This is a genomic window from Bacillus crepusculi (assembly GCF_014764715.1).
GTDB lineage: Bacteria > Bacillota > Bacilli > Bacillales > Bacillaceae > Bacillus.
Genome location: NZ_JACXXE010000003.1, coordinates 1 through 115343, shown reverse-complemented (window position 1 = coordinate 115343; position 115343 = coordinate 1). Strand labels below are relative to the sequence as shown.

Sequence of the window (115343 nt, the reverse complement as noted above, 5' to 3'; positions counted from 1 at the left end):
AAGGGATTCTTCAGCGATATTTACAGTGATTTAGAAACGGGTGAGAGGATACGAACGTTTTCCTATCCTTTAGAGGAGGACGTGTATTTGTTTATTGATCTACCGTATGCCTATCTATATGAGCAAGATGGATTAATTTAAAAGCAGCCGCGCTGGCTGTTTTTTTTTATAAAAAAGAAATAAAAAATAGTTGACAATGAAACTGATAATCATTATCATTTAGTTATAGAGAGAAGCTACTCTCTGTTCCCCAACCCCTCTATCAGATCAAGATCCAAAAAACTTGGCGCTACCCCCGCCAAGTTTTTTTTGTGCTTCAATCTTTTCCTTTATGCATAGGACAGCCCAAATTCTCCATACATCTTAAGTGATGATAGTTAGACGGTAGGAGGGGAACATCATGATTAAACGTGATAAGCGGCTGCTGATTGAATTGCCAAGACCAGATCACCCAGATGCAAATGGGGCCGCAGCTGTGCAAGAATTACTTGGCGGGAAATTTGGTGAAATGTCCACATTAAATAATTACATGTTTCAATCCTTTAATTTTAGAGGGAAACGAAAACTCAAACCGTTTTATGACCTCGTATCAAGTATTACAGCTGAAGAATTCGGTCATGTAGAGCTTGTGACAACGGCTGTGAATCTTATGATTACGGGGACCACCCATGGCGGAGATCCAGATACGACACCGATGAAAGCGGCTGTTGATAAACGAAACACACAGCATTTTATTCAAACGGCACAAACAGGCTACCCATTTGATTCAATGGCAAAACCTTGGACAGGAGAGAATGTGTTCTCAAGTGGTAACCTGATCCTTGATCTTCTTCATAATTTCTTCCTTGAATGCGGAGCTCGTACGCATAAAATGCGTGTATATGAAATGACGGATCACCCTACAGCAAGAGAGATGATTGGATATTTACTTGTAAGGGGCGGTGTGCATGTTGTGGCATATGCAAAAGCGCTTGAGGTAGCCACAGGAGTAGATATCGGGAAGATGCTGCCAATTCCAAACCTCGACAACAAATACTTTGACTCTGCTAGAAAATTTGAAGATCAAAACATTCATACAAAGCTTTACACATTTAGTGACACGGATTACAAGGATATCAATAAAATTTGGAAAGGTAGCCATCCGATTGATGGGAAGCCGCTGACAGTCATTGAGGGCACCCCGCAAGGTGCACCTGTACCAGATTATAGAGAATTACCGGAAGAGTTCGCCCCAGGTATTTCAAAAGAGGATTTTGACGAAATTGCCAAGCGGCTCATGAGATCAGCCGGTTTATAAAAAACATCTTGTATGAGAAGAGAAAAAAGACTCAAAATAAAAAAACAGATTCTTTTTCTTTTTTTGAATTCAAGAGGAAAAATATCATCTGAGAACACTTTATGGTATGATGCTTTGTAGGACTTGTGTATAATCAATACGGGTTCATCTTGAGTTGTTTTTTTGAAAGGAGTCTTTTTTTAGAATGTCACAATTAATGGGTATCATTACAAGGCTGCAAAGTCTTCAAGAGACAGCAGAAGCTGCAAACGAGCCGGCACAGCGTTATTTCGAAGTGAACGGTGAGAAAATCTGTAGTGTTAAGTATTTCGAAAAGAATCAAACGTTTGAATTGACTGTTTTTCAACAAGGGGATAAGCCAAACACTTTCCCATTTGACAACATTGATATGATTTCGATTGAAATTTTTGAACTTCTACAATCCTAAGCTGAATCGTATGAAATGTTTTTTCTGAGAATTCCTTCGTGTATTGCAGTAATATACACTTGTCATCATAGGTGATGTACAAATGGAAGATGATCAATCAGCGCATTTTTCGGATAAGAGACCATTAAAAAGGAGTTCCTTTCTGTGAGTGATTCTTTTTTCTACAATCTTTCTGAAGAGCATTTAGCGTTTTCTGATGTCGTCATGAGAATGAAAGACTTTATTCGAAAAGACCCTAGATCCGTCTATGTGTTATCAATTGGTACGGACTCTCAGGTCAATCAGAATGTCACAAAATTTATGACTGCCATTCATCTTCACCGGATTGGCAAAGGAGCTTGGGGCTGTCTCACACAACAAGTGATCAACAGGCCTGTGCAAAGTCTTAGAGAAAAAATTTCATTAGAGACAGCGTTTAGCCAAAAGGTATGTGCAGACATACTAGAGGGGCCTTTAACAGAACTGATGGATTTGCTTCTTCCGTTTGCTGAGGAAGGGGCAGACCTCCGTTTTGAAGCTCATCTAGATATTGGCAAAAAAGGAAGTACGAAAGAGCTGATCCAGGAAATGACCGGAATGATCACAGCTATGGGAATTGAAGCAAAAATAAAACCCGACTCATATGCAGCATTTTGCTATGCTAATCGATACACAAAATAAATTCCGTCATTTTTCTCCAAACCTTGTCGAAACGTGCGGTTGACGATTCGATTCTAGTTCCTTATTCTAGCTGTATAGAGAGGAAGCAGACATTCAAAAGCCTGCTAATCAATATAAAAGCATATATGAAACAGGGGGCCTGATGTTGAATGAGCGTCATCGAAAATCGTTTTAATGAAGAAGAGAAAAAGCTATTATTAAACGTATTGCTGAATCAGGAATATGCTGTCGAATTACTAAGCAGTGAGATCAATGATATAGAATGTGGGACAAAAAATGTCGACGACAATACGTATAAGCAATTGATCACATTGTATGACAGAGTAAGGTTTGAGAATTAATATTGGTTTAACATTCTATTAGATACTCGGGGGCTGAGTATCTTTTTTATGCAGAAAAAATCTTTCGACAAATTTCGTTTTAGTTTATGCTTAATCGTAAAGGGGAATGTATGATTGATGATTGAGAGAAAAGGGGTCGAAGAAACATGATAGAGATAGAACCGACTCAATTACTTGAGTCAACAGTAGCAGAGCATATGATTGATGCAGATAAAGTGGCACATGTTCAAATTGGAAATAATCTTGAGCATGCCCTATTGGTTCTGACAAAAACTGGATATACAGCCATACCAGTATTAGATGCTTCCTACCACCTACACGGGTTGATTGGAACGAATATGATCATGGATAAAATCTTTGGTTTAGAACGAATTGAATTCGAGAAACTGGACCAGTTAAAGGTAGAAGAGGTCATGTTAACAGATATTCCAAGACTCAAAACGACTGATCCTGTGCTAAAAGGCGTTCATGCTGTGACGAATAATGGATTTGTTTGTGTAGAAAATGAGGAGCAAGTATTTGAAGGAATTTTTACTAGGCGTGTTGTATTAAAGCGCTTAAATGAGGTCATTCATTCCGCGAAAAAATGAGCTGTAGCCCAGCTTATTTTTTTTGCCTTCATAAGTTAAAATTTATATAATGATCATAAGGAATAAGAAAAACTTATAGAGGGAAAGGGGACGCCCATGCAGCTTCAAGAGTTACATATGCTTGTTGTGCTAAGTGAAGAATTGAATATGAGAAAGGCTTCGGAGCGGCTCTTTGTCTCTCAGCCTGCTCTATCTCAAAGGTTGCAAACGATCGAAAAGGAATGGGGAACTAAAATTTTTTTTCGTTCACAAAAAGGGCTGACAGTGACTTCAGCAGGTGAACAGATTATCCAGTTTGCAAAAGAGGTCACGACGGAGCAAGATCGAGTGAGAGAGAGAATCGATGAACTCGAAGGAGAAATTCATGGCACACTCAAGCTTGCCGTTGCGTCTATTATTGGACAACACTGGCTGCCTAAGGTGTTAAAGCGGTATGTTGAAAAATATCCGAATGCCAAAGTTTCCCTCGTCACCGGATGGAGTAGTGAGATGCTCAAAAGCTTGTATGAAGACCATGTGCACATTGGCATCATTCGCGGAAACCCTGATTGGAAGGGGACAAAGGAATATTTGATGACAGATCATTTATATTTAGTTGATTCCGTGATCAAGGACGTGGATGAGTTAATCGAGACAGAACGCCCATTTATTCAATTTAAAAGCGACAGCACCTATTATCAGGAAATTCAGCACTGGTGGCACCAAAAATTTAAAGTGTCCCCAAAGCAGACGATTCTTGTGGACCAGATTGAGACATGTAAACAAATGGCTTATCATGGGATCGGCTATGCCATTTTGCCGTCTGTTACCTTATATGACCACGAAAAAAGTGTTCATAAAACCCCGCTCGTCGATGTAAATGGAGAGCAAATTGGACGTGACACATGGCTTCTAGGCTATGAAGCGTCTTTTCAGTTAAAACAGGTTCAAGCATTTGTCGGTGTGGTGAAAGAAATGCTTGAAAGTGATGCTGTGTAAGTACCTTCTTAAAATAGGAGGTGCTTTTTTTATGAAATCATTTGACAATGAAAATCATTATCATTTAAAGTGTACATATAATAATTGAAAATGATTATCATTTAGATGAGGTGACCAATAGATGAAAGCACTAATTGCATTTGCAAGTATGTCTGGCAATACGGAAGATATGGCAGCGATCTTAAAACAAACGCTTGAAGGAAAAGGGATAGATACAGAGATGCTGGAATTTGATGATACGAACGCAGAGGACCTTTCCTCATACGATTACGTATTCATTGGTTCTTATACATGGGGTGATGGAGATTTGCCTTATGAAGCAGAGGATTTTTATGAAGAGGTCTCTACGCTTGAGCTTAGTGACATCAAAGCAGCTGTGTTTGGATCTGGCGATTACAGCTATCCGAAGTTTTGCGAGGCTGTCCATACATTCCATGACATGCTGAAATCAACCGGTGCATCCGTTTTTCCTGAAACATTGAAAATGGAGCTTGCCCCAGATACAGATGAAGATGTGGCGTGCTGTCAGGAATTTGCCACCAGCTTTTTAACATGGGCCTCTTTGTCTGAGAAACGAGTTGAAAATCATGTTTCATAAAGGAGCGACAGCCGTTGCTGCTTCTAAAAGTGGCGGATACTTTGTCGCTGTAAAACGGGAAGGTATTTTTCACTATAGTGTTGAAAGCGGGTGGCAGCAGCTGTTTAAGCTTAAGCATAAAATTCATGCCATCAGCTATATTGGGCCTTATTTATTTGGAGTTGGTGAAAATGGAACAGTGATCAGGTCAGGAGATGAGGGCAATACGTGGGCGCTATCATCATTTCCAACAAATGCAGTCGTTTGGTCTATTACAGGACGCAAAGATGGATTTGTGTGTGCCCATGGAAAGCACAGTATCTATGTGTCAACTGATTTCGGAATTTCCTGGGAAATTATGAAGCCATTTGCGCATGTGAATCAGCCTCCTGTCATTCGCTCTTTATGTGCTGCAGGAGACCACCTTTATATCGGTACACAAATTCATGAGGTTCATGGAGGAATATGGGTGTATGACTTACAAAGTGAACAGGCTTTTCTACTAAACAGAGAAGAGCACCGAATGACAGCTTCTATGCTGCTCTGTCAGGAACATCTTCTTGTTTGTGCATTAGGCTCAAAAAAAGGCAAAAAAGGGTCTGTTCAAATCTTAGATTTACAGACAAATATCCTTCATGATATTCAATCGCAGGCCTTCGCTAGAGAAGAATCGTTTTTGGATGTGTCAGAGGATAATGGCATTGTGTATGTGACCACCTCACAAGATGAACACGGATTTTCTAAAGTGTATCAGCTTGATATAGAGCAAAAAGAGCTTAAATGGTTTGATACGATCAAGGGACACGGTTTTCGTGTAGCCAATCAAAACGAAAATTTTTTCTGCGCGGGTTTGTATGAAAGTAAGTTTGTCAGACCTTATGAGGAGCCTGCGCTGATTCATTAATAAGGAGGAAGAAAAGTGACTGAAAAGGTTTTATTGGTATATGCCACGATGTCTGGGAATACAGAAGCCATGGCAGATTTAATTGAAAAAGGATTAAAGGATGCAGGAGCTAGCGTGGACCGGCATGAAGCGATGGATATTGATGCCGAGCTGCTCAATGATTACTCGCATATTATGTTAGGTGCGTATACATGGGGAGATGGTGATCTTCCAGATGATTTTATTGATTTATATGAAGAAATGGAAGAGCTTGATCTAACGGGGAAAGCATTTGCTGTTTTCGGTTCTGGAGATACATCTTATGAGCATTTTTGTGGAGCTGTTGACTTGATTGAAGAAAAAGTGAAGGAGCTCGGGGGTGACATTGTCCTGCCATCAATTAAAATTGAGCTGAATCCAGAAGGAGACGAAGAAGAGGAATTGATTTCTTTTGGCAAGCAATTTGTTCATCTTCACCAGCAAGAAGCGGGATAATCGGACCCGCTTGTTTTATTTGCCAATGGGAAGACAATGGTTTCACTTGTCATTAAAACTCTCCTTTGGTACAGTAATGAAGTATAAATTAAGAGGAGGACATACATACATGAAACAAATGGACGCTAATGAAATTATTTCATTTATTCAAAATAGTACAAAATCAACACCTGTCAAGGTCTATATCAAAGGAGACTTAGAGGGTATTGAATTTGGTGAACATGCAAAAACGTTTATCACAGGGAACACTGGTGTTGTCTTCGGTGAGTGGAGTGAAATTCAAGAAGCGCTCGCATCAAACAAAGATAAAATTGAAGACGTTGTCGTTGAAAATGACCGCCGTAACTCTGCGATTCCTATGCTAGACTTGAAAAACATTAAAGCACGTATTGAGCCAGGTGCAATCATTCGTGACCAAGTTGAAATCGGTGATAATGCTGTCATCATGATGGGTGCTTCTATTAATATCGGTTCTGTGATCGGCGAAGGTACGATGATTGACATGAACGTGGTGCTTGGTGGCCGCGCAACAGTAGGTAAGAACTGTCATATCGGTGCTGGATCTGTTCTTGCGGGTGTGATTGAGCCGCCGTCTGCTAAACCAGTCGTCGTAGAAGATGATGTTGTCATCGGTGCGAACGCTGTTGTTTTAGAAGGTGTAACAATTGGTAAAGGTGCGGTTGTAGCGGCTGGTGCAATCGTTGTCAACGATGTAGAGCCTTACACAGTTGTAGCAGGTACACCTGCAAAGAAAATCAAAGACATTGATGAAAAAACAAAAGGTAAGACTGAAATCAAACAAGAACTGCGTCAGCTTTAATTTATACAATTCGCAGCAGAAGACATAGACGTGGATGATATATCCACGTTTCAGATTGTTGACAAAGGGCTAAAATGATCTTGATTTTAGCCCTTTTTCTTCTTTTCAGCGTGATTGAAAACCTTTGAAGTCTTGGAAGGACGAGCACCGAATGCGAGGGTTTGTCTACACGCTGAGAAGTGGATGATATATCCACTTCTTATTCGTATAGTGGAAAGGAAGCGAGTTCACTTGTTAAATCACGAGCAATTAATAGCCATTCGAAGAGATTTACACCAAATTCCTGAGCTTGGTTTTCAAGAATTTAAAACACAAGCGTATCTCATCAAGCATCTCGACATGTATTCAAAGGAGCGAATAGAGATTGAAACATGGCGGACTGGGCTTTTTGTAAAAGTAAAGGGAACAAATCCGGCGCGCGTATTTGCTTATCGTGCAGATATGGACGGCCTGTCGATTCCTGAGGAAACTGGGTATCCATTTCAATCTGTGCATGAGGGGAACATGCATGCATGTGGACATGACCTTCATATGACCATTGCTCTTGGTATCATTGATCATTTTGTTCATGAGCCGATCAAAGAGGATCTATTATTTATTTTCCAGCCGGCAGAAGAAGGGCCAGGCGGAGCTGAACCGATGCTTGCAAGTGATGTCCTGAAAAAGTGGACGCCAGACTTTATTACAGCGCTGCATATTGCACCTGAATATCCAGTTGGAACGATTGCAACAAAGCCTGGGATATTATTTGCCAATACGAGTGAGCTTGTGATCGATTTAGAAGGAAAAGGCGGACATGCCGCTTACCCCCATTTAGCAAATGATATGGTTGTTGCTGCAAGTGCACTTGTAGGTCAGCTGCAATCGGTCATTTCACGTAACGTTGATCCTCTTGATAGTGCGGTGATTACAGTTGGAACGATTACTGGCGGAACGGCTCAAAACATCATTGCGCAGCACGCAAAACTCGATGGAACCATTCGTACACTTTCACCAGAGTCTATGGATAAAGTGAGAAAACGAATTGAAGCGCTAGCAAAAGGGATTGAAATTGGCTACGAATGCAAGGCAACCGTTCGATACCCTTCCTCTTATTACGAAGTAGACAATTCAAAGGAACTGACAGAGGAATTTATGTCATATGTAGCCGAAGAAGGGCTTGCGAATGTCATTGAATGCAGAGAAGCTATGACGGGAGAGGATTTTGGCTACATGCTGAAAAAATATCCCGGATTCATGTTTTGGTTAGGGGTCGATTCAGAATATGGCCTGCACCATGCAAAACTCATGCCTGATGAAAAAGCGATTGAAACAGCTGTGAACGTCATGACGGCTTATTTTAAAAAGCAATCAGGTGAATGAATAATCGAGCTGCCTCCTGTACACCTTATGAACAGGAGGTGTTCTTGATTATGACAAGAATTGGTGTAGAACCATCTTTATCCGATGTAGAAGAACTGTTGAAGCAAAAAGGGTATGACGTCGTACGCATTCAAAATGAACAGCAAATGGATCAGTGTGATTGCTATGTGGTGACAGGGCTAGATTCAAATGTTCTTGGCATTTCAGACACAACGACAAAGGCATCCGTTATTACAGCGTCAGGTATGACGGCTGATGAAATTTGTCAAGAAGTAGAACAGCGTGTTCAATAAAACAAGAAAAAGAACCGGTAGATTAGGAACCCGGTTCTTTTTGCTTTTTCTCTATATCGAGCACTTCTTTCATTTTTTTGCGTAAGATTCGTTCTACCCGCCATTGCTCCATTGTTTCGGTTTTCGCAATGATGCGCAGCACAAGGGAAGACGAACCGAACGCCTCCACGCCGACCACCTGAGGACCTTCGATAATTTGAGGGGTTTCCTCTCGTACCTCATCACAGGCAGTTTGTAGGGCTGTAATCATCTGATCCACATTTTCGTCTGGAGATAGCTCAATATCAACGAGTGCCTGCATGGTTCCTCTTGAATGGTTACTAACATTCAGTATGCTTCGATTTGGAATGAAATGAAGGGTGCCATCAAAGCTTCGAAGCTGCGTTGTTCTAAGCCCAATTTGTTCTACGATCCCATCAAAGCCAGCGACCGTTATATATTCGCCCACATCAAATTGTTTTTCTAATAATATAAAGAATCCTGTCACAATATCACTCACTAGCCCCTGAGCCCCAAAACCAATCGCAAGCCCAACAACACCTGCACCAGCTAGTAAAGCGGTCGGGTTATAATGAAATAAGTCGAGGATCATGACAACTAGAATAAAAATTAATAAATAGGCGAAGATATTTAGCGTAAGACTTTGCAGTGTCTGAGCTCGTGATAAAGAGACTTCATGTTTCTCAGAGAATGTGGAATAGGCGCGCTTAATCATCTTGTTCCCTATGGCTCTGATGACAAAATAAAGCACAAAAATAGCGATTAATTTTAGCAAAATCATACTGCTATTGAGGATAATGGAACCCCAATCAACTTGTTCAAATGCTTTCATGTTCTTCAAAACCTTTCTATGTATGCTCTTTAAGAGAAGCTAATCATTTGTTCCCTTATGCAAGTCATGTTAAACTTTTGTTAGTTGAATCGAGAGATTGTCACAAATCGTTAATTAAATTTATTATTAATTAATATTGACTAAAAATCGCTTAAGTATTATAATTGTAATTGTGAAGTTATTAACTAAATGAGAATTTTAACTTTTGATTCTCATTTTATATACAGCTAAGAAGTCTGTATAAAGATATTATTTTATGGAGGGATTTACATATGGCAGAGCGTTTTGTAGGAAAACAAGCTCCACGTTTTGAAATGGAAGCAGTACTTGCTAACAAGGAATTTGGTAAAGTAAGTTTAGAGGAAAACATCAAGAATGACAAATGGACAGTACTTTTCTTCTATCCAATGGATTTCACATTTGTTTGCCCAACTGAAATTACAGCAATGAGCGATCGTTATGACGAGTTCGAAGACTTAGATGCAGAAATCATTGGTGTATCTACTGATACAATCCATACGCATCTTGCTTGGATCAACACAGACCGTAAAGACAATGGTCTAGGTGAATTAAAATACCCACTAGCTGCTGACACAAACCACACAGTATCTAGAGAATACGGCGTTTTAATTGAAGAAGAAGGAATTGCACTTCGCGGTCTATTCATCATTAACCCAGAAGGCGAACTTCAATATCAAACAGTATTCCACAACAATATCGGTCGTGATGTAGATGAGACATTACGTGTTCTTCAAGCATTACAAACTGGTGGACTTTGCCCAGCGAACTGGAAGCCTGGTCAAAAAACACTTTAATTGATAGTTGAAGAAACAGTCTAACTGATGTTAGACCTTCAGATTGTTGACAAAGGGCTAAAATGTTGTTTATTTTAGTCCTTTGTCTTCTTTTCAGCGTGATAGAAAACCTTTGCAGCCCTAGGAAGGACGAGTACTGGAGCGGAGCGAATTCGATATTCGTGAGCACCGGCACGCAGGCTGACACCGAATGCGAGGGTTTGTCTACACGCTGGGGTCTAACTGATGTTAGACCTTTTTGTTTCGAGACATACAATGGATGGAGGCGCTTCATAATGAAATTACGTCAACCAATGCCAGAACTAACTGGTGCAAAAGAATGGTTAAATGGAGAAGTAACAAAAGAAGATCTGATTGGGGACAAACCAACCTTGATTCATTTCTGGTCAGTGAGCTGTCATCTTTGTAAAGAGGCGATGCCTCAAGTCAATCAATTCCGTGATGAATACAAGGATCAACTAAACGTTGTGGCAGTTCATATGCCGCGTTCAGAGGATGATCTAGATCTAGAAAAAATCAAAGAGGTTGCAAAAGAGCATGAAATCACGCAGCCAATCTTCGTGGACAGTGACCATCACTTAACAGAAGCCTTTGAAAACGAATATGTACCAGCATATTATGTATTTGATAAAACAGGTGCTCTGCGCCACTTCCAAGCTGGCGGAAGCGGGATGAAAATGCTTGAAAAACGTGTCAATCGAGTTCTTTCTGAGTCTGAAAAGGCTGCAGAATAGACTTCCCCCCATAAATGGGGGTTTTTTCATGGGTAAAAATAGGCGACATGTTGCACTGGATGGACCTTTCATGTAGGTGTTCTTCCTAAGAAAAGAGAAAATGAGGGAGAAGATTAAAAAATATCCCTGAAACAAAAAGGTATTACGACCTATTTACTTTTTTATTTTGAAATGAAAATGTAAAGATTTTAACTTTTTACTATTCAGAACGTTTTTGCACAAAAGAAATTTCAGTTTGGTAAATAACGATGTAAATCAAGTAGTATAAGCGTTTATTCAAATTTTTTACAATATTTTATAGTTTGTCAAAAGCCTATAGTGGCAATGAAATGGGTGCCGATTTTTCCTCTTTGGCAAAATTTTAGTTGAAAATACCTATCTGTTAGTAAACTGTAAAATGATAAAAAAATAGTTGATAAAATTAGTTTTCTAATCTAATATTTACTATAGAATATTTTTTATATGATGAGGGGGAAAATCCATTGTTTAATGAGAGGGAAGCGTTACGTTTACGATTGGAACAACTAAACGAAGCAGAAGTGAAGGTCATTCGTGAATATCAAATTGAACGAGATGCGATTTATGCAAAATTAAGAGAATTAGACCGTCAAGGAACAGGTCTAGTGACAGATACGAAAAAAGAAGTGCGCACAGAAAGAAAGACGGATTCATTGCCTGTATTAGCTGAGCTAGCTGCGCAAGAAATGAGAAGCTATCAGCAGCCGGCGCAATCACAATCAAATACTACATCACCATTAGGAACAGGTCAGCTAAACGGTGCACCTGTAGGTATTCCTGAAGGATCGACAAGACGCAGAAGAGGCACAGCTAGACCTGGTTCAAAGGCAGCTAAGCTTCGCGAGGCTGCGATCAAAACGTTAAAGCGTCATAATGCGGCAATTAAAAGCTCAGAGCTTCAAAAAGAGATTGAAAAAGAGAGCGGTCTTGAAATTCCTAATATGACCACGTTTATGCAAAGCTTAATTAAAATGTATCCTGAAGTGAAGAAGCCTTATCGCGGACAGTATATTTTAGAAGGCGACATTCAAACAGAAGACGAATAAATAAAAAAGAAACTGCTGGGCGTAAAAGCCGGCAGTTTTTTTATTTCTTACATCATGAGCTATTCATTTCTTTTGGTCAACTGTATAGACAATCTTTCGTTCTTTCGGCATGAGATCCTGCTGCTTTTTGAATCCGTCGATCTTCACTGTCATGACCTCTCCATTTCGCTGCACTGCATCGACTTGTGCCTGTAGTGTCTGAACTTGTTCATTTAGTTTTTTCAAAATAGGTTCAATGCCTTCCATTGTTTGCAGGATAGGGTCTCGTGAGAAGGGCTGTGGATTTGTTTGAGCTGACTGGTCAATATCAGCAAAATGAGATGCGATCCATTCCTCGCTTTCTGCTAACTGTTTTTGATAGCTGGTAAGCGTTTCGTAAAAAATCGTTTCTTTTGTTTTTTCAATGTGCAGTACTTTCTCTTGTGTTTCATAAAAACGCTCCTGAAGGTGCCTGACGCCTTCTTGTAATAACTGGAGCTCTGCGTTTTTATCGCTTAGTGTTTGCTGCAACTTTTCAATCACAGCGGATAAAGTATTTCCTTTTTTCTCCTCTTTTGCAAGCCGTTTATCTTGATCCTGCACGCGTTCATTTAATTGTTGAGAGATTTCCTTGTATTTGACAACTTTTAAATGCAGCCGGTGTTTTTCTTCTGTTTCTTTTCTTCTATGATAGGTTTCCTTTTGCAGCATCTCATGGAGAAGGACGATTTTATGTAATAATTCTGATTTGCTGTAGGAGAGATCCTGTATTTTAGAGGCCGCATCGTCTTGATCAATGGTCATTTCATCCAATTGCTGTTTTAATTGCGTGAAATCTTTTTTCATCTCATGATATTCTTGAGTTAACTTCTTATTTTTAGAATACGTATATGAGGACTGTAAATCAGAAATCATCTGTTGATATTTGGCGTTTTCAGCTTTTAAATATAAATTCTCTTGCGATAGATCATGGAATAGGGGAGAAGCGTGGCGCCGGTTCATAGATAGACCTCCTTATTCATGTTACCAATAAAGTATGCGAAACGAGTGTAATTAGAACAACCATATCAAAGGGGGATGAGACGATGAGCGTAGTGAATGTGATATTAGCTGGAGGAGCTTCCAGACGTTTTGGGGAGCCAAAGGCAAGTCATATGTATCAGGGGAAACCACTGTATGAGCATGTTAAAAAACAGCTTTTGGATGGTCAAACCATCATCATCAGTCATCCAGCACTTCTGCCTTTTTTCAAAGCAAGAGGTGAACAAGCTGTCTGGTTAGATGATGAACAGATGCGCGGGTGCGGGCCGCTTGCCGGCATGTATACCGCTATGCAAAAGCAAGAAGCGAACTGGTATTTAGTGGCTGCATGTGATATGCCTTTTATAAAAAAAGAGACAGCCGAGGCATTAACGTCCTATTGCAACGAGCATGTAGATGCCGTTATCCCGCTTGTGAAGGGCAGATTACAACCCTTGTTTGCGCTTTATCACCGCCGCTGTTTACCATGTATTCATGCGTGTTTAAAAGAGAATCAATTAGCCATCAAAGACTTGCTTCAAAAGCTTCGGGTGCGCGTTGTTCAAGAGGACGAACTAAACGTGACATCAAACGAATTTCACAATATCAATAAAAGAAGCGATTTACCTGAAAACGGTATGATATGATACATAAAAACGATGAGGAGAGAACAGCATTGAAGGAGCGATATTCAAGACAAATTTTGTTCCCTCCGGTAGGGGAAAAAGGCCAGCATGCGCTTGCTGAAAGTCATGTCCTGATCGTTGGAGCTGGTGCACTTGGAACGGCATCTGCTGAAGGGCTTGTCCGGTCTGGAATCGGCACTTTGACGATTATAGATCGTGATTATGTAGAGTTCTCAAATTTACAGAGGCAGCAGCTTTATACGGAACATGATGCAACAGCACATGTGCCAAAAGCGATTGCGTCAAAAAAACGTCTCCAAGAGATCAATCATGAAGTGACCATACATGCCCTTATTGAAGATGCTGGACCTGAGCTGTTAAGGCCATTATTTCAGAGAGCGGATATCGTCATTGATGCGACAGATAACTTTGAGACAAGAATGGTGATGAATGATTTATCGCTGGAAACGAAGACGCCGTGGATATATGGCGCCTGTGTGAGCAGTCAGGGAATGTATATGACCATTCTGCCGGATAAAACGCCGTGCTTATCATGTGTGTTCACAGCAATGCCTGTTGGCGGCTTAACGTGTGATACAGCGGGGATTATTTCTCCTGCTGTTCAAATGGTCTCTGCTTATCAGCAAACTGAGGCACTAAAATATTTAACAGGACATGAAGATCAAATCGAGCGGAAATTTGTCACATTTGATCTTTGGCAGTCTACATCGTTTAAAATGGATGTATCTCGTACGAAGCAGCAGGACTGTCCATCTTGCGGCACGAAAAGAACCTACCCATATGTGCAGGATCAGCGTAAAAAAACGACGATCCTCTGCGGGCGGGACACAGTTCAAATCGTGTCGAAGGATTTAGCGAACCTATCATTTGAGCATTTGAAGGAGCGCTTGACATCTGTTTGTGAGGTGGAAATGAACGACTTCTTAATCCATGTACGCTATGAAACATACCGTATTGTCTGTTTTAAAGGAGGACGTGCATTAATTCATGGGACAAATGATGAAAAGGTAGCCAATTCATTACTAGCAAGACTGCTAGCCATATAGGAGTGAGACAAGATGGAAAGACGACAGCCAATTCCAGTAGAAGAGGCAATTAAGAAAGTCAAACAATATGAAAAGCATGGAGAGGTAGAATGGGTTCCTTTAAAGGATAGTCTTGAGAGATTCATTGCAGAGGATATTGTGGCAGATCATGATGTTCCTGCCTTTGATCGATCTCCGTATGATGGCTTTGCACTTCGGGCAGAAGATACAAAGGAAGCATCAAGCGAGCATCCGGTTGAATTTGAGGTCATTGATCATATTGGTGCAGGAATTGTTTCACCCAAAACCATCGGCCCGTTTCAAGCCATTCGCATCATGACAGGTGCAAAAATTCCAGATGGGGCAAATGTTGTCATCATGATTGAGCTGACTAAGACATTCAAAAAAGACGGCAAATCATTTATGTCACTTAAAAGACCTCTGCAAAAAGGGGATCATATTTCTCGTCAAGGAGAAGAAACCCTCAAAGGGAAAGTAATGGTTAAAAAAGGAACAAAAGTGACTCCAGGCGTCACGGCCATACTGGCGACGTTCGGATATGCAGTGGTGCCAGTTGTCAAAAAGCCTGTGATCGGCATCATTTCAACAGGCACAGAGCTTCTTCAGATAAGTGATGCCATGGTGGACGGCAAAATTAGAAACAGTAATCTTAGTATGGTCTTCGCGCAGGTTCTAGAAGCTGGAGGAGAGCCGCTTGATTTAGGTGGTGTATCCGATGATTTTGATCAAAGCTATCGTGCAGTAAAAGCAGCTTTGAAAAAGGTAGACATGCTCATCACAACAGGTGGTGTGTCAGTGGGTGATTTTGACTTTCTGCCTGCGATTTATGAAAAGCTAGGTGCGGAGGTTTTGTTTAATAAAGTGGCCATGAGACCGGGAAGTGTGACGACCGTTGCTGCGCTGCCAAATGGTCAATTGCTGTTTGGGCTGTCAGGAAATCCTGCTGCCTGCTTTGTTGGCTTTGAATTATTTGTAAAACCGATCATCTTTAGATGGTGCTTGAAAGAAAATCCATATCCTTCTTTTGCCTTGGCAAAGCTGACGCATGATTTTCCAAAAGCCAATCCTTTTACTCGATTTGTCAGAGCAGCATTTAAATATACTGGCAGCGAGCTGAGTGTGACGCCAACTGGTCTTGATAAATCAAGTGCAGTGACCTCTATTGCTGATGCCAACTGTTTGATCGTTTTGCCTGGGGGAACAAGAGGTTTTCAAGCAGGTGATCAGGTCAATGTTCTGCTGTTTCAACACGAAGGTGGTGGCTCTCCATGCTGGATGACAAATTAAGCATATTACAGGTGGTCGGCTATCAAAATAGCGGCAAGACCACATTAATCGAAAAATTATGTCAGTTGGCTGATCATGAAAAACTTAAGCTGGGCTGCTTCAAACATCATGGACATGGCGGGAAACCAGATCGTCTTTTTAAAGAAAAAGATACCGATCGATATGTTCGAGCGGGTGCATTTGCCGCAGGTGTTGAAGGAGAAGGTGAATGTCACTTTTCAATGCAGCACATGACGTTAGAGCAATTGCTCAATATGTGTAAACATCTCCCGTTAGACGCCGTCCTCATTGAGGGATACAAACAGGCACCTTATCGCAAAATCGTTTGCGTAAAAAATGAACAGGAGCTCATCGACCTTTCAACACTTTCCAATATACAAGCAGCCATTTATTTTTCTCAAGAATTTCAACTAACCGAAAATTACGCGTTTCCTGTGTTTTCAGCCTTTGAAAATCGCGGGATGACATGTGCTTTTCATTTATTGAAGGGAGGCAGTCTTGCTTGAGTGAACTTTTTAAAATAACAAAAAAGCCAATTGATGTAAGTGAATTGATTCAGCATGTGACAAGACGAAAGGCAGGAGCTATTACGACGTTTATCGGGACGGTCAGAGAGTGGACAAATGGCAAAAAAACCTTACGTTTAACCTACGAAGCATACATACCAATGGCGGAAAGCATGTTGAGTCAAATTGGACAAGAAATCATGAAACGGTGGCCTGATACGGAAGCAGCCATTGTGCACCGGATTGGGACACTTGAGATCACTGATATTGCTGTTGCGATAGCCGTTTCGTCTCCTCATAGGAAGGCTGCATACGAAGCCAATGAATATGCCATTGAACGAATCAAGGAAATCGTTCCAATTTGGAAAAAAGAATACTGGGAAGATGGAGAAGCCTGGATAGGTGATCAGCTTGAAACAGTTTCTTATCCAGAAGGAAAACCTAGCGATCTTCAACTGAAGGAAAAAGAAGGTGATCGGCATGATTAACGTATTATTGTTTGCCGGCCTCGCTGAGAAGGCCGGTAAACAACACATCATCATTCAAAAAGAGAAAACAACGGTTGATGAGATTAAAATAGAATTACAGGAGGTATATGGTGTTGATGCTGCACAGCATGTGATGGTTGCAGTCAACGAAATATATACGAGGGAAAACACAGAAGTGCGTAGCGGGGACACTGTTGCACTCATTCCTCCTGTAAGTGGTGGATAATAGATATTAGAGGATTTGGTTATGGCCAGCGGCTGTAACCAATTTTTTTATGTGTGAAAAGCTTGTAGAGGTACTTGGGTATGATCTTCGTAAATAAAACATCCCCTTCGTGCTTTAGAAATGTGAGGATCGAGCTGCTGGATGAGATCATACAATTCGCTGATTCGTCTCACATTGAAATCTGTTTGAGCTTGAAGCTGTTCTTTTAATTCTTTTGTGCTTACGATGCTTCCCTTTTTCTCTTTAATAATATCTACACATCTTGCAGCGTAGTATATTTTGTCATTAGAGGGTCTGCTTTCTTTCATATCAAGTAATTTGAGCTCATGATAAATCAGTTCTCTTTCCTTTCGAAAGTATTGCCATGCTTCTTGTTCCTTTTCATAAAGTAAAATCAATTGCATTTTCAATTTTTCTCTTAACATTCACTTGACTCCATTTCCACTATCATTTAACCTACCTCTATTTTACATTATATGAAAAAATAACTTTTGATCAAGTAAAATCCTTTTATTTTTAATTTTTTAATATGAAAGTATTGATACTAAAGTCTCTGTTGTTCTATAAAAGAAACCGATCAAGGCCCTATAAAGCCGGGATTCGTCATCATTACTAGGATTATTTTAACAAAAAATTGTTGTGTTTAACTGTGACCATCCGAATCCATAGGAAAAGGATATTTATTCCGATAGGCATGTTGTTTACTTGATAAAATGTTTTTAGGTAAGTGAAATCCTTATTTTTTGCTATGAATATGGTCTAATCAAGGTGTGATTTGGAGGTTGTTGTTTGTGAAAGTAGAATAATAGGTACAATTCTTCCTTAATGAAAAAATAAGAAAATCAAATGATCTATCACTTATTGGCAATCTTTTGATAAAATAGAAACAATAAGAGAACGGTGGAACGTTTTTGGATTATTACTGCATATGGAGAGGATGACATCTGATGAAAAAAACATTAAACAAGCCTACGATCATAGGCGTGAGCATAAGACCAACAGAGCATTTAAAAAGAGTGTGGGAAAATCCAGTCGTTTGGTGGCCATTATGCTGCGTGCTTGTATTGACAGTCATTGTCACTTATTTATCTGAGCTCGTAAATGCTGGATTGTGGGCGGAATTAAGCGTACCGCTACCTGTTGTGTATGTGACGACGCTAATTGGTCTTATTCTAGGGATCGTCATCAACGCTGCAATCTATAAATTTATCGTCTTTTTAGCAAAAGGAGATGCGTCGTTTCAGCAGCTGTTTTCAGGTGTGCTGTATATCACACCAATTACGATCATAGGAACGATTATTTCTCATTTGGCAGTCGTCTTGTTCCATGTTCCAAAGGATATCACTGTCACGTCATTAAACGCGCTCATTCACCTATCAGGTCCTTGGCATGCTGTGTTAGCCAATATTGATCTGTTTGTCATTTGGAGTCTCGTTTTAACAGGCTTTTTATTTATCCAAGTCGGCCGTATTTCGCCGAAAATATCCTGGACCATTGTCGGCGTTTTTTATGTACTTTCTTTAATTTTCCAATATGTAGGAAACGCAATTAACATATCAGTAAGCTGGGGGTAGAATGTCTTTATGAGAAAGAAAATCATCATCGGATCCATTTTGATCATTGTGATTGGTCTATTTATTGGATTTAACATTGCAAAAAACCAATCAAAGCCTGCTTCTACAGCAGCATTTAAAACAGTGAAACTCACGCCAAAAGAAATAACATCAACTGTGATGACACCTGGGACACTTTCATTCTCTGAGGAGCAATACATTTATGTAGAAGAGGAAAAGGGGAAACTGAAAGAGATTGCTGTGAAAGAAGGGGAAAAGGTAAAGGCTGGAACGCCGCTCCTGACTTATGAAAATAAGGAACTGGATCTTGAACAAAAACAGCAAGCGCTAGCAGCTGAATCAAGTACGTTAAAACTAGAACAATTGCAAAATAGACTTGGTGAATTAAAGCAAACAAACACAGACGAGTCGAGCTCTAACCTTAAAAACGAGCGAGATCAGCTTGAATTAGAATTGAAAGCTGCTCAATTAGAACAACAACAAGCCGAGCTCAACCAAGAAAAAGTAAAAGCACAAATAGAAGATTTAACGATACATAGCAAAATTGAAGGAACAGTGATCTCCATAGAGCAAGATGCTGTAGCAGGGAAGCTGGAAGATAGACAGCCGGTAATCCATATTGGCAATGAGAAAAAAATGATCGTGCGAGGCTTGATCTCTGAGTATGACGCTATGAAAGTCAAAAAGAAACAAAAAGTAAAGATAACGTCTGATGTCATTCGCGGAAAGAGCTGGCAAGGAGTGGTGAAAAAAGTGGGCGCCGTTCCTGCCCAGTCAACAGCAGAAACAAACGCTAGTGATCAAACGGTTCAATATCCAGTTGAAATTGAAATAAAGGGGAAAAAACCTGAGGCAAAACCAGGCTTTAAAATGATCATGGAAATTGAAACGGACAAGCGCCAAGCGCAAACGATTCCTGAAACATCAGTGAAAAAAGAGAATGATGGACCATATGTTTATGTTGTGGAGAAGAATGTACTGAAAAAAGTAAAAGTGAACCTAGGGGAAACGTCAGGTCATGTTCTTGAAGTGACAAAAGGTTTAACAACAGAGGATCAAATCATTGCAAATCCATCAGATGACATGTATGACGGAATGGAAGTGAATGCTGAATGATTCAGCTTTCAAACGTGACAAAAAGCTATGAGGTTGCACAAGAAACATTTGATGTATTAAGTGAAATGGATCTTGTCATTGAAAAGGGCGAGTATATGTCGATTATGGGGCCTTCGGGGTCTGGAAAGTCGACGTTAATGAATATCATCGGCTGTTTAGACCGCCCAACCTCAGGACAATATCATTTTCAAGGAACAGAGCTGTCAGCAGCAAAGGATCAAGAGCTTGCAGTGATTCGAAATCAATCCATTGGGTTTGTTTTTCAGCAATTTCATTTGCTGCCTAGATTAAATGCGAGGAAAAATGTTGAACTCCCGATGATTTACGCTGGTATCGGTCAAAAGGAAAGAAGAGAACGTGCGGAGATAGCACTTCAAAAGGTTGGTTTGGCGGATCGAATGAAACATATGCCAAGTGAGTTATCAGGAGGTCAAAAGCAAAGGGTGGCGATTGCACGTGCAATTGTCAATAAACCCCAGCTTATCTTAGCGGATGAACCGACAGGCGCTCTTGACTCAAAAACAAGCTTCTCGATTATGGAACAGTTTTCACAGCTGAATGAGGAAGGGACAACGGTTGTGCTTGTGACTCATGAAGAAGAAATAGCTGCATATACAAATCGGACGGTCATTGTGAGAGATGGTCGCCTCGTTGAAGATAGTTGGAAGCAAGGGGACGCTATGAATGAAACTCTTTGAAAATATCAAAATAGCGCTGAATTCTGTATTAGCTCATAAATTACGTTCTATTTTAACGATGCTTGGGATTATTATTGGTGTTGGGTCGGTCATTGCAGTTGTGGCCATCGGTCAAGGCGGTGAGCAAATGTTGAAAAAATCGATTTCAGGGCCAAACAATACCATTGATATGATGTATACACCTTCTGATGAAGAGTTACATGCGAATCCAAATGCCTTATTTGAAGCCGCATTTACTGAAGAAGACATAAAAAGTATTCAAACAATCAATGGGGTGAAACAGATCGCCTCCTCGACGGCACAAGGAATGCAATTGAGATTTCAAGAGACGACAGTTGATGCTACAGTGAACGGCATTAATGAAGGTTATACGAATGTACATTCATTACAAATAGCAGAAGGACAGGATTTAAAAGATATTGACTTTAGAAGCGGCAGAAGAGCAGCTCTCATCTCAGAAGGTCTAAAAAAAGAACTATTTAATGGACAAAAGGCATTAGGCGAGATGATTTGGATGAACGGACAGCCTGTTGAAGTCATCGGTGTTTTAGCAAAACAGGAAGGGATGTTTTCATTTGATCTGAATGAAATATATGTCCCATTCGCGATGCTCACCTCAACATTTGGTTTAAATGAATATGATAAATTGTCTATTCAAGTAGCGCATGCTGATCAAATGAAGGAAGTAGGAAAGAACGCGGCTGCTTTATTAAATGAAAATCACCGTACAGAAGATGCTTACGAAATGATGAATATGGAAGAAATCGCTGCAGGCATCGGTCAAATTACATCTATTATGACAACGATCATTGGCTCCATTGCCGGTATCTCCTTACTTGTCGGCGGCATCGGTGTCATGAATATTATGCTCGTTTCTGTGACAGAAAGGACAAGGGAAATTGGTATTCGAAAGGCACTTGGGGCAACCAGGGCTCAAATACTTGTTCAGTTTTTAATTGAGTCTGTCGTTTTAACACTCATCGGCGGGTTGATGGGGATCGCACTTGGCTTAGGTGGTGCCTCGCTCGTGTCCCTATTTGCCGGCTGGCCATCTCTTGTGTCGTGGCAAGTGGTGTGTGGCGGTGTGCTGTTTAGTATGCTTATTGGGATCATTTTTGGGTTAATCCCTGCGAATAAAGCAGCAAGACTTGATCCCATTGAATCGCTTAGGTATGAATAATACGGTGAAGGAAAAGAGCAACAAATCGTCTGTCTTCATCCTGAATGAAGCATCTGAAGCTTTTATGCAAATCGCATAAAGGCTTTTTTTAGTTCCTCTGAATGAAATGAAAAATGATAGAAATGCTAATATCATGACTTTCATCTTTATGTCACATATTTTTCAGTTTACAAATGGTACATATAAAGGTAAGATGACCATTGTGAAAGATTTTGATAGTTATTGAATGTATTTGATTGTTTTGTATTGATAATGTAGAAAAAAGCGATTACAATAAAGGTGCGCGCAAAATGAATACGTTTTCAAAAGGGGGTGTTTTCATGTTGACACCGGAAAGACACCAACTCATTATCGATTACTTAGAAGAAAATGATGTCGTCAAAATACAGGACTTAACGATGATGACAGATGCTTCTGAATCTACAATTAGAAGAGATTTATCAGCCCTTGAAGAAAAAGGATTCCTCAAAAGAGTACATGGGGGAGCGGCGAAGATATCGAGTATTCGCCTTGAACCAGATGTATTCGAGAAATCTGCCAAAAACCTTCAAGAAAAGTCATTGGTTGCACAGGCAGCTGCATCGCTTTTAAAACAAGGCGATTGCATTTATTTAGATGCTGGTACGACGACACAGCAAATGATTGAATATATCGACCCAGATCAAGACATTGTTGTGGTGACAAACGGTGTTATGCACATTGAAGCACTCATGAGAAAAGGCATTTCTTTTTACCTGATAGGCGGATCAGTCAAACATCGAACAGGAGCCATGGTGGGAGCCGCAGCTTTGACAGCGATGGAGAATTACCGTTTTGACAAAAGCTTTGTTGGGACGAATGGCATTCATCCCGAGGCGGGGTTTACAACACCTGATCCAGAGGAAGCGCTCATGAAAAAAAGAGCCATGAAGCAGGCGAAAAAAACCTATATCTTATCAGATGCCTCAAAGTTTGGCGAAATATCGTTTTCGGCCTTTGCTAGTTTACAGGAAGCGACCATTATCACAAACGATGCAATAGAGGATTCATTCGATAATTACCATGAAAAAACGGTTATAAAGGTAGTGAAAACATGATTTATACAGTTACTTTAAACCCATCAGTTGATTACATCGTACATGTAGAGAATTTTGCTGTCGGCGATTTAAATCGTTCAACCTACGACAAAAAATATCCAGGTGGTAAAGGAATCAATGTCTCAAGGCTTTTAAAACGTCACGGTGTTGAATCGAAAGCACTTGGATTCATTGGCGGTTTTACAGGCAAATATATTCAAGACTTTTTACAAAACGAACAATTACAAACAGCCTTTCACGAGGTGTCAGAAGATACACGAATAAATGTGAAACTAAAAACAGGTGAAGAAACAGAAATCAATGGACTGGGACCAAGTATTACAGAAACGCAATTTGAGTCATTTCTATCCCAATTTACTTCATTGACTGAAGGAGATCTCGTTGTATTAGCTGGCAGCATTCCTTCTTCATTGCCTCATAACACGTATGAGCGTATTGCTGAAGTATGCGCGCAGCAAGGCGTAAAAGTGGTACTTGATATTTCTGGGGAAGCGTTAAAAAAAGCTGCACATTTGAAACCGTTCTTAATGAAACCAAACCATCATGAGTTAGGTGAAATGTTTGATACAAGTATTTCGTCTGCAGAAGAAGCCATTCCTTATGGAAAAAAGCTGTTAGAACAAGGTGCTGAACATGTCATCGTATCCATGGCAGGGGACGGAGCCCTTTTGTTCAGTAACGAAGGCATCTATCAGTCCAATGTTCCAAAGGGCACGCTCATCAACTCAGTTGGTGCAGGGGATTCAGTCGTTGCAGGGTTTTTAGCCGGCGTTTCGAAAGGTCTTTCAATAGAAGCGTCATTTAAGCTTGGTGTTACATCAGGAAGCGCTACAGCATTTTCTGAGGAGCTTGGAACAAAAGAGCTTGTTGACACCCTATTACCACAAGTAAAAGTCACACGCATTTAAAGGAGGAGTCACCATGAAAATTACAGAACTACTCACGAAGCATACGATTAAGCTTCAATTAGATAGCCAGCAGAAAGAATCAGTCATTGAAGAGCTTGTCACTGTATTAGATACAGCAGGCAAATTAAATGATAAAGAAGGCTACAAAGAAGCTGTTATCAATCGTGAAAAACAGAGCTCGACTGGTATTGGCGAAGGAATTGCGATCCCTCACGCTAAAACATCAAGTGTGAAAGAACCTGCCATTGCATTTGGACGCTCGACTGCTGGTGTAGACTATGAATCACTTGACGGACAGCCAAGTCATTTAGTCTTTATGATTGCAGCAACTGAAGGCGCAAACAACACGCATTTAGAAGCACTTTCTCGTTTATCAACACTTCTTATGCGTGAAGAAATCCGCAAGCAACTGCTTGAAGCGGCAACTGAAGATGAAATCATTGACATCATCAATACACATGACAAGGATGATGAAGAAGAAGAGGAAGTCAATGAGGAGCCGGCTGCATCAGGAAAACCTGCTAAGATTTTAGCGGTGACAGCTTGCCCAACTGGTATTGCACATACCTTTATGGCGGCAGATGCTTTGAAAGAAAAAGCAAAAGAAATGGGCGTTGACATTAAAGTTGAGACAAACGGCTCAAGTGGAATTAAACATGCCCTGACAGCAAAAGAAATTGAAGAAGCACCAGCCATCATTGTGGCAGCTGACAAACAAGTTGAAATGGAACGCTTTAAAGGCAAACATGTCATTGAAGTACCTGTGACAGCTGGAATTCGCCGTCCGCAGGAATTGATTGAAAAAGCAATCAATCAGGATGCGCCGATCTATAAAGGCTCAGGCGGGAGCTCTTCAAAAGACGGAAATGAATCATCTGGTAGGGGAAGAAGTGGATTTTATAAGCACTTAATGAGTGGTGTAAGCAACATGCTTCCATTTGTTGTTGGGGGCGGTATCCTCGTTGCGATTTCATTCTTCTGGGGAATTAAGTCAGCAGATCCTAATGATCCTTCTTTCAATTCATTCGCAGCTGTATTAAAAGGAATTGGCGGAGATAATGCGCTTGCCTTAATCGTTGCTGTATTAGCTGGATTTATCGCCATGAGTATTGCAGACCGTCCAGGTTTTGCGCCAGGTATGGTCGGTGGATTTATGGCCTCTGCTGCAGGTGCAGGATTCTTAGGCGGACTAATTGCTGGTTTCCTTGCTGGTTACATCGTGGTGCTCTTGAAAAAGGTATTCACAATCGTCCCGCAGTCACTCGACGGGATTAAACCGGTACTGCTGTATCCGTTGTTCGGTATTTTCTTTACAGGTATTATTATGCATTATGTTGTCAACACGCCAGTCAAAATGGTGATGGACGGATTAACACACTGGCTTGAATCATTAGGTACTGGAAACCTTGTCTTAATGGGAATTATTTTAGCTGGTATGATGGCGATTGATATGGGTGGCCCAATTAACAAAGCGGCTTACACATTTGGTCTTGCGATGATCGCTGCTGGGAACTATGCCCCTCATGCTGCGATTATGGCAGGCGGAATGGTTCCACCACTAGGTATTGCTCTTGCGACAACGATCTTTAGAAATAAATTCTCAAAACGTGACCGCGAAGCAGGTATTACATGCTACTTCATGGGGGCCGCTTTTATCACTGAAGGGGCGATCCCGTTTGCAGCGGCAGATCCTCTGCGTGTGATTCCTTCAGCTGTTGTAGGTGCAGCAGTTGCTGGCGGATTAACAGAGTTCTTTAGAGTCACGCTTCCTGCACCACACGGCGGACTATTCGTTTTCTGGGTAACCAATCATCCAGTTCTTTATATCATCAGCATCTTAATCGGTGCCGTTGTCACAGCGCTTTTACTTGGTATTTTGAAAAAACCAGTCAATCAAGAAGCGTAATTGAAAAGAAGCATCGTGAAAAACGGTGCTTCTTTTAGTTTAATCATCAACAAATTAGGAAAAAATATCTAATTGAATGGTTGTCTTGTGAATTTTTAAATGACATATGATAAAGTAAAGTTATTCAATTCACGTTTCAAGTCTTTTAGCAGAAAGTCTTAGGAGGAAGCAGTATTTTGAACGAAGAAAACAAACAAAACGAAAATGACATTCAATCTGATGCAAAGCAAGCCAAAACAGAGAAGAAAAGTTCACTGTTTGAATGGATCAAAGCCATTTTGATTGCACTTGCGCTCGTCTTTCTCATCCGTACGTTTATATTTGAGCCGTATGTAGTGGAAGGAGAGTCAATGGAACCAACCCTTCATGACGGGGAAAAGCTGTTTGTCAACAAAACCATTAACTATCTCGGTAGGGTCAAACGCGGTGACATCGTTATTATTAATGGAAAAGACGGTCAGAAAATTCATTATGTAAAACGATTGATCGGCCTTCCAGGAGACACGATTGAAATGAAGGATGATACCCTTTACATCAATGGTAAAAAAGTAGACGAGCCTTATTTAAAAGAAAACAAGGCGCATGCGAAAGAGTATGAAGTGCATTTGACGGGGGATTTTGGTCCAGTGAAAGTACCGAAAAACGATTACTTTGTGATGGGGGACAACAGACTTAATTCCATGGACAGCCGAAATGGACTTGGACTCATTGAAAAGGATCGGATTGTCGGGACATCAGAATTTGTTTTCTTCCCATTTGGCGACATTCGGCAAACAAAATAAAAGCACCCTTCTCAGGTGCGTGAGAAAAGTGCTTGAATGGACGACCCTTAAAAGAAGGGTCGTTTTTAATTTGGCGTGAGCACCGTCACAATGAGCACAATCGCCAACACAGAAGCGAAGACAGACCCAGTAATGGCTAAAACGGACCGAAACAATCCGATCTTCTGATTTTCTTTCCCTCGCTTTTGTAAAAAGCGTTTCGAAAAGATGTGTACCAGTGTGTAAATAAGCACAAGCCCAATATAAAGGCCAAAATCCCTCGCATTAAAGCCTGTTGCAGATAAATAAATACCCATAAAGAAAATCAATAAACAGTATTCCATCAGTGTAAGTAATCTCAAATCGCACGAACTCCTTCAACAAATCATTCCCGCTTATTATACCATAATGGACAAATTGCCTTCGTTCTTAGCAAGAGACGTTTCTATCAAACGTTATTCATGTTATACTTCATAATGATGAATGAGTGATGGAGGATTAATAAATGATTGCAGTAAATAATGTTAGTTTGCGCTTTGCTGATCGTAAACTATTTGAAGAAGTAAATATTAAATTCACTCCTGGCAACTGCTACGGTTTAATTGGTGCCAATGGAGCTGGTAAATCAACGTTTCTAAAGATTCTTTCAGGTGAAATTGAGGCTCAGACGGGCGATGTTCATATGAGCCCTGGTGAGCGTTTAGCGATTTTAAAACAGAACCACTTTGAATACGAAGAATTTGAAGTATTAAAAGTCGTCATGATGGGTCACAAACGTCTATATGATGTCATGCAGGAAAAAGACGCGATCTATATGAAGCCTGATTTCTCAGATGAAGACGGGATTCGTGCAGCGGAGCTTGAAGGTGAATTCGCTGAATTAAACGGCTGGGAAGCGGAGAGTGAAGCCGCGATCCTATTAAAAGGTCTTGGCATTCCAGAAGGCCTACAATCTAAGAAAATGTCTGAGCTTGGCGGTTCTGAAAAGGTTAAAGTGTTACTGGCCCAAGCCTTATTCGGTAAACCTGACGTTCTGCTTCTTGATGAGCCGACGAACCACTTAGACTTACAAGCGATTCAGTGGCTTGAAGAATTCCTCATTAACTTTGAAAATACAGTGATCGTCGTATCGCATGATCGTCACTTTTTAAACAAAGTATGTACACATATTGCGGACCTAGACTTCGGAAAAATTCAAGTATATGTCGGTAACTATGATTTTTGGTATGAGTCCAGCCAATTGGCACTGAAACTAAGCCAGGATGCAAATAAGAAAAAAGAAGAGCAAATTAAGCAGCTTCAAGAGTTCGTTGCCCGGTTCAGTGCGAACGCTTCTAAATCGAAGCAAGCGACCTCAAGAAAGAAATTGCTTGATAAAATCTCTTTAGACGACATTAAGCCATCTTCACGTAAATATCCGTATGTTCATTTTGCGCCAGAGCGCGAAATCGGAAATGATGTCCTTCGAGTAGAAGGTCTATCGAAAACAATTGACGGTGTGAAGGTACTTGATAACGTCAGCTTTATCATGAACCGCGAGGATAAAATTGCGTTCCTAAGCCGTAATGAGCTTGCTGTGTCCACTTTATTTAAAATCCTTGCGGGTGAGATGGAGCCAGACGGCGGGACATATAAATGGGGCGTGACAACGTCTCAAGCCTTTTTCCCGAAAGACAACAGTGAATACTTTGAAGGAAATGATGTCGATCTAGTGGATTGGCTTCGTCAATATTCTCCTAATGATCAAAGCGAAAGCTTCTTACGCGGATTCTTAGGACGTATGCTTTTCTCTGGGGAAGAAGTAAAGAAAAAAGCAAGCGTGTTATCAGGAGGAGAAAAGGTTCGTTGTATGCTATCGAAAATGATGCTGTCAGGAGCGAATGTGCTGCTTCTTGATGAGCCGACGAACCACTTAGACCTAGAATCAATTACGGCGCTGAATAACGGTTTAATGAGCTTTAAAGGAGCTATGCTCTTCTCATCTCATGACCATCAGTTTGTTGAAACAGTGGCAAACCGTATCATCGAAGTGACGCCAAATGGCATCGTCGATAAACAAACAACATATGATGAGTTCTTATCAGATCAAGACATTCAAAAGAGACTCAATGAGCTTTATGCGTAAATAAGAAAAGACATCCAAAAGTGGATGTCTTAGCGTGTAGACAAACCCTCGCATTCTTTGTCAGGTCTGCGCGCCGGTGCTCACGAATGTCAAATTCGCTCCGCTCCGGTGCTCGCCCTTCCTAGACTTCAAAGGTTTTCTATCACGCTGAAAGAAGACAAAGGGCTAAAATAAACACCATTTTAGCCCTTTGTCAACAATCTGAGACATCCAAAAGTGGATGTCTTTTTTTTCGATTAAATCGCCCAGTTTCCATTTCGGAAGATCGGTTCGCGTTTCCCGTCTTTTGTGATTCCGTCAATATTCATTTCCTTTGAACCAATCATGAAATCAACGTGTGTAATACTGCTGTTCACACCCGCAGCATCCAATTCCTCTCGTTTCATTTCTTTTCCGCCTTCGATATTAAACGCATATCCGCTGCCGATGGCAAGGTGGTTTGATGCATTTTCATCGTAAAGTGTATTGTAATAAAGAATATTTGAGTTAGAAATTGGTGAATCATCTGGTACGAGGGCAACCTCACCTAGATAATGAGAGCCTTCATCTGTTTCAACGAGAGATTTTAAAATATCTTCGCCTTCTTTTGCTTTCACATCCACAATTTGGCCATTTTCAAAGGTTAATGTGAATTCATCAATGATATTTCCTGCATAGCTGAGCGGCTTTGTGCTTGAGACAGTACCGTTTACACCATCTTTTTTAGGCACGGTAAATACTTCTTCTGTCGGCATATTGGCCATGAATGATATGCCGCGTTCACTCACACTTCCAGCACCTACCCAAATATGCTGCTCTGGAAGCTCAATCGTTAAGTCTGTACCTGGTGCCTCATAGTGCAGCTTGTGGTAGTGACGTTCATTTAATATCTTTACTTTTTCATTGAGTGACTCATCATGCTTTTTCCACGCCTCAACAGGATCTGCTTGATCAGCGCGTGCGACTTTAAAGATTTGATCCCATAATAAAGCGACAGCTTCTTCATCTGTATGGTCAGGGAAAATCTTTTTCGCCCATTCTTTTGATGCAGCACCTACGACCGTCCAAGCGACTTTGTCTGATTGAACGTATTGACGATATGTATGAAGGGCTGAACCAGCGGCTTTTTGCTGTGCAGCGATTTTTTTCGAGTCAATGCCTCGCAGAAGATCAGGGCTTTCTGACAAGATGGTAATAAAAGCGCCGCCGCGTTTTGCGATGGTTTCCATCATCTGTGCTTCCCATTCTGGGAATTGCTCAAATACTTCCTGTGGCGCATGTTCATATTTTAGACGAGTGAGAACACCATCACTCCAGCGGATATGTACGTTTTTCGCCCCGCGCTCATACGCGTGTTTCGCTACAAGACGAACAAGGTCTGCAGATTCAGTAAATGCAGATACGACGACTTCCTGTCCTTTTTGAACATTCACACCGACTTCAACGATGGTCTTAGCATATTGATCTAGTTGTTTTTCAAATGAACTCATAAAAACCCTCCTTTAGTCATGTTCATCATATCAGATTTATGACCGAAAAGGAAAATGAGGAGTCGCTTTGAAGCCAAAATAAAAAAGCCGCTTTCGTGCGGCTTTTTTAGCGGTTCAGTTGTTTCACAGGCTGTGCATTAGAAGGGGGCATATGTGAAAACGACAGGCTCATTCCTCCTAAAATAATACCCGTTAAAATGACTGTGACAACGACCCGTTTACCTAAATCAAGTAACATGTTCTTCCTCCTTCACGGTTATCCATTTCTCACGATATGATTGAAATGATGAAAAAAGAAGTAGAACAGGAAGATTATTTTAATGTTTTTTGCAATTTGTGGATGACTTCTAATGAACGACCCGTTCCAATTGCAACTGATTCAAGCGGATTTGCCGCAATATGGACCGGCACGACGATCTCTTGAGAGAGCCATTCTTGAATTCCATTTAAAAGAGCACCACCACCAGTTAAGATCACGCCGCGGTCCACAATATCACCACTTAGCTCTGGGGGACTGTCCTCTAATGTCGCGCGAATTGCTTCTAAAATATGAAGAAGTGATTCGCGCATGGCACCTTGTATTTCATGAGATTCAAGTGTAATCGTTTTTGGAAGACCTGTCACAAGATCGCGTCCACGCACTTCTAATGACTCAGGCTCATGTTCAATGAGCCCATACCCAATTTCCATTTTTACCTGCTCAGCTGTCCGCTCGCCGATGAGTAGATTGTACTTCTTTCTGACAAACGTAATGATATCTTCATCTAGCTGATCTCCGCCAATTCGAATGGAATGACAAGAGACGACACCGCCAAATGAAATGATTGCAACTTCCGTTGTTCCTCCGCCAATATCTACGACGACGTTTGCAACAGGCTCGTCTACTGGTAGATCAGCACCGATTGCAGCTGCGACAGGCTCTTCAATCAAATGCACATGCTTTGCCCCGCAATTCTTTACAGCATCACTAATTGCGCGGCGCTCGACAGCTGTTGAACCAGAAGGGGTACATACAACGACGGTCGGCTTTCTAAAGGTAAAGCCAATATTTTTCCCAGCTTTTTTCATAATTTGTTTTAGTAAATCTGTTGTCATATCATAATCAGCGATGACACCGTCTTTCATCGGGCGGATCGCCACAATTTTCCCAGGAGTTTTCCCGATCATCTCTTTGGCTTCTGTTCCGACGGCAAGTACAGTTTTTGTTTCTGTATCTACAGCCACGACGGACGGTTCATTTAAAATAATTCCCTTGTTTTTACTATAAACCAATATGTTAGCAGTTCCTAAATCAATTCCAATTTCGGCATTTTGAAACATGTTTTCACCCAATCTCTATTTTTGCTGTTTTAAACAATTTTACATTTAAAAGTTCAGAGGTCTCCTGTCATTTGTGGGGGTTTGTGATGACCTTGAAATGAATCTGTAAAATTCAAGTCTCATTTTGACAATCGCAATAAATTTTCCCTTTGTTTTTTCGTTTATGAAAAATTTTTTTAATCAGGAGAAACCTTTTAAGAATCTCTTACGTCTACGATATATCAATTGGTGAATAACAGATTGATCTTGAGCTAATGAAAGAAAGAGGGAACGAAATTGAAATCTATCGGAGTCGTAAGAAAAGTAGATGAACTAGGGCGTATCGTCATGCCAATCGAATTGAGAAGAGCACTTGATATCAAAATTAAAGACAGTATGGAATTTTTTATAGATGGAGAGAAAATCGTCTTGAAAAAATATCAGCCAGAGGGCGTTTGTCTCATGACTGGTGAGATTACGTCAGAGAACCATGAATATGGAAATGGTCAAATTACATTAAGCGCTGAAGGCGCAGAACTACTGCTAAAAGAGCTGCAAGAAGCCCTTCAGCAGTAACTAAAAATAGCCTGCTCTCTTGCTTCGTGCTGAGAACAGGCTATTTTTTATGAAAAAAGTTCCTTAAAAATGCCTCATCTCCCTCAAAAAATAAGTGGAAAATGGTACAATTGACAAAGAATCTCAGGGCGGAAGGTGGAATCATTTGAACAAAACATATCAAGTGCGGATCTTGTTATCTGTTCTTGCATTTATATTAATCTTAAGCTGGGATTTCTTTTATTATCTAGGCGGCTACCAAATTAATTGGCCGCTCGATCTAGCCTTTACAGTCGTAGTTTTAACTGGTATTTGGGTCGTATCAGGCTATGTAGACCGGTTGAACTTACTTGTGTCAGATTTAAACAAACGAGAAAAAGAAGCACACGAACTGACAGAGCGGCTGAATCGAATAACAGATAACTTGCAAGAAATCGTCTTTGAAACAAATGAAAAGGGTCAAATCATTTTTTTAAATCAAGCATGGAAACAAATGACGGGCTACGACATAGATGAATGTCTAGGCACGATGTACAATCAGTACTTTGATCAAGAAGATCGTGTTGTCGAGCATTTGTTATCTGTGATAAAAGAGCATAAGGATGCGGGGCGAATTGAACTGCAGCTCCTCCATAAAGAGGGAAAGAAGGTATGGGGAGACGTTCATTACAAGCTCTACTTTGATGACCAGCACCAGTTTACCGGAGGCATTGGAACGGTTGCTGATATCACGAAACAAAAGCAGGCAAAGATCGAGCTTGAAAAATCCAATCAGCAATTGCAAATGCAGGCACAAAAGCTCGCCGTTGCAGGACAAATAGCCGCTGGAATTGCCCATGAAGTCAGAAATCCGCTGACATCAGTAAGCGGATTTTTACAGCTGATGAAAACACAATATCCCGAAAGAACCGATTATTTTGACATTATCTTTTCCGAAATTAAACGGATTGATTTTGTTTTAAGTGAGCTACTTGTGTTAGCAAAGCCTCAATCGGTCCATTTTCAAGAAGTCCAGCTTCATGAGCTCCTAGAACAGGTGATTACCCTGCTCAAAACAAATGCAGTTCTTTCGAATATTGATCTCAAGCAGCCATTTAAAAAGCAGGATGCCGGGGCTATCCTAGCAGATGCCAATCAAATGAAGCAGCTGTTCATTAATTTAATCAAAAATGCCATAGAGGCAATGCCTGAAGGCGGGAGCATATACATATCAACAGAGAAAGTGTTGAATGAATGGAAAATCACCATTCAAGATGAAGGAAAAGGGATGTCTGAAGAGGATATTCAGAAAATATATGACCCATTCTTCTCCACGAAAAAAGAAGGAACAGGTCTTGGTCTGACCATCTGTGCAACGATTTTAAAAGATCATCACGGAAGAATGGAAGTATCCAGTGAACTCAGAAAAGGCACAGCTTTTCATATTTATTTACCTGTGTGTTAAAAGAACAGACAGCAGCAAGGCGAGAGGACGTGATTTCATGACGATGAAAACTTTATTTGTATATGGGACGCTTCTAAAACATGAAGAGCACCACATGTCGTATATGGAAGAAAGTAGGTCATTGGCTAAATCAGCTTGGATAAATGGACGGTTATACGAGACAGATGCAGGATACCCTGCATGTGTTCCTACAGAAAAAAGCACAGTATACGGGGAATTGTATGAGGTGACACCTGACACGCTGAATAAGTTAGACGCGCTAGAGGAAGGGTATGACAAGCAGGAAATCGATGTCATGACTGATCAAGGACCAAAGGCAGCCATTGCATACACATTACCAGAGCAGAAGGCATCAGGGATGAAGGAAATTGACAGCGGAAGCTGGAAAGAATACAGACTGTGGCAGCGTAAGCCGTCATCCTTCTATTATTTTGCCTATGGCTCCTGTATGGATGATGCAAGGTTTAAGCTTGCTAAAGTCGATCATTACTTCAAACGAATCGTCGGAGGCGGTGCACTTGACCGCTTTACAACTAGATTTACATTGGTGCGGCCTGATGGATCAAGAGCCGATATGGTAGAAGACGGCGGAGAAACAGAAGGCGTTTTATATGAGGTCCCTTTTGATGCCATTCGTTATTTGTACAAACGAGAGGGTGTATATGAAGGGACTTATCGTCCAGCTTTTGTCGATGTCCGAATGGGTGATCAAGTATATGAGGACTGTTTAACCTTTCTCGTCCTCCAAAAGAGCGAAGAAACCGCTCCGCCAGGTCATTATCGCAGTGAAATTGAAAAAGGAGCAGACCTTTACTTAAGTGAAGCGTTCCGTAAAAAAATTCGTTCGCATATGGATTCATTAATCAAACCGTAGTAAAATGCATGGTAAGTGAGATAAAAGGAGTCTGAACATGAAAAAGGAATATGCAGTCATTGGTCTTGGTCGCTTTGGCGGAAGTATTTGCAAGGCGCTAAGCGAAGAAGGACTTGAAGTGATGGCCATGGATATGAATGAAGATCGAGTAAACGAATACGCGAAAATTGCATCACATGCGGTGATTGGAGATTCGACGGACGAATCTGTTTTAAAGAATCTCGGCATTCGCAATTTTGATCATGTGATCGTTGCGATTGGAGAAAACATACAGGCAAGTATTTTAACCACCATTATGCTGAAAGAGCTTGGCGTCAAAATGGTCACAGTAAAAGCGCAAAATGACTACCATGAAAAGGTGCTCAACAAAATTGGAGCGGATCGCATCGTTCATCCAGAGCGAGACATGGGCAGACGGATTGCACATAAAATTATTTCCAACAACGTGCTGGATTATCTCGAGCTGTCAGATGAGTATAGCCTCATTGAAATCGTTGCAAACAGCAGGCTTGCTGGGCATTCTCTTTTAGATCTCGATATTAGAGCAAGATACGGCATCAATATTGTGGCGATTAAACGCGGGAAAGAAGTCATCGTTTCCCCGCTTGCAGATGAAATGATCCAAAAGGAAGACATCCTCATCGTCATTGGAGCGGTAACCGATATAGGACGCTTTGAAAAACGAGAAATGCAGAACGACGATTAAACACTCCGAGGGTGGGGTGTTTTTTTATCTCATTGTGTACACGACAGGTGGACAGTGAAGGTAGGAAAGAAATTGAAAGGAGCTTATTTTGCTTCTGAATAAAGGCAAAAGTGAGCAGTCGTATTTTTCATGCAATTATCACTATTCAGAAATAAAAATCAGTGCTGTTATATGGTTGATTTTCACTAAATGTCATTGACTGGGCAAACAGATTCGTTTACGATAAGAAACATTATATTGTTTACTTGGAGGAGGCAGTGTCGTTGGATAAGGAGCTTTTCAGACATCAAATTGAGGTAGCTGCAAAGAGAAAAAAAGCAGCCCTAGTGATTAAACATGCGAAGGTTATGGACGTGTTTAACCAGGAATGGATAGACGCTGATGTCGCTGTTGAAAATGGAAAAATAGTAGGGATTGGAGAATACGAGGGAGAGCAGGAGCTGGATGCAACTGGTCAAATGCTTGTACCTGGGTTTATTGATGGCCATGTTCATATTGAGTCCTCCATGGTGACCCCTGCTGAATTCTCCAAAGCTGTCGTTCCCTGCGGTGTGACAACTGTCGTAACAGACCCGCATGAAATTGCCAATGTTTCAGGTATAACAGGCATCCGTTTTATGCTGGAAGAAGCGAGAAAAGCAGCCTTAAATATATATTTCATGCTGCCATCCTGTGTGCCGGCTGTCAGCTTTGAACGATCAGGTGCTACCCTAAAAGCAAAAGATTTAAAACCTCTTTATCAAGAGAAAGAGGTTCTTGGTCTTGCCGAGGTGATGGACTATGTTGGAGTAGAGCATGGAGAAGATGATATGCTTCAAAAACTGCTCGATGCTCAAAATGAGCATAAATTGATTGATGGCCATCTAGCAGGCTTAACAGACCGATTAATCAATGTCTACCGAACAGCAAATATCCAAACAGATCATGAGGTGACAACAGCCGAGGAAGCCCTTGAACGTATAAAACGAGGCATGTATGTCATGCTGAGAGAAGGGTCTGTTGCCAAAAATGCGAAAAATGTTTTGCCAGCTGTCAATGAGAAGAATGCGAGACGCTTTTTCTTCTGTACCGATGATAAGCATTTAGATGATTTACTGGCGCAAGGAAGTATTGATGAACAAGTACGTATGTCTATCAAGGCAGGATTGGACCCCTTTTTAGCGTACCAAATGGGCAGTTTAAACGCTGCAGAATGTTTTGGCCTCAAAACAAAGGGAGCTATTGCACCAGGCTTTGATGCTGATTTTATGCTAGTTTCTGACCTTGATCAAGTAAACATCACAAGCGTCTTTATTGCAGGTGAGTTGGTTGCGCAGTGTGGAGATTATCTGCCAAGTGTTGAAAGAATCGCACCGAGTCCTGCATTATTACAATCTGTCCATACAGTGAATGTTCAACATAAGGATCTTGCACTTCCTATCACAGCTCATCAAAAGATGAACGTCATTCGCATCATACCAAATCAGCTTGAAACAAAGTTAGAACAAGTCTCTCCTTCAGAAATGAACGGACAATTCACTAGTGATACAGAAAGAGATGTATTGAAAATGGTGCTTGTCGAACGACATCAAGGTCTATCTGAAATTGGGGTAGGGATTGTCAGTGGATTTGGTTTAGAAAAAGGAGCGATTGCCACAACTGTGGCGCATGATTCCCATAACTTAATTGCTGTTGGCACAAATGATGCCGATATGATCAAAGCCATTGAGACGTTAAAAGAAGCAGGGGGCGGATTGACGGTTGTAAGGGACAGGCAGCCTCTTCATACACTTCCATTACCGATCTCTGGTTTATTATCAGATCAACCAGCACATCTAGTCAATAAAAGTCTTCATGCACTCCATGAAGCATTGAAAGAAACAGGTTTTGACTTAGATTTTAATCCGTTTTTAACGCTATCCTTCTTAGCACTTCCAGTCATTCCTGATGTAAAAATGACGACTAAGGGATTGTTTGATGTTAGAAGCTTTCAGCATCTCCCGATTCAATCATAAAAGAATGAAGGAGAAACCGCATGTATCTTTGGATACATGCGGTTTTTGAATACCGGATGAAAAAAAGAGACACAGCCAATGGGCTTGTGTCTCTTTGTCTAATTACACTTCCATAATAATCGGTAAGATCATTGGACGGCGTCTAGTTTTTTCATAAAGGAAAGGTGCAAGTGTGTCAGTAATTTCGTTCTTAATTTCTGACCATTGTGTTGTCTTGCGTTCCATCACTTTTTCAAGATGCTTTGAAATTAAATCCTGAGCGTCGTTGATAAGGTCTCCCGATTCTCTCATATAGACAAAGCCTCTTGAAATCAAATCAGGACCAGCAGAGATTTTGAATTCTTTCATGTCCATGCTGACGACAACGATGACAAGACCCTCTTCTGAAAGAATGCGGCGGTCTCTTAAGACGATATTTCCGATATCACCAATGCCACTTCCGTCAATATACACATTGCCTGATGGAATTTTGCCGGCAACACTTGCTTCGTCACCTTTCAGTGCAAGCACTTCACCGTTATCCATGATAAAACAGTTTTCCTCAGGAATGCCGCAATCATTCGCAAGTTTAATATGCGTTTTTTGCATGCGGTATTCACCATGAATCGGCATGAAGAATTTTGGTTTAATTAAACGGAGCATCAGCTTTTGTTCTTCTTGCCCGCCGTGACCAGATGTATGAATATTATTAAGTGAGCCATGAATGACCTCAGCGCCAGCGCGATAAAGCTGGTTGATGGTACGACTTACGCTAATATTGTTACCTGGGATCGGTGAAGATGAGAAGACAACAGTGTCTCCAGGATTAATGGAAATCTGGCGGTGAGTACCGTTTGCAATACGAGAAAGAGCTGCCATCGGTTCACCTTGGCTACCAGTACAAAGAATAGTGACCTTGTTTGCTGGAAGACGGTTGATTTCATTATGTTCAATGAACGTGTTTTTTGGACATTTAATGTAGCCAAGATCTTGTCCAATATCAATGGCAGATTCCATACTGCGTCCGAATACAGCGACTTTTCGGCCGTTGGCAACAGCGGACTCAATGACTTGTTGAAGTCTGTGAATGTTTGAAGCAAACGTTGCAAAGATGATACGTCCATCTACTTTTCTAAAGATGTCATCAATGCTTTCACCTACGCGTCTTTCAGACATCGTAAATTCTGGGATTTCACTGTTTGTACTGTCAGATAGAAGACAAAGGACGCCTTCCTTGCCGATCTCAGCCATTTTTGTTAAATTGGCAGGCTCGCCAACAGGGGTAAAGTCAAACTTGAAATCACCTGTATGTACGATGTTACCAGGAGGTGTCTTCACGACAATTCCATAAGAATCTGGAATACTGTGTGTTGTTCTAAAGAAAGACACAGCTGTTTTTCTAAATTTAATGGTATCTTCTTCTTCATAAATGTGAAGCTTCGTCTGTCTCAACAGACCATGCTCTTCCAGTTTATTACGAAGTAGGCCGATTGCGAGTTTGCCCCCGTAAACTGGAATATTCACTTGCTTGAGAAGGTAAGGGATACCGCCGATGTGGTCTTCATGTCCGTGAGTGATGAATAGACCTTTGATTTTATCTTCGTTTTTAACTAAGTACGTATAGTCAGGGATGACGTAATCAATTCCGAGAAGTTCATCTTCAGGGAACTTAATACCAGCATCAATTAAAATGATTTCATCTTGAAATTGAACGCCATACGTGTTTTTGCCGATCTCGCCTAATCCGCCGAGCGCAAAAACTGCCGCCTGATCGTTTTTTACAAATTTCATTCCTCTCATAGCTCCAATACTTTAAAATTTTCACTTTCTCGTTCATAGTCTAAAAAAGCACCGTCTACAGGCTGAATGAATTCAATATTGTAGTTATGTTTTTTCAACTTATTGCGTACGTCTCTTTCAGAAACCGCTTCAACGTATAGTGAATCTGTGTGTTCTCTTACAGGTACCTCAGTAGTGCTTGCCTGAAAATATACCTTATATATCATCCAAATCTCTCCTTAAATACCGTATGTTACACTCGCTTATTCTATTATATTAAAAAAACGCGCATAAGAAAAGGCTCTGAGAAAAAAGGACCTTCAGCAAATGTGCGGAAGATCCTTTTAAGCAATCGATTTTTTACGAAGCATGTCCTTCCATTGTCTTCGAATTTTCTTACGCAGACGGCGAAGCATCACAGATCGCCTCCTCTCGGTAGATGTCATTTTGGGGCAGTGCGTTCCGTTCTTTCTTTATACTTGTATTATATGATGTTTCCATCTAATGTTACATGGTTATATGTGGGAAATGGGCGTTTTAAAAGGAATTGGTTTCGAAAGCGGAAATCTTTCTGTATGATGAAAGGGAGAGTATGTACATAACGAGAGACAGGAGACGAGATATGAATAAAAAAGTCATCTTCTTTGATATCGACGGTACTTTATATGATCATGATAAAAAAATACCTGAATCAACGAAGCAAGCTGTTCGTTTATTAAAAGAAAAAGGACATCATCTATTCATAGCATCTGGCCGTTCGCCTTTTTTAATCCAGCCTATTTTACAAGAATTAGCACTTGACTCATTTATTGCTTATAACGGTCAATATGTCATGTTTGAGGGAGAAGTCATTTACGGCAATCCGCTCAAGCAGGAGCTGATGGAGCAAATTTATGAAACAGCAGATCGTCATGATCACCCGCTTGTTTTCATGGGAGAAGAAACGATGAAGGCTTCTGTGCCGAACCATCCGTTTATTCATGAAGGAATTGGTACGTTAAAAACAGAGCACCCCGAGCATGATTTGACTTTCTTTAAAGAAAACGACATTTATCAAATGCTGCTATTTTGTAAGGCAGAAGAGGAAGTCCAATATGAGGCGTTCCGCGAAGAAATTGACCTTGTCAGATGGCACGAGCTGTCAACAGACGTCCTGCCAAAAGGCGGATCAAAAGCCGAAGGAATTAAGCGGGTCATCGAAAGACTGCCCTACGATCAAAAGGATACAGTTGCCTTTGGAGACGGTCTGAACGATAGAGAAATGATTTCGTTTGTTGGAACAGGTGTTGCCATGGGGAATGCTGTGAGTGAATTGAAAACATTGGCTGATTTTGTGACAAAACCAGTTGATGAGGACGGCATATTTCATGCAGTGACCCAGTTAGGTCTCATTGAAGAATAAAAAAGAAGACCCTCACTTGCTGGGTCTTCTTTTTTATGATCTGCCGATCGCAACAGAGTTGTCTGGCTCTGCGAATGGCTGATCCTTTTGAATATGATCATAAAACATGATGCCATTTAGGTGGTCAATTTCATGCTGAAAGACGATGGCTGGGAACCCTTTTAAACGGATATCAATGTCCTCACCTTCAAGCGTTGTAGCCTTGACCCTGATTTTTTCATAACGAGGGACGAATCCAGGGATGGCTTCATCAACAGATAGGCAGCCTTCTCCAGTTGCCAAATAAGCTCTTTTGACTGAATGACTGACAATTCGAGGGTTGAACAGGGCGTAGCTGTATTGCTTCCCGTCCTCATCCTCACAGTGAACAGCGATCATACGTTTACTTATATTGATTTGCGGAGCTGCGAGTCCTACGCCGGGTCTCAGTCCATATTTTTCAGCCATGTCTTCATCCTGACTATTTTTGACGAATTCGATCATGTCAGCTAATTGCTGTTTTTCCTCTTCTGTTGGCGGGAGTTCGACCGCTTCAGCTGTTTGCCTTAAAACGGGATGCCCGTCTCGTACGATATCATCCATGGTAATCACAAAACTTCACTCCTATTTCCTTTGTATGTAAAGTATATAAAATGATACACAACATATGCAATGAAATAAAGAAGACCGGTCATAAGAGACCGGTCAGAGGCTTAGACAGCCATTAGCAGCAGCCGCCGCCTAAGAATGCCGCGCCTACAATGATCAATAGGATGAAAAGGACGACGATTAAAGCGAATGTACGTCCACCACCATATCCATATCCACCACCATAACTTGGATAACAACAGCCACCACCGTATCCGTAACCGTAACCGCCGTATCCACCATACAAACTTCCATGACTATAATTAGACATATTTTTGACCTCCTTTGGAAATACACTCGGCCTTTTAGAAGTGAAGGCGAAGCGTGTAATATAAACTATGTATGAATGCACTATTTGTATAGTCATGAGCCTATAGCTTGAAAAAAATCTTCTTCCCCCTAAAAAGGCTATCCTCTTTCCTTGTCACAAACGCCTATAAAAATTATAGTGGTATGTGGAGATATAAAGGGGGACCTTTTGATGAGACAGAGGAACAGATACATAAAAGCAGGTGCGATTTTAGCAGGGATATGTACACTCTTACTTGCAGGATGCGGTGGTCAAAGCCCGTTCAATGAGATGCAAGATGCGATGACAAAAATGAGCGAAAAAGAAAAATCATTTGAAAAAGAGCAGGACGCACTGCAAAACTATGAGAAAAAAGAGCAGCAGCTGTATACAAAAATGATACAAACCACAAAGGACCATACAAAAACAGTGTCAAGCCTTTCTGATCAGGCGCTAGCATCAGCTGCGAAGAGAGAAGAACATTTAAAAACAGAAAAAGATAGCATGGATCAATCGAAAAAAGAATTACAAACTGTAAAGGAATCTGCCGGGCGGATACAAGATGCAGCATTAAAGGAGAAAGCTGATCAAACGGTGAAATCAATCGAGAAGAGATATGCGTCGTATGATCAGCTTTACCGAGAGTATCAAAAGGCGCTGAAACAAGACCAGCATTTATATCATTCTTTAAAGAAGAAAGACTTAGGATACGAGGAACTGAAATCCAAGCTGAAGACAGTGAATCGTTCCTACAGCAAGGTCAGAAAAGAAAGCAAGAAGTTCAATCAATATACAGACCAATTGAATGAGCATAAACAGGCGTTGTACAAAGCGGCAGATAAAGAGTCAAACAAGAGCTGAAGAACAGCTCTTGTTTTATTTTTCGACAAAAACAAACATTTGCTATTGTAGTACAGTGATGCCCTCTATACTAGTACAGTTCGCGCTACTCGTTAAACAGATTGATACAGTTCACCATAAAAAGTAAAGCGAATACATTTATTTAAATAAAGCTGTTAAATCAATTGACGGACTATTTTTCTTGTTGTAAACTAATCCTTGTTAACAGAAGTTGTATTAGTTTTTTGTGAACTATCGTTAATACAGTTAGAAGGACTCAAAAGTAAGCGATCATCCAATGTTTCGACAACACCCTTTGTGGCTATTATATACAGGAGTCATATGAGTATTTTGGGTTATCCTATATCTGTATGTATAAATGGATTCACGACAAATTGACTGTTAAAAGAAAGGAAGAGGTGACTTTAGAATGGCTGCAAAAACAAAAAAAGCAATTGTTGATAGCAAAAAGCAATTTGATGCCATCAAAAAGCAGTTTGAAACGTTTCAAATTTTAAACGAAAAAGGCGAAGTCGTAAACGAAGCGGCAATGCCGGATCTTTCAGATGACCAATTAAAAGAATTAATGCGCCGTATGGTGTTTACACGTGTATTAGATCAACGTTCAATTTCATTGAACCGTCAAGGACGTCTTGGCTTCTATGCGCCAACTGCTGGACAAGAAGCTTCTCAGCTTGCAACTCACTTTGCACTTGAGAAAGAAGATTTCATTCTACCAGGATATCGTGATGTACCACAATTAATCTGGCATGGTCTTCCGCTAACAAAAGCATTCTTGTTCTCTCGTGGACATTTTGTTGGTAACCAAATGCCTGAAGATGTAAATGCACTTTCTCCGCAAATCATTATCGGTGCACAAATCATTCAAGCTGCTGGTGTAGCCCTTGGTTTGAAAAAGCGCGGTAAAAACGCTGTTGCAATCACTTACACTGGTGATGGCGGAGCTTCACAAGGTGATTTCTACGAAGGTATTAACTTTGCAGGGGCTTACAAAGCGCCAGCGATTTTTGTTGTCCAAAACAACAGATATGCGATCTCTACACCTGTTGAAAAGCAATCTGCAGCACAAACGATTGCACAAAAAGCAGCTGCAGCTGGTATCGTAGGCGTACAAGTTGACGGTATGGATGCATTAGCTGTATATGCAGTGACTGCTGAAGCTCGTGAGCGCGCTGTAAATGGTGAAGGTCCAACATTAATCGAAACTCTTACATTCCGTTACGGCCCACATACAATGGCTGGTGACGATCCAACAAGATATCGTACTAAAGAAGATGAAAACGAGTGGGAGCAAAAAGATCCATTGGTACGCTACCGCAAATTCTTGGAAAACAAAGGCCTATGGTCTGAAGAAGAAGAGAATAAAGTCATCGAAGATGCAAAAGAACAAATCAAACAAGCGATCAAAGAAGCTGACGAACAGCCTAAGCAAAAAGTCACTGATTTGATTGAAAACATGTACGATGTGAAACCGTTCAACTTGGTTGAACAGCTTGAAATCTACAAACAGAAGGAGTCGAAGTAAGCCATGGCGCAAATGACAATGATTCAAGCGATCACTGATGCGTTACGCACAGAACTGAAAAATGACGAAAACGTTCTCGTTTTCGGAGAAGACGTTGGTAAAAACGGCGGCGTATTCCGTGCGACTGAAGGATTGCAAAAAGAGTTTGGTGAGGATCGTGTATTCGATACTCCACTTGCTGAATCTGGTATTGGCGGTCTTGCAATTGGCCTTGGACTACAAGAATTCCGCCCAGTAATGGAAATTCAATTCTTCGGATTCGTTTACGAAGTATTAGATTCTATTTCTGGACAAATGGCTCGTATGCGTTACCGTTCTGGCGGACGCTGGCATTCTCCAGTGACAATCCGTTCTCCATTTGGCGGAGGAGTTCATACACCTGAGCTTCACGCTGACAGCTTAGAAGGTCTTATCGCACAACAGCCTGGTATCAAGGTTGTTATTCCTTCAACACCTTACGATGCAAAAGGACTATTAATTTCTTCAATTCGTGACAACGATCCAGTCGTGTTCCTTGAGCATATGAAACTTTATCGTTCTTTCCGTCAGGAAGTTCCTGAAGAAGAGTACACAATTGAAATTGGTAAAGCGGATGTGAAACGTGAAGGTTCTGACCTTTCAATCATCACTTACGGTGCAATGGTTCACGAATCACTTAAAGCGGCTGAAGAACTTGAAAAAGAAGGCGTTTCTGCTGAAGTCATCGACCTTCGTACAGTGAGCCCGCTTGATATTGAAACAATCATCGCTTCTGTTGAAAAAACAGGTCGTGCGATCGTTGTTCAAGAAGCACAAAAACAAGCTGGTATTGCGGCAAACGTAGTAGCTGAAATCAATGACAGAGCAATCCTTAGCCTAGAAGCACCAGTACTTCGTGTAGCTGCACCTGATACTGTATTTGCTTTCTCTCAAGCTGAGAGCGTATGGCTTCCAAACCATAAAGACGTGCTTGAAACAGCTAAGAAAGTTCTTGAATTTTAATTAAATGACAGAGGGGAAAAGAATTTATTTCTCTTCCCCTTTATCAATTACATGACCGTGTAATAATGACAGAGCAAGGATTTAACATAATTTAGGAGGCGAAAAACAGTGGCATTTGAATTTAAACTTCCGGACATCGGAGAAGGTATCCACGAAGGTGAGATCGTTAAGTGGTTTGTAAAACCAAACGACGAAATCAATGAAGATGACGTTTTAGCAGAGGTACAAAATGATAAAGCAGTTGTAGAAATTCCTTCACCTGTTAAAGGAAAAGTATTAGAATTAAAAGTTGAAGAGGGAACAGTTGCAACTGTAGGACAAACAATCATTACGTTTGATGCACCTGGTTACGAAAATCTTCAATTTAAAGGCAGCGAAGAAGAAGGCGAAGCGAAAACTGAAGCTCAAGTACAAGGTACTGCTGAAGCTGGTAACGAGCCTGAAAAGAAAGAAGTAGCTCAAGAAGAAGCGGCAGCAGCAACTGGTGCAGGCGCACAAGAGCAAGTAGATGCTGATCCAAACAAACGCGTCATCGCTATGCCATCTGTACGTAAATATGCGCGCGAAAAAGGCGTTGAAATTTACAAAGTTGCAGGTTCTGGTAAAAATGGTCGCGTGCTAAAAGAAGATATCGACAGCTTCCTTAATGGTGGTTCTGCAACTCAAGAAGCAGCACCTCAAGCAGCTGAAAGTGCGAAAGAAGAAGCAGCTCCAAAAGCGGCAGCAGCTCCAGTTCTAGAAGGAGAATTCCCAGAAACTCGCGAGAAAATGAGCGGAATCCGCAAAGCGATCGCAAAAGCAATGGTGAACTCTAAGCATACAGCTCCTCACGTAACATTAATGGATGAAGTTGATGTAACAAACCTTGTTGCACATCGTAAACAATTCAAACAAGTTGCAGCTGATCAAGGAATCAAGTTAACTTACTTGCCTTACGTTGTAAAAGCTCTAACTTCTGCTTTGAAAAAGTACCCAGTACTTAACACTTCTATCGATGATAAAACAGATGAAGTTGTTCAAAAGCATTACTACAACATTGGAATTGCAGCTGACACTGAAAAAGGCCTGCTTGTTCCAGTTGTGAAAAATGCAGATCGCAAAGCGATTTTCGAAGTATCTAACGAAATCAACGAGCTTGCAACAAAAGCACGTGAAGGTAAATTGGCTCCAGCTGAAATGAAAGGTGCATCTTGCACAATCACAAACATCGGTTCTGCTGGTGGACAATGGTTTACTCCAGTCATCAACCACCCAGAAGTAGCGATCCTTGGTATTGGCCGTATCGCTGAAAAAGCGGTTGTTCGTGATGGCGAAATCGTTGCAGCTCCAGTCTTAGCTCTTTCCCTAAGCTTTGACCACCGTATGATTGACGGAGCGACTGCGCAAAATGCCCTTAACCACATCAAGCGTTTATTGAATGATCCACAATTAATTTTAATGGAGGCGTAAATTCATGGTAGTAGGAGATTTCCCAATCGAAACAGATACTCTTGTCATTGGTGCAGGTCCTGGTGGATATGTAGCTGCTATTCGTGCTGCACAGCTTGGACAAAAAGTAACAATCGTTGAAAAAGGAACGCTTGGCGGTGTATGTCTAAACGTCGGCTGTATCCCTTCAAAAGCATTAATCAATGCTGGTCATCGTTTCGAACATGCAAAGCATTCTGAAGACATGGGTATCAAAGCTGAAAACGTAACAGTTGACTTCTCAAAAGTTCAAGAGTGGAAAGCTTCTGTTGTGAACAAATTAACAGGTGGAGTTCAAGGTCTTCTTAAAGGAAATAAAGTAGACATCGTCAAAGGTGAAGCTTATTTCGTAGACAGCAACTCTGTACGTGTAATGGATGAAAATTCAGCACAAACTTACACTTTCAAAAACGCAATTCTTGCAACTGGATCTCGTCCAATTGAATTGCCTACATTTAAATACACGGATCGCGTCATCAACTCAACTGGTGCTTTAGCGCTTAAAGAAGTACCTAAAAAGTTAGTTGTGATCGGTGGCGGATACATCGGTACTGAGCTTGGAACTGCTTATGCAAACTTTGGAACAGAAGTTGTCATCCTTGAAGGTGGAGACGAAATCCTTCCAGGCTTTGAAAAGCAAATGAGCTCATTGGTTAAACGTAACCTGAAGAAAAAAGGAAACGTTGAAATCCATACAAACGCTCTTGCAAAAGGCGTTAAAGAAACATCTGATGGTGTCACTGTTACTTTCGAAGTAAAAGGTGAAGAAAAAACAGTTGATGCTGATTACGTACTTGTTACAGTTGGCCGTCGTCCAAACACGGATGAGCTTGGTCTTGAGCAAGTTGGTGTTGAATTGACAGACCGCGGAGTTGTCAAAACAGACAAACAATGCCGTACAAGCGTATCTAATATTTATGCAATTGGTGACATCGTTGATGGACCACCACTTGCACACAAAGCTTCTTATGAAGGTAAAATTGCAGCTGAAGCAATCGCTGGAGAGCCAGCTGAAATTGATTACCTTGGTATTCCTGCTGTTGTATTCTCTGAGCCAGAACTTGCAACTGTTGGATACACTGAAGCAGAAGCTAAAGAAGAAGGAATCGAAATCGTTGCAGCGAAATTCCCATTCGCAGCGAACGGACGTGCACTTTCTCTTGACGCAACTGATGGCTTCATGAAAATGATCACTCGTAAAGAGGATGGTCTAGTCATCGGTGCACAAATTGCAGGTGTTGGCGCTTCTGATATGATTTCAGAGCTTAGCCTTGCCATCGAAGCTGGCGTAACGGCTGAAGATATCGCAATGACTATTCACGCTCACCCAACTTTAGGTGAAATCACAATGGAAACGGCTGAAGTAGCAATTGGAAGCCCAATTCATATCGTAAAATAATCATCTATAAAACCCTCTCCTTTTGGAGAGGGTTTTTTTAAACACTAGTAAAAGGCTACTCAAATGTCTCCATCAGAAAAACCCCTCATGAGAAGAGGGGTTTTTTCATATGGTTATCTATAAGTGCAAGGTCGAACGTTAATTTGTATTCACGCGGTCTAATGCATGACATAAAGGTGATAAGATATCCTCTTTACTGCGGACATTTCCTTCAACCTTCACAATGACTTTTTCATCATTGACAAGTAAAATAGCCGGTACTTCATCTACTTCGTTTTTCCAGCCTTTACGATCTTCTTTGACAATCATTTTTGACATTTCCTTTGGGTACTCGTTTTTCAAATCGAGTACTGCATCATAATAGGGACTTTCTTTATCAAGATTTTCTGCATCAGTAAAAAAGAGAATTCTTGGTTTTTGAATATGACGGACTTGGTCTGTCTGATTCGGTATGATATAAGCAAATGAGCATGAACTAAGTACAAAGAGCATGGGGAATATAATGAGAAGTGTCCTCATAAAATTCAATCTATTCACCTCAAAATCCTTTGGGGGTATCCCAACATTTTTAGGAGTCAGTTCCCTTTTTGTCACTCTAGTGTATCATGTCCATTTTGACAATTTTCGATTGTTACTCAATTGTTACAGAATTGATATGAAGCAAAATACAATTGAAACGTTCCCTCAATATGATGAGGAAAAAGCATATTTTTATAAAAATGATTAAATGTGTCATACAATTAACCGTTGACAACTCAAATGTGACATCATATTATGGAGATAAGAAATAGATTAAACGCTTTCAAACAAACTATAAGTGAAGAAAAGGGGAATGTACGTGGGTACAATTATTTGTCAGGATTGCAATGAAACCATTGATCAATTTGAGAATGAAAAGGTGACAACGTTATATGGAACGTGTGGTCACTGTCATTGCTGTGATGATGCCTCTGAATAAATAAAAAAGCATGCAGCTCCGTTTGGGGCTGCATGTTTCTTTTTTATAAAATTGGTTTTTGTTCCTTTATCACTCGGATCATCTCTAGCGATGAATCTTCAGGTCCTTGGACAGGGAGGCCAATTTCAATATTTTTAAAAATATACGAGACATTTTCTTCTGTGATAATTTCACCTGGGATAAAAATCGGAATGCCTGGCGGGTATACCATGACAAACTCTGCAATGATGCGGCCAGCTGCTTCTTTAAATGGAATCACTTCTGTTGTGGCGTAAAAGGCGTCACGCGGCGTCATGGCAAGCGATGGGATCTCAGGCAGCAAGACTTCTGTTACCGCTTGTTTGCCGATTTCACATGTAGACGATGCGGCAATTTCTTTCATAGCCGTCACAAGCGTATCAATCGTCTCCTCAGAATCGCCAGGGGTCACGATACATAAAATGTTGTAAAGGTCAGAGAGCTCCACTTCAATCCGGTAGCTTTCTCTCAGCCATTTTTCGACATCATGTCCATTTAGCCCAAGATCTTTAATCGAGATAATTAATTTCGTTGGGTCATAATCGTAAGTAGAGGCCGAACCGAGTATTTCCTGACCAATACAGGTAATGCCGTTAATTTGATTCAGGCGTTTTCTCGCTGATTCAGACAACCGAATCGCTTCATCGGCGAGCGCCTTTCCTTCAGTGGCTAATCGCTTTCTAGCGACATCAAGTGACGCTAAGAGCAAATAAGAAGTGGACGTTGTCGTCAGCATGCTCAAAATCGATTGCACGCGGTCCTTTGAAACAAGTCCTTCCTTCATATTTAAAATAGAGCTTTGTGTGAGGGAGCCGCCGAGTTTATGGACACTTGTTGCCGCCATGTCGGCACCCGCCTGCATCGCGGACAGCGGTAGCTCATCGTGAAAATGAATATGCACACCGTGTGCTTCATCCACAAGGACAGGCACATGAAATGAATGAGCAATCTCTACGATCGATTTTAAGTCAGCAGAAATGCCAAAATACGTTGGATTAATCACAAGTAACCCTTTTGCGTCTGGATGCTCTGTCAGTGCTTTTTTGGCTGAGTCTGGTGTAATGCCGTGAGAGATACCAAGCTCTTTATCGATTTCTGGGTGAATAAAAACAGGAATTGCGCCAGAAAATACAATCGCGGACATAATTGATTTATGGACATTACGCGGAACAATGATTTTATCTCCAGGTCCACAGACCGTCATCACCATTGTCATGATTGCGCCGCTTGTTCCTTGAATGGAGAAAAACGTATGGTCAGCACCGAATGCTTCAGCAGCTAAATCTTGTGCTTCTTTTATCATCCCTCGAGGCGAATGTAAATCATCGAGAGGCTCTATATTAATGAGGTCAATGCTTAATGCATTGTCACCAATGAATGCTCTAAATTCAGGATCCATTCCGGCTCCCTTTTTATGGCCTGGAATGTGAAATTGGACTGGATTGGTTGCAGCGTGTTTTTTTAGTCCAGTGTATAAGGGTGTATCATGTTGTGACAATTGCTTTCCCACCTTCATCGAAATACCTGCTATTATTGTGCCAATAACGGCAGATTTCATTGCATAAAACAAAAGAATTATATTATGAACTGATCGGAATGTAAAGCATAAAATCAATCGGTTTCTGATAGATCAAGTGCTATAATGAAAGTTCAAATAAGAAATGAGTATTAAAGTGAGGGACAAGTAAATGGAATATCAATATCCAATGGATGTCGACTGGACAACAGAGGAAAAAATTGCGGTCATTTCGTTTTTTCAAGCTGTTGAAAAAGCGTATGAAAAAGGAATAGCCAAGCAGGAATTATTAAATGCTTATAAACGATTTAAAGAGGTTGTGCCATCGAAAGCAGAGGAAAAGACGCACTCTGCGGCGTTTGAAAAGGGAAGTGGGTATTCCCCTTACCGCGCAGTGAAAAGGGCTAGAGAGGCGGAAGAAACAGCGATTATACGTATGTAAAAAAACGAGCCGTGTAATAGGCTCGTTTTTTTATACAGATTCTTTCTGTGTAAAGCGGTATAGATAAGTCAACGTGCGGAAGGCATTTTCAATTTTCGATAAAAACTCTTCATTATTCATTTGAACGACCTCTTCTCTAGGCAGCTGGATGCCGCAAAGAAGTTCGGCTTTCTTTACCGTTTGAACACGTTCAAATAGTGTTTTTAGCTGTTCAGCATCAAGCTCACTGTGACGAAGTACGTCTGGTTTCATATGATCTTTAGACCAAACGAAATCTTGCGGTATTTTCTGCTGGATGGCGTCTAGCTCTTTTTCGAATAATTGTCCATACTCACCTTTAACCGGAGATTCATAAATGAGCGCAAACCATACAAATACATGAGTTTTCCAAAGCCCAATTTGAAAATGAGGGAGCTTTTTATATCCGCGTTTACTGTTTGCAAAAGCAACCCACGTATCATTTGGCGGGTTAACGGATCTTCTTGCATGCTTTGCTACATGTACATACATCTCGTCTCCTGTAATAGAAGAAAGAAGCGGTGCGAAATGTTCGCCAAGTGCTTCAAGCTTTGGACGGACTCTTTCTTTTAATACGGTCATTCGTTCATCTAAACCGTCAACTGTGAATGTTTCAAAATCTTTATCTCTAAAACGCATCTCACTCATGTTATGCCTCCTGTATCTTTTCGCTGATCATATTTTATCATAGCTTGGGTCAAGCTCAAAAAAAGATGCATCATCAGGAGAAAGGTTGCTGAGGAGGTGATGCGGCGTTTAAAAACATCGAATGTGTGGTACATAACAAATAGGTAAAAACACAATTTTCAGAATGTCGTTGCGGTTATGCGATCGCTTCATACGATATAAGCAAGAAACAATTCTCTTATCGATTGAATTTTTTATCAATGAAAACTGACAAGGAATGAATCATTCTCTGGAAGGGGCGTTGACCAATGAAGCAAATCGTGAAGCAGGGGTATAGACAAGAGAAGAAAAATCGCATCGCTGTGTGGAGATTAGAGGTTGATTATGAGCTCTCTACGCTTCATGAAGCCATCGAGCAAAAAGATGATATCCAAATCGAGCGCAGCAAACGAAAGCTTGAGCGCCTAAGAAAAGAATGGGAGCAGCTTCAAGGGTAAAACAAGGTGAGGTAAAAACGAACCAATTCATCGGTTCGTTTTTGTATGAAGCTGCTTTTTTCTTGCTTTTACGTACATAATATCAGTATGCTAATACAAATAGGTCCTACATAGAAAAGAGGTTTACAGTCTGATGACAAACTGGGTGGAAATTGACCGTCTTGCAAAGCTTTGGGTAAAAGAAGCAGGAAGCCGTATTAAAGCGTCCATGCAGGAAGGTCTATCAATTGAAACAAAATCAAATCCAAATGATCTTGTCACAAATATCGATAAAGAAACAGAACGTTTTTTCATTGAAAAAATACAATCGACATTTTCGGATCATCATATTTTAGGTGAAGAGGGACAAGGGGAAGAGGTGACCTCACTCGATGGGATCGTGTGGATCATTGATCCGATTGACGGCACCATGAACTTTGTCCATCAAAAACGCAACTTTGCCATTTCAATCGGGATATTTGAAAATGGTGTTGGGAAAATCGGTCTGATTTATGACGTTATTCATGACGAGCTATATCATGCAATCAAAGGAGAAGGGGCTTATATGAACGATACCCTGCTTCCGCCATTAAAAGATGTAGCGATTGAAAAAGCCATTGTGGGCATTAACCCGACATGGGCGATCGAGAGCCCATATTTTGATGCCAAACCGTTTGCCCGTCTCGTGCGTGACGTCAGAGGGACTCGTACGATTGGATCAGCTGCGCTTGAACTCGCTTATATTGCAAGTGGAAGAAGTGACGCATACATCACGTTAAGGCTTGCACCATGGGATTATGCAGCCGGCTGTGTGCTGCTTGATGAAGTAGGTGCTGTTTACTCGAACATTCATGGAGACCGGCTGACGTTCCTAGAAAAAAACAGCATTGTTGCCGGAAATCGATCCATTTGCGAAAAAATTTTGCGCGATTACATAAAAGGAAGCGGAAATAAAAGATAAATACCATCACTTCATGAGAATGAAGTGATTTTTTGTGTTCAATGAAACTTTTTGGTAAGACAAATGTCTATACGAATGAGGCCTTAATTTCATGTAAAGGATTGTGTATCAATGTTTGATTTGTTTAGTGATGTATCCCTCCATTTTGAAAGGTATTTGATTTTAAATGAGTACAGTATCCACATCATTCAATGGTGTGTACTTGGACTATTTGCCCTTTTCATTACACTTCCCATCTGGAAAGAAAAGAAGAGTGCTTATTTATTTTATGCTGGAATCGTATTAAGAGTCTTTTCTTTCGCTTATTTTGGCATCAGAAATGGAAGGAATTATTTTTGTTCTATGGCCTGATCTTCGCTGCCCTGCTTTATATTTTTTATCCTTCTATCTCAAAATATGAGCTTCAATCTTCATTTAAATCCATTGTGATTTTAGCGGCGGCAGCAGGAAGCTTTATGACGATTTATTTGTTATTTGCATTACTACGGGACAAGGTGAGGTTAAGGCAGTGGGGCGCTGGGTGTATAGCAGTCTTTTTTCTACTATTACTCAACCCGATCGTCAATATCCCTCACATCATGTTCCAGAGCTTAGCGTTTGCCATCTGGAAAAAAGGGACGCTTCGACAAGCGCAATACGGAACGCCATCTTTCAATTGAAGGATATAAACGGAATCAATTTAACAGAAACGGAGATAAAAAACACAATAAACAGTATTTATAAAAATTTAAATCTAAAGCCGTCAGCTTATCAAATTACAGGCATAGATGATTTTTATTTTGAATGGCAGCATGAAGTGAATGTGACAACAAGAGATCAATCTCAGTTTCAGTTTAATGGTTCAACAAAAGAATTAATGAAAATCAAGCTGTCGAAAGAAATTCTTCAACAGAAAAAAGGAAAAATCAGCGACGAAGATTTGTTAAAGATCATAGGGGAAAAGCCAGAAGATGTAAGGAAAGAAACAGGGAGTAGTAAAAGCAAACAGTATACATTTAAACGATCCTCTCAAGTGCTTAATCTGTTTAGAGTGGATGATGGAATTGAGTTGAACTTACAATCAATGTCTTCTTTACCACAAGTAGTATCTAATCAAGCTCGTGATGAAGTCTATCAACAAGTACTAAAAAGGTATAAACCATATATGATCTATAAAAAACAAATAAAACCTGTGAGAATGATCGACAAAGAAGGGAACATGGACATTTCATGGCTTGTCATCATTCAAACCTTCGGATCAAATGAGCGTAAAATCTATGAAGTAAATGGACGAACAAAAGAGGTGCACCGTTTTGACAGATAAAGAAAAGCAAGCCATCTTTCAAGACTTATATGAATTGTATCAAGAAGGGGAGCTGGGAGAAGAGGCAGCCAGCTGGATGAAGAGACACGAACAGCAATTTCAGCATCCTTTCATGGAAAATGAACAGTCTTCAGAGTTAATCGAGGATCAGAATGGCTATAACGAGTTAAAACAGATGAAGGGGTTTATGTACTCGTTATACCTCTTTTTTATTGTCTTATCTATTTGGATGACTGTGTGGTTTTATTTTTGATGTCCAGACCAGCTGATCAAATTGAAAAAATTTATGAAGATTATTTTCAGGAAATCACCAAATATTTGTATCGCCGGACAGGAAATATGGAAACGGCCAAGGATCTTGCACAGGATGTATTTATAAAGGCACTGCATGGGTTATCCTCGTTTAAAGGACATTCTAGTATGAAAACATGGCTTTATACCATTGCTTATCACACATTTGTCAATGACTATCGTCGAAAAGTAAAATGGACATTTACGAATGTAGAGGATGTTGATTACTTAGAGCACAGTCCTTCGTTACACCGGAAAGCCACATCGAAACACAAGCTGACATTCAAAGGCTGTGGCATCATATCAACCAATTGAAGGATTCTTACCGAGAGGTCCTCATTTTAAGAAATTTACAGGAGTTGTCATATGAAGAAGTGGCTGAAATTTTGAATTGGTCTTTATCTAAAGTCAAAACAACCCTTCATCGAGCCAGGTTAGAGCTGAAGCGAATGCTACATTGTGAGGAGTTCAATAAATGAGCTGTTATTTGATTGAAGAATTGTTACTACTTTATATAGAGGGGGACACAAGTGCAAAAACAAATAAAATAGTCGCCGAGCACTTACAATCCTGCGAGAGCTGCCGTCACCTTTATCACGAAATGAAAGAGCCAATACCTTTTATCATGACACCTGACCTCATGCCATATATAGACGAAAAGGAAGAAAAGCGAAAATTCGAGGAGCGCTACTACGGGAAGCTATTATGTCGAGCGAGTATGGTGTTTAGTTTAGTGTTTGTCATCATGATCATTTTGTATTGGCTGAATTAAAAAACCCCCATCTGGACGAACCAGATGGGGGTTTTAGAGCTTAGTTTAATTTCTCTTTAGCAAGTTGAACTGCATCATAGAAAGTTTTTAATTGCTCTTGAGGAATTTTTTTCAGCAATTGGTTGACAACAAGTAATTCAGTAGAGCTGAATCCAAGACCTTTTGCAATTTTTGAATCAATTACAACGTTTCCTTTTTTGTCTAGAACAAGTGCATCACCAGCAAGATCAGCAATTCTGATCACTGATTTGAAAAGTTTTTCGAACTTAGCTGCTTCTTCTTTCGTTAGACCAAGTTCAACAGCTTTCGCTGCATCAAAAACCAATTTTCCTTTTTCGTTTTTAGAGATGCTTTCACTGAAAACGATTGTAAGAACAGCTGCGCGATCTAAGAATTTCTCAGCAGTCGCCGCTTCTTCTTCAGTCAAACCGAGCTCAACAGCTTTTTTCACATCAAATGTGTAGTTGTTGTCTTCCTCAACAAATGAATTGATGAGAATGTTGATGACACGCTCGTTTTTCTCCAATAATTCTTTAATAATTTGTTGCTGCTCAAAAGGAATCCCTTTGAAAGTTGCAGCGCTTGCTTGCCCAGGAGCTACTGTTGTGAAAGTAAGAATGATAGCTAAAGCGAAAAATACAACAGAGCTGAGCGATTTGCTCAAAAACTTCTTCATGCTTCTTTTCTCTCCCTTTTCTGTTAAATTTTGTTGCAAGAACAGCATACCACGAGAATGTTTGTGGAAGAATAGGAAAAATGTAACTTTGTGTTTGATTTTGGAGAACTATAAAAGTTCTTGTCGAAAAATGGAGAGGTTCAGATTGCTTACTTTTGCCAGTTCTATATGATATGTTTCGTCACGTTATATGATCTTTCATAGGTGGTTAGTCTTGTTTTACTCAAAATAAAAAGCCTTCTACATGTAGAAGGCAAAAGGCTTTTGATAAATTTTATGATTGCACGTTTAATTTTCTTTTTAATGTAAATCCTGTACCCATGAAAATCATGGCGAACAAGATACTAAGGCAAGTTCCCAGTATGCTTTTTTCCGCAACAGATACCCCAATAAACGCCATACTGACGACTGCAAGTAATGCACATAATAATAGAAGCCATTTGATTTGTTTCATTTGTCTCCATCCCTTTTTTTTAGAGTTAATATAAGTTTACAGAAAAACAATCGGATTTTAAAGGGGATTGTGATATAATATGAAAGTTATCTAATTATTTTAGGAGATGAAAATGTGAAACTTCGAAAAGACCTTCGCAACATCGCAATTATTGCCCACGTTGACCATGGTAAAACGACGCTTGTTGACCAATTGCTCCATCAAGCTGGTACTTTCCGTGCGAATGAAAATATCGCTGAGAGAGCCATGGATTCAAATGATTTAGAGCGAGAGCGCGGTATTACGATTTTAGCTAAAAATACTGCGATCCATTATAAAGATACACGCATTAATATTTTAGATACACCAGGACACGCCGATTTCGGTGGTGAGGTTGAGCGTATCATGAAAATGGTAGATGGTGTACTTCTCGTTGTGGATGCTTATGAAGGCTGTATGCCTCAAACACGATTTGTGCTGAAAAAAGCACTTGAGCAAAACTTAACACCAATTGTTGTCGTTAATAAAATTGACCGCGACTTTGCTCGTCCGGCTGAGGTAGTCGATGAAGTCATTGATTTGTTCATTGAACTAGATGCAACAGAAGAACAGCTTGAATTCCCAGTTGTGTATGCATCAGCCATCAATGGTACAGCAAGTAATGATGCGAGCAAGCAAGATGAAAACATGGAATCTTTGTTTGAAGCCATTGTGAACCATATTCCAAGCCCAATCGACAACCATGAAGAGCCGCTTCAATTCCAAGTGGCGCTACTTGATTACAATGATTATGTTGGAAGAATTGGAATCGGCCGTGTATTCAGAGGGACAATGAAAGTAGGACAGCAAGTCGCCCTGATGAAAGTCGATGGCAGTGTGAAACAATTCCGTGTGACGAAGATTTTTGGTTTCCAAGGGTTAAAACGAGTGGAAATCAACGAAGCAAAAGCTGGAGATCTTGTCGCTGTATCTGGTATGGAAGACATCAACGTAGGTGAAACGGTTTGTCCGGTAGAACACCAAGAGGCGCTGCCAATCCTTCGTATTGATGAGCCGACACTTCAAATGACGTTTGTTGTCAATAACAGCCCATTTGCAGGCCGTGAAGGAAAATACGTGACATCACGTAAAATTGAAGAGCGTTTAGAGCAGCAGCTTCAAACGGACGTAAGTCTTCGCGTGGATCCAACTGATTCACCTGATGCGTGGGTCGTATCTGGACGCGGAGAGCTTCACTTATCAATTCTGATTGAGAATATGAGACGTGAAGGATTTGAGTTACAAGTATCGAAGCCAGAAGTTATTGTAAAAGAAGTGGATGGTGTTCGTTGTGAGCCTGTAGAACGCGTTCAAATTGATGTACCAGAAGAGCACACTGGCGCTATCATGGAATCAATGGGTGCAAGAAAAGGTGACATGATTGACATGATCAATAATGGGAACGGTCAAGTTCGCTTGATCTTCACAGTTCCATCACGTGGTTTAATCGGATATACAACTGAATTTCTTTCATTAACTCGTGGTTTTGGTATTCTGAACCATACGTTTGACAGCTATCAGCCGATGCAATCAGGTCAAGTTGGCGGACGCCGTCAAGGTGTACTTGTTTCAATGGAAACAGGTAAAGCGACTTCTTACGGAATCCAAGGCGTTGAAGAGCGCGGTGTGATTTTTGTTGAGCCGGGTACTGAAGTGTATCAAGGAATGATTGTTGGTGAGCATAACCGTGAGAACGACCTTGTGGTCAATGTGAGCCGTATGAAGCAACAAACGAACGTTCGTTCAGCCACAAAAGACCAAACGGTTAGTATGAAAAAACCACGTATTATGTCACTTGAGGAATCTCTTGAGTACCTCAATGAAGACGAATACTGTGAGGTTACACCAGAATCGATCCGTCTAAGAAAGAAAATTTTAGATAAAAACGAACGTGAGAAAGCAGCGAAGAAGAAAAAGCTAGCAGGATTATCTTAATTCCATGAAGAATTAAAAAGATAGAACCCTGAAAGATAAGGGGAGGGAATCTTTTTGAATGATCAGGAAGTAAGTGAGAATCTATCCTTTTTCGCGATGCTGTTTCGTGTCGATGAAAATCCGCAAACAGGGATGTGGCTCCTATATGGCACCATCCTTGTTTTAGCGATTATTGTTTTTAAGCTCGGCTTTGCTAGACGCTTACCGATTTTAAAAGCGCTTGTGATTTATTTGTTTTTGATTTTTGGCTGCACGTTTCTCACATTTCTAGGAATTTTCCTGCCAGTAGCGGAAGGCCTGGTCGTGGCAGCTGCCATTTTGATTATTTATAAAATACGGCTGCATCGTGCGAAAAAAGAAGGGACAGTAAATACGTAAAAAAGACCTGAACATGTGTCAGGTCTTTTTTATATTTTTTGTTCTTTTTTTCCTTTTTTCTTCTTCTTCTCTTTCGTCGCAGGATCTTGATAAAGAGAGAATCTGCCAGTTTTGATGCGTGCTTCTGTTTTTACTTTAATTCTTTCTTGGCAGTCATCGCACATATATGTATGAATCGGTCGATTTCTTAATCGCTTCGCAACGAGTGTATCATCATCAATGGTTTCAAGCTTTTCACATAATGAGCACTTCACTCTCATCATTTTCACCTCACTTTATTGCATTCATTATAGCATGTTTTTTCGGCCACTTGAAATCAGCGTAGAAAAAGGCTTATACCACAGGAGATATAAGCCGTTCTCATTATTTTTTCTGATTCATATGATGGTTTGATTGATCGTTTTGATTTTTTTCTAACTGCTTTTGATCGTTTTGTTTGAGCTGATGATTCGGGTCATTTGTCGGGTCCTTTTCGCTGCGATCGATTTCATTTCGCGGCATCTCTGGCATCACTCGTCCGACAATGGCAGCTAGTTCATCCATAATACCACTTACGGGACGGCCAGCTTGTATTTCTTTGCCCATTTCTTTTAAACGGCTCACTGTATCTGGGTCAGCGACCACAACAGCATTTGCGCCCTCTGGGTCATTTTTCAGCGCTTTTGCAACTGAATATTTAATGGTTTCTACTTTGCTTCTATCTAAATCATCTTTTACATCAATGCCAACAACAGCATAAGGGCCGATGACGATAGCCGTTGCATCATTAACATCTGCTACGTGCTCTGTCACATTGACAAGATGCTGAGCAACATCTGTTGACGGGCGGGCTTGTCCAGTATTTTTCTTGGTTGAATCTGACACTCGTACTAAGTGCTGGCGCCCATTTTGCTTGTCTAGAGCTTCTGGCTTTTCCTGCTGCTGGCAAGCGCCCAACAGAAAGATGGTATGAATCATGAATAATGTAACAAATAGTCGCATGTGTATTCCCTCCTTCACAAACTGCATGATTTATTTTATTGTTGAATTAACCTTCTAACTTTATTCATGAAAACATATATTTTAACAATTGTTTTGGGAAAGACAAGGATGAATGAAACCCCGATCAGGAGGCGAAGGACCTGAGTAAAATTTATGTATTAGACACGAATGTGTTATTACAGGATCCGAATTCAATCTTTTCATTTGAAGACAACGAGGTCGTCATTCCGGCTGTTGTGTTAGAAGAAGTAGACTCGAAAAAGAGATATATGGACGAGGTTGGGCAAAATGCTCGGCGTGTTTCACGTTTAATCGATGGTTTGAGGTCAAAGGGGAAACTGCATGAAAAAATTACGCTAGAGTCAAAAGGGACGCTACGCATTGAACTCAATCATCGCTCTTTCCATGAGCTTCAAGAAATTTTCATCGAAAAAACGAACGATAACCGGATTTTGGCTGTCGCAAAGAATTTGAGCTTAGAGGAAGAAACGAAGCCTGATGGCCGGCCTGTCATTTTAGTCAGCAAGGATGTCTTAGTGCGAGTGAAGGCTGATGCGATTGGGCTGCAAGCAGAGGACTTCTTAAGTGATCGTGTACTGCAAAATGAAGACATTGATAATGGCTATCACGAGCTCTATATTCCGACTGAACAGTTGAATACATTTTATAAGCAAAATCAATTGCACGTAAAAGATATCACCAATGACTCGTTAAACCCTCATCAATTTGTCATTATGAAGGGAAATGAAGGCGGCTCGGCTTTAGGAATGCTTGATCAAAAAGGAGAGCTTGTCAAACGTCTCATATATGATCAAGAATTTATTTGGGGAATCCGCCCGAAAAATGTTCAGCAAACAATGGCACTGGAGCTTCTTTTGCGCCGCGATATTCCGCTTGTGACACTTATCGGAAAAGCGGGAACAGGCAAAACATTGCTTGCACTTGCTGCTGGCTTGATGCAAACAGAGGATCTCGGCATGTTTAAAAAATTGATTGTGGCCCGGTCAATTGTCCCTGTTGGTAAGGATTTAGGCTATTTGCCAGGTGAGAAGGAAGAGAAGCTCAGACCGTGGATGCAGCCGATCTATGACAACCTAGAATTTTTATTTAACACAAAAAAACCTGGAGAGCTTGATGCGATCTTAGCTGGGATTGGTTCGATTCAAGTAGAAGCTTTAACGTATATTCGTGGAAGAAGTATACCTGATCAATTCATCATCATTGATGAGGCGCAAAATTTAACAAAACATGAAGTGAAAACATTATTAACGCGAGTGGGAGAGGGAAGTAAAATTGTGCTGATGGGAGACCCAGAGCAGATTGATCATCCTTATTTAGATAGCTTAAATAATGGGCTAACGTATGTCATTGAGCGATTCAAAGGACAGCAAATATCTGGACATGTCAAGCTTATAAAAGGAGAAAGGTCTGGACTTGCCCAGCTTGCGGCTGACTTGTTGTAGTCCAGACCCTCTTTCTTATGTAATGATGAGTTCTTTTACACCTTTAATCGGCTGAGTGAAGTTGGACTGATCCTCGAAATAAACGTGGATGGGTCCTTCTTCTGTAATAGGCTTTCCATTTTGGCTGAAATGGGCAATGCTTTCCATTGCCTGAGAAAGTGGAACCGCAATTGTTTCCGTTTCTGTGACAAATTCACACGTTGCCGCCTCATCAAGCGGTTCTGCATTTTTCAGCATGTCGCCAAGCTTCATACCGAAGCTGCCTGTGACGAGTCTTTCCTTTTCGAACTTCTTCTCTGTTTTTAAAGTGGGTGGAAGTGTTTGACCTTCTCTTATGACCCGCTCTTGGTCAAGCTCTTGATCAAGCTGATTCTCTTCACTTGCTGCGCTTTTCTCAAAAAATGAATCCATCAAAAATTTGCGGTCATCAAAAATCCATACACTTGGATCAATGGTGATCTTGTACCTTACGTTCCCCTTAATTTGAATAATGCTCATGTTCAAGACAACCCCTTTCCACCATAAATTATAGAAGTTTTCGCCCGCTTTGTCACTTTCATAAACATGCTTCTCTTTGTGCACACTAACCTTACATGAAAAATAGGGAGGATGTTGGGCATGGCATGTCGTGACAATGAAGAGCTTCAGCGATTTGTAGAAGAAGCAAAAAAAGTCGCCAAAAATGGCAAAGTAGCATCCTATATTCCTGCGCTCGGTAAAGCGGATCAGACGGATTTATCTGTGGCTGTTTATCATGTGAGTAATACTTGCCACTCAGCAGGAGATGTAGATAAACGATTTACCCTTCAAAGTATTTCAAAGGTATTATCACTTGCACTCGTGCTTTCAGAAGAAGGGCCTAAAAAAGTGTTTCAATTTGTTGGGCAGGAACCGACAGGCGACCCGTTTAATTCGATGATTAAACTTGAAACAGCAAGCCCGAATAAGCCGCTGAATCCAATGATTAATGCGGGAGCGCTCGCAGTCACAAGTTTAATAAAAGGGGCGACTCCGCAAGATCAGCTCAACCGATTGCTAGGCTTTATTAGAGAGCTTGCAAATGACACAAGCATTACATACTGCAAAGAAACAGCTGCTTCCGAATTTGAGACATCAATGATTAACCGGGCCATGTGCTATTACATGAAGCAATATCATATTATTAGAGGGAATGTAGAAGAGGTCATGGATGTCTATACGAAACAATGTGCCATCATGATGAATAGCTTAGATTTGGCGAAAATAGCTTGTGTATTTTCATTAGACGGCAGGCATCCAGAGACGGGGAAGCAGATCCTTTCAAAAGACGTCGCTAGAATTTGTAAAACCTTTATGGTGACTTGCGGAATGTACAATGCAAGCGGAGAATTCGCCATTAATATTGGCATTCCCGCTAAAAGCGGTGTGTCCGGCGGGATTATGGGGGTGGCGCCATATGATTTTGGAATTGGCATCTTTGGACCTGCACTGGACGAGAAAGGGAATAGCATTGCTGGTATTAAGCTGCTTGAGCTCATGAGTGAAAAATATGAGATGAGTATCTTTTAACAACGCATGTCTTCTTTTTATTTTTACAAGGCGAACTGCATAAATCTGCTTGCATTTTTGGGCGTTTCGCTTTATGATAAATAGAAGAATTAGGTACTCGCCTGGGGAACGGAGGGATACTTTTGGCGTCAGAAATTTTAGTCGATCATCGACAAAAAGCACTGTCTTTATTAAAATTGGATGCAGATAAAATTTTAAAATTGATCCAAGTGCAAATGGACAACTTAACGATGCCGCAATGTCCTCTTTATGAAGAGGTTTTAGATACTCAAATGTTCGGATTATCGAGAGAAATTGATTTCGCTGTCCGGCTTGGATTAGTTGATCAACATGAAGGCAAGAAACTACTCGATAAACTTGAGAGAGAGCTTTCCGCACTTCATGATGCGTTCACAAAAAAATAATGATTGAAAACTCAAACTTCCACAACATAAGTTTGAGTTTTTTTGTCCGCCATTTTCTTTTGATCATTTGAGAACAAACGGACTAGATTCTTTCATGAATGACGAACAATATAAAAGAGGTAAAACGAGATCAAACGGAGAAAATGTAGTAGAATAAGAACAGCTAAAAGGATAGCAAGCAGAAGAAACAGACGTTAGGAAGAGGATTATATGTTAAAGAGAATGCTAAAATCGTATGACTACTCATTATTGTTCGCCATTATATTAATTAGCGCATTCGGTTTGGTGATGGTGTATAGCTCAAGTATGATTACATCTGTCATCAGATATGATGCTGCGCCAGATAATTTTTTTAAGAAACAGCTTTTATTTATGATTGTCGGGGCGGTCATCTTGATCTTGACAGCCCTGGTTCCGTATCAGCTGTTTTCAAATAAAAAATTCCAGATCGGCATGCTGCTGCTTTCTGTTTTTTCACTTATCTATGTGTACTTCGGCGGTCACATTGCAGGGAATGCGAGAAGCTGGATCAAATTAGGACCATTTAGTCTTCAGCCAGCAGAATTTGTGAAGATTGTCGTCATCATCTATCTTGCTGCTGTGTATGCAAAAAAGCAGCACTATATTGATCATATTTTAAGAGGGGTCACACCTCCAATTGTGATTGTCTCGATCTTATGCGGCTTCATCATTTTGCAGCCGGACTATGGGACAGCCTTTATCATCGGCATGATTGCCCTTGCGATGATTTTGTGCTCCGGCTTTAGTGGTAAAACGCTTGCGAAGCTGTTAGCCCTATTTAGTGCCGTCATGGTCGTTGTGACACCGTTTATTATGCTGTTTTGGGATAAAATTTTCACGCAAAATCGTCTAGGACGTTTTGAGAGCTTCCAAGATCCTTTTAAAGATGCAGGTGCCTCTGGGCATCAATTAATTAATTCATATTATGCGATTGGGTCAGGTGGCTTTTTTGGTCTTGGACTCGGAGAAAGCGTTCAAAAGTATGGCTATCTTCCAGAGCCGCATACAGATTTTATTATGGCAATCATCTCGGAAGAGCTTGGCTTTTTCGGTGTATTTTTTGTTCTAGCTCTACTTGGCTTCATCGTCGTGAAAGGTTTTTATATTGCGAGAAAGTGTGAGGATCCGTTTGGAAGCTTGCTTGCAATAGGAATTTCTTCGATGATTGCGATTCAAACCTGCATCAATTTGGGCGGTGTTTCAGGTCTTATTCCAATCACTGGGGTGACACTTCCATTTATCAGCTACGGGGGATCGTCTATCATTTTACTTAGCGGATGTATGGGAATCATGCTGAATATCGGTATGTTCACTGAATATAAAGAGCGCTATAAAAAGAAAAGATCCATCAGCAAACCAACAGTTCAAAAAAATGGATTGCAGAAAACTTTGAATCTTTAGAAAACAAAAGTGTACAGTTTTCATTTCTTCCTTTATTATAGAATACATATAAAATTTTAAGGGATATGGAGGAGTGAGAATGTCACAGAGAACAATTCAAAAGGTTCTAGTTGCAAACAGAGGGGAAATTGCTATCAGAGTTTTCAGGGCCTGTACAGAGCTCAATTTACGTACAGTGGCCATTTACTCCAAAGAAGACTCGGGCTCTTATCATCGCTATAAAGCAGATGAAGCATATCTAGTTGGAGAAGGGAAAAAACCGATTGATGCCTACCTTGATATCGAGGGGATCATCGACATTGCAAAACGAAATGACGTGGATGCGATTCATCCAGGATACGGATTTTTATCCGAAAACATTCATTTTGCAAGACGATGCGAAGAGGAAGGTATTCAATTTATCGGTCCAACTTCTCAGCATTTAGATATGTTTGGAGATAAAGTAAAGGCGAGAGATGAAGCGAAAAAAGCTGGAATTCCAGTCATTCCAGGAAGTGACGGGCCAGTTGATTCGGTCAAAGAAGTCGAAAAATTCGGTGAAGAATACGGTTACCCGTTTATTATTAAAGCTTCACTTGGCGGCGGAGGCCGCGGTATGCGGATTGTCAGATCAAAAGAGGAGCTGAATGAAGCCTATGACCGTGCAAAGTCAGAGGCAAAAGCTGCTTTTGGAAATGACGAAGTATACGTTGAGAAGCTGATTGAAAATCCGAAACACATTGAAGTGCAGGTGATTGGTGACAATTACGGCAATATCATTCATTTATATGAACGTGACTGCTCTGTTCAAAGGCGTCATCAAAAGGTCATTGAAGTTGCACCAAGTGTGTCACTTACAGATCAATTACGTGAAGACATCTGCGAAGCGGCTGTGAAGCTGGCTCAAAATGTATCCTATATTAACGCTGGGACTGTGGAATTCCTAGTAGCAAATGGTGAGTTTTATTTTATTGAAGTCAATCCAAGGGTACAGGTGGAGCACACGATCACAGAAATGATCACAGGCGTCGATATCGTTCAAACTCAAATACTTGTCGCAAAGGGACATGATCTCCATAGCAAGGAGATCGGCATTCCAAAGCAAAAGGATATCTTTACACATGGATTTGCCATTCAATCACGGGTCACAACAGAGGATCCTTTGAATGACTTTATGCCAGACACAGGAAAAATTATGGCCTATCGTTCAGGCGGTGGATTTGGTGTACGCCTAGATACTGGGAACAGCTTCCAAGGTGCAGTCATTACGCCTTATTACGATTCATTATTGGTCAAGCTATCCACTTGGGCGCTCACATTTGATCAGGCGGCTGCTAAAATGGTCCGAAATTTACAAGAATTCAGGATTCGCGGGATTAAAACGAATATCCCATTTCTTGAAAACGTGGCAAAGCATGAGAAGTTTCTAAAAGGGGAATACGATACGTCGTTTATCGATTCAACACCAGAGCTATTTAATTTCCCTAAGCAAAAAGACCGCGGAACGAAGATGCTGACTTATATTGGTAACGTGACCATTAATGGGTTCCCAGGTATTGCGGAGAAAAAGAAGCCTCATTTTGACAAGCCAAACGTACCAAAGCTTCCTCTTCATCAAGAGATTCCGTCTGGGACAAAACAATTGTTAGACACGCATGGACCTGAGGGGCTTGCCAATTGGGTAAAAGAACAAAGCAATGTTCTTTTAACAGATACAACCTTTAGAGATGCGCATCAGTCTCTGCTTGCGACACGCTTTAGAACCCATGACTTAAAGAAAATTGCTCAGCCGACAGCAGGGTTATGGCCAGAGTTATTTAGTATGGAAATGTGGGGCGGCGCTACATTTGATGTTGCGTACCGCTTCTTAAAAGAAGATCCTTGGGAAAGACTGAAAGAGCTTCGTCAAGAAGTGCCAAACACGTTGTTCCAAATGCTGTTAAGATCATCAAATGCTGTCGGATATACAAACTATGCGGATAATGTAATTAAAGCATTTGTTAAGGAATCGGCTGAGGCGGGCATTGACGTATTCCGTATTTTTGATAGCTTAAACTGGGTCAAAGGCATGACGCTTGCCATTGATTCTGTTCGTGAATCAGGCAAAGTGGCTGAGGCAGCTATTTGTTATACGGGGGATATTCTTGATCCAGCTCGCCCGAAATATGACCTTAAATACTATGTGTCTCTAGCGAAGGAACTTGAAGCCGCAGGCGCTCATATTTTAGGCATTAAAGATATGGCGGGATTATTAAAACCACAGGCAGCTTACGAGCTTGTCTCTGCTTTAAAAGATGAGCTGACGATCCCCATCCATCTTCATACGCATGATACAAGTGGAAATGGACTGTTCACCTATGCAAGAGCGATTGATGCAGGTGTTGATATTGTGGATGTTGCCGTTAGCTCTATGGCGGGGCTCACATCGCAGCCAAGTGCGAGCTCATTATACTATGCTCTAGATGGGCATGAAAGAAAGCCAGATATGGAGGTCAAAGCTGTCGAACGTCTTTCTCAATACTGGGATTCCGTTAGAAAATACTATCATGAATTCGAAAGCGGCATGAATTCGCCGCATACAGAAATTTATGAGCATGAAATGCCTGGCGGTCAGTATAGTAACCTGCAGCAGCAGGCGAAAGGTGTCGGCCTTGGTGACCGCTGGAATGAAGTGAAGGAAATGTACAGACGTGTGAATGACATGTTTGGTGATATTGTGAAGGTGACACCATCCTCTAAAGTGGTTGGAGATATGGCACTTTATATGGTGCAAAATGATCTAACAGAAGAGGATGTTTATGAAAAAGGAGCAACACTGGACTTCCCAGATTCTGTTGTTGAATTATTTAAAGGCTATTTAGGTCAGCCACATGGCGGATTCCCAGAAAAACTGCAAAAGCTGATTTTAAAAGGGGAAGAGCCACTTACTGTGAGACCAGGTGAGAAGCTGGAGCCAGTGGACTTTGAAGACATTAAAAAGCAATTCAAAGAATTACATGACCTCTCCCTGACAGAACAAGATGCAATTGCGTATGCCTTATATCCAAAAGTCTTCTCTGAATTTGTCCAAACAGCAGAAAGCTATGGGGACATCTCAGTTCTTGACACACCGACGTTCTTCTATGGAATGAGACTTGGCGAAGAGATTGAGGTAGAAATTGAAAAAGGAAAAACCCTTATTGTCAAACTCGTGTCAATTGGAGAACCGAATCCAAATGCCACAAGAGTGCTTTACTTTGAGCTAAATGGGCAGCCGCGTGAAGTGGTGATTAAGGATGAAAGCATCAAATCCTCCGTTCAAGAAAAGAGGAAGGCGGACCGTTCAAATCCAAATCACATCGCCGCCTCGATGCCAGGCACTGTCATCAAAGTACTCGTTGAAAAAGGGCAGAAAATCTCGCAAGGTGAGCATTTGATGATCAATGAAGCCATGAAAATGGAAACGACTGTACAAGCACCATTTTCTGCGGTCGTAGATGAAATACATGTGACAAACGGAGAACCAATTCAAACCGGTGATCTGCTGATTGTATTAAAGCCTGAATAATATGTGAGACACATCCATCGCGATGTGTCTTTTTTGAGCGCATTCAAATGTGCAGCGGTCTGAAAGAGTGATTACACTATAGAATGAGGTGAAGAAATGTTGGAAATCGTTGTGATTTGGTTTCGCCGAGATATGCGATTGGATGATCATATCGCCTTATCAAAAGCGATCACATATGCAAAAAAACATGAATACAAATTATTTGCTTTTTATCATCTAGATCCATATTTTACTGAAATGGAGCTTGATTTAAACCATGAACATTTCTTTCAAAACTTGGCTCATTTCGTCAAGGAAGCGAGAGAAGCTCAAGTTTATGTTCACCTTCTCCATGATGATATCTTGCGCGCCTTTCAGCAGGTCATGGATGTTTATGATTTGAAAGCCATCTTTTTTAATGAAGACCAAGTGGGAATCGGTCAAACACGGGACCTTCAAGTAACCGATTTTTTAGAAGAAAAGGGCATTCATGTATCAAAGTGGCAGGATACACACCTTCACGGAGCGCGAGATATTTTAAAAGCGGATGGGTCTCATTATCAAGTATTCACTCCATACTATCAATCATGGCGGAAGCAAGAGAAGCAGCCTGTGATAAAAGTTGACAAGTCTTTTTTTAGCAGTGAGCATACGATTTGTGATGAGTCACTTTCTGAACAGGGAGATGAAAAACTAAGAGAGATCATGAAAAAGTGTTCAAGGACATTTGATCAAATCGGCTCAGACAAAGCGATGAGTACTTTACACACCTTTATTCAAGAAAGATTAACGCGCTATCATGAGAAACGGGATATTCCGTCAGTCTTTGGAACGAGCAAACTGTCACGTTTCTTAAAGACAGGGACAATCTCTATCCGAACGGTCTTTCATGCGTTACATGAGGAAGTGCTCTATGAAGATGAGGGCAAGGAAACCTTTATGAAAGAGCTAGCATGGCGTGATTTTTATCATATGGTGTTTGCCCACTATCCAAAGATGAAGGAAAAAGAAATCAATTCTGCGTTTCAAGGGATGAAATGGAATGAAGATGAGATGCTTTTTGAAGTTTGGTGTAAAGGTGAGACTGGCTTTCCGCTCGTTGATGCAGGAATGAGACAGTTAAATGAAGAAGGCTGGATGCATAACCGCTTACGAATGGTGACTGCATCATTTTTAACAAAGGATTATTTGATCGATTGGAGAAAAGGCGAAGCATATTTTGCGAAAAAACTCGTGGATTATGATGAGGCTTCGAATATCGGAGGATTTCAGTGGGCTGCTTCTGTCGGAACGGATGCTGTACCATACTTTCGCATTTTTAACCCAACGACCCAGTCCAAGCGATTTGATCCGAGCGGGGAATATATTAGAAGATATGTACAAGAGCTAAAGCATGTTGATGAAAAATGGATTCATGAACCAAGTAAAATGCCGATAGATGAACAAATAAAATCGGGATGTGTGCTAGGTAATACATACCCGCTGCCTACAGTCGATCATCAAGAAAGACGCAAAAAAGCCATTTCGCTATTTGAAGAAGCGAAACAATCATAAAAGAAACCCCCTTTCCTAATGGAAGGGGGATACAAGCTTTTATCTAAATGGTTCTTTGTTTTCATATTTAAACCTGGCAATGAGTAAGCAGAAGTAGCATAATACCCCAAACAAACAAGAAATAAAGAATGAATGAGCAAGCGCATAACCAAGTGCAAGGTGAGAATAAACACTCATCACACCTGAAATGGCTTGAAGTGTAATCAGAATGGCTGAAATGATCCATCCATAATATAGCTGCTTCTGATCTTTATAATGTTTCATGGCATGAAGCATGGCGACAAATATCCACACGAATAAAAGAAGTGCTGCTGCTCGGTGAGACATTTGCACCCACTGATTAAAATATGCCGGAAGTGCGCCGTCTTTTGAACAAAACGGAAAGACGGAACAAGCAAGGCTTGATTTTGTATGTCTCACATAAGCGCCCGTATACACCACGATATACGTATATGTGATCAAGCCATAAATATGGAACTGCATTCTTTTTCCAATATGAAGCGGCTTCACAAGCTTTGTTTCAGATCTGGTTGCCTCAAACACAAGAAGAGCAAGCAGTAAGATTGAAGCAAAAGAAATGAGTGAAATACCGAAGTGTAGTGCCATCACAAGTGCGTTAGAACCAAATACAACGGCCAGTGCCCCTAACAGCGCTTGGAGCAGTAAGAATATAATGGACATGATGACTAAAAATTTGGTTTCACGGAATACTGGACTAATTTTTTTCCAGCATAAAATCGCCAGTGCCAGTACAAGAATGGTGGAAACCCCTGTTGACATGCGGTGACTCCATTCAATGATGGAAGCAGGGTTCATTTCAGGGAAAAAACGACCGTGGCACAGGGGCCACTGTCTACCGCAGCCAAGACCCGAGCCGGTTTTCGTAACAAGCGCGCCGCCAATCAGAACGATCAGCATCACAAACGTTGTGACAACGCTCAATAGCCTTAAAGCAAATTTCATCAAATTATTTCACCTTCTCTAAAAAACTTCTGTTCTAAATGAAAACCTCACATGCTCTCAAGTTTAAGCCAAATGCGTGTTCTGTTGCAATTCATAATGACCAATGTTCACAAAAAAAATGATAAGTTAGTTCACAAAGTTTACAGATTTAGAGTGCTTGATCTTTCTTTGACAGTCTGATAGAAATAGAGGAGAGAATATTTCATGTTGCACCGCCTTCAGAAACACACATATATCCTAATAAATTCACGAAAAGTTCACAAATAACTTCAAGTTTGTCGTTTATTATTTAATAGGATGTTTTTTTACAGCTCTTTATCTTGTATGATAGAGTTGTAACGATTTTACGTTTCATTTGCGTTTGAAGGTTTGGGCAAGGGAGGTTATACACATTGGCAAATTCCAAAACAGCCGCGGAAGCAGCTATTCATGGACAAATAGAAGAAACAACAGCTTGGAAAGATTTTCTTGCTCTTATTAAAATGGGCATCGTCAATTCCAACTTCATTACAACATTTACTGGAATGTGGCTTGCTTTTTATTTTACAGATATGAGCTTCCTTGGAAATCTTGATATTGTACTATTAACAATGATTGGTTCTTCTCTTATTATTGCCGGTTCATGCGCCATTAATAATGCGTTTGACCGTGATATTGATATATTAATGGAAAGAACAAAAACAAGACCGACGGTTACAGGTAAGATTCAGCCGGGGCAGGCATATGCATTTGGCATTTTACTTGTTGTACTTGGACTTATTATGCTTCTGATGACAACCATTACATCAGCAGTGATTGGATTTATTGGTGTCTTTACTTATGCAGTTCTTTACACCATGTGGTCTAAACGTCATTACACCATCAATACAGTGATTGGAAGTGTATCTGGAGCGGTTCCGCCATTAATCGGCTGGACAGCTGTCACAGGCACAATCGACACAACGGCTTGGGTTTTGTTTATGATTATGTTCATTTGGCAAATCCCGCACTTCCTGTCACTTGCCATTAAGAAAACGGAAGATTACCGCAAGGCAGGCATTCCAATGCTGCCAGTTGTTTATGGCTTTGAAGTCACAAAGCGCCAAATCATTATTTGGACAGCATGTCTTCTTCCACTTCCATTTTTCTTAGGTGGATTAGGGTGGCCGATTGTTGCACTTGGCACATTGCTTAATATTGGATGGCTAGTGATTGGCCTTATGGGCTTTAAAATGAAAGACGTCATGAAATGGTCAACACTTATGTTCGTTTATTCATTAAACTACTTAACCATCTTTTTCGTTGCGATGATTATTATTACACTATTCTAGAGTGAAATACACTTTGATCACATCAAAACAAAGGCTATATCTTATAACACCACATTTTCTAACAACTATGAAAGCCGCCTGATATTCAGTTCTATTTAGGCGGCTTTCTGTTTATACATAGATGGTATTTTGAGTAAAAACATCATTTTTTTATGAAAAGAGGAAATGTAAGTGCTTTTATAAGGGGCGGGGGTTATTGATGAGTAAGAAGTGATTTTATAAATAAGAGGTAAAAAGCGAAAGGCAAAGGAGATCAAGCAAAAGGGGTTGGGACAAATTATGATAAGAAAATGGCGTGTTTATTCACTGTTTCTCTTACTGACGCTCGTTTTGGCGGGCTGCGGTGAACCATACTTATCAACACTGAGGCCAGTTGGGGAAGTAGCAGATAAACAGTTTTTCCTAACGGTACTGAGTACACTGATTATGGTTCTTGTCGTCATTGTTGTATCGATCATTTTCTTTTACGTCATCATTAAATTCAAACGTTCTAAAGTGGGAGAAGAGAGGATTCCAAAACAGGTGGAAGGGAACCGTAACCTAGAAATTACGTGGACAGCGATTCCAATTCTTCTACTCATTATTCTCGTTGTACCTGTTGTGGCATACACGCTTGAGCTAGGGGATACAAGCGCAATGGATAAGAAAAAACGAGATCCTGAAAAGACACTTGTTGTCAATGTAAGAGCCAGCTTATATTGGTGGGAATTTGAATACCCTGATTATGGGATTGTCACAAGTCAGGAATTGATTGTACCGACTGATCAAAAGGTGTACTTTAAGCTGAAAGCATCTGATGTGAAACACTCTTTCTGGGTTCCATCAGCTGGGGGTAAGGTTGATACAAATACAGACAACGAGAACAAATTTTATTTGATATTTGACTCAAAACGAACAAAAGATGCTGGAGAATATTTCTACGGGAAATGTGCGGAGCTTTGCGGCCCATCACATGCCTTAATGGACTTTAAAGTTAAAACGCTTTCTCAAGATGAATTTTTAGGGTGGACGAAAAAAATGGCTGATTACAAGAAGCCTACATCCACATCTGATCTAGCTCTTGAGGGTGAAAAACTATTTAAAGAGAAAAACTGCTTAAGCTGTCACGCAGTAGAACCTGGTGACGAACGCCCAGAAGCGGCAAGGACGGCTCCAAACCTTGCAACCTTCGGAGAGCGAACAAAAGTAGCCGGGATCAAAGACATGAATAAAGAAAATGTAAAAGCATGGCTGAAAGATCCAGAGAGCTTTAAACCAGGTAATAAGATGACAGGGACGTATCCTAAATTAAATGACTCAGAAGCAGATGCACTCTACGAGTATTTAAAAGGTCTTAAAATAGAGTAAGATCTAGAGCGTATATTCAAGAGGCATGTGAACTATGTGAAGTTTTTGTTAAGAGCTCCCGAATATGTCTCTACAACCGAGAAGCAGTCATCTGTCAGACACAGTCTGTGTAAAGAATATCTATATGAAAAGGGGCAAATGGGAGATAAGAGGGGGATTTCATGGTGAGTACAATAGCTAAAAAGCGGGGGTTTGGCGCTGTCTTATGGGATTACTTGACGACGGTTGACCACAAAAAAATTGCCATACTATATTTAGTGGCAGGGGGATTTTTCTTTTTGGTTGGCGGCCTGGAAGCGATGTTTATCCGTATACAGCTAGCCATCCCTGAAAATGATTTTGTAAGTGCTGGGGTTTACAATGAAATCATGACAATGCATGGAACGACAATGATTTTCCTTGCAGCAATGCCGCTTTTATTTGCATTAATGAATGCGGTCGTACCCATTCAAATTGGTGCACGTGACGTAGCATTTCCATTTGTGAATTCACTTGGGTTTTGGCTGTTCTTTTTCGGAGGAATTTTCTTAAACCTTGGATGGTTTATGGGAGGAGCACCTGATGCAGGCTGGACGGCATATGCTTCGCTCACACTGAATTCAGAAGGGCATGGTATGGATTTCTATATTTTAGGTTTGCAAATAGCGGGGATTGGGACACTGATTGCCGGGATCAACTTTCTTGTAACGATCATTAATATGAGAGCGCCTGGTATGACGTATATGAGAATGCCGCTCTTTACTTGGACGACATTTGTTGCATCTGCACTTATTTTATTCGCATTCCCACCGCTGACAGCAGGGCTTGCGATGCTGATGCTTGATCGAATGTTCGATACGAGCTTTTTCAATCCAGAGCTTGGAGGAAATACGATCATTTGGGAGCATTTGTTCTGGATTTTCGGACACCCGGAAGTATATATCTTGATCCTGCCAGCATTCGGTATTTTCTCTGAGATCATTCCAGTGTTTGCAAGAAAAAGATTGTTCGGCTACTCGTCCATGGTGTTCGCTACTGTATTGATTGGATTTCTTGGATTCATGGTGTGGGCGCATCACATGTTCACAACGGGGCTTGGACCAATTGCAAATGCGATCTTTGCCGTAGCCACGATGGCGATTGCGGTACCGACAGGAATTAAAGTCTTCAACTGGCTCCTCACCATATGGGGCGGTAATGTGAAGTTTACGACACCGATGCTGTATTCGGTTGCGTTCATTCCGTCATTCTTACTTGGCGGGGTAACCGGGGTCATGCTTGCAGCAGCTGCAGCCGATTATCAGTTCCATGATACGTATTTTGTTGTGGCACATTTCCACTACGTGATTATCGGTGGTGTGGTCTTCGGTATTTTAGCAGGTGTGCATTACTGGTGGCCTAAAATGTTTGGAAAAATACTAAATGAGAAACTTGGGAAAATTGGCTTTGTGCTCTTTTTCATCGGTTTCCATTTAACGTTCTTTATCCAGCATTTCCTCGGTCTATGGGGTATGCCGCGCCGGGTCTTTACATTCCTGCCAGGTCAGGGACTTGAGCTTGGGAACTTCATCAGTACGATCGGGGCACTCTTTATGTTTGTAGCCGTTGTCATCATGCTGATTAACGTCATTTGGACAACAGCAAAGGGAGAGCGTGTATCGAGCGATCCTTGGGGAGATGGGAGAACACTTGAATGGGCAGTGTCTTCACCTCCGCCAGAATATAACTTTAAACAGCTTCCACTAGTAAGAGGACTTGATCCATTATGGATTGAGAAAATGGATGGTAAAAAAGGAATGACAGCATCTGAACCGCTCGATGATATTCACATGCCGAATAATTCCATCCTGCCTGTCATTATCTCCTTCGGTCTATTTGTGTCAGCGTTTGGTTTCATGTATCGTCAAGAGCACAGCTGGGGTCTTCCGGTCATCTTCATTGGTCTTGGCATTACGTTTGCGACCATGCTGGTCAGATCTCTTAAAGATGATCATGGCTACCATATACACAAAGAAGAGTTGACCGATGACGATGATAAAGGGGTGAAAGCATAATGGAACCACAAAAAATGACAGCGGAAACCTTTCCAGCTTCGCCTGAGAAAGCCACATTAGAAGGAAAGAATAAGTTCGTCGGGTTCTGGTTGTTTCTTGGGGGAGAAACGGTTCTGTTTGCATCTTTGTTTGCCACTTACTTGGCGCTGAAAAACTCAAATGCAGGCGGAGCAAAAACAACTGATATGTTTGACATCACACTTGTTTTTATTGCTACAATGCTCCTGCTAACGAGCAGTTTAACGAGTGTGTATGCAATGTATCATATGAAAAACTTTGCCTTTAAAAAAATGCAGCTTTGGCTCGGTGTGACCGTTCTATTAGGCGCTGGATTTTTAGGGGTTGAGATTTATGAGTTTTATCACTATGTGCATGCGTACGAATTTACAATTACCAGCTCTGCTCTTGGTTCTTCCTTCTATACACTTGTAGGAACTCACGGGGCTCACGTTGCTTTCGGACTTTGCTGGATCACCGCTCTTATGATTCGAAATATGAGACGCGGACTCGATTTATACAATGCGCCAAAATATTATGTGGCAAGTCTATATTGGCACTTCATTGATGTTGTGTGGGTCTTCATCTTTACCGTTGTATATTTAATGGGAATGGTGGGATAAGAATGGGAAATAAAAACACAAATCAGTCAAAAGTCGATCTTGTATACCGTAAAAAGAAAAATGCCGAAGAAATGAAGCATCAGCTCATTTCTTTCGGCTTGATGATTGGATTAACATTCGTTGCCTTTTTAACGATCGCCTCTGATGATGTCGGGAATTGGTTCGCAGTACCATTTATTTTACTGCTCGCGGGCATTCAGGTGGCCTTTCAGCTTTATTATTTTATGCACATGAACCAAAAAGGGCATGAAACACCCGCGTTGTTTCTTTATTCAGGTGTGTTTGTCGCGTTTATTACCGTTTTAGCCTTTTTGACCATTATATGGTGGTAAGTCCGCTTTGCCCTTGAAGGAGGTGCAGCAATGGAGAACTTAGAGATATTCGGATTTCGAGCATTATGGAGTCCCTACTATTTGATATGTATTGTATTAGCAGCAGCTTTTTATCTACTTCTCGTTACAAAGGGAAAGCACCGTGCGACGGTGAAAGAGAAAACGCTATTTCTGACTGGGCTTGTTCTGTTATATGCCGTAAAAGGCAGCCCAATTGATTTAATGGGACATATTATGTTCAGTGCGCACATGGCGCAAATGGCGGTGCTATATTTAGTCATTCCGCCGCTCCTTATCACAGGTTTACCCGCGGCCATTTGGGAGCGGATCATTCACACACCAGGCATTCAGGCGATTTTTCGTTTGTTTTCCAAGCCTTTGATTGCTCTGCTTGGATTTAACGGGTTATTTTCGCTTTATCATATCCCGCTTGTGTTTGATTTTGTGAAAACTGATCCATTTTATCATGCGTTGATGACGGTTGTTATTTTTATCGCTGCCTTTTTCATGTGGTGGCCGCTTGTCCATAAAGTCCAAAGTCAGCCGCAGATTACGGGCATTTTAAAGCTTGGTTATATCATGGCAGACGGTATATTGATGACACCTGCCTGCGCCCTCATCATGTTTAGTGATGCACCGATTTATGCGACCTATTCAGATGCCGGCGCGTGGATACAAGCTCTGCATCTATGTGTGCCGAGTGATATGCTTGCAGGCCTTGCACTAACTGGCCCTGACATGTTTCACACCTTGCCGCTGCTTGAGGATCAGCAGCTAGGCGCTATTTTGATGAAAATTATTCAGGAGATCGTATACGGCTCGATTCTTGCTGTTGTCTTCTTTGACTGGGCTAGAAAAGAAAGAGCGAAAGATGCCGTACCAGATGCGCTCATTCCGAAATATGAATAAAGAAAAAGCACAGCCTTATGGGCTGTGCTTCTTTTATGCTTCAGCAGTTATAGCTTCTAGTTTTTCTTTCAATTGGTTCAGCGTTTTTTTGCTTGATTGGATAAGAGATTTAGGGAAATCTTCGCCTTCGCCGTATTCAACACCATGCGGATAATAGTGTTTTCCAAGTAAAGGTGTGAGAAGCTGAATGTGTGCCTTTTTGGAGCCAACATCTCCTTCAGTGGCGTAGCCGGAGATCCGTAAATAAAATGTCCCCTCTACCATGTTATACTTCCTGTCGTACGTCACACGCTCATAATCCCATTGGTCGGCTCGTACAAATCCTTCACTTTCCATGATGAAATCCAATTTATTTAAGTCAGCTGATACCTTTTCAATCCCCGTACCTTCAAACTTCACCCAAAACCCCTCCTTATAAAAATTCCCTTTACTGACAATCATAGTATGAAAGCGTTAAACTTTCAACTGTGAAAGGTATGTTCTTTTATAAGCTGGTTACAGTAATAAAGAAAATAATAGATGGAGGAATTAATGTGAAAACGAAAAAAATCAAAGATATTATGACAAAAAAAGTAGTGACGTGCCAAAAGGACGACAATGCTTATGAAGCGGCAGTAAAAATGAAAGATGCAGATATCGGTGCCATTCCAGTGGTTGACGGAGATCAGCTCATTGGAATTGTGACTGACCGTGACCTTGTCCTTAGAGGCATTGCTGAGAAAAAGCCAAACTCGCAGGAAGTTGGGGCGCTTATGACGAAGGAAGTACTAACAGCTGAAGAAGATGCAACGCTTGAAGAAATTGTCCGCTTGATGTCAGAGCATCAGCTCCGCCGAATTCCCGTTGTGAAAAACGGTGCATTAACAGGGATTGTCGCTCTTGGAGATTTATCAGTCGAGGATTTATCAAATGATCGTGCGGGAGATGCACTCACTGAAATCTCTCAACAGGATCAAGATCACGGGCAAGGATTTCTTCATTAACTGGGGCATATTTTAAATTCGTGTTAAATAGGCTGTATTGTCGTTGATAAATGGAGCAAGTTTTGTTTAAATGACAGTAGAAGGTACTTTTTGTACCTTGCCAATTTAACGGAGGTGTTTATTTGAAAACTGTGCTCAAAACACTCCTCATCCTCCTGATTATATCTGGAACGTACGTTCTGTTTATTCAATATGGATCTTCACCAGAAAAAGAAAGCAGCAATGAACCGAAGGTGTCTAATGAAGAAACATCTAGCGATAAGCCGATCAACATCCCAAAAAAGGGGCTTATGTCCTTTATGGGGAAATCATCAAATGAAGTGCTTAAACAGCTGGGAGAACCAGATCGCATTGATCCTTCCGCATATGATTACGACTGGTGGATATACAACCAATCGAAAAAGCACTATATTCAAGTAGGGGTAAAGGATAGTAAAGTGGTGACGTTGTTTGCAACAGGAGACGGGCTGAACGTTGAACCATTTAAAATTGGGCAAGCCACAAGTGAAGTGTTTAAAAAAACACAAATTGCGCCTTACATCCATGTAGAGGATGATCAAAATTCATATCGCTTTGAATTCTCAGAAGATGATATGAACACAAGACCTACCGTGAAAGTAGGGAAGGATGTCTATGTCCAGCTTTACATGGATAAGTTTGAAAGCACCCTTTCAAGTATTAGGGCCTTTAACGCAGATACATTTGTGAAACAAAAACCGTATGAGGTTGTCTATCAAGGTCAATTGATAGAACCCGAAGCAATATCAGGGAAAAAATGGAAGGATATCGAAGCTTCCAGCCAAAAACAAATTTTTGATATGACCAATATTATCCGTCATAAGTACAACCTGCCGACCTTAAAGTGGGACGATGAAACCTCCGAAGTGGCATTTATGCATAGTGAGGACATGAAGGAAAATCATTATTTCTCTCACGAATCTAAAAAATACGGTACGCTGAAAGACCGATTAGAAAGAGGCGAGGTGGCATTTCAGCTCGCAGGTGAAAACATTGCATATAACTATGTAGATGGACCAGCAGCTGTAGAAGGCTGGCTCAATAGCGAAGGTCACCGGAAGGCGTTATTAAATGGAGACTATACACATCTTGGCGTAGGTGTGAAAGAAAAATACTATACACAAAACTTCATCAAGAAAACATCTTAAACGAACGAAAGTAGCTGCACAACCGCAGCTGCTTTTTTTATGAAAAAAGAGGCTCACCAAAACAGATGCTGGTGTATATAGTATAGTAGGCATTTGTATAGGGGGTGAGGATATGACAAACAAGCAAAAGCAAACATCCATTGATGAATTTAAACAATTTGTCAGACGCCATCCGAAATTAATTCAAGAAGTGCAAGCGCAAGAAAAAAGCTGGCAAAGCTTATATGAGAATTGGGTCATGTTTGGTGAGGAAGATGAGATGTGGTCTCCTTACCGGCAAACGCAATCTGAAGAAGCAAAAGAAGAAAAAGCATCTAAGCCAAGAGCAGCAGGCAAAGCAGATTTTATGTCTAAAATGGTGACTGCTGTGAAAAAAATGGACGCTGATCAAATGAATGAACAGATTAACAAAATGAGCCAGTCTATTTCCTCTTTACAAAGCTTACTCGGACAATTTTCATCAAATGGCTCAAAAAAAGGTTCATCTGGAGGCAGCCAGCACCCATTCTCCTTCAGGAAAGATTAATTGAAAGGGGATGCTTTTGGTGCGAAAAGAAGTACAGGAGTTTGTCATGGCCGAAGAGGATCGAATCAAATTTATTAGACAGCGTCCTCTCTGGTACAGACAGCTGACTCGACATCCTGAAAATCTTTCTTCCTTTGAATTAGATAAAATGAACTTTTACGAAAAAACCATTCCTCATCGTGTGAGTCAGTTGAGCAATAGTGTCCAAATGGCTGAAATGATGATTCAAATGTTCCAAGCAATGCGCAATCAAAATGGAGCCGGGTGAGGCTTTTTTGAGTTGATTAAGATGTCTATTTCATGAGCATCCTATGGAAGTAGACGAAAGGAGAATCAGATGATGAAATGGATGCTGTCGATATGCGCATTGCTTTTTCTTATCACCGGGTGTCAAAGTCAATATGAAGAAGAGCAAGTGAACAATCAAGAACCAGCTGTACAAGTCATAAAGCAAGTCCAAAGTGAAATGAAGCAGCAAGGCTTTTTAAAATACAAAGTGCAGGGGTCAGCTGTCTATATAGAAAGTACACTTCAAGATTTCCATCTTGAGCCTTCACTTGGAAATAAGGCAGAGAAGGCTGGATATTTTACAGTATATGTAGACGGAAAACGTGCGGGTAATGAGTATACAGCTGCGTTTGTGGTCAAGCACCTTTCAAAAGGAAAGCATAAAATGACCGTTGTGCTGAATTCCCGTCATCCTGATTTTAAACAAAAAAGAGAAACGTGGGATGTATTTGTCACGTAAAAGCATTTTCTGATCCGTAGGTTTCGTGGTAAACTATGAATTGGAGGTGCAACATTTATGTATGCGACAATCGAATCTGTGGAGCTCCAAGAGGAAGCAAATCAATTGGCTGCCATGATTCTTCAGTCGGAGGAGGCTGAACATTACCGCAACTGCTTTAAGCGTCTCCAGCAAGACGAAGAAGCCCAACAAATTATTGCCCATTTTACAAAAGTAAAAGAGCAATATGAGGATGTGCAGCGGTTCGGCAAATACCATCCGGACTATAGAACGATCTCAAAGGAAATGCGTGAGGTCAAAAGAAAGCTAGATCTTCACGATACAGTGGTTGATTTCAAAAAAGCAGAAACAGCGGTTCAATCCATCTTAGATGAGATTAGTATTGAAATTGGTCAAGCTGTATCAGCATATATTAAAGTTCCAACAGGGAACCCATATTTTGATGGTCTATCATCATGCGGCGGTGGCTGTGGATCTGGAGGCAGCTGTGGCTGTAAAGTATCTTGACGAGACTTGAACGTCTCGTCTTTTACATAATGAATGGAAGAATTGAAAAGCGGCAGGTGAAAAAATGGAAACCAAACGTCAAGGGATGGTCGTTTGGCTGCATTCGTTAAAGCAGTCAAAAGCGCTAAGGAAATTTGGGAATGTTCACTATATTTCAAGAAAAATGAAATATGCAGTGATTTATTGTGATATGAATGATCTCGAGCGCCATATGGCAAAGCTGAACTCATTGCCATTTGTAAAACGTGTTGAGCCATCATATAAACCTTTTATTAAATTAGAGTACGAATCCAAATTGGACAAAGCCAAAGAGTATGATTATAAGGTGGGCTTTTAAAGACACAAAAAAACCCCCGCGGCATCACCCGCGGGGTCCTTCTATTCTTAATGAATCATTAAGGAGAAGGCAAAGGGAGAGGAGAAACCGGAGGAAGAACTTATGGGGAAACGTAAGTCTTCTCCGCGGTTGGCAACAGCACCACATCAGATGCTGTTATAAATAGTATGACCCCGCTTCCTGTCATCTATACATAGAAAATGAATGAAATGACACACATTGTCTCGTGCGGAGTGGATGTGGTAAGATAATGTTGAATTTTTTGTCATAAGAGACAAATAACCAATAGAAGCAAGTAGAAAAAGTGGTGGGAAAATGAGAGTGATCTCTGGAACGAGAAAAGGCCGCGCGCTTAAAGCGGTACCAGGTCAATCAACAAGACCGACGACAGATAAAGTAAAAGAATCCATTTTTAATATGATAGGCCCGTATTTTGATGGCGGGAAGGCCCTTGATTTATTTGCAGGAAGCGGCGGTTTAGGAATTGAAGCGCTCTCTAGAGGATTCGATCATTGTATTTTCGTTGATCGAGATATGAAAGCGATTCAGACGATAAAAGGAAACCTGAATCAATTGTCGCTCATGGACCAAAGTGAAGTATTTCGAAATGATGCAAAGCGTGCGCTCTCAGCCGTAGTAAAACGAGAGGAATCCTTTCAAGCGATCTTTCTTGATCCGCCGTATAAGGATCAAAAGCTCAAGGCACTTCTTGAAATGATTGATGAGCACTCTTTATTAACAGATGATGGTGTGATTGTATGTGAGCATGATAAGGACGTCACGCTGCCTGAGGAAGCTGGACAGCTCCACATTTCAAGGCGGGAACTGTACGGTATGACTGGCATTACGATCTATAGAAAGCGGGGAAATTAAAGCATGGGGAACATAGCCGTTTGTCCGGGTAGCTTCGATCCAGTCACATTGGGCCATTTGGATATTATTAAAAGAGGCGCAAACATCTTTGATGAAGTGTATGTATGTGTATTAAATAACTCATCAAAAAAACCGTTGTTTACAGTTGAAGAACGGTGTGAGCTCATTAGGCAAGCGACAAAGGATTTGCCAAATATTAAAGTTGAATCCTTTCATGGCTTGCTTGTTGATTATGCGAAACAAAAAGAGGCCAAAGTCATTTTGCGTGGTCTAAGAGCTGTGACGGACTTTGAATATGAGATGCAAGGCACCTCGATGAATAAAGTTTTAGATGATGAAATTGAAACGTTCTTTATGATGACCAATAATCAATACTCCTTCTTAAGCTCAAGCATCGTGAAAGAAGTAGCGAAGTATAATGGGTCTGTCAAAGAGCTTGTACCAAAAGAGGTAGAAGCAGCGCTGAAAGAAAAATTTAAAGGATGAGTGCCTTGAGCCCTCATCCTTTTTTTAGTTTCTGATAATATAGCGCAATATACACGATCAGGCTGAATAAAGTGATGAAAGGGCCCGCCGCCACAAGGTGATTCCAAAGCACGCTACTAAACATCATGATTTGCTCATTTGCTTCAAAGGCTCCTGCTGGAAGAGCGATGTCTGATCGAGAGACATAAAGAGGTTTGAATAATAAAAAGGCAAAAACAGCTGCATAAATCCCGTGGAGCAAACGAGCGAAGAAAAACGGTTTAAAGCGTATATCAGTTGCTGCTAAAATGCCCGCTACCTGGGCTTGCACAGAGAACCCGCTGAATCCTAAAATAAAGCTGACGACAATTGTTTTAGCAAGTAGTGTGACCTCTTGTGCCCCGGTTAGCTGACTTCCTAATGTGATTTCAAATAAACCGGCAATCATGGCTAGATCTAATTCTGGTGGAAGATGCATCGTTTGCAGCATATACCCGATCCCTATGGAGAAGAGGTCTGTCACATGCACAACTGCCAGCATTTTGCTAAAGACAGAAAACAAGATAATAAAGCCGCCAATCATAAAGAGTGTTTGAACGGATGACATGACAGCATCGCTTAAAATTTGGCCGAGCGGTCTTTTCTCTGCAAGTCTTGCTGTATGGAGGGCGTTGAAAGCCTCTTTAAACGGTGGAAATAAAAATCCTTTCCGGCTTCTAAGGTGCGCATCATGCCGGGCTTTATACCCCCGCATCGTCACACCAACAGCGAGATTCCCTAAATAATGTGCGCAGGCTAAAACAATCCCTAAGGCTGGGTGATGAAAAAAACCAACAGCCACCGCGCCGAAAATAAACAATGGATTCGATGAATTTGTGAAGGAAACAAGGCGCTCTGCTTCGATTCTCGTTAGCTGCCCTTCTTGCCTGAGTCTTGTCGTTAATTTAGCGCCAGAAGGAAAGCCTGAAGCCATTCCCATCGCTAGTACAAATCCGCCGACACCAGGTACTCGAAAGATGGGGCGCATAAAGGGCTCTAATAGCACCCCGACAAATCTGACAATCCCGAAACTAATTAATAGCTCGGACAAAATAAAAAAAGGAAGCAATGATGGAAATACAACCTCCCACCACATTGCAAGTCCATTTTTCGACGCTTGCAAAGAGGCTTGTGGATGTGTAATCACAGTGGCTGTTAAAAAGATAAAAAAAGCAGCGATGAACAGAGTGTTCCATTTTGTCATGGAGATTTCGCCCCTTGCCGTTATGATCTATTGGCGAGCTCGTGATCAAAGAAAAAGGAAGAAACTAGCCGAGCCTGTCTTCTATTACTATACGAGCAGAAGGGGCATGTTTAGACCTATAGATTCGTATATATGCATAGAAAGAGGAGGGAGGATTTTCATGAAGCGACCGGTCATCGGCCTTGCGTTAGGCTCCGGGGGTGCGAGAGGAATGGCACATATTGGGGTTTTATCTAGTCTTGAGAAACAAGGAATTCAGGTGGATATGATCGCTGGTAGCAGTGCTGGGGCACTTGTTGGGAGCTTTTATGCGGCGGGACAAGACGTAGAAAAAATGAAAAAACTTGCACTTGTCTTCAGAAGAAAGTATTATGCTGACTATACACTGCCAAAAATCGGTCTTTTAAAAGGCAATCGAATTTTGCAGTTGATCCACACGTTTACATATGGGAAAAAAATTGAGGAATTACGAATGCCTCTTGCAATCGTCGCGTGTGACCTTGCGACAGGAGAGAAGGTTGTGTTTAAAGAAGGGTCTGTCTCACAAGCAGTTAGAGCAAGCATTAGCATTCCGGGCGTGTTTGTTCCGCACGTTATGGGCGGCAGACAGCTAGTGGATGGAGCAGTGGTTGACCGCATTCCTGTGTCTGTTTTAAAGGAAATGGGTGCAGACCTCATTATCGCCTCTGATGTATCAAGGGTGAAAAAAACAGAAAAGGCGACGAGATTATCGGATGTGATTATGCAAAGCCTTGACATCCTTCAAAATGAATTGGTTCGTCATCAAACCATTCACGCAGATGTCATGATTCGGCCGAGGCTTGAAACATATAGCTCTAGTGCATTTACACAGATTCAAGAGATGATTGAAGCAGGTGAGCTCGCCGCAGATCAACTAAAAGAGAAACTGAAAGATGTCATTGATAAATGGGAGTGTTAATCGAATGAAAAAATTGAATATTCGCTGGCTCAGCTTTTTTGTGGTTGTCCTTGTATTATTTGGCTTAACCTTTGTTAAACTGCCGTATTACGTGACAAAGCCGGGCGATGCAACAGAGATTGCACCGCACATTCAAGTAGACGGAGCATATGGCGAGAAGGGCAGCTTCTCTCTTATGACCATTAAAGTAGGTCCAGCAAACCCATATACGTATTTGCTTGCAAAAATGAACAAGTATGACGAGATCGTCCCGGAAGAAAACATTAAAGCGGACGGAGAATCAGATGAAGACTACATGAAAAGGCAGCTTCAGCTGATGAAAAGCTCTCAAGAAAATGCAATGATTGCTGCTTATACAAAAGCAGGCAAAAAAGTAGATTATACATTTAACGGAGTATATGCGAGCTACGTGATGAAAGGAATGCCTGCTTACGGAAAAATTGAAGTAGGTGACCGGATCAAAAGCGTTGATGGCAAGACCTATGATTCTGCTGATAAAATGGTTTCATATATCAGCAGTAAAAAAGCAGGCACAGCTGTCCGCTTTGTCCTTGAACGAAACGGCAAAGAAATCACGCAGCAAGTGACGTTAAAACCATTTAAAGAAGAGCCAAAACGTGTCGGAATTGGTGTGTCATTGTTTACAGACCGTCATGTGAAAGTGTCACCTGCGATTAAAGTAGATATTGAAAATATCGGTGGTCCATCAGCAGGCTTAATGATGTCGCTTGAAATTTATAACCAGCTGACAAAAGAAGACGAAACACATGGCTATGCGATTGCGGGGACTGGAACGATTGACGCCGATGGAACGGTCGGCCCAATTGGAGGGATCGATCAAAAGGTTGTAGCTGCAGATAAAGCTGGAAAAGACATATTCTTTGCACCAAACGAGAAAGGCGATCCAAACTCTGACTACCAAAATGCAGTCAAAACAGCAAAAAATATTAAAAGTGATATGAAAATCGTCCCTGTAGACACAATGCAGGACGCACTAAACTATTTAAACAAGTTAAAAGAGAAAGCATCTTAAGTAAAAAAAGAGTAGCCTTAATTAAGGCTGCTCTTTTTATCGAGATTGGAAGAGTCCGGTCTCTTCATCATATCGGATCGGTGAGGTTTTAAACTCTGCTTCCGTTAATTCTGTTTGCATTGGCTCACGGATGGGAAGGCTGAAGACACGGGAAGCGCGAATGTCAAGATCAAGTGCTGGATGTGAAAAGGAAGACAGCTTGCTCACAAGCGGTACGTCCAATTCTTTTTTCACAAGAGATAAGTATTGCTGTCCTTTCTTTGACATACCGAGTAACCGAATGTAGGGTGCCTTTTTCTCTTCAAGCAGTTGATGCATGTCCTTTTTCTTCACTCTCATTAAGAGGTGCGTATTCATCCGTTGCAGTCTTGTCCACGTATAGCGTTTTGTTTTCACAAGTGATAGATATTCCTCATAGGAGGACGCGTGTGTGATGGCTTTTTGCATGCGGTGTTCGATTCCTTCTTCCATTTCATAGATACCCTCTAGCTCTGCCGCATTCATTGTGTGAAAGACATGTTTTAAGAAGCTAAAATAGGCTTCTTTTGTATGTAAAAGACCGTATGAAGAATGATAGTCATGTAATTGCTTTAAAGTATTATCCGGGAGATAGGGGGTGACCGCTTCAAATGAGCCGTGCTCTTTTAATGCTTTTCGAATACTTGTGGCACTTGCGATTTTCTGATTGACAGGAAGTTTTTCATCATGATAACCAGATGCAATTCTTTTAGAGGTAAAGGGCTGCATGTGAGGGGATCGCTCTAAGATGGCCTTTACATAATGGAAGCCTAAAATGTTATTCGGTTTAGATAAATCCAGTAAGTGCTCAAGGTAAATGGTCTCTTGAAATGCAGCGGCTGCCGCTGCCGGATAACTAAGGCCTTCTTTGACCTTCTCCTTTGTTAAAAGGTCAATCTCTGCCTTTTTCTCCTGCCATGCGTGAGCTGTGCGCTTAAATACGTTGATATCACCATCCTCGCTTCCGAAAAATAGAGAGCGGCATTTTAAAGCGTCTAGGATGGACACAGCGCCATTTGCAAAGGTTTCTGCCTTTTGCACAGCGTAAATGTATGGAAGCTCACACACAATGTCTACACCGTTTTGCAGTGCCATTTTTGTACGTGCCCACTTTGAAACAATTGCAGGCTCTCCGCGCTGGAGAAAGGAACCGCTCATAACGGCAATGGCAACATCTGAAGAGGTTTGTTTTTTCGCCTGACGAACATGATGGGCATGTCCATAATGAAATGGATTGTACTCTACAACGACTCCCGTTGCTTTCAATAGATGTCCCGCCTTTCTTGCTATGGTGAAATGGTCTATGCTACAGTAGCATAAGGGAAAAATGAAGCTCATTTTTTTCAGTGTAGGCATTCCTGGAACTGATGTCAAACAACCAGTTGCCATCACAAAGGACTGTAAAGAAAAAATATTGACAAATAGCATGATGAAAGCTATAATCATGTTTGTTGCTCTTAGAGGTGATACAATTGAAATGGACAGTTTATCAGTTACATCAAAAAGCTAAAAACAGCTTCGATTTTCATGAGACGGTTGACTTAAATGAACTTACTAGCCTTCATTCAGATATACGTCGCATTTCACCAGTAGAGGTGAAAGGGACTGGAGTGATCGAATCAAAGCAAGTCGCATTTGATTTAACCATCACAGGTGAAATGACATTGCCTTGTTCAAGAACGCTTGTTGATGTAAATTATCCATTTGCGATTTCAACGAAAGAACTATTTGTACTTCATAAGACAGACGATATAGAAGATGAAGACGTTTCTATTGTAGAAGACGATATCATCGACTTAACGCCTTTAGTCAAGGAAGAAATACTTCTTGAAGTGCCGATGCAAATCTTTTGCGACCAAACAGACGTAAAAGGTGCTGCACCACAGGAAGGGAATGACTGGGCGGTCATTTCGGAAGATGCACATCAAAACCGAATTGATCCGCGTCTGGAAGGCTTGAAGAAGCTCTTAGAAGAAAATAATGAATCTTAACTCTTTAAGGAGGTGGGAATAATGGCTGTACCTTTTAGAAGAACTTCTAAAATGAAAAAAAGATTGCGTCGTACGCATTTCAAACTACAAGTACCTGGTATGGTAGCTTGCCCAGAATGCGGTGAAATGAAAATTTCTCATCGTGTCTGCAAATCTTGCGGAACATACAAAGGCAAAGACGTAAAAAGCAATTAATTCTTGATAAAAAAGCGTGAGGGAATCTTCCCTTGCGTTTTTTTATTTGTCTATTTTTTAGGTTTCTCTCCTGTAAATAGTCTATCTACTCTAGTAAGCGCATATGATGTGGTATTCAGATTCAGGGGGGATGATTAATTGACGATGACAAGGCAGGACGCATGGACACAAGATGAAGATTTACTTTTAGCAGAAGTCGTCTTAAGGCACATTCGTGATGGAGGGACCCAGCTTTCCGCATTTGAAGAAGTCGGGAAAGCACTATCAAGGACAGCTGCAGCATGTGGATTTAGGTGGAATTCTTACGTGAGAAAACAATACCAAGCAGGCATTGAGCTCGCGAAAAAACAGCGAAAAGAACTGCGTAAAAAGATCGGTATTCATTCCTCAGGTTTACCACAGCATGCGTTGACAATAGAAGAGAAGACATCTTCGGATCATGCTGAATTGACCCTTCGAGAAGTGATTCAGTTTTTAGAGCAGCTTGAGAAAGAGCCCTCTGGTCCCGCTTATTTACGCGAGGAACTAAAGGATGCACATCATCAATTAAAGTCACTCACAGAAGAAAATGAACACTTAAAGCGCCAATTGAAAATGACAGAAGAAGATTACCGGGCACTCATTGGGATTGTTGAAAGAGTCAAACAGAATATCAGCTTAAAAGACTACGCAAAATAAGAAAACGCCCCTCACACATAAAAGGAGGGGCGTTTTGTCATCGATCATTAAGCGGATTCACCTGTATTTTTTTGGATATGAGCAGGCTCCCAGATGAGTGGATTTTCACCTTTATCGCGTTCCATATCATATTTCACTGCTTCAAAGCCCATCTTATCCCAAAAACCGGCAGATTTGACGCGTGGAGCCGTTCGAATCGGCAATCCGAAAGATTTGGCGAATTCAACAAGTGCTTCGCCATACCCTTTGCGTTGATACCCAGGAAGCACTTCTAGCTTCCATAGCTCTAAATAATCATGGTTATGGTCAAAATACGTCGTCGTCGAGCCATCCACTTGATATAGGCTCATACGTGCCACAAGCTTATCTCCGAAATAAATCCCATAAAATGGAGAGTTGCTGTCATTTTCAATCATATTGCTTTCAAGGTCTTCAAGCATGGACAGCTCTTGAATGCCATATTCCTTAAATTGTTTAAATTCCTCTAACGTTTTGTAATTAATTAGAAGACGTTTTACTTGTGCCATGTGATCTTCCCCCTTACACACATAATGTCGACAGTGATGTCATTGAAGGCGTTTTCATCCCATCCGCCTAAAAAAGTTTTTACACTTATTATTATAGTTTTTAAATTAAAAAAATTCAATCATAGTGCGTCCTCTGCTTTTTGCATCATGACATGAAACTGTTAAAATAGTGGATATGATGAAGTAAACAGAAAAAGGGAAGTGCGGCAGTTGAAAATTGGAATCATTGGCGGCGGTGCGATTGGTCTGCTTTGTGCTAGTTATTTATCACAGCATCATGATATCACTGTCTTTACAAGAAGAAACAAGCAGGCAGAAAAGATTCGAGCATCAGGAATTAAGCGAACGGTAGGAGGAGAAACATTTCAGACGGCTGCCCATGCACAGACAGGGATAACAGAAATATGTGATCTGCTCATTGTGACGGTAAAATATCATCATTTGCAAGATGTACTCGATGAATTATCGACATTACCTCGTCAGCGGATCTTATTTTTGCAGAACGGAATGGCCCACCTATTCGATTTAAAGAATTGGGAAACGCCGCATCAATTATATATAGGTGTGGTAGAGCACGGGGCCATGAAGGTGTCAGATCATGCAGTTCACCATACAGGTATTGGTGTGATCAAATGGGGGGCATTTCATCATAAGGAAACAGCAGATGTGAGGAATGCATTGAATATAGCATCTTCCCATTTTCAGATGGTCTATACAGATGAATGGAAAAAGGTGCTCGAGGAAAAACTGCTTGTCAATGTGTGCATTAACCCGCTGACGGCTTTATTACATGTGAAAAATGGGGAACTGATCGCAAATCCCTCATATGAACACATGATGAAATGCGCATTTGAAGAAGCTGTTTCCATTTTGGGCTTGTCTGAAAAAGAGCGGCTCTGGTCCCATGTGGTCTCTATTTGTGAGAAGACGGCCGCTAATCAATCGTCGATGCTGCAAGATATCGTTAATGGCCGCCAAACCGAAAGAAAAGCCATCCTTGGCTATCTTTTAAAACAGGCTCAAGTTCAAGAGATTCAGGCACCACATCTTACTTTCTTCAATAGAAGCTTGGAAGTATTGGAAAAAAAGCAAACAAAATCTTTTGAGTGAACTCATTTACATGCTATACTTTTTTCGGGAAACTAACTATTTATTGAAGAAAGGAAGTTCTAAACATGCAATTGACTGAACTTTCCATCCGAAGTCAGAATTTATTCATACGTGATTATATAGAAGAAAAAAAAGAGATGACTGCTTTTTTTGATTATGATATACATTCTGAGTACACATGGAAAAAGAGATACGACGATCTCATGGAAAGGAGCTTCCCGCGCGAGGCTTTAGCTGATTATATGAGCGCATATCATGCAAAGTTTGAATCAGCAGCGATGCGTCAAAACATTGAAAAAATCCGTGATGAACGGAGTGTCATGGTGGTGGGAGGACAGCAGGCAGGCCTACTGGCAGGACCGCTTTATACCATACATAAAATCATATCCATTATTCGGTTTGCAAAAGAAAAGGAAACAGAGCTTGGCGTTCCTGTCATTCCGGTCTTTTGGGTAGCCGGTGAGGATCATGATGTAGATGAAATTAATTTTGTGTACACGTCTAGTGAAAAAGGCCCGGTCAAACAAAAGCTGCCGTTACATAACGTCAAAAAAACTGCTGCAAAAAGAACACCACTGCAGCAGGAGAAAACAGAGAAATGGCTTCGTGATGTGTTTTCAACCTATGAAGAATCTGCTTACACAAACGACTTGCTTGATCAGCTTCTTCGATGTTTACGCAAATCAGAAACGTTTACTGATTTCTTTGAATGGATTGTGAGTGATCTCTTTGAAGAAGATGGGCTGCTCCTTTTTAATTCAGGAGATTTAGGCGTAAAACCACTTGAGCGAACGCTATTCAAACACATTGTCGAGTCGAGTGATACGATCACAGCTCGCCTGAATGAAACGCAGGCTGCCATGAAAGAAGCGGGATATCAGCCGATTATTGAAGCTGGTGACCATCAAGCGAACCTGTTTTACGAATATGATGAGGAGCGTTTCCTCATTGAAAAAGAGCAGCATCAGTTTTCTGTATCTGAAGTGGGGCTTACGTGGACAAAGGAAGAGCTTTTGCAAGAAGTCGAGGAGCACCCAGAAAGGTTTAGCAACAATGTGGTGACGCGCCCCTTAATGCAAGAAACCCTCCTCCCGACACTTGCTTTTATGGCAGGACACGGCGAAGTCAACTATTGGGGAGAGTTGAAAGGAATTTTTGAATACTTTGAAGTGAAGATGGCACCTGTTCTTCCGAGACTGCACGTCACCATTCTTGAAAGGCATATTGACAAAAAACTGCCAGTCAGAGATCTGTCACTAGAAGAAGTGCTGACAAACGGAGTCAAAGAAAAGAGGGACGCGCACTTTCAGCAAAGCCTTCCCGACAGTTTCGTTCAAGCAGTTCAACAGGCCAAACGTGAATTAGCAAATGTTCATGGCGTGATGAGACAAGAAGCGCTGGAGATTGAACCGAGCTTTGAGCAGCTTCTAGATAAAAATGCCAAATTTATTGAAGACCAGCTTCAATTTGTATATCAAAAGGTGGCTCAGCGTGTGGAAGAGAAGGAAAGATATATCCTTCGTGACTTTGAACGGATTGAAAATAGTTTAAAACCACTAAATGCACCTCAAGAAAGAATTTGGAATATCATGTATTTTTTAAACAAATATGGTCCAGAATTCTTCAAAACATTCAAAAATATGCCATTTTCATTTCAAAACAAGCAACAAATTGTCAAACTTTGAAATAAAGTTTTAATGAACCCTGACTAGTTCAGGGTTTTTTTTTATGTAGAAACAGTGTAGAATAAGTTTTGTGGAGAGAAGTGGTGGATAGTGGAGAGTATGGGTGAGAAAGTGGGGCTCTGTTTATCATGTTCATGGGTGAATACCAACATACGATTGATACAAAAGGGCGCATGATCATCCCTGCTAAATTTAGAGACGGTCTCGGAGAACAGTTTGTGCTGACGAGAGGGCTTGATCAATGTTTATTTGGCTACCCTATGAGTGAGTGGAAACTAATCGAAGAGAAACTCAAAGCACTTCCGCTAACGAAAAAAGATGCACGTGCGTTTACCCGTTTTTTCTTCTCTGGCGCAGTCGAATGCGATCTGGACAAGCAGGGACGCATTAACATCGCATCAAACCTACTCCAATATGCAAAACTCGAAAAAGAATGTGTGGTCATCGGCGTTTCAAATCGAATTGAGTTGTGGAGTAAGTCGATCTGGGAACAATATACAGAAGAGCAAGAAGATTCTTTTGCTGAAATTGCTGAAAACATGATTGGATTTGATATATAATAATCCCTTGTGCAGCAAGCTTTCTACACATTCATTTCTATTTGAAAAAGGTGGGACCATAACATCATGTTTCAACATGAGACAGTATTATTAAAAGAAACAGTTGACGGTTTGAATGTCAAAGAAGACGGTACATATGTGGACTGCACGCTAGGCGGCGCAGGTCATAGCTCATATTTACTATCTCAATTATCAGAAAAAGGTACATTAATTGGTTTTGACCAAGACGATGCTGCACTGGATTATGCACGAGAGAAGCTCGCAGATTCAAAAGCGAACATTCTTTTCATAAAAAGCAACTTCCGATATTTAAAAGAATGTCTGAATGAACAAGGCATTACAAGCGTAGACGGTTTTATCTTTGATCTTGGTGTGTCGTCTCCTCAGCTCGATACACCAGAGAGAGGCTTTAGTTATCATCATGATGCACCTCTTGATATGCGAATGGATCAATCAGCTGCATTGTCGGCAAAGCAAGTGGTGAATGAATGGCCGTTTGAAGATTTAGTTCGGATTTTCTACAAATATGGGGAAGAGAAATTCAGCAAGCAAATCGCACGCAAAATTGAAGAAGCTAGAAAAAAAGCACCGATTGAAACAACGGGGGAGCTTGTCGACATTATCAAAGAAGGAATTCCCGCCCCTGCAAGACGAACGGGCGGACATCCAGCAAAAAGAGTGTTTCAAGCGATCCGAATTGCCGTAAATGACGAATTGAAAGTATTTGAAGAAGCACTAGAACAAGCAATAGAGTTACTCAATCCGAAGGGGAGAATTTCTGTCATTACATTCCATTCACTTGAAGATCGGATTTGTAAAAGTACATTTAAAGAGATGTCTTCTCTTCCAGAACTTCCGCACGGACTACCAGTGATTCCAGAAGGACTTGAACCAAAACTGAAGCTGATCACGAGAAAACCGATCGTCGCATCAGAACAAGAGCTGGAACATAACAACCGTGCCCGTTCAGCGAAGCTCCGAATTGCAGAAAAAAAGTAAATGACACCATAGATGATGATAAAAAGGAGGTTTCTTATGAGTAATTTGGCTTACCAAAGAGAAGTAAAGCAACATCAAACAGAGCAGCAAGGCCAAGCGGTTGTCATTAGAAGAAGAGGTTCTATCACACTTGGTGAAAAAGTCTTACTTGTCATGTTTGTCATGGCTCTTATGTGCAGCTCCATTCTCATTATTTCTAAAGCCTTTGCTGTCTATCATGCCAACATCGAAGTGCAGAAATTAGAACAGCAAGTATCTTTAGAATCGAAGAAGATCACAGAGCTACAAAAGGAAAAAGACTTGCTAAGTGAACCAGAGAGAATCATCGAAGCCGCTAAAAAAGCAGGCTTAAGCATATCGAAAGATGTTAAGAAGGTCGATTAACATGGCGATGCCTAAAAAGAATAAAATGATGAACAGAGGCGCGGCAATTGCGAGTATTTGCTTCGCCCTGTTTTTCTTTATCATCCTTGTACGTTTTATCTATATTCAGATTACTGGAACGGTTGATGGACAGGTTCTAGCTGCCAAGGCAAATGAACAATATCAATCGAAGAAAACGCTTGAAGCCAAAAGAGGGTCCATTTTAGACAGAAATGGAAATGTGATTGCAGAGGACACCTCTGTGTATAAACTCATTGCCATCATGAGCAAGAAAATGACGGTAGATCCAAAGCACCCGATGCATGTCGTCGATAAAGAAAAGACAGCAAAAGAGCTGTCAAAAGTCATTGATATGAGCGAAAGCGAAATCTTAAAGCGTCTGAATACAAAGGGTGCGTTCCAAGTCGAGTTTGGTAAAGCCGGGAAAGACATTAGTTTTTCAACAAAGGAAAAAATTGAAAAGCTAAAGCTTCCTGGGATCGCATTTGAAAAAGACACGAAGCGATATTATCCAAACGGCATGTTTGCTTCTAACTTAATTGGTTATGCAAGATTAGATGAGGCGACGAAGGACATGTCAGGTGCGATGGGACTTGAGAAGGCGCTGAACAAATATTTAAAAGAAAAAGACGGCTATGTGACATATAATAGTGACAGAAGCGGATGGGCGCTTCCTAATAGTAAAGAAGACATTGTCGCCCCAAAGGACGGGAAAAACGTCACGCTGACCATCGATCAAAAAATTCAGGCGTTTCTTGAAGAAAGCATGACGCAGGTTGCTAAAAAATATAAGCCGAAGAAAATCATTGCGACAGTTGTTGATCCGAAAACCGGAAAGGTTCTCGCGATGGGACAGCGGCCGAGCTTTAATTTAAATGAACTAGACATTACGAACTATAACAATGATGTGATTTCATACGCGTTTGAACCAGGTTCAACGATGAAGATCTTTACACTCGCTGCGGCAATCCAAGAAGGGGTCTACCAAGGCAGTGACAAATATCAATCTGGTACTTATAAAGTAGGCGGCGGTCTTGTAAGGGACCACAACAACGGAAATGGCTGGGGGAAAATTGATTTTCATCAAGGTGTTCTCCGTTCTTCAAATGTGGCCTTTGCAAAGCTGGCAAAGGAAAAGCTAGGCTTCACGAGATACGAACAATATTTGCAAAAATTCCATTTCTATGACAAAACGGGAATTGACTTGCCAAATGAAGCGTCTAGCAAAATCAACTACAGATACGAATATGACAAAGCGTCGACGGCTTATGGTCAAGCGTCTGCCATTACGCCAATCCAACAAATCGAAGCAGCGACTGCGATTGCAAACGGCGGAACGATGATGAAGCCATATGTCATTGACCATATTACAGACCCGAACACAAACAAAACGATTTTACAGCACGAACCAACAGTAGCTGGAAAGCCGATTTCATCTGATACAGCGAAGAAGGTTCGTGACATTTTAGGTGAGGTTGTGTCCTCGAAAATTGGTACAGGTCAGCCTTATCAAATCAAAGGCTTTGACGTCGCTGGAAAAACAGGGACAGGACAAATTGGTGGTGCCGGCGGTTACCTTCAGGGAAGAAACGATTACGTTTTTTCATTCATGGGCATGGCGCCAAAAGATGATCCGAAGCTGCTCGTTTATGTGGCCGTACAGCAGCCGCAGCTGTCTGAAACAGAAACAGGCTCTGCCCCAGTTTCACAAATCTTTAACCCTGTCATGAAAAATAGTCTGCTATATTTAAATATCGCACCAACAAAAACAGACGATAAAAAATCAGGCGAACAAAAGGTGAAACAAGAAACCATGCCTTCATTCCTCGATTTAGAAGTGAAGCAGGCAGAAGCAGAAGCGAAAAATAAAAACTTAACACCTGTTGTCATTGGCGATGGTCTCTCCATTAAACGCCAGTGGCCGAGTGCGGGCTCTGAATTCTCTGAAAGCCAGAAAGTCTTCTTGAAAACAGCAGGGAAAACCATAAAGATGCCTGATATGACGGGCTGGTCCAGAAGGGAAGTCCTCCAATATGCATCCATTTCCGGTGTGCATATAGAAACAAATGGACAAGGATATGCTGTCAAACAAAGTGTCAAAAGTGGAGCGGAGATTTCAGATAAGGTCGTCACTGTCACATTTAAAAGTCCAAATTAACTGCGAAACCTAGCAAATCATTTGCTAGGTTTTTTCTATTGCTCCAGTGGGATAGACGAGACCGTTCTATAAAAAGACGAGCCTGCATATGATGGAAACAAGCCATATGTAAGGAGTGAGCCGGGCGTGCGAGTGTCGAGTGTAACAGTGAGAAAACGATTGCTTTTCGTGCTGCTGTTTGGGGTGATCATTTTTTTCATCATAGATACTAGATTAGGATATGTACAGTTTATTATGGGCGAAAAGCTGACAAGCTTAGCAAAAGATTCATGGAGCCGGAACCTCCCATTTGAACCGGAACGAGGAGATATTTTGGACCGGAATGGGATAGAGCTGGCGACGAACAAAAGTGCACCATCCATTTTGGTCGTCCCGCGGCAAATTAAAGATCCTGCAGAAACAAGCAAGAAACTGGCGGCAGTGCTGAATATGTCTGAGGAGAAAGCGTACAAGCACGTCACGAAGAAAACATCAATTGAACGAATTTCTCCTGAGGGCAGAAAAGTATCTCATGAAAAAGCAAAAGAAGTAAGAGAGCTTGATTTAGAGGGTGTTTATGTAGCAGAAGACAGCATCAGACATTATCCATTTGGCAGTTTCCTATCCCATGTACTAGGCTTTGCTGGAATTGATAATCAAGGTTTGCTTGGGCTGGAAGCCTATTATGATGATGACCTAAAAGGTGAAAAAGGCTCTGTGAAATTTTATTCCGATGCAAAAGGACAGAAAATGCCAGATGAAGCAGATGATTATACACCGCCTAAAGATGGTCTTGATATGAAATTAACGGTTGATTCGAAAGTACAAACCATTATTGAACGAGAATTAGACAATGCGCAGGCAAAATATCAACCAGATGGCATGATCGCTATCGCCATGAACCCGAAAAATGGTGAAGTACTTGGGATGTCAAGCAGACCGGATTTTGATCCAGCTGACTATCAATCAGTTGATCCTAAAGTATTTAACCGGAATTTACCAGTTTGGAGCACATATGAGCCGGGATCAACGTTTAAAATTATTACACTTGCAGCAGCATTAGAAGAAAAGAAAGTGAATTTAAAACGCGATCACTTTTTTGACAGCGGATCTGTGACGGTCGATGGAGCAAGACTCAGATGCTGGAAAAAAGGAGGACATGGTTCACAGTCATTTTTAGAAGTGGTGCAAAACTCCTGTAACCCGGGCTTTGTAGAGCTGGGTGACCGTCTTGGAAAAGATAAATTATTTTCCTATATTAAAAATTTCGGTTTTGGCCAGAAAACTGGAATTGACCTTCAAGGGGAAGGGAGAGGCATTTTGTTTCCCCTTGATCGAGTAGGTCCTGTAGAGCAGGCAACAACTGCCTTTGGTCAAGGTGTCTCCGTTACGCCGATTCAACAAGTAGCCGCAGTGGCGGCCGCAGTAAATGGCGGGACACTTTACACGCCTTATATTGCAAAAGAATGGATAGATCCGGTCACAAAAGAAATTGTAAAAAAGCAATCACCGATTGCCAAAAAGAAAGTGATCTCAGCAGAAACATCAAAAGAAATCAGATATGCACTTGAAAGTGTAGTCGCTCAAGGAACTGGACGAAATGCATTTGTTGAAGGGTATCGGGTTGGCGGAAAAACGGGAACAGCACAGAAGGTAAAGGACGGAAAATACATGGAAAACAACCACATTGTGTCATTTATCGGATTTGCGCCTGCTGATGACCCTAGCATCGTTGTATATGTAGCCGTTGATAACCCAAAAGGAACCATTCAATTTGGTGGGACAGTAGCCGCACCAATAGTTGGTCATATTATGCGAGACAGCCTGCCTGAGATGGGTGTGAAAAAAAGAAAAGGACAAATTGAAAAGAAGTACCAGTGGCTGGACACAAAAACCATTGAGGTACCGAATCTTGTAGGGGGATCTGTTTCTGACCTTGAATCCCTCCTGATTAACCTGAAGATCGATGCCTCAGGTACTGGTAGTAAAGTGGTGAAGCAATCACCTGCTGCTGGGACAAAGGTGAAAGAAGGCTCAACGATCAGATTATACTTAAACGATGAATAATAAAGAATGAACAGAGGGTAGCCGCACTCATTCGGCTGCCTCTTTTTGTTGAAAGAGAAGGGCAGTTTTAAAAAAAGAGCACAAAGTGTGTTTTTTCCAAGAGAAACTTAAGGAATACGCTGGATGTATCCTTTTTTTTACGATAAAATATAGACTGTGTGTTTTTTTCACAAGACATGCACGTGAACGAATTTGAGAGGTTTGATATAAAAATGAAATTACAAGAACTCCTTACATACTTTAAAAGTGAAAACAACGAATTGATAAACGAAAATCCCGAGATCATTTCTATTGAAATGGATTCAAGAGAAGTGAAAAAAGGGAGCCTTTTTGTCTGTATAAAAGGCTATACAGTAGATGGACATGATTATGCTGAAAAAGCGGTGAAAAGCGGGGCTGCGGCGATTGTAGCAGAGCACCCTCTTAACATAACTGATGTACCAGTCATTATTGTGAAACACTCTCAAAGAGCACTTGCACGAATCGCTGATGCGTTTTACAGGCAGCCAACTCATAAGCTACATCTCATCGGGATCACAGGAACAAACGGAAAAACATCAACAACACACATGATCGAACAGATGATGAGAAAAGCCGAAAAGAAAACTGGCTTAATTGGTACGATGTATATGAAGGTGAATGATGACATTCTCGATGTGAAAAACACAACACCTGAGAGTGTTACACTTCAAAAAACCTTTAAACAGATGCTTGATCAAGGTGTAGATACGGCCATTATGGAAGTATCCTCACATGCACTCCATCTTGGCCGGGTGCATGGATGTGATTATGATATTGCTGTTTTCACAAACCTGACGCAGGATCACCTTGATTATCACAACACAATGGAAGAATATAAACACGCGAAAAGCTTGCTATTCTCCCAGCTTGGAAGTGCCTTTCATCATGATAAGCCGAAGCACGCAATTTTAAATGCTGATGATGACGCTTCGAGTTATTTTGAAAAGGTCACAGCTGCTGAAATTATGACATATGGCTTAGAGCAACAAGCAGATGTCATGGCAAAAAATATTCAAATCAAGCCTAAGGGAACTCAATTTGATTTGATCACACCAATCGGCACAAAGAAGGTGACAGTTGCCCTTATCGGGAAATTCAATGTGTATAACATTCTGGCAGCTGTATCAGTAGGAATTGTATCTGGCTTAACGTTTGAGACAATCGTTAGTGCTATTGAAGAGCTGGAGGGAGTCAAAGGAAGATTTGAACTTGTGAACTGTGATCAAGACTTCCCTGTCATCATTGACTACGCGCATACACCTGACAGCTTAGAAAATGTCCTCACAACATGTAGAGAATTAACTGAGGGCAAAATTTTCTGTGTGATCGGCTGCGGTGGAGATCGTGATAAAACAAAGCGTCCTCAAATGGCTCAAATCGCTGTGAAATATGCAGATGAGCCTGTATTTACTTCAGACAACCCAAGAAGTGAAGATCCATCAGCTATTTTAAAAGATATGGAAAATGGTGTACCTGAGGCATATTACCATAGCTTTGTGAATCGTAAACAAGCCATCTTTTTTGCGATTGCCAATGCAAAAAAAGGCGATACCGTCTTAATTGCGGGAAAAGGCCACGAGACGTACCAAATTATTGGCGATCAAGTCTACGACTTTGATGATGCAAAGGTTGCAGTGGACGCTATTTTAGATCTAAACAAATCTTAAAATTGATGAAAAGAGTGTAATGAAATGAAGCATTTTGTACAAAAACAACATATGAAAGTTTCGAATGAATATCATAATAATGAATGCTATTTTCTGATGGAAAACGGCTTTGGAAATTCGGAAGGAGTAAAGAACGATGCTTGAACAGGTGATATTGTTTACAATCATAATGGGATTTTTAATCAGTGTTCTTTTATCCCCGATTTTTATACCGTTTTTAAGAAGACTTAAATTTGGTCAGAGTATTAGAGAAGAAGGTCCACAATCTCACCAAAAGAAATCAGGCACACCGACAATGGGCGGAATTATGATTATCTTTTCTATCACCATTACAACAATTGTGATGATCAATAAATTCTCTGAGATTAGTCCAGAAATGTTCTTATTGTTATTTGTCACGCTTGGCTACGGTTTATTAGGATTTTTAGATGATTATATTAAAGTAGCGATGAAGCGAAATCTTGGATTAACATCGAAACAGAAATTGATCGGTCAAATTGTGATCGCAGTGATTTTTTATGCAGTCTTCCATTATTATCAGTTTGCAACGACGATTCGCATTCCAGGAACAGATGTCAGCTTTGATTTAGGATGGGCTTACTTTATCCTCGTCATTTTCATGCTTGTCGGTGGTTCTAATGCGGTGAACTTAACAGATGGACTTGATGGTCTATTATCTGGAACAGCTGCCATTGCTTTCGGAGCCTTTGCCATACTTGCCTGGAATCAATCTCAATATGATGTGGCGATCTTTTCAGTAGCTGTTGCTGGAGCCGTCCTTGGTTTCCTTGTGTTTAATGCGCACCCTGCAAAAGTATTTATGGGTGATACAGGATCACTGGCTTTAGGCGGAGCCATTGTAGCGATTGCGATTTTAACGAAGCTTGAAATTTTACTCGTCATTATTGGCGGAGTATTTGTTGTTGAAACGTTATCCGTTATCCTTCAAGTTATCTCCTTTAAAACAACTGGAAAAAGAATCTTTAAGATGAGTCCGCTTCACCACCACTATGAGTTAGTTGGCTGGTCTGAGTGGAGAGTGGTTGTCACCTTCTGGACAGCTGGTTTATTACTTGCTGTTTTAGGAATTTACATCGAGGTGTGGTTATAATTGAATAAGATGCAAATGTTAAAAAACGAACATGTACTAGTATTAGGTCTTGCAAAAAGTGGATATGCGGCCGCCTCAATTCTTCACGAACACGGAGTAAACGTAACAGTAAATGATCAAAAATCGTTTGAAGAAAATGAGCCAGCACAGCTACTTTCTGAAAAGGGGATCGATGTCATTTGTGGCAGTCATCCTCTTCGTATATTCGAAGATAAAGAAATTACGATTTTAATTAAAAATCCTGGAATTCCATATGAGAATGTGATGGTTCAAGAGGCACTTCGACGCCAAATTCCAGTTTGGACTGAAATAGAATTAGCTTATCATTTGACCTCATCTCCTTTTATTGGGATTACCGGATCGAATGGGAAAACCACTACGACTACACTGATTTATGAAATGCTAAAAAAAGACAGTCAAAAAACATTAGTGGCAGGTAATATTGGAACAGTTGCCAGCGAAGTCGCTGCAAATTCAACTGGTGATGAATGGATCGTCACTGAGCTCTCTTCCTTTCAGTTAATGGGGACTGTTGAATTCAGACCCAAAATCAGCTTGATTTTAAATATTTTTGACGCACATTTAGACTATCACCATACTCGTGAAGAATACGAAAAAGCAAAGCAGAAAGTATACGCACATCAACATGAAAATGACGTAGCTGTGATCAACCTAGATGATCCATCTGTCGTTAAGCTAGCAGAAGGATCAAAAGCGAAAAAGGTGTTTTTCTCGGTGAAAGAGCCAGTAGAACATGGTGCCTTTATTAAAAATGGCGCTATCTACTACATGAATGAACATATCATTGATCTAAAGGATGTTGTTCTTCCTGGTGAGCATAATCAAGAAAATATTTTGGCAGCCATTTGTGTCGTGAAAAATGCAGGCTGTTCAAATGAAGCGATCACACATGTTCTCACAACATTTAGTGGAGTAAAGCATCGTTTGCAGTTTGTCGATACAATTCAAAGTAGAAAATTTTATAACGATAGTAAAGCAACCAATATACTGGCAACAAGTAAAGCTTTGTCAGCCTTCAAGCAGCCGACCATTTTACTAGCAGGTGGACTAGATCGAGGCAATGAATTTGATGAATTGAAACCTTTTATGAAAAATGTGAAAGGAATTATCACATTTGGCGAAACTGCACCTAAGTTTTTAAAGCTTGGTGAAGAGCTGGGAATACATCACGTCAAACATGTCGATAATGTTGAACAAGCAGTACCTGCGGCGTTTAGCATATCTGAAGAAGAAGACGTGATTTTATTATCTCCGGCTTGTGCAAGCTGGGATCAACATAAAACATTTGAAGAACGTGGAGACATGTTTGTAAACGCCGTGCATATGCTTAAATAAGGGCTTGTCTCTCATATGACTGACAGCCCAAATGAAATTATGCTTGGGGTGTCGGTCTCGTGACGAATAAGAAAACTTCTCCGGATTTTTTGCTTGTTGTCATTACGTTACTTTTATTGACGATTGGTTTAATTATGGTGTACAGCGCAAGTGCTGTGTGGGCATCATATAAATTTGATGATTCGTTTTATTTTGCAAAAAGACAGCTTTTGTTTGCCGGAATCGGAGTTATCGCGATGTTTTTCATTATGCGAGTCGATTATTGGACGTGGCGGACTTGGTCAAAGATATTGATTGCTGTTTGTTTCCTCCTCCTGCTACTTGTACTGATTCCTGGTATTGGTATGGAGAGAAATGGATCAAGAAGCTGGATCGGTGTCGGTGCGTTTAGTATTCAGCCCTCTGAATTTATGAAGCTTGCGATGATTGCGTTTCTCGCAAAATTCTTATCTGAAAAACAAAAAAATATCACGTCCTTCCGTAAAGGTTTTGCGCCAGCGTTAGGTATTGTGTTTTCTGCATTTGCCATCATTATGCTGCAGCCGGACCTGGGGACAGGAACGGTTATGGTTGGAACTTGTATTATTATGATTTTTGTTTCAGGTGCGAGAATTGCTCACTTTATCTTTCTCGGTCTTCTAGGGCTAAGTGGCTTTGCTGCACTTGTCTTATCAGCACCCTATCGAATAAAACGAATTACGTCTTATTTAAACCCTTGGGAGGATCCACTAGGCAGCGGGTTTCAAATTATTCAATCCTTATACGCTGTTGGTCCAGGCGGATTGTTCGGAATGGGTCTAGGTCAAAGTAGACAAAAATTTTTCTATTTACCTGAGCCTCAAACGGACTTTATTTTTGCGATTTTGTCTGAGGAGCTCGGCTTTATAGGCGGATCACTCATTTTGTTGCTCTTTAGTGTTCTGTTATGGAGAGGCATACGGATAGCACTTGGGGCACCAGACTTATACGGAAGTTTCTTAGCAGTTGGTATCATTTCAATGGTTGCCATTCAAGTGATGATTAATATCGCAGTTGTCACTGGACTTATCCCTGTGACAGGCATCACGCTCCCATTTTTAAGCTATGGCGGCTCATCACTAACATTAATGCTGATGGCAATTGGCGTACTTTTGAATGTAAGCAGATACGCTAGATATTAATGTACTGCTAGTTCATGAAACCATATCGACTTTTATTTTGCAAAAGTACAAAAAAATGATTTGAAGAGTGAAAATGACAGTTTTTGTTTCGGAAACGTGATTTTTGACTCTTCTTTACAGGTTTTAACGGAGCCCTGTTGTTTAAAACAGGGTTTATACTTTGTTCAGAGCAGAAAAAAAATGAGGGGAAATGGTATAATGCGTATAGTAATCAGTGGAGGCGGAACAGGTGGACATATTTATCCGGCCTTAGCCTTTATTAAAGAAGTAAAAAAGCTACATCCTGATGTGGAATTTTTATATATTGGTACTGAAAATGGACTTGAAAAGAAAATTGTAGAAAGAGAAAATATTCCTTTCAAGTCAATAGAGATTTCAGGTTTTAAAAGAAAGCTTTCCTTTGATAACGTAAAAACAGTGATGAGATTTCTAAAGGGCGTTCAAAAAAGCAAATCTTATTTAAGAGAATTTAAGCCTGATGCTGTCATTGGAACAGGCGGTTATGTGTGTGGTCCTGTCGTTTATGCGGCTTCTAAGCTGAAAATTCCGACCATCATTCACGAACAAAACAGCCTGCCTGGTATCACAAATAAGTTTCTTGCGAGATATGTTAATAAGGTAGCCATTTGCTTTGAAGAAGCAAAGGCGCATTTTCCTTCTGAAAAGGTTGTTTTTACGGGAAACCCAAGAGCCTCTGAAGTCGTCTCTATTAAAGAGGGGAAATCTCTTAAAGAGTTTGGTCTAGATGAAAAGAAAAAAACGGTTCTTATTTTTGGTGGGAGCAGAGGTGCAGCTCCGATCAATAGAGCAGTCATTGACATGCAAGATGAATTAAAGACAAAAAACTACCAGATTTTATATATTACTGGTGAGGTTCATTATGAAAAGGTGCTGAACGAACTAAACGACAAAGGTGCAGCACCAAATATGATCACAAAACCTTTCTTGCATCAAATGCCGGAGTATCTGAAATCGATTGATGTAATTGTTGCAAGGGCGGGAGCCACAACGATAGCTGAAGTGACAGCTCTTGGAATTCCAACCGTTTTCATTCCAAGCCCATACGTGACGGCAAATCATCAGGAAATCAATGCTAGATCACTTGAAAAGCATGATGCTGCGATCGTTTTAAGAGAATCAGAGCTTTCAGGAGACCGCTTGCTGCATGCAATTGATGAAATTGCCGGTAATGAAGAGAAACTAATCCAAATGAGCCGTTTAACAAAAGAACTCGGAGTACCAGATGCGGCTACACGTTTATATAATGTGTTAAAAGAAATTACGACTACATGATTGAATGATATTAGGTAAGGCGGAGGGTAATATGGAGAACTTGAAGAATGAATTATTAGAAGCGCAAGTTGGTAAAGTACTTGAAAATGAGCCGCTTGCAAATCATACGACAATGAAAATAGGCGGACCAGCAGATCTATTGATCATTCCAAAAGATGTCGACGCAGTCAAAACGATCATGGATCAGGTGAAAAAACATCATGCGGATTGGACGGTCATTGGGAGAGGGTCTAATTTACTTGTACTTGATAAAGGAATACGTGGTGTCGTCCTGAAGTTAGGCGCTGGACTTGATCATTTAACTGTAAATGATGAAGAAATTACAGTTGGCGGCGGCTACTCTGTTGTCAGGCTCGCAACGTCTCTTAGTAAGCAGGGCCTTTCAGGATTGGAATTCGCAGCTGGTATTCCAGGGTCTATTGGCGGCGCCGTTTATATGAACGCAGGTGCACACGGATCTGATATCAGTAAGATTCTTGTGAAGGCTAGAATCTTATTTGAAGATGGAAGCATCGAGTGGCTAACAAATGAGCAAATGAACTTTAGCTATCGAACGTCTGTACTTCAAAAGGAACGGCCTGGCATTGTCCTTGAAGCCGTGTTTAAGCTCAAACAGGATGATCGCGAGAAAATCACAAAGAAAATGCAGCAAAATAAAGATTATCGTAAGGAAACACAACCTTATAATCGACCATGTGCCGGTAGTATTTTTCGAAATCCGTTGCCTGAATATGCAGGACAGCTTGTAGAAAAGGCGAATTTAAAAGGATACCAAATTGGCGGGGCGAGAATTTCTGATATGCATGGAAACTTTATTGTCAATGCTGGTGGCGCTACTGCTCAAGATGTGCTGGATTTAATTCAATACATTCAAAAGAAAATTAAAGAAGACTACAATGTAGATATGCATACAGAAGTAGAAATTATTGGTGAAGCAAATTAAAAGCTATTTTTTATGAATGATGGCATCGCAGGAAAACAAACGGCATTTTTCATGCCGTTTGTTTTCTAATCAAAATGATGATCCAAAGGTGTGTATCAGCAGCTTTGAATGAGGTGAAGAGTATATATGCGACCTGATCATGAAAATGAAAAGATCGTCAATATAGAAGAACGAATTCCTAAAATTAAAGAACAAAGAAAGCAGAAAGCGAATCGGAGACTGATCTCTTTTATTCTGCTGTTTTTTATCATGGTTTTAATTATTATTTATTTGCAAACACCCATCAGTAAAATTTCTTCTTTAACCATCACAGGTAACGAGCATGTATCAACAAAACAGATTGTTAAACTTTCACAAATTAAAGAAGGCGAGACAGAGTTTTGGAATTTAAATAAAGACATAACAGTAGATCATATTAAACAAAATAAACTGATTAAAAGTGTCGATATTAAAAAACAATTCCCAAATAAGGTCAGTATTGCAGTCAAAGAATATGCAAATATTGCGTACCTTCAAAAGGGGAATCTATATTATGAGCTTCTTGAAAATGGGACAGCTTTACCAGATGAAGTAACGCCCAGTCATGCAGGACCTATTTTTGTCGATTGGGACAATAAAGAGAAGCTGAAGCAAACAGTCAAATCTTTAAATCAACTCCCAGCCTCTATTCAGGAACTCATCTCAGAAGTATACTATGTGCCGACAAGTTCGAACCAGTGGCTCGTTAAATTTTATATGAATGACGGGAACACTGTGATTGCGTCAATTAAAACATTCGCCGATAAAATGAAAACCTATCCGGCCATTGTAAAAGAACTTTCGCCATCTGAGAAGGGCACCATTCATATGGAAGTCGCAACGTATTTTGAAGCTTTTAAATCTAAGAAAAAGGAAGATGAACGTTGAGAGGCAAAACAGTTATATTCTCAATTGTAATGCTTGTTCTTGGTTTTCTGATTTCTTTTTCATACCAATACACAAAGCAGCATCAGGCAGATGTCATTCGAACGGAGCAATGGAAAAAAGAATACTCATTGAAAAGTCAGCTGACAAAACAAGAAAAGGCAAACCAGAAACTTGAAAAAGAATTATATAGCCTTCAATCAAAGGTTCAAGCAACAGAAGCCAGTTTGAAAAATGAAAAAGAGCAGTATTTTAATGTATTGGAAGATGTTGAGAAATACAGAATGTTTACAGGAGAAGTCGGTGTGAAAGGAAAAGGGGTAAAAGTATCCCTTGAAGATGCATCTTATATCCCGAGTGGACAAAATGTCAATAATTACATTGTGCATGAGAGCCATATTTTCCATGTGATAAACGAACTATTTATATCAGGGGCATCTGCTGTATCAATTAATGGACAAAGAATTACACACCAATCATACATACATTGTAACGGACCAGTCGTTACAGTTGACGGAGTTCAGCATCCAGCGCCATTTGTCATTTCTGCTATTGGGGATCCTGCTGTGTTAATACCCGCTTTAAATATTGCAGGCGGAGTAGTTGATCAACTGACAAGTGATCACATTTCGATGACGATTGAAAAAAAGGAGATTCGTATGAATCCTCTTTTCCGAAACAAAGATTAAAAGTGAAAAGGTGAATGGTGTTGAGGAAAAAGAAGCCTTTACTTAGCTTGACAGTCTTGATGGTGATATTTGGCATCATGGTCGCTATCCAATTTAACTCTTTACAAAAACCTAAAATTCGTGATACTCGCGATGTGTGGGAATTAAGAGAGGATTTATCTACATCTAAAAGTAAGGAATTGGATTTACTGAAAGAAATTGATAAATATGATGAGATGCTGAAAAAATATGGTCATCAAGGGAATCAATCAAAAGAAGCACAATTAACAAAAACGTTAAAAGATTTAAAAGAAAAGGCCGGTTTTACAGAGGTAACGGGCGAGGGGATTGAAATTGAAATTTCTCAGCTCTTTTCTAAGGATCTGACCGGAGAAGAAGTAAAAAATATCCCGCCTGATCTTCTGAAAAAGTTAATCAACGAAGCTAATATGTTTGGAGCAAAACATATTTCCATTAATGACCACCGGGTGATTAATACAAGTGTCATTCGTGATATTAATGGGACGACGAAAATGGATGGCTACAGCATAGATGGAGATACAGTGACCATTAAGATGATTAGCCAGCAGGCAGACAAATTATACAGCCGTTTAAATGTCTCAGATATAGGTGATTTGTTCGCCCAAGAAAATTTCAGCTTGAGTATTAGCCAGCCGAAGGAAAAGATTGATTTAAAAGCATATGACGGTACAATTCAGATAAACGAATTGAAGCCTCTAGACGATGTAAAGGAGGGAAAATCTTAATGTGGCTTCCTGTACTTGGCTTAATCATAGGAGTTGCCATCGGTTTCTTAACAAATTTTACGATACCGAGTGAGTATTCTAACTATCTTTCCCTCGCTGTACTTGCTGCGCTTGATACATTGATTGGTGGAATCCGGGCACACCTGCAAGGGGCATACGATGAACTTGTGTTTGTATCAGGCTTTTTCTTTAATATTATACTCGCAATAAGTTTAGCTTTTCTGGGCGTCCATCTTGGTGTAGACTTGTATTTAGTCGGAATGTTTGCATTCGGAGTTAGATTGTTTCAAAATATAGCAGTTATTCGAAGAATTCTACTAACAAAATGGACAATTTCTAGAGAAAAAAAGAAAAAAAGTGAGTCATAAAAAAGGATATACATATGATGTAACGAATATTTTCAGTAATCCTAATAAAAAATGTTGATTTTTTAAGTTTTGTTACACACTTGTAAAAACACATGCATTGTATTGTTGTTCAGCAAATAATAGAATAGAAAGTATTGATATGTGAGGAGGTGCCATAGAATGAACAACAATGAAATTTACGTCAGCCTTGACATCGGTACATCCAATATAAAAGTCATCGTCGGAGAAATGGCGGATGATTCGCTTAACATTATAGGTGTTGGAAATGTCCCTTCTGAGGGGTTAAAAAAAGGATCGATTGTTGATATAGATGAGACAGTTCATTCTATTAGACAAGCATTTGAACAGGCTGAGAGAATGGTAGGTTTTCCTTTACAAAAGGCGATTGTCGGAATTAACGGAAACCACATTCATATTCAGAATACGAGCGGCGTGGTCGCAGTATCTAGTGAAAATAAAGAAATACATGCTGAAGATGTGAGACGTGTTTTAGATGCTGCACAGGTAGTATCTATTCCTCAAGAACATCTCGTCGTAGACGTCATTCCAAGACAATTTATTGTCGACGGAAGAGATGAGATCACAGATCCGAAAAAAATGCTTGGTGTTCGGCTAGAAGTGGATGGATCGTTAATTACAGGCTCTAAAACGATTCTACATAACTGGCTTCGATGTGTAGAGCGAGCTGGTATTGAAATTATGGATATTTGCTTGCAGCCACTCGCATCGGGCTCAGCAGCGTTATCGAAAGATGAAAAAAATCTAGGGGTAGCTCTTGTCGATATTGGCGGGGGATCTACAACGATTTCTGTATTTGAAAACGGGCATCTCTATTCTACTCACAGTATCCCTTTGGGCGGAGAGAACATTACAAAAGATTTGTCTATAGGACTTAGAACTTCCACTGAAGAAGCTGAACGAATCAAAAAACAATTTGGACATGCGTTCTATGATGAGGCATCGCCTGAGGAAACATTTGAAGTTTCTGTCATCGGTACCGATCAAAAACAGACTTATACACAACTTGAAGCGTCTAATATTATCGAAGCGCGTTTGGAAGAAATTCTGCTCTTTGTGGCAGAGGAATTAAGAAATATGGGTGTCCATGATTTGCCTGGCGGATTCGTTCTAACAGGTGGACAGGCAGCTATACCTGGTATTCTTTCTCTTGCACAAACGGTCTTACAAAACAATGTAAGAATTGCAAGTCCTAATTATATTGGGGTGAGAGAGCCTCAATATATGACGGGAGTGGGTCTGATCCATTTTGCTTACCGCAATGCAAAGATCCAGGGCAGACAGGTTGGATTCCAAATGCCGGATGAGGCGTTTCATGAAGTAGGCGCGTCCATGGAGCCGGTTTCTGCAACATCACAAGTGAAAGAAGCACAGCCAAGACCGAAAGTGAAACAAAAAGCACAACAAGAGACAAATAAAAAACCGGGCAAAATGAAAAAACTATTTAATATGTTCTGGGAATAGAATTAGATTTTCGACGGATTAGGAGGATTCAGCATGTTGGAGTTTGAAACAAATATAGACGGCCTAGCATCAATTAAAGTAATCGGAGTAGGTGGAGGCGGAAATAACGCTGTCAACCGAATGATCGAAAATGACGTACAGGGTGTCGATTTTATTGCAGTGAATACAGATGCACAAGCATTAAATCTATCAAAAGCAGAAACAAAAATGCAAATCGGTGCTAAGCTGACAAGAGGGCTTGGAGCAGGTGCGAATCCTGAAGTCGGTAAAAAGGCAGCTGAAGAAAGCAAAGAACAAATTGAAGAAGTATTAAAAGGCGCTGACATGGTCTTTGTTACAGCTGGTATGGGTGGTGGAACTGGTACTGGTGCTGCACCTGTCATTGCAAAGATTGCAAAAGATTCTGGGGCTTTGACAGTTGGTGTCGTCACTCGTCCTTTCACATTTGAAGGAAGAAAGCGTCAGCTTCAAGCAGTTGAAGGAATTGCTTCTATGAAAGAAGCAGTTGATACATTAATCGTGATTCCAAACGATCGCTTGCTTGAAATTGTTGATAAAAATACGCCAATGCTTGAAGCATTCCGTGCAGCGGATAACGTGCTAAGACAAGGTGTTCAAGGAATTTCAGATTTAATTGCAACACCAGGTTTGATTAACCTTGACTTTGCTGACGTGAAAACAATCATGTCTAATAAAGGTTCAGCCCTTATGGGAATCGGTGTCGCAACAGGTGAAAACCGTGCCGCTGAAGCAGCGAAGAAAGCCATTTCTTCACCACTACTTGAAACGGCGATTGACGGTGCACAAGGCGTCATCATGAATATTACGGGTGGTACAAACCTAAGTCTTTATGAAGTACAAGAAGCCGCTGATATTGTTGCATCAGCATCTGATGAAGATGTAAACATGATTTTCGGATCTGTTATTAATGATAACTTGAAGGATGAAATTGTGGTGACAGTAATCGCAACTGGATTTATTGAGCAAGAGCCAGAGGTGACAAAATCACAAAGAAATCCATTAGGTCAAGGATTAAAACAAAATCAATCCATTCCACAAAAGCGTGAAGTAAAACGCGAGGAACATCAGCAAACATCATCACAGCCAAGACAAAATACACAACAATCAAGCGATGATACACTCGATATCCCAACGTTCTTACGTAATCGCAACAAACGCTAATTGAACATGGCTCATCCCCTTCCATAGGAAGGGGATTTTTTAATGCCTTAAATGATAAAGGGACTGTTGTTCTTCTAACAGAAAAGTCTCGAACATGTAAGAATCGTTAATCTACCATACGTAATTTGTCTTATGTAGATTAAGCCGAAAGAATCATTTTTGATTCCTGTTACAAAAAACGACAAAATGATGAACTTTATTTGACTACATTAAATAGAACACCATGAATCTTGTCATGAACAAAAAGGAAGGAGAGAAGAGCGGGTTACACGTTGATTGACCATTTGAGGAGGAGGGATTTGATTGAAAGTGAAGTTTCGAAAAACCGCCGGCTATCGTTTGATGAGTCTATTGGTGATTGGTACTTTAACGATGACAAGCTTTGGGATGGTTCAGGCAAAATCGACTTCTACCTCATATCAGGAGGAAGCTGTTTCCTCTAAGACAACAAAAGCAAAGATTTCATCTAGATTAATGAAGCAGTTTGAGCAAAAAGACAAGGTGACCTTTTTAGTCAAAATGAAGGAACAAACAAATGCGCAAAAAGTGGCGAAGAAAGCTGTGTCAAAAGCCAAAAAACAAAAACTAACAGCTGCTAAAACGCAGTACACAAAAAGATCAGCTGTTGTATCTGAGCTAAGAGCAACGTCTGAAGAGACGCAACAAGCGCTACTTGCGTATTTACAAAAAGAACAAAAGAATAAGCAAGTGAAGGACATTCATTCGTATTATATTGTAAATGGTCTAGCTGTGACGGGAACGAAAGAGGTCATGGAAAAGGTGGCTTCCTTTCCGGAAGTAGATCAAGTGCTGCCAAATGAAACCCGTCAAATCCATCGTCCGGTTGATTTGAAGAGTGCTAAGCAGAAAAAACAAATCAAAGCAGTAGACGGAATCGAGTGGAATATTTCTCAGGTTCATGCCCCAGAAGCGTGGGCTTTAGGTTATGACGGTACTGGTACCGTTGTGGCAAGCATTGATACAGGTGTGGAATGGGAGCACCCTGCTTTAAAAGAAAAATACCGCGGATTTGATCCAGCACGGCCGAATGAACCTTCTCATGAATTTAATTGGTATGATGCAACGACAGGATCTGAGGCACCATACGATGATTTAGAGCACGGGACACATGTGACTGGAACGATGGTTGGCTCTGAGCCAGATGGAACGAATCAAATCGGGGTTGCACCAGGTGCAAAATGGATTGCGGTGAAGGCTTTCTCAGAAGATGGTGGTACAGATGCTGACTTGCTAGATGCAGGTGAGTGGATTTTGGCACCAAAGGATGAGAACGGAAATCCGCATCCGGAAAAGGCACCAGATGTTGTCAATAATTCTTGGGGCGGTGGACCTGGGCTAGATGATTGGTATAAAGATGTGGTCAATGCTTGGAGAGCAGCAGACATCTTCCCTGAGTTTTCGGCTGGCAATACCGATTTATTTAATCCTGGTGGTGAGGGATCGATTGCAAATCCTGCGAACTATCCAGAAGTCTTTGCGACAGGTGCAACGGATCAAGATAACAAATTAGGTTCTTTCTCACTGCAAGGTCCATCTCCATATGGTGTCATGAAACCAGATATTGCAGCCCCAGGGGTAAACATTCGCTCTTCAATCCCGCAGAAAGGATATGAGGATGGCTGGAATGGCACTTCGATGGCAGGCCCGCATGTTTCAGCGGTTGTTGCTCTTCTTCGGCAAGTACAATCAGACCTTTCTGTTGAAGCGATTGAGCAAATTCTCATTGATACAGCGAAGCCTTTGACAGATGAAAAATTCCCAGAATCACCCAACAATGGCTATGGGGCAGGTTTAGTTGATGCAATAGAGGCGATCACGGCATTAACAGATGGAATCGGCACGATTGAAGGACAGGTGACAACAGAAGGAGAAGATACAGAACCACCGGTTTTTTCTCATAAAGGACCGAATGAAATCTTTGCCTCCACGCCAACACCTTTGACCATCACAGCGGAAGATGAAGTAGCTGTGACGAATGTCTCCTTGACTTATCAAGTGGATCAAGGGAAATGGGAGACGCTGCAAGCAAGTCGAACGGATGGAAATCACTTAAAAGGAACCTATGTTGTCAAGCTTCCTGAACTTGAGGGTGAAAACGTCACGTATCGATGGATTGTGAAAGATTTTGGGGGAAATGAAGCGGCATCAGAGCCGTACACGCTACCGGTTAAAACATCTGTCACCACGGGCTACATGCAAGACTTTGAAGCATGGCCAAGTGGATGGTACAGTGGGGGAACGAAAGATCCTTGGCAGTGGGGGAAGCCGTCTACAGGTCCGAAAGAAGCCTTTACTGGAGAGCATGTCTATGCCACAAACTTAGACAGTCCTTATGAAAATCAAACAGATGCCAATTTATCAATGCCGATGGTATCTGTACCAGAGTCAGGCTCCTCCTTTTTGCAATATCAATACTGGCATGACCTTGAAGCAAATTATGACTATGTGCATGTACATGTGCAGCCGGAGGGTGAAGATGCTGTACAAGTGGCTGCCTATACAGGTAAAACAAACGAATGGACAGCAGGTGAAATCGATTTATCTGCCTATAAAGGTCAAAAGGTGAGAGTGAGTTTTCAGCTGAGAACAGATGGCAGTGTCACAAAAGACGGCTTTTATTTAGATGACGTGAAAATAACAGATCAAGCCTTGCCTCAAAAAGCAAAGAAACAACTTGGCGTCATCAAAAAAGAAAAGCCTGCCCGCCACAATAAAAAATCCGTCGATCCTAAAAGTGCAAAACCTGCTAAAGTAAAAGAAAAACATGTGCAGATGAAAAATGAAAAAAGTCTAGATGCTCCTTCCATCAAAGCCCTTCCTATGAAAGCGCAAATCAGTGTCCTTGAAAGCGGAAAATCAACGTACACTGATGAAGCGACAGGAAAATATCAGCTTTCCCATGGAGCGGGAGAATTTACAGTGAAAGCGGAAGCCTATGGCTTTGAATCACTCACCCAAAAAGTCAGCATTTCCTCAAATGAAAAGGCAGAAGCAAATTTCTCCTTACAGCCACTTGAAAAACGGACCATATCCGGCACAATCGTTAATGAGACGACAGGTGAAAAGGTAAAAGGTGCTACGGTTTATCTTGTAGAGGATGCGAAAATTGAGCCGGTGAAAACAGATGAATCCGGTGAGTTTTCTCTAGAGGCATTGAGCGGCGTCTATACAGTCAAAGTATTTGCGAAAGGCTTTAAAGGATATTCTTTTACAGCGGATGTCACAGAAAAGCCGCTGGCAAAAGCAATCAAGCTTGAGCCTTTTATCGGTTTTGCTGGGGAAATTGGCTACGATGACGGGACAGCTGAAAATGCACGGGCTTTTTATGATCCTGGCAATGGCTGGGCTGTGAAGTTTTCACTAGAAAAGGGGAGGAAACAAGCGCAGGTCACAGGGGGGCTATTCCGATTCTGGACATCAGAGTGGCCAGCTCCAGGCGGGAATGAATTTGCGGTTGAAGTGTATGACGCTTCTGGGAAAAACGGAGCGCCAGGTGAGAAAATGGCAGGACCATTAAAAGCAAATGCGCTACGTAATGGTGAATGGACAAAAGTAGATTTAGAAGATCAAGCCATCACTGTGGATGGAGATTTCTATCTCGTCTACATTCAAACGAAAAAGAATACGGAATCTCCGGGGCTTGCAACAGATGAAGATGGGCCAAACACTGAAAGAAGCTGGCAACTGACGAGCGGTGCCTTTTCGCCTTCTCCAAAAGAAGAGGGGAATTATATGATTCGTGCGCTTGTTCACTATGAAGCAGATGTGCCAGAAATTACATCTCCAAAAGCAGGAACGATAACGAACAAAGATGAACTGGAGATTGAAGGCGAAGCCTCACCTGGGCTTGATGTGGCGATCTATCAAAACGATGAAGAGATAGCCAAAGTGAAAGCAGATCAGTCGGGCACATTTAAAGAAAAGATCACTGTTTCAAGTGGAGAGCATGTATTCACAGCTGCGACTGTTACGGATAAAGGCGCAACAAAACGATCCAAATCAGTAAAGGTGATCATTGATCAAACAGCTCCAGCGCTCACCATAGATACACCGAAAAAAGGAGAAAAGACGAATAAAGAATCGCTCACTGTAGAAGGAAAGGTCACAGATGATCATCTTGATCAAGTCACTGTAAATGGAAAAAAGGCAACCATAAAAGAAGGGAAATATTCCGCAAGAATACTGCTTGAGAACGGGGAAAATACGATCAAAGTCACAGCGAAAGATGCAGCAGGAAACAAAACAACTAAAAAAGTCAATATTGATGTCCAATACGAGGCGCCTGAGATTTCTAAGCTGACTCCAGCAGAGAATGTCCATCTGGCATCAGGGGAGTCTGTTAACATTTCATTTCACAGTAGAGAAAAGCTAGATGCAACATTTGTCATTCACATGCCGCTGACAAACGCGAGATCAAAGCTTCAAAATACTACAGAGCTGCCGCTTCGCGAAGTATCGAGCGGAACGTATGAAGGCTACTGGACGGCTACATCTACCGCAAAAGCAAAAGGCGCAGAGATTGAAGTGATTGTTCGAGATGATTACGGAAATATCACAAGACAAAAGGCTTCTGGCACATTAAACATCAACGAGAAGTAATCCTGAGCAAAAGACACGACTCCTTGGAGCGTGTC

At 40.9% G+C, this 115343-nt stretch carries 122 protein-coding genes and 1 pseudogene (1 of these 123 running past the window's edge); 99 read left to right on the top strand and 24 right to left on the bottom strand.

The features are described 5' to 3' along the window. The 13 genes from IEE86_RS07395 to IEE86_RS07335 form a co-directional block, all read left to right on the top strand. Window positions 1-141: the end of an EAL domain-containing protein gene (locus tag IEE86_RS07395; protein WP_191096626.1), read on the top strand. 1080 nt of this gene lie to the left of the window's left edge; only the last 141 of its 1221 coding nucleotides appear in the window; its start codon lies off the left edge, out of view; its stop codon occupies window positions 139-141. Window positions 142-400: 259 nt separating this feature from the next. After that, window positions 401-1297 carry a manganese catalase family protein gene (locus IEE86_RS07390; RefSeq protein WP_191096625.1) on the top strand — a complete coding sequence of 299 codons (897 nt, stop codon included), beginning with the start codon at window positions 401-403 and terminating at the stop codon, window positions 1295-1297. Window positions 1298-1481: 184 nt separating this feature from the next. Beyond that, entirely contained in the window at window positions 1482-1724 is a 243-nt protein-coding gene (locus IEE86_RS07385) for a YkuJ family protein (protein ID WP_003212254.1), read from the top strand. A gap of 144 nt (window positions 1725-1868) precedes the next feature. After that, window positions 1869-2384 (top strand): ribonuclease H-like YkuK family protein, encoded by a 516-nt coding sequence (locus IEE86_RS07380; protein ID WP_191096624.1) that lies wholly within the window; start codon window positions 1869-1871, stop codon window positions 2382-2384. 149 nt (window positions 2385-2533) lie between these two features. After that, window positions 2534-2725: an antirepressor AbbA gene (gene abbA, locus IEE86_RS07375; RefSeq protein WP_003210802.1), complete on the top strand. Its 192-nt coding sequence runs from the start codon at window positions 2534-2536 to the stop codon at window positions 2723-2725. Window positions 2726-2871: 146 nt separating this feature from the next. Next, window positions 2872-3315, top strand: a complete 444-nt coding sequence (gene cbpB, locus IEE86_RS07370; protein ID WP_034281593.1) for a cyclic-di-AMP-binding protein CbpB — start codon at window positions 2872-2874, stop codon at window positions 3313-3315. A 96-nt stretch (window positions 3316-3411) separates the two neighbouring features. Beyond that, window positions 3412-4293, top strand: coding sequence for a LysR family transcriptional regulator (locus IEE86_RS07365; RefSeq protein ID WP_099728658.1), 882 nt, complete (start codon window positions 3412-3414; stop codon window positions 4291-4293). 121 nt (window positions 4294-4414) lie between these two features. Next, on the top strand, window positions 4415-4891 hold the full coding sequence (locus IEE86_RS07360; RefSeq protein WP_191096623.1) for a flavodoxin: 477 nt from the start codon (window positions 4415-4417) through the stop codon (window positions 4889-4891). Beyond that, the gene (locus IEE86_RS07355) at window positions 4881-5774 is read left to right on the top strand and encodes a WD40/YVTN/BNR-like repeat-containing protein (RefSeq protein WP_191096622.1); all 894 of its coding nucleotides are present in this window, start codon (window positions 4881-4883) and stop codon (window positions 5772-5774) included. Before IEE86_RS07360 ends, IEE86_RS07355 begins: the two co-directional genes overlap by 11 nt. Before the next feature lie 15 nt (window positions 5775-5789). Beyond that, the gene (locus IEE86_RS07350) at window positions 5790-6248 is read left to right on the top strand and encodes a flavodoxin (protein ID WP_191096621.1); all 459 of its coding nucleotides are present in this window, start codon (window positions 5790-5792) and stop codon (window positions 6246-6248) included. Window positions 6249-6357: 109 nt separating this feature from the next. Further along, a complete protein-coding gene (gene dapD / locus IEE86_RS07345) occupies window positions 6358-7068 on the top strand; it encodes a 2,3,4,5-tetrahydropyridine-2,6-dicarboxylate N-acetyltransferase (RefSeq protein WP_008347987.1) in 711 nt (236 codons plus the stop codon). 183 nt (window positions 7069-7251) lie between these two features. After that, window positions 7252-8430, top strand: coding sequence for an N-acetyldiaminopimelate deacetylase (locus IEE86_RS07340; RefSeq protein WP_191096620.1), 1179 nt, complete (start codon window positions 7252-7254; stop codon window positions 8428-8430). A 50-nt stretch (window positions 8431-8480) separates the two neighbouring features. Beyond that, window positions 8481-8723 carry a YkuS family protein gene (locus IEE86_RS07335; RefSeq protein ID WP_003211408.1) on the top strand — a complete coding sequence of 81 codons (243 nt, stop codon included), beginning with the start codon at window positions 8481-8483 and terminating at the stop codon, window positions 8721-8723. A gap of 22 nt (window positions 8724-8745) precedes the next feature. Here the strand turns inward: IEE86_RS07335 and IEE86_RS07330 are convergent, their stop codons facing one another. Then, window positions 8746-9555 carry a mechanosensitive ion channel family protein gene (locus tag IEE86_RS07330; RefSeq protein WP_191096619.1) on the bottom strand — a complete coding sequence of 270 codons (810 nt, stop codon included), beginning with the start codon at window positions 9553-9555 and terminating at the stop codon, window positions 8746-8748. Window positions 9556-9827: 272 nt separating this feature from the next. On the opposite strand from IEE86_RS07330, the gene ahpA reads away from it, so the two are divergent. From ahpA to IEE86_RS07315, 3 genes are all read left to right on the top strand, one after another. Beyond that, window positions 9828-10370 carry a biofilm-specific peroxidase AhpA gene (ahpA, locus tag IEE86_RS07325; RefSeq protein WP_007498654.1) on the top strand — a complete coding sequence of 181 codons (543 nt, stop codon included), beginning with the start codon at window positions 9828-9830 and terminating at the stop codon, window positions 10368-10370. Window positions 10371-10645: 275 nt separating this feature from the next. Next, window positions 10646-11104 carry a TlpA family protein disulfide reductase gene (locus tag IEE86_RS07320; protein ID WP_024424727.1) on the top strand — a complete coding sequence of 153 codons (459 nt, stop codon included), beginning with the start codon at window positions 10646-10648 and terminating at the stop codon, window positions 11102-11104. Window positions 11105-11586: 482 nt separating this feature from the next. After that, on the top strand, window positions 11587-12168 hold the full coding sequence (locus IEE86_RS07315; protein WP_191096618.1) for a Rok-like winged helix domain-containing protein: 582 nt from the start codon (window positions 11587-11589) through the stop codon (window positions 12166-12168). Between the two features lie 63 nt (window positions 12169-12231). Here the strand turns inward: IEE86_RS07315 and IEE86_RS07310 are convergent, their stop codons facing one another. Continuing rightward, window positions 12232-13149 (bottom strand): coiled-coil domain-containing protein, encoded by a 918-nt coding sequence (locus IEE86_RS07310; RefSeq protein WP_191096617.1) that lies wholly within the window; start codon window positions 13147-13149, stop codon window positions 12232-12234. Window positions 13150-13232: 83 nt separating this feature from the next. Here IEE86_RS07310 and IEE86_RS07305 point away from each other — a divergent pair, with 83 nt between their 5' ends. Genes IEE86_RS07305 through moaD form a run of 6 tightly spaced genes read left to right on the top strand, consistent with a single transcriptional unit; the run spans window position 13233 to window position 17367 of the window. Continuing rightward, window positions 13233-13814 (top strand): molybdenum cofactor guanylyltransferase, encoded by a 582-nt coding sequence (locus IEE86_RS07305; protein WP_191096616.1) that lies wholly within the window; start codon window positions 13233-13235, stop codon window positions 13812-13814. Between the two features lie 29 nt (window positions 13815-13843). Then, window positions 13844-14860, top strand: a complete 1017-nt coding sequence (locus IEE86_RS07300; RefSeq protein ID WP_191096615.1) for a ThiF family adenylyltransferase — start codon at window positions 13844-13846, stop codon at window positions 14858-14860. 12 nt (window positions 14861-14872) lie between these two features. Continuing rightward, a complete protein-coding gene (locus tag IEE86_RS07295) occupies window positions 14873-16147 on the top strand; it encodes a molybdopterin molybdotransferase MoeA (RefSeq protein WP_191096614.1) in 1275 nt (424 codons plus the stop codon). Further along, the gene (mobB, locus tag IEE86_RS07290; protein ID WP_191096613.1) at window positions 16129-16653 is read left to right on the top strand and encodes a molybdopterin-guanine dinucleotide biosynthesis protein B; all 525 of its coding nucleotides are present in this window, start codon (window positions 16129-16131) and stop codon (window positions 16651-16653) included. Before IEE86_RS07295 ends, mobB begins: the two co-directional genes overlap by 19 nt. Further along, complete coding sequence (locus tag IEE86_RS07285) at window positions 16650-17141, top strand: molybdenum cofactor biosynthesis protein MoaE (RefSeq protein ID WP_224740864.1); 492 nt, start codon at window positions 16650-16652, stop codon at window positions 17139-17141. The genes mobB and IEE86_RS07285 overlap by 4 nt, the downstream gene beginning before the upstream one ends. Then, window positions 17134-17367, top strand: a complete 234-nt coding sequence (gene moaD / locus IEE86_RS07280; RefSeq protein ID WP_191096611.1) for a molybdopterin converting factor subunit 1 — start codon at window positions 17134-17136, stop codon at window positions 17365-17367. Before IEE86_RS07285 ends, moaD begins: the two co-directional genes overlap by 8 nt. A gap of 47 nt (window positions 17368-17414) precedes the next feature. On the opposite strand, the gene IEE86_RS07275 is transcribed toward moaD, so the two are convergent. Continuing rightward, window positions 17415-17792, bottom strand: coding sequence for a Rok-like winged helix domain-containing protein (locus tag IEE86_RS07275; protein ID WP_191096610.1), 378 nt, complete (start codon window positions 17790-17792; stop codon window positions 17415-17417). Window positions 17793-18314: 522 nt separating this feature from the next. Here IEE86_RS07275 and yknW point away from each other — a divergent pair. The 8 genes from yknW to lepB all read left to right on the top strand — a co-directional run bounded on the left by yknW (window position 18315) and on the right by lepB (window position 26607). Next, entirely contained in the window at window positions 18315-18941 is a 627-nt protein-coding gene (gene yknW / locus IEE86_RS07270; RefSeq protein ID WP_191096609.1) for a YknW family membrane protein, read from the top strand. Between the two features lie 9 nt (window positions 18942-18950). Further along, a complete protein-coding gene (locus IEE86_RS07265) occupies window positions 18951-20057 on the top strand; it encodes an efflux RND transporter periplasmic adaptor subunit (protein WP_191096608.1) in 1107 nt (368 codons plus the stop codon). Continuing rightward, on the top strand, window positions 20054-20755 hold the full coding sequence (locus tag IEE86_RS07260; protein WP_191096607.1) for an ABC transporter ATP-binding protein: 702 nt from the start codon (window positions 20054-20056) through the stop codon (window positions 20753-20755). The genes IEE86_RS07265 and IEE86_RS07260 overlap by 4 nt, the downstream gene beginning before the upstream one ends. Further along, entirely contained in the window at window positions 20742-21935 is a 1194-nt protein-coding gene (locus IEE86_RS07255) for an ABC transporter permease (RefSeq protein WP_191096606.1), read from the top strand. The genes IEE86_RS07260 and IEE86_RS07255 overlap by 14 nt, the downstream gene beginning before the upstream one ends. A gap of 320 nt (window positions 21936-22255) precedes the next feature. After that, the gene (locus IEE86_RS07250) at window positions 22256-23011 is read left to right on the top strand and encodes a DeoR/GlpR family DNA-binding transcription regulator (RefSeq protein ID WP_191096605.1); all 756 of its coding nucleotides are present in this window, start codon (window positions 22256-22258) and stop codon (window positions 23009-23011) included. Further along, window positions 23008-23919, top strand: coding sequence for a 1-phosphofructokinase (gene pfkB, locus IEE86_RS07245; RefSeq protein WP_191096604.1), 912 nt, complete (start codon window positions 23008-23010; stop codon window positions 23917-23919). The genes IEE86_RS07250 and pfkB overlap by 4 nt, the downstream gene beginning before the upstream one ends. Window positions 23920-23932: 13 nt before the next feature. Next, window positions 23933-25825 carry a PTS fructose transporter subunit IIABC gene (locus tag IEE86_RS07240; protein ID WP_191096603.1) on the top strand — a complete coding sequence of 631 codons (1893 nt, stop codon included), beginning with the start codon at window positions 23933-23935 and terminating at the stop codon, window positions 25823-25825. A 209-nt stretch (window positions 25826-26034) separates the two neighbouring features. Further along, window positions 26035-26607, top strand: a complete 573-nt coding sequence (lepB, locus tag IEE86_RS07235; RefSeq protein WP_318010273.1) for a signal peptidase I — start codon at window positions 26035-26037, stop codon at window positions 26605-26607. Between the two features lie 65 nt (window positions 26608-26672). Here the strand turns inward: lepB and IEE86_RS07230 are convergent, their stop codons facing one another. Next, window positions 26673-26948 carry a hypothetical protein gene (locus tag IEE86_RS07230; RefSeq protein WP_191096601.1) on the bottom strand — a complete coding sequence of 92 codons (276 nt, stop codon included), beginning with the start codon at window positions 26946-26948 and terminating at the stop codon, window positions 26673-26675. A 143-nt stretch (window positions 26949-27091) separates the two neighbouring features. Between IEE86_RS07230 and IEE86_RS07225 the strand changes: the two genes are divergently transcribed. Then, a complete protein-coding gene (locus tag IEE86_RS07225) occupies window positions 27092-28711 on the top strand; it encodes an ABC-F family ATP-binding cassette domain-containing protein (RefSeq protein ID WP_191096600.1) in 1620 nt (539 codons plus the stop codon). Window positions 28712-28947: 236 nt separating this feature from the next. On the opposite strand, the gene IEE86_RS07220 is transcribed toward IEE86_RS07225, so the two are convergent. The 3 genes from IEE86_RS07220 to mreBH all read right to left on the bottom strand — a co-directional run bounded on the left by IEE86_RS07220 (window position 28948) and on the right by mreBH (window position 31500). After that, window positions 28948-30180 carry an aminopeptidase gene (locus IEE86_RS07220; protein WP_191096599.1) on the bottom strand — a complete coding sequence of 411 codons (1233 nt, stop codon included), beginning with the start codon at window positions 30178-30180 and terminating at the stop codon, window positions 28948-28950. 106 nt (window positions 30181-30286) lie between these two features. Further along, entirely contained in the window at window positions 30287-30418 is a 132-nt protein-coding gene (locus IEE86_RS07215; protein ID WP_003210922.1) for a protein YkpC, read from the bottom strand. Between the two features lie 74 nt (window positions 30419-30492). Continuing rightward, entirely contained in the window at window positions 30493-31500 is a 1008-nt protein-coding gene (gene mreBH / locus IEE86_RS07210) for a rod-share determining protein MreBH (protein ID WP_012009812.1), read from the bottom strand. Window positions 31501-31776: 276 nt separating this feature from the next. Here mreBH and IEE86_RS07205 point away from each other — a divergent pair, with 276 nt between their 5' ends. The 5 genes from IEE86_RS07205 to ade all read left to right on the top strand — a co-directional run bounded on the left by IEE86_RS07205 (window position 31777) and on the right by ade (window position 37052). After that, window positions 31777-32055, top strand: a complete 279-nt coding sequence (locus IEE86_RS07205; protein WP_191096598.1) for an AbrB/MazE/SpoVT family DNA-binding domain-containing protein — start codon at window positions 31777-31779, stop codon at window positions 32053-32055. 145 nt (window positions 32056-32200) lie between these two features. Continuing rightward, window positions 32201-33478 carry an ATP-binding protein gene (locus IEE86_RS07200; protein ID WP_191096597.1) on the top strand — a complete coding sequence of 426 codons (1278 nt, stop codon included), beginning with the start codon at window positions 32201-32203 and terminating at the stop codon, window positions 33476-33478. Between the two features lie 37 nt (window positions 33479-33515). After that, window positions 33516-34352 (top strand): gamma-glutamylcyclotransferase family protein, encoded by an 837-nt coding sequence (locus tag IEE86_RS07195; protein ID WP_191096596.1) that lies wholly within the window; start codon window positions 33516-33518, stop codon window positions 34350-34352. 37 nt (window positions 34353-34389) lie between these two features. Continuing rightward, complete coding sequence (locus tag IEE86_RS07190) at window positions 34390-35058, top strand: potassium channel family protein (protein ID WP_191096595.1); 669 nt, start codon at window positions 34390-34392, stop codon at window positions 35056-35058. 263 nt (window positions 35059-35321) lie between these two features. Further along, window positions 35322-37052, top strand: coding sequence for an adenine deaminase (gene ade / locus IEE86_RS07185; protein ID WP_191096594.1), 1731 nt, complete (start codon window positions 35322-35324; stop codon window positions 37050-37052). Between the two features lie 102 nt (window positions 37053-37154). Here the strand turns inward: ade and rnjA are convergent, their stop codons facing one another. Together rnjA and IEE86_RS07175 are read right to left on the bottom strand one after the other, a co-directional pair. Continuing rightward, window positions 37155-38822: a ribonuclease J1 gene (gene rnjA / locus IEE86_RS07180; RefSeq protein WP_003212511.1), complete on the bottom strand. Its 1668-nt coding sequence runs from the start codon at window positions 38820-38822 to the stop codon at window positions 37155-37157. A 5-nt stretch (window positions 38823-38827) separates the two neighbouring features. After that, window positions 38828-39037: a DNA-dependent RNA polymerase subunit epsilon gene (locus IEE86_RS07175; RefSeq protein WP_191096593.1), complete on the bottom strand. Its 210-nt coding sequence runs from the start codon at window positions 39035-39037 to the stop codon at window positions 38828-38830. A gap of 395 nt (window positions 39038-39432) precedes the next feature. Here IEE86_RS07175 and IEE86_RS07170 point away from each other — a divergent pair, with 395 nt between their 5' ends. Further along, window positions 39433-40212 (top strand): Cof-type HAD-IIB family hydrolase, encoded by a 780-nt coding sequence (locus tag IEE86_RS07170; RefSeq protein ID WP_191096592.1) that lies wholly within the window; start codon window positions 39433-39435, stop codon window positions 40210-40212. 33 nt (window positions 40213-40245) lie between these two features. Here the strand turns inward: IEE86_RS07170 and def are convergent, their stop codons facing one another. Next, window positions 40246-40803 (bottom strand): peptide deformylase, encoded by a 558-nt coding sequence (def, locus tag IEE86_RS07165; RefSeq protein ID WP_191096591.1) that lies wholly within the window; start codon window positions 40801-40803, stop codon window positions 40246-40248. 112 nt (window positions 40804-40915) lie between these two features. Beyond that, window positions 40916-41086: a YjcZ family sporulation protein gene (locus tag IEE86_RS07160; RefSeq protein WP_224740882.1), complete on the bottom strand. Its 171-nt coding sequence runs from the start codon at window positions 41084-41086 to the stop codon at window positions 40916-40918. Between the two features lie 234 nt (window positions 41087-41320). Here IEE86_RS07160 and IEE86_RS07155 point away from each other — a divergent pair, with 234 nt between their 5' ends. The 5 genes from IEE86_RS07155 to lpdA all read left to right on the top strand — a co-directional run bounded on the left by IEE86_RS07155 (window position 41321) and on the right by lpdA (window position 47361). Beyond that, a complete protein-coding gene (locus IEE86_RS07155) occupies window positions 41321-41989 on the top strand; it encodes a YkyA family protein (RefSeq protein ID WP_191096589.1) in 669 nt (222 codons plus the stop codon). A gap of 409 nt (window positions 41990-42398) precedes the next feature. Beyond that, window positions 42399-43514: a pyruvate dehydrogenase (acetyl-transferring) E1 component subunit alpha gene (gene pdhA, locus IEE86_RS07150; RefSeq protein ID WP_191096588.1), complete on the top strand. Its 1116-nt coding sequence runs from the start codon at window positions 42399-42401 to the stop codon at window positions 43512-43514. Between the two features lie 3 nt (window positions 43515-43517). Continuing rightward, window positions 43518-44495: a pyruvate dehydrogenase complex E1 component subunit beta gene (gene pdhB, locus IEE86_RS07145; RefSeq protein WP_191096587.1), complete on the top strand. Its 978-nt coding sequence runs from the start codon at window positions 43518-43520 to the stop codon at window positions 44493-44495. Between the two features lie 108 nt (window positions 44496-44603). Then, window positions 44604-45944 (top strand): dihydrolipoamide acetyltransferase family protein, encoded by a 1341-nt coding sequence (locus IEE86_RS07140; RefSeq protein WP_191096586.1) that lies wholly within the window; start codon window positions 44604-44606, stop codon window positions 45942-45944. Between the two features lie 4 nt (window positions 45945-45948). Next, entirely contained in the window at window positions 45949-47361 is a 1413-nt protein-coding gene (gene lpdA, locus IEE86_RS07135; protein ID WP_191096585.1) for a dihydrolipoyl dehydrogenase, read from the top strand. Between the two features lie 138 nt (window positions 47362-47499). On the opposite strand, the gene IEE86_RS07130 is transcribed toward lpdA, so the two are convergent. Further along, the gene (locus tag IEE86_RS07130; RefSeq protein ID WP_224740881.1) at window positions 47500-47880 is read right to left on the bottom strand and encodes a hypothetical protein; all 381 of its coding nucleotides are present in this window, start codon (window positions 47878-47880) and stop codon (window positions 47500-47502) included. A 319-nt stretch (window positions 47881-48199) separates the two neighbouring features. On the opposite strand from IEE86_RS07130, the gene IEE86_RS07125 reads away from it, so the two are divergent. Then, a complete protein-coding gene (locus IEE86_RS07125) occupies window positions 48200-48319 on the top strand; it encodes a GapA-binding peptide SR1P (protein WP_191096584.1) in 120 nt (39 codons plus the stop codon). Window positions 48320-48362: 43 nt separating this feature from the next. Here the strand turns inward: IEE86_RS07125 and IEE86_RS07120 are convergent, their stop codons facing one another. Then, window positions 48363-49835 (bottom strand): aminotransferase class I/II-fold pyridoxal phosphate-dependent enzyme, encoded by a 1473-nt coding sequence (locus tag IEE86_RS07120; RefSeq protein ID WP_191096583.1) that lies wholly within the window; start codon window positions 49833-49835, stop codon window positions 48363-48365. Window positions 49836-50025: 190 nt separating this feature from the next. On the opposite strand from IEE86_RS07120, the gene IEE86_RS07115 reads away from it, so the two are divergent. Then, window positions 50026-50295 (top strand): UPF0223 family protein, encoded by a 270-nt coding sequence (locus IEE86_RS07115; RefSeq protein WP_191096582.1) that lies wholly within the window; start codon window positions 50026-50028, stop codon window positions 50293-50295. Window positions 50296-50325: 30 nt separating this feature from the next. On the opposite strand, the gene IEE86_RS07110 is transcribed toward IEE86_RS07115, so the two are convergent. Beyond that, complete coding sequence (locus tag IEE86_RS07110) at window positions 50326-50961, bottom strand: DUF1054 domain-containing protein (RefSeq protein WP_191096581.1); 636 nt, start codon at window positions 50959-50961, stop codon at window positions 50326-50328. A 287-nt stretch (window positions 50962-51248) separates the two neighbouring features. Between IEE86_RS07110 and IEE86_RS07105 the strand changes: the two genes are divergently transcribed. The 7 genes and pseudogenes from IEE86_RS07105 to IEE86_RS07080 all read left to right on the top strand — a co-directional run bounded on the left by IEE86_RS07105 (window position 51249) and on the right by IEE86_RS07080 (window position 54743). Continuing rightward, complete coding sequence (locus IEE86_RS07105) at window positions 51249-51437, top strand: hypothetical protein (RefSeq protein ID WP_024424761.1); 189 nt, start codon at window positions 51249-51251, stop codon at window positions 51435-51437. A gap of 133 nt (window positions 51438-51570) precedes the next feature. Further along, window positions 51571-52377, top strand: coding sequence for an inositol monophosphatase family protein (locus IEE86_RS07100; RefSeq protein WP_191096580.1), 807 nt, complete (start codon window positions 51571-51573; stop codon window positions 52375-52377). Window positions 52378-52712: 335 nt separating this feature from the next. After that, a complete protein-coding gene (locus IEE86_RS19320; RefSeq protein ID WP_224740863.1) occupies window positions 52713-53036 on the top strand; it encodes a hypothetical protein in 324 nt (107 codons plus the stop codon). Further along, on the top strand, window positions 53033-53680 hold the full coding sequence (locus tag IEE86_RS19315) for a hypothetical protein (RefSeq protein ID WP_224740862.1): 648 nt from the start codon (window positions 53033-53035) through the stop codon (window positions 53678-53680). The genes IEE86_RS19320 and IEE86_RS19315 overlap by 4 nt, the downstream gene beginning before the upstream one ends. After that, a complete protein-coding gene (locus tag IEE86_RS07090; RefSeq protein WP_191096579.1) occupies window positions 53670-53933 on the top strand; it encodes a hypothetical protein in 264 nt (87 codons plus the stop codon). Before IEE86_RS19315 ends, IEE86_RS07090 begins: the two co-directional genes overlap by 11 nt. Next, window positions 53933-54450 (top strand): annotated as a pseudogene (locus IEE86_RS07085) (sigma-70 family RNA polymerase sigma factor). The gene IEE86_RS07090 and the pseudogene IEE86_RS07085 overlap by 1 nt, the downstream one beginning before the upstream one ends. Then, window positions 54447-54743 carry a zf-HC2 domain-containing protein gene (locus IEE86_RS07080; RefSeq protein WP_191096578.1) on the top strand — a complete coding sequence of 99 codons (297 nt, stop codon included), beginning with the start codon at window positions 54447-54449 and terminating at the stop codon, window positions 54741-54743. Before IEE86_RS07085 ends, IEE86_RS07080 begins: the two are co-directional and overlap by 4 nt. Before the next feature lie 40 nt (window positions 54744-54783). Here the strand turns inward: IEE86_RS07080 and IEE86_RS07075 are convergent, their stop codons facing one another. Both IEE86_RS07075 and IEE86_RS07070 read right to left on the bottom strand, forming a co-directional pair. Beyond that, the gene (locus tag IEE86_RS07075; RefSeq protein WP_191096577.1) at window positions 54784-55419 is read right to left on the bottom strand and encodes a hypothetical protein; all 636 of its coding nucleotides are present in this window, start codon (window positions 55417-55419) and stop codon (window positions 54784-54786) included. A 274-nt stretch (window positions 55420-55693) separates the two neighbouring features. Continuing rightward, complete coding sequence (locus IEE86_RS07070; protein WP_191096576.1) at window positions 55694-55873, bottom strand: DUF5325 family protein; 180 nt, start codon at window positions 55871-55873, stop codon at window positions 55694-55696. Window positions 55874-55987: 114 nt separating this feature from the next. Between IEE86_RS07070 and typA the strand changes: the two genes are divergently transcribed. After that, entirely contained in the window at window positions 55988-57826 is a 1839-nt protein-coding gene (typA, locus tag IEE86_RS07065) for a translational GTPase TypA (RefSeq protein ID WP_191096575.1), read from the top strand. Window positions 57827-57922: 96 nt separating this feature from the next. Then, complete coding sequence (locus tag IEE86_RS07060) at window positions 57923-58204, top strand: YlaH-like family protein (protein WP_044334035.1); 282 nt, start codon at window positions 57923-57925, stop codon at window positions 58202-58204. 29 nt (window positions 58205-58233) lie between these two features. Here IEE86_RS07060 and IEE86_RS07055 read toward each other — a convergent pair whose 3' ends face one another. Beyond that, window positions 58234-58464, bottom strand: a complete 231-nt coding sequence (locus tag IEE86_RS07055; protein WP_117730178.1) for a YlaI family protein — start codon at window positions 58462-58464, stop codon at window positions 58234-58236. Between the two features lie 103 nt (window positions 58465-58567). Beyond that, entirely contained in the window at window positions 58568-59185 is a 618-nt protein-coding gene (locus IEE86_RS07050; RefSeq protein WP_191096574.1) for a YhcN/YlaJ family sporulation lipoprotein, read from the bottom strand. A 140-nt stretch (window positions 59186-59325) separates the two neighbouring features. Here IEE86_RS07050 and IEE86_RS07045 point away from each other — a divergent pair, with 140 nt between their 5' ends. Further along, window positions 59326-60648: a PhoH family protein gene (locus IEE86_RS07045; RefSeq protein WP_191096914.1), complete on the top strand. Its 1323-nt coding sequence runs from the start codon at window positions 59326-59328 to the stop codon at window positions 60646-60648. Window positions 60649-60663: 15 nt separating this feature from the next. On the opposite strand, the gene IEE86_RS07040 is transcribed toward IEE86_RS07045, so the two are convergent. After that, window positions 60664-61146, bottom strand: coding sequence for a peptidyl-prolyl cis-trans isomerase (locus IEE86_RS07040; protein WP_191096573.1), 483 nt, complete (start codon window positions 61144-61146; stop codon window positions 60664-60666). A 120-nt stretch (window positions 61147-61266) separates the two neighbouring features. Here IEE86_RS07040 and glsA point away from each other — a divergent pair, with 120 nt between their 5' ends. The 5 genes from glsA (at window position 61267) to IEE86_RS07015 (ending at window position 69081) form a co-directional block, all read left to right on the top strand. After that, complete coding sequence (glsA, locus tag IEE86_RS07035) at window positions 61267-62196, top strand: glutaminase A (RefSeq protein WP_191096572.1); 930 nt, start codon at window positions 61267-61269, stop codon at window positions 62194-62196. Between the two features lie 122 nt (window positions 62197-62318). Then, window positions 62319-62600 (top strand): Fpa/YlaN family protein, encoded by a 282-nt coding sequence (locus IEE86_RS07030; RefSeq protein ID WP_034318078.1) that lies wholly within the window; start codon window positions 62319-62321, stop codon window positions 62598-62600. Between the two features lie 210 nt (window positions 62601-62810). Next, entirely contained in the window at window positions 62811-64022 is a 1212-nt protein-coding gene (gene ftsW / locus IEE86_RS07025) for a putative lipid II flippase FtsW (RefSeq protein WP_191096571.1), read from the top strand. Between the two features lie 79 nt (window positions 64023-64101). Beyond that, on the top strand, window positions 64102-67548 hold the full coding sequence (pyc, locus tag IEE86_RS07020) for a pyruvate carboxylase (protein WP_191096570.1): 3447 nt from the start codon (window positions 64102-64104) through the stop codon (window positions 67546-67548). A 99-nt stretch (window positions 67549-67647) separates the two neighbouring features. Then, the gene (locus IEE86_RS07015; protein ID WP_191096913.1) at window positions 67648-69081 is read left to right on the top strand and encodes a cryptochrome/photolyase family protein; all 1434 of its coding nucleotides are present in this window, start codon (window positions 67648-67650) and stop codon (window positions 69079-69081) included. 39 nt (window positions 69082-69120) lie between these two features. Here the strand turns inward: IEE86_RS07015 and IEE86_RS07010 are convergent, their stop codons facing one another. Continuing rightward, on the bottom strand, window positions 69121-70044 hold the full coding sequence (locus IEE86_RS07010) for a COX15/CtaA family protein (protein WP_191096569.1): 924 nt from the start codon (window positions 70042-70044) through the stop codon (window positions 69121-69123). A 392-nt stretch (window positions 70045-70436) separates the two neighbouring features. Here IEE86_RS07010 and cyoE point away from each other — a divergent pair, with 392 nt between their 5' ends. The 6 genes from cyoE (at window position 70437) to ctaG (ending at window position 76595) form a co-directional block, all read left to right on the top strand. Further along, window positions 70437-71354, top strand: coding sequence for a heme o synthase (cyoE, locus tag IEE86_RS07005; protein WP_034318063.1), 918 nt, complete (start codon window positions 70437-70439; stop codon window positions 71352-71354). A 279-nt stretch (window positions 71355-71633) separates the two neighbouring features. Continuing rightward, the gene (coxB, locus tag IEE86_RS07000; protein ID WP_191096568.1) at window positions 71634-72701 is read left to right on the top strand and encodes a cytochrome c oxidase subunit II; all 1068 of its coding nucleotides are present in this window, start codon (window positions 71634-71636) and stop codon (window positions 72699-72701) included. A 161-nt stretch (window positions 72702-72862) separates the two neighbouring features. Next, the gene (gene ctaD / locus IEE86_RS06995; protein ID WP_191096567.1) at window positions 72863-74734 is read left to right on the top strand and encodes a cytochrome c oxidase subunit I; all 1872 of its coding nucleotides are present in this window, start codon (window positions 72863-72865) and stop codon (window positions 74732-74734) included. Beyond that, window positions 74734-75354: a cytochrome c oxidase subunit III gene (gene ctaE, locus IEE86_RS06990; RefSeq protein WP_060699179.1), complete on the top strand. Its 621-nt coding sequence runs from the start codon at window positions 74734-74736 to the stop codon at window positions 75352-75354. Before ctaD ends, ctaE begins: the two co-directional genes overlap by 1 nt. Window positions 75355-75356: 2 nt before the next feature. After that, the gene (ctaF, locus tag IEE86_RS06985; RefSeq protein WP_060699178.1) at window positions 75357-75686 is read left to right on the top strand and encodes a cytochrome c oxidase subunit IVB; all 330 of its coding nucleotides are present in this window, start codon (window positions 75357-75359) and stop codon (window positions 75684-75686) included. Between the two features lie 30 nt (window positions 75687-75716). Beyond that, a complete protein-coding gene (gene ctaG, locus IEE86_RS06980) occupies window positions 75717-76595 on the top strand; it encodes a cytochrome c oxidase assembly factor CtaG (protein WP_191096566.1) in 879 nt (292 codons plus the stop codon). Between the two features lie 33 nt (window positions 76596-76628). Here the strand turns inward: ctaG and IEE86_RS06975 are convergent, their stop codons facing one another. Then, on the bottom strand, window positions 76629-76994 hold the full coding sequence (locus tag IEE86_RS06975) for a YugN family protein (protein WP_008345035.1): 366 nt from the start codon (window positions 76992-76994) through the stop codon (window positions 76629-76631). Window positions 76995-77155: 161 nt separating this feature from the next. On the opposite strand from IEE86_RS06975, the gene IEE86_RS06970 reads away from it, so the two are divergent. The 9 genes from IEE86_RS06970 to coaD all read left to right on the top strand — a co-directional run bounded on the left by IEE86_RS06970 (window position 77156) and on the right by coaD (window position 82221). Next, entirely contained in the window at window positions 77156-77578 is a 423-nt protein-coding gene (locus IEE86_RS06970) for a CBS domain-containing protein (RefSeq protein ID WP_224740880.1), read from the top strand. A 122-nt stretch (window positions 77579-77700) separates the two neighbouring features. Continuing rightward, the gene (locus IEE86_RS06965; RefSeq protein WP_191096564.1) at window positions 77701-78744 is read left to right on the top strand and encodes a CAP domain-containing protein; all 1044 of its coding nucleotides are present in this window, start codon (window positions 77701-77703) and stop codon (window positions 78742-78744) included. 112 nt (window positions 78745-78856) lie between these two features. Next, window positions 78857-79270, top strand: coding sequence for a YlbD family protein (locus tag IEE86_RS06960; protein WP_191096563.1), 414 nt, complete (start codon window positions 78857-78859; stop codon window positions 79268-79270). Between the two features lie 19 nt (window positions 79271-79289). Then, entirely contained in the window at window positions 79290-79538 is a 249-nt protein-coding gene (locus IEE86_RS06955; RefSeq protein WP_039178297.1) for a YlbE-like family protein, read from the top strand. Window positions 79539-79607: 69 nt separating this feature from the next. Beyond that, window positions 79608-80018 carry a hypothetical protein gene (locus IEE86_RS06950; RefSeq protein ID WP_224740860.1) on the top strand — a complete coding sequence of 137 codons (411 nt, stop codon included), beginning with the start codon at window positions 79608-79610 and terminating at the stop codon, window positions 80016-80018. A 57-nt stretch (window positions 80019-80075) separates the two neighbouring features. Then, window positions 80076-80525: a regulatory iron-sulfur-containing complex subunit RicF gene (gene ricF / locus IEE86_RS06945; RefSeq protein WP_034318038.1), complete on the top strand. Its 450-nt coding sequence runs from the start codon at window positions 80076-80078 to the stop codon at window positions 80523-80525. Between the two features lie 64 nt (window positions 80526-80589). Then, window positions 80590-80862 carry a YlbG family protein gene (locus IEE86_RS06940; RefSeq protein ID WP_034318036.1) on the top strand — a complete coding sequence of 91 codons (273 nt, stop codon included), beginning with the start codon at window positions 80590-80592 and terminating at the stop codon, window positions 80860-80862. Between the two features lie 285 nt (window positions 80863-81147). Next, window positions 81148-81735 carry a 16S rRNA (guanine(966)-N(2))-methyltransferase RsmD gene (rsmD, locus tag IEE86_RS06935; protein ID WP_318010272.1) on the top strand — a complete coding sequence of 196 codons (588 nt, stop codon included), beginning with the start codon at window positions 81148-81150 and terminating at the stop codon, window positions 81733-81735. A 3-nt stretch (window positions 81736-81738) separates the two neighbouring features. Then, on the top strand, window positions 81739-82221 hold the full coding sequence (coaD, locus tag IEE86_RS06930) for a pantetheine-phosphate adenylyltransferase (protein WP_191096561.1): 483 nt from the start codon (window positions 81739-81741) through the stop codon (window positions 82219-82221). 13 nt (window positions 82222-82234) lie between these two features. Here the strand turns inward: coaD and ylbJ are convergent, their stop codons facing one another. Next, complete coding sequence (gene ylbJ / locus IEE86_RS06925) at window positions 82235-83443, bottom strand: sporulation integral membrane protein YlbJ (RefSeq protein ID WP_224740859.1); 1209 nt, start codon at window positions 83441-83443, stop codon at window positions 82235-82237. 160 nt (window positions 83444-83603) lie between these two features. Here ylbJ and IEE86_RS06920 point away from each other — a divergent pair, with 160 nt between their 5' ends. Continuing rightward, entirely contained in the window at window positions 83604-84383 is a 780-nt protein-coding gene (locus IEE86_RS06920; RefSeq protein ID WP_191096560.1) for a patatin-like phospholipase family protein, read from the top strand. Between the two features lie 4 nt (window positions 84384-84387). Then, a complete protein-coding gene (locus IEE86_RS06915) occupies window positions 84388-85416 on the top strand; it encodes a SepM family pheromone-processing serine protease (RefSeq protein ID WP_191096559.1) in 1029 nt (342 codons plus the stop codon). A gap of 36 nt (window positions 85417-85452) precedes the next feature. Here the strand turns inward: IEE86_RS06915 and IEE86_RS06910 are convergent, their stop codons facing one another. Next, a complete protein-coding gene (locus IEE86_RS06910; RefSeq protein WP_224740858.1) occupies window positions 85453-86700 on the bottom strand; it encodes a nucleotidyltransferase in 1248 nt (415 codons plus the stop codon). A 206-nt stretch (window positions 86701-86906) separates the two neighbouring features. Here IEE86_RS06910 and IEE86_RS06905 point away from each other — a divergent pair, with 206 nt between their 5' ends. The 3 genes from IEE86_RS06905 (at window position 86907) to gerR (ending at window position 88298) form a co-directional block, all read left to right on the top strand. After that, complete coding sequence (locus IEE86_RS06905; RefSeq protein ID WP_003210956.1) at window positions 86907-87425, top strand: YceD family protein; 519 nt, start codon at window positions 86907-86909, stop codon at window positions 87423-87425. A 21-nt stretch (window positions 87426-87446) separates the two neighbouring features. Next, window positions 87447-87620: a 50S ribosomal protein L32 gene (gene rpmF / locus IEE86_RS06900; protein WP_008354700.1), complete on the top strand. Its 174-nt coding sequence runs from the start codon at window positions 87447-87449 to the stop codon at window positions 87618-87620. Between the two features lie 138 nt (window positions 87621-87758). After that, window positions 87759-88298, top strand: a complete 540-nt coding sequence (gene gerR / locus IEE86_RS06895) for a sporulation-specific transcriptional regulator GerR (protein WP_191096557.1) — start codon at window positions 87759-87761, stop codon at window positions 88296-88298. A 47-nt stretch (window positions 88299-88345) separates the two neighbouring features. Here gerR and IEE86_RS06890 read toward each other — a convergent pair whose 3' ends face one another. Further along, window positions 88346-88825, bottom strand: a complete 480-nt coding sequence (locus IEE86_RS06890) for an N-acetyltransferase (protein WP_191096556.1) — start codon at window positions 88823-88825, stop codon at window positions 88346-88348. A gap of 210 nt (window positions 88826-89035) precedes the next feature. Between IEE86_RS06890 and IEE86_RS06885 the strand changes: the two genes are divergently transcribed. The 20 genes from IEE86_RS06885 (at window position 89036) to IEE86_RS06790 (ending at window position 115308) form a co-directional block, all read left to right on the top strand. Next, on the top strand, window positions 89036-89935 hold the full coding sequence (locus tag IEE86_RS06885; RefSeq protein WP_191096555.1) for a 2-dehydropantoate 2-reductase: 900 nt from the start codon (window positions 89036-89038) through the stop codon (window positions 89933-89935). A 65-nt stretch (window positions 89936-90000) separates the two neighbouring features. After that, a complete protein-coding gene (gene bshC / locus IEE86_RS06880; protein WP_191096554.1) occupies window positions 90001-91620 on the top strand; it encodes a bacillithiol biosynthesis cysteine-adding enzyme BshC in 1620 nt (539 codons plus the stop codon). 128 nt (window positions 91621-91748) lie between these two features. Next, window positions 91749-92180: a division/cell wall cluster transcriptional repressor MraZ gene (gene mraZ / locus IEE86_RS06875; protein ID WP_003211163.1), complete on the top strand. Its 432-nt coding sequence runs from the start codon at window positions 91749-91751 to the stop codon at window positions 92178-92180. 66 nt (window positions 92181-92246) lie between these two features. Beyond that, window positions 92247-93179 carry a 16S rRNA (cytosine(1402)-N(4))-methyltransferase RsmH gene (gene rsmH, locus IEE86_RS06870; RefSeq protein WP_191096553.1) on the top strand — a complete coding sequence of 311 codons (933 nt, stop codon included), beginning with the start codon at window positions 92247-92249 and terminating at the stop codon, window positions 93177-93179. 36 nt (window positions 93180-93215) lie between these two features. Continuing rightward, window positions 93216-93563, top strand: coding sequence for a cell division protein FtsL (gene ftsL / locus IEE86_RS06865; protein WP_191096552.1), 348 nt, complete (start codon window positions 93216-93218; stop codon window positions 93561-93563). Between the two features lie 7 nt (window positions 93564-93570). Beyond that, a complete protein-coding gene (locus IEE86_RS06860) occupies window positions 93571-95721 on the top strand; it encodes a penicillin-binding protein (protein ID WP_224740879.1) in 2151 nt (716 codons plus the stop codon). Window positions 95722-95847: 126 nt separating this feature from the next. Beyond that, on the top strand, window positions 95848-97767 hold the full coding sequence (locus IEE86_RS06855; protein ID WP_191096550.1) for a stage V sporulation protein D: 1920 nt from the start codon (window positions 95848-95850) through the stop codon (window positions 97765-97767). 212 nt (window positions 97768-97979) lie between these two features. Beyond that, on the top strand, window positions 97980-99455 hold the full coding sequence (locus IEE86_RS06850; protein ID WP_191096549.1) for a UDP-N-acetylmuramoyl-L-alanyl-D-glutamate--2,6-diaminopimelate ligase: 1476 nt from the start codon (window positions 97980-97982) through the stop codon (window positions 99453-99455). A gap of 136 nt (window positions 99456-99591) precedes the next feature. Further along, on the top strand, window positions 99592-100566 hold the full coding sequence (mraY, locus tag IEE86_RS06845) for a phospho-N-acetylmuramoyl-pentapeptide-transferase (RefSeq protein ID WP_034317997.1): 975 nt from the start codon (window positions 99592-99594) through the stop codon (window positions 100564-100566). Then, on the top strand, window positions 100567-101922 hold the full coding sequence (gene murD, locus IEE86_RS06840; protein WP_191096548.1) for a UDP-N-acetylmuramoyl-L-alanine--D-glutamate ligase: 1356 nt from the start codon (window positions 100567-100569) through the stop codon (window positions 101920-101922). A 59-nt stretch (window positions 101923-101981) separates the two neighbouring features. After that, window positions 101982-103082, top strand: coding sequence for a stage V sporulation protein E (spoVE, locus tag IEE86_RS06835; protein WP_024424259.1), 1101 nt, complete (start codon window positions 101982-101984; stop codon window positions 103080-103082). Between the two features lie 198 nt (window positions 103083-103280). Beyond that, complete coding sequence (gene murG / locus IEE86_RS06830) at window positions 103281-104375, top strand: undecaprenyldiphospho-muramoylpentapeptide beta-N-acetylglucosaminyltransferase (protein ID WP_191096547.1); 1095 nt, start codon at window positions 103281-103283, stop codon at window positions 104373-104375. Between the two features lie 31 nt (window positions 104376-104406). Further along, window positions 104407-105318, top strand: a complete 912-nt coding sequence (murB, locus tag IEE86_RS06825; RefSeq protein ID WP_191096546.1) for a UDP-N-acetylmuramate dehydrogenase — start codon at window positions 104407-104409, stop codon at window positions 105316-105318. Window positions 105319-105444: 126 nt separating this feature from the next. Continuing rightward, window positions 105445-106224 carry a cell division protein FtsQ/DivIB gene (locus IEE86_RS06820; RefSeq protein ID WP_191096545.1) on the top strand — a complete coding sequence of 260 codons (780 nt, stop codon included), beginning with the start codon at window positions 105445-105447 and terminating at the stop codon, window positions 106222-106224. Continuing rightward, a complete protein-coding gene (locus IEE86_RS06815) occupies window positions 106221-106910 on the top strand; it encodes a DUF881 domain-containing protein (RefSeq protein WP_191096544.1) in 690 nt (229 codons plus the stop codon). Before IEE86_RS06820 ends, IEE86_RS06815 begins: the two co-directional genes overlap by 4 nt. A 20-nt stretch (window positions 106911-106930) precedes the next feature. Then, window positions 106931-107656, top strand: coding sequence for a DUF881 domain-containing protein (locus IEE86_RS06810; RefSeq protein WP_191096543.1), 726 nt, complete (start codon window positions 106931-106933; stop codon window positions 107654-107656). Then, entirely contained in the window at window positions 107656-108024 is a 369-nt protein-coding gene (locus tag IEE86_RS06805) for a small basic family protein (protein WP_191096542.1), read from the top strand. Before IEE86_RS06810 ends, IEE86_RS06805 begins: the two co-directional genes overlap by 1 nt. A 159-nt stretch (window positions 108025-108183) precedes the next feature. Next, complete coding sequence (gene ftsA / locus IEE86_RS06800) at window positions 108184-109506, top strand: cell division protein FtsA (RefSeq protein ID WP_191096541.1); 1323 nt, start codon at window positions 108184-108186, stop codon at window positions 109504-109506. A 33-nt stretch (window positions 109507-109539) separates the two neighbouring features. After that, window positions 109540-110688 carry a cell division protein FtsZ gene (ftsZ, locus tag IEE86_RS06795; protein ID WP_034317972.1) on the top strand — a complete coding sequence of 383 codons (1149 nt, stop codon included), beginning with the start codon at window positions 109540-109542 and terminating at the stop codon, window positions 110686-110688. 303 nt (window positions 110689-110991) lie between these two features. Then, window positions 110992-115308, top strand: coding sequence for a S8 family peptidase (locus tag IEE86_RS06790; RefSeq protein ID WP_191096540.1), 4317 nt, complete (start codon window positions 110992-110994; stop codon window positions 115306-115308). Window positions 115309-115343 lie beyond the last annotated feature (35 nt).

Excerpts from the sequence above, each read along its gene's own strand:
- IEE86_RS07255 (WP_191096606.1), top strand. The coding sequence starts at position 20,742 with ATGAAACTCTTTGAAAATATCAAAATAGCGCTGAATTCTGTATTAGCT.
- IEE86_RS06960 (WP_191096563.1), top strand. The coding sequence starts at position 78,857 with ATGACAAACAAGCAAAAGCAAACATCCATTGATGAATTTAAACAATTT.
- murB (WP_191096546.1), top strand. The coding sequence starts at position 104,407 with ATGGAGAACTTGAAGAATGAATTATTAGAAGCGCAAGTTGGTAAAGTA.
- IEE86_RS06850 (WP_191096549.1), top strand. The coding sequence starts at position 97,980 with ATGAAATTACAAGAACTCCTTACATACTTTAAAAGTGAAAACAACGAA.
- IEE86_RS07310 (WP_191096617.1), bottom strand. The coding sequence starts at position 13,149 with ATGAACCGGCGCCACGCTTCTCCCCTATTCCATGATCTATCGCAAGAG.
- IEE86_RS07335 (WP_003211408.1), top strand. The coding sequence starts at position 8,481 with ATGACAAGAATTGGTGTAGAACCATCTTTATCCGATGTAGAAGAACTG.
- IEE86_RS07215 (WP_003210922.1), bottom strand. The coding sequence starts at position 30,418 with ATGTTACTTGATTTAGGTAAACGGGTCGTTGTCACAGTCATTTTAACG.
- IEE86_RS06950 (WP_224740860.1), top strand. The coding sequence starts at position 79,608 with ATGATGAAATGGATGCTGTCGATATGCGCATTGCTTTTTCTTATCACC.
- lpdA (WP_191096585.1), top strand. The coding sequence starts at position 45,949 with ATGGTAGTAGGAGATTTCCCAATCGAAACAGATACTCTTGTCATTGGT.
- IEE86_RS07155 (WP_191096589.1), top strand. The coding sequence starts at position 41,321 with ATGAGACAGAGGAACAGATACATAAAAGCAGGTGCGATTTTAGCAGGG.
- IEE86_RS07330 (WP_191096619.1), bottom strand. The coding sequence starts at position 9,555 with ATGAAAGCATTTGAACAAGTTGATTGGGGTTCCATTATCCTCAATAGC.
- IEE86_RS07305 (WP_191096616.1), top strand. The coding sequence starts at position 13,233 with ATGAGCGTAGTGAATGTGATATTAGCTGGAGGAGCTTCCAGACGTTTT.
- IEE86_RS07100 (WP_191096580.1), top strand. The coding sequence starts at position 51,571 with ATGACAAACTGGGTGGAAATTGACCGTCTTGCAAAGCTTTGGGTAAAA.
- ctaD (WP_191096567.1), top strand. The coding sequence starts at position 72,863 with ATGGTGAGTACAATAGCTAAAAAGCGGGGGTTTGGCGCTGTCTTATGG.
- bshC (WP_191096554.1), top strand. The coding sequence starts at position 90,001 with ATGCAATTGACTGAACTTTCCATCCGAAGTCAGAATTTATTCATACGT.
- IEE86_RS06915 (WP_191096559.1), top strand. The coding sequence starts at position 84,388 with ATGAAAAAATTGAATATTCGCTGGCTCAGCTTTTTTGTGGTTGTCCTT.
- IEE86_RS07240 (WP_191096603.1), top strand. The coding sequence starts at position 23,933 with ATGAAAATTACAGAACTACTCACGAAGCATACGATTAAGCTTCAATTA.
- mreBH (WP_012009812.1), bottom strand. The coding sequence starts at position 31,500 with ATGTTTCAAAATGCCGAAATTGGAATTGATTTAGGAACTGCTAACATA.
- IEE86_RS06860 (WP_224740879.1), top strand. The coding sequence starts at position 93,571 with ATGCCTAAAAAGAATAAAATGATGAACAGAGGCGCGGCAATTGCGAGT.
- ftsZ (WP_034317972.1), top strand. The coding sequence starts at position 109,540 with ATGTTGGAGTTTGAAACAAATATAGACGGCCTAGCATCAATTAAAGTA.
- IEE86_RS07260 (WP_191096607.1), top strand. The coding sequence starts at position 20,054 with ATGATTCAGCTTTCAAACGTGACAAAAAGCTATGAGGTTGCACAAGAA.
- mraY (WP_034317997.1), top strand. The coding sequence starts at position 99,592 with ATGCTTGAACAGGTGATATTGTTTACAATCATAATGGGATTTTTAATC.
- mobB (WP_191096613.1), top strand. The coding sequence starts at position 16,129 with ATGCTGGATGACAAATTAAGCATATTACAGGTGGTCGGCTATCAAAAT.
- IEE86_RS07355 (WP_191096622.1), top strand. The coding sequence starts at position 4,881 with ATGTTTCATAAAGGAGCGACAGCCGTTGCTGCTTCTAAAAGTGGCGGA.
- IEE86_RS07225 (WP_191096600.1), top strand. The coding sequence starts at position 27,092 with ATGATTGCAGTAAATAATGTTAGTTTGCGCTTTGCTGATCGTAAACTA.
- glsA (WP_191096572.1), top strand. The coding sequence starts at position 61,267 with ATGGCATGTCGTGACAATGAAGAGCTTCAGCGATTTGTAGAAGAAGCA.
- abbA (WP_003210802.1), top strand. The coding sequence starts at position 2,534 with ATGAGCGTCATCGAAAATCGTTTTAATGAAGAAGAGAAAAAGCTATTA.
- ctaE (WP_060699179.1), top strand. The coding sequence starts at position 74,734 with ATGGAACCACAAAAAATGACAGCGGAAACCTTTCCAGCTTCGCCTGAG.
- ricF (WP_034318038.1), top strand. The coding sequence starts at position 80,076 with ATGTATGCGACAATCGAATCTGTGGAGCTCCAAGAGGAAGCAAATCAA.
- IEE86_RS07190 (WP_191096595.1), top strand. The coding sequence starts at position 34,390 with ATGAAAAAGGAATATGCAGTCATTGGTCTTGGTCGCTTTGGCGGAAGT.
- IEE86_RS07295 (WP_191096614.1), top strand. The coding sequence starts at position 14,873 with ATGGAAAGACGACAGCCAATTCCAGTAGAAGAGGCAATTAAGAAAGTC.
- IEE86_RS07250 (WP_191096605.1), top strand. The coding sequence starts at position 22,256 with ATGTTGACACCGGAAAGACACCAACTCATTATCGATTACTTAGAAGAA.
- murG (WP_191096547.1), top strand. The coding sequence starts at position 103,281 with ATGCGTATAGTAATCAGTGGAGGCGGAACAGGTGGACATATTTATCCG.
- IEE86_RS07175 (WP_191096593.1), bottom strand. The coding sequence starts at position 39,037 with ATGATATATAAGGTATATTTTCAGGCAAGCACTACTGAGGTACCTGTA.
- pdhA (WP_191096588.1), top strand. The coding sequence starts at position 42,399 with ATGGCTGCAAAAACAAAAAAAGCAATTGTTGATAGCAAAAAGCAATTT.
- ctaG (WP_191096566.1), top strand. The coding sequence starts at position 75,717 with ATGGAGAACTTAGAGATATTCGGATTTCGAGCATTATGGAGTCCCTAC.
- IEE86_RS06805 (WP_191096542.1), top strand. The coding sequence starts at position 107,656 with ATGTGGCTTCCTGTACTTGGCTTAATCATAGGAGTTGCCATCGGTTTC.
- IEE86_RS07170 (WP_191096592.1), top strand. The coding sequence starts at position 39,433 with ATGAATAAAAAAGTCATCTTCTTTGATATCGACGGTACTTTATATGAT.
- pdhB (WP_191096587.1), top strand. The coding sequence starts at position 43,518 with ATGGCGCAAATGACAATGATTCAAGCGATCACTGATGCGTTACGCACA.
- IEE86_RS06820 (WP_191096545.1), top strand. The coding sequence starts at position 105,445 with ATGCGACCTGATCATGAAAATGAAAAGATCGTCAATATAGAAGAACGA.
- IEE86_RS07220 (WP_191096599.1), bottom strand. The coding sequence starts at position 30,180 with ATGAGTTCATTTGAAAAACAACTAGATCAATATGCTAAGACCATCGTT.
- IEE86_RS07275 (WP_191096610.1), bottom strand. The coding sequence starts at position 17,792 with ATGTTAAGAGAAAAATTGAAAATGCAATTGATTTTACTTTATGAAAAG.
- moaD (WP_191096611.1), top strand. The coding sequence starts at position 17,134 with ATGATTAACGTATTATTGTTTGCCGGCCTCGCTGAGAAGGCCGGTAAA.
- IEE86_RS06940 (WP_034318036.1), top strand. The coding sequence starts at position 80,590 with ATGGAAACCAAACGTCAAGGGATGGTCGTTTGGCTGCATTCGTTAAAG.
- ctaF (WP_060699178.1), top strand. The coding sequence starts at position 75,357 with ATGGGAAATAAAAACACAAATCAGTCAAAAGTCGATCTTGTATACCGT.
- IEE86_RS07075 (WP_191096577.1), bottom strand. The coding sequence starts at position 55,419 with ATGAAGAAGTTTTTGAGCAAATCGCTCAGCTCTGTTGTATTTTTCGCT.
- yknW (WP_191096609.1), top strand. The coding sequence starts at position 18,315 with ATGAAAAAAACATTAAACAAGCCTACGATCATAGGCGTGAGCATAAGA.
- IEE86_RS07340 (WP_191096620.1), top strand. The coding sequence starts at position 7,252 with ATGATATATCCACTTCTTATTCGTATAGTGGAAAGGAAGCGAGTTCAC.
- dapD (WP_008347987.1), top strand. The coding sequence starts at position 6,358 with ATGAAACAAATGGACGCTAATGAAATTATTTCATTTATTCAAAATAGT.
- pfkB (WP_191096604.1), top strand. The coding sequence starts at position 23,008 with ATGATTTATACAGTTACTTTAAACCCATCAGTTGATTACATCGTACAT.
- IEE86_RS07110 (WP_191096581.1), bottom strand. The coding sequence starts at position 50,961 with ATGAGTGAGATGCGTTTTAGAGATAAAGATTTTGAAACATTCACAGTT.
- rsmH (WP_191096553.1), top strand. The coding sequence starts at position 92,247 with ATGTTTCAACATGAGACAGTATTATTAAAAGAAACAGTTGACGGTTTG.
- rnjA (WP_003212511.1), bottom strand. The coding sequence starts at position 38,822 with ATGAAATTTGTAAAAAACGATCAGGCGGCAGTTTTTGCGCTCGGCGGA.
- IEE86_RS07070 (WP_191096576.1), bottom strand. The coding sequence starts at position 55,873 with ATGAAACAAATCAAATGGCTTCTATTATTATGTGCATTACTTGCAGTC.
- IEE86_RS07385 (WP_003212254.1), top strand. The coding sequence starts at position 1,482 with ATGTCACAATTAATGGGTATCATTACAAGGCTGCAAAGTCTTCAAGAG.
- pyc (WP_191096570.1), top strand. The coding sequence starts at position 64,102 with ATGTCACAGAGAACAATTCAAAAGGTTCTAGTTGCAAACAGAGGGGAA.
- IEE86_RS07265 (WP_191096608.1), top strand. The coding sequence starts at position 18,951 with ATGAGAAAGAAAATCATCATCGGATCCATTTTGATCATTGTGATTGGT.
- IEE86_RS07390 (WP_191096625.1), top strand. The coding sequence starts at position 401 with ATGATTAAACGTGATAAGCGGCTGCTGATTGAATTGCCAAGACCAGAT.
- ylbJ (WP_224740859.1), bottom strand. The coding sequence starts at position 83,443 with ATGACAAAATGGAACACTCTGTTCATCGCTGCTTTTTTTATCTTTTTA.
- rpmF (WP_008354700.1), top strand. The coding sequence starts at position 87,447 with ATGGCTGTACCTTTTAGAAGAACTTCTAAAATGAAAAAAAGATTGCGT.
- IEE86_RS07365 (WP_099728658.1), top strand. The coding sequence starts at position 3,412 with ATGCAGCTTCAAGAGTTACATATGCTTGTTGTGCTAAGTGAAGAATTG.
- IEE86_RS07195 (WP_191096596.1), top strand. The coding sequence starts at position 33,516 with ATGACGATGAAAACTTTATTTGTATATGGGACGCTTCTAAAACATGAA.
- coaD (WP_191096561.1), top strand. The coding sequence starts at position 81,739 with ATGGGGAACATAGCCGTTTGTCCGGGTAGCTTCGATCCAGTCACATTG.
- IEE86_RS07115 (WP_191096582.1), top strand. The coding sequence starts at position 50,026 with ATGGAATATCAATATCCAATGGATGTCGACTGGACAACAGAGGAAAAA.
- ftsA (WP_191096541.1), top strand. The coding sequence starts at position 108,184 with ATGAACAACAATGAAATTTACGTCAGCCTTGACATCGGTACATCCAAT.
- IEE86_RS07040 (WP_191096573.1), bottom strand. The coding sequence starts at position 61,146 with ATGAGCATTATTCAAATTAAGGGGAACGTAAGGTACAAGATCACCATT.
- IEE86_RS07105 (WP_024424761.1), top strand. The coding sequence starts at position 51,249 with ATGAAGCAAATCGTGAAGCAGGGGTATAGACAAGAGAAGAAAAATCGC.
- IEE86_RS06920 (WP_191096560.1), top strand. The coding sequence starts at position 83,604 with ATGAAGCGACCGGTCATCGGCCTTGCGTTAGGCTCCGGGGGTGCGAGA.
- IEE86_RS07055 (WP_117730178.1), bottom strand. The coding sequence starts at position 58,464 with ATGAGAGTGAAGTGCTCATTATGTGAAAAGCTTGAAACCATTGATGAT.
- IEE86_RS06970 (WP_224740880.1), top strand. The coding sequence starts at position 77,156 with ATGACAAAAAAAGTAGTGACGTGCCAAAAGGACGACAATGCTTATGAA.
- IEE86_RS07360 (WP_191096623.1), top strand. The coding sequence starts at position 4,415 with ATGAAAGCACTAATTGCATTTGCAAGTATGTCTGGCAATACGGAAGAT.
- coxB (WP_191096568.1), top strand. The coding sequence starts at position 71,634 with ATGATAAGAAAATGGCGTGTTTATTCACTGTTTCTCTTACTGACGCTC.
- IEE86_RS07130 (WP_224740881.1), bottom strand. The coding sequence starts at position 47,880 with ATGAGGACACTTCTCATTATATTCCCCATGCTCTTTGTACTTAGTTCA.
- cbpB (WP_034281593.1), top strand. The coding sequence starts at position 2,872 with ATGATAGAGATAGAACCGACTCAATTACTTGAGTCAACAGTAGCAGAG.
- IEE86_RS06890 (WP_191096556.1), bottom strand. The coding sequence starts at position 88,825 with ATGGCACAAGTAAAACGTCTTCTAATTAATTACAAAACGTTAGAGGAA.
- IEE86_RS07080 (WP_191096578.1), top strand. The coding sequence starts at position 54,447 with ATGAGCTGTTATTTGATTGAAGAATTGTTACTACTTTATATAGAGGGG.
- IEE86_RS07060 (WP_044334035.1), top strand. The coding sequence starts at position 57,923 with ATGCTGTTTCGTGTCGATGAAAATCCGCAAACAGGGATGTGGCTCCTA.
- IEE86_RS07050 (WP_191096574.1), bottom strand. The coding sequence starts at position 59,185 with ATGCGACTATTTGTTACATTATTCATGATTCATACCATCTTTCTGTTG.
- IEE86_RS07320 (WP_024424727.1), top strand. The coding sequence starts at position 10,646 with ATGAAATTACGTCAACCAATGCCAGAACTAACTGGTGCAAAAGAATGG.
- ftsL (WP_191096552.1), top strand. The coding sequence starts at position 93,216 with ATGAGTAATTTGGCTTACCAAAGAGAAGTAAAGCAACATCAAACAGAG.
- IEE86_RS07010 (WP_191096569.1), bottom strand. The coding sequence starts at position 70,044 with ATGAAATTTGCTTTAAGGCTATTGAGCGTTGTCACAACGTTTGTGATG.
- mraZ (WP_003211163.1), top strand. The coding sequence starts at position 91,749 with ATGTTCATGGGTGAATACCAACATACGATTGATACAAAAGGGCGCATG.
- ftsW (WP_191096571.1), top strand. The coding sequence starts at position 62,811 with ATGTTAAAGAGAATGCTAAAATCGTATGACTACTCATTATTGTTCGCC.
- ahpA (WP_007498654.1), top strand. The coding sequence starts at position 9,828 with ATGGCAGAGCGTTTTGTAGGAAAACAAGCTCCACGTTTTGAAATGGAA.